110 protein-coding genes, 1 tRNA gene and 6 pseudogenes (2 of these 117 cut by a window edge) are annotated in these 110,762 nt (G+C 62.1%); 48 read left to right on the forward strand and 69 right to left on the reverse strand.

Translation table 11 applies throughout. The annotated features are described in order from the left end of the window. The 6 genes from ACMHLQ_RS21440 to ACMHLQ_RS21465 all read left to right on the forward strand — a co-directional run. Positions 1-859: the 3' portion of an SPOR domain-containing protein gene (locus ACMHLQ_RS21440; RefSeq protein WP_415405328.1), read on the forward strand. It extends 119 nt beyond the left edge of the window; only the last 859 of its 978 coding nucleotides appear in the window; its start codon lies beyond the left edge, outside the window; its stop codon occupies positions 857-859. Next, on the forward strand, positions 856-1,848 hold the full coding sequence (gene nagZ, locus ACMHLQ_RS21445; RefSeq protein ID WP_415402700.1) for a beta-N-acetylhexosaminidase: 993 nt from the start codon (positions 856-858) through the stop codon (positions 1,846-1,848). The genes ACMHLQ_RS21440 and nagZ overlap by 4 nt, the downstream gene beginning before the upstream one ends. Positions 1,849-1,869: 21 nt before the next feature. Further along, positions 1,870-2,673: a segregation and condensation protein A gene (locus ACMHLQ_RS21450; protein ID WP_415402702.1), complete on the forward strand. Its 804-nt coding sequence runs from the start codon at positions 1,870-1,872 to the stop codon at positions 2,671-2,673. Continuing rightward, entirely contained in the window at positions 2,648-3,310 is a 663-nt protein-coding gene (scpB, locus tag ACMHLQ_RS21455; RefSeq protein WP_415402704.1) for an SMC-Scp complex subunit ScpB, read from the forward strand. The genes ACMHLQ_RS21450 and scpB overlap by 26 nt, the downstream gene beginning before the upstream one ends. A 114-nt stretch (positions 3,311-3,424) precedes the next feature. Continuing rightward, positions 3,425-3,652, forward strand: a complete 228-nt coding sequence (locus ACMHLQ_RS21460; protein ID WP_415402705.1) for a hypothetical protein — start codon at positions 3,425-3,427, stop codon at positions 3,650-3,652. Positions 3,653-3,733: 81 nt separating this feature from the next. Next, on the forward strand, positions 3,734-4,975 hold the full coding sequence (locus ACMHLQ_RS21465) for a hypothetical protein (RefSeq protein WP_415402706.1): 1,242 nt from the start codon (positions 3,734-3,736) through the stop codon (positions 4,973-4,975). Here ACMHLQ_RS21465 and ACMHLQ_RS21470 read toward each other — a convergent pair. The 8 genes and pseudogenes from ACMHLQ_RS21470 to ACMHLQ_RS21505 form a co-directional block, all read right to left on the reverse strand. Continuing rightward, positions 4,972-6,051, reverse strand: coding sequence for a 2'-deoxycytidine 5'-triphosphate deaminase (locus tag ACMHLQ_RS21470; protein WP_415402707.1), 1,080 nt, complete (start codon positions 6,049-6,051; stop codon positions 4,972-4,974). The two genes, ACMHLQ_RS21465 and ACMHLQ_RS21470, sit on opposite strands and share 4 nt — an antisense overlap. A 73-nt stretch (positions 6,052-6,124) precedes the next feature. Next, positions 6,125-6,201, reverse strand: a tRNA-Pro gene (locus tag ACMHLQ_RS21475). A gap of 67 nt (positions 6,202-6,268) precedes the next feature. After that, positions 6,269-7,552: a MerR family transcriptional regulator gene (locus tag ACMHLQ_RS21480; RefSeq protein WP_415402708.1), complete on the reverse strand. Its 1,284-nt coding sequence runs from the start codon at positions 7,550-7,552 to the stop codon at positions 6,269-6,271. 4 nt (positions 7,553-7,556) lie between these two features. Then, positions 7,557-7,859, reverse strand: coding sequence for an integration host factor subunit alpha (gene ihfA, locus ACMHLQ_RS21485; RefSeq protein ID WP_415402709.1), 303 nt, complete (start codon positions 7,857-7,859; stop codon positions 7,557-7,559). Positions 7,860-7,966: 107 nt separating this feature from the next. Further along, a pseudogene (locus ACMHLQ_RS21490) lies at positions 7,967-8,939 on the reverse strand (beta-ketoacyl-ACP synthase III). Further along, positions 8,936-10,028: pseudogene (gene plsX / locus ACMHLQ_RS21495) on the reverse strand (phosphate acyltransferase PlsX). Before plsX ends, ACMHLQ_RS21490 begins: the two co-directional pseudogenes overlap by 4 nt. A gap of 34 nt (positions 10,029-10,062) precedes the next feature. Continuing rightward, the gene (gene rpmF, locus ACMHLQ_RS21500) at positions 10,063-10,269 is read right to left on the reverse strand and encodes a 50S ribosomal protein L32 (RefSeq protein ID WP_415405329.1); all 207 of its coding nucleotides are present in this window, start codon (positions 10,267-10,269) and stop codon (positions 10,063-10,065) included. 216 nt (positions 10,270-10,485) lie between these two features. Continuing rightward, complete coding sequence (locus ACMHLQ_RS21505) at positions 10,486-11,040, reverse strand: YceD family protein (protein ID WP_415402710.1); 555 nt, start codon at positions 11,038-11,040, stop codon at positions 10,486-10,488. A 102-nt stretch (positions 11,041-11,142) separates the two neighbouring features. Between ACMHLQ_RS21505 and ACMHLQ_RS21510 the strand changes: the two genes are divergently transcribed. The 4 genes from ACMHLQ_RS21510 (at position 11,143) to ACMHLQ_RS21525 (ending at position 15,317) form a co-directional block, all read left to right on the forward strand. Beyond that, the gene (locus tag ACMHLQ_RS21510) at positions 11,143-11,592 is read left to right on the forward strand and encodes an outer membrane protein assembly factor BamE (protein ID WP_415402711.1); all 450 of its coding nucleotides are present in this window, start codon (positions 11,143-11,145) and stop codon (positions 11,590-11,592) included. A gap of 67 nt (positions 11,593-11,659) precedes the next feature. Next, positions 11,660-12,382: a GNAT family N-acetyltransferase gene (locus ACMHLQ_RS21515; protein WP_415402712.1), complete on the forward strand. Its 723-nt coding sequence runs from the start codon at positions 11,660-11,662 to the stop codon at positions 12,380-12,382. A gap of 174 nt (positions 12,383-12,556) precedes the next feature. Then, positions 12,557-14,362: an ABC-F family ATP-binding cassette domain-containing protein gene (locus ACMHLQ_RS21520; protein ID WP_415402713.1), complete on the forward strand. Its 1,806-nt coding sequence runs from the start codon at positions 12,557-12,559 to the stop codon at positions 14,360-14,362. Between the two features lie 34 nt (positions 14,363-14,396). After that, positions 14,397-15,317, forward strand: a complete 921-nt coding sequence (locus tag ACMHLQ_RS21525; RefSeq protein WP_415402714.1) for a DUF5996 family protein — start codon at positions 14,397-14,399, stop codon at positions 15,315-15,317. Between the two features lie 4 nt (positions 15,318-15,321). Here ACMHLQ_RS21525 and ACMHLQ_RS21530 read toward each other — a convergent pair whose 3' ends face one another. Together ACMHLQ_RS21530 and mnmA are read right to left on the reverse strand one after the other, a co-directional pair. Further along, complete coding sequence (locus tag ACMHLQ_RS21530) at positions 15,322-16,077, reverse strand: SDR family NAD(P)-dependent oxidoreductase (RefSeq protein ID WP_415402715.1); 756 nt, start codon at positions 16,075-16,077, stop codon at positions 15,322-15,324. An 83-nt stretch (positions 16,078-16,160) separates the two neighbouring features. Continuing rightward, positions 16,161-17,300 (reverse strand): tRNA 2-thiouridine(34) synthase MnmA, encoded by a 1,140-nt coding sequence (gene mnmA, locus ACMHLQ_RS21535; RefSeq protein WP_415402716.1) that lies wholly within the window; start codon positions 17,298-17,300, stop codon positions 16,161-16,163. A gap of 123 nt (positions 17,301-17,423) precedes the next feature. On the opposite strand from mnmA, the gene ACMHLQ_RS21540 reads away from it, so the two are divergent. The 5 genes from ACMHLQ_RS21540 to ACMHLQ_RS21560 all read left to right on the forward strand — a co-directional run bounded on the left by ACMHLQ_RS21540 (position 17,424) and on the right by ACMHLQ_RS21560 (position 23,132). Further along, positions 17,424-17,702 carry a DUF1153 domain-containing protein gene (locus tag ACMHLQ_RS21540; protein ID WP_415402717.1) on the forward strand — a complete coding sequence of 93 codons (279 nt, stop codon included), beginning with the start codon at positions 17,424-17,426 and terminating at the stop codon, positions 17,700-17,702. A gap of 97 nt (positions 17,703-17,799) precedes the next feature. Then, positions 17,800-18,519 carry a response regulator transcription factor CtrA gene (ctrA, locus tag ACMHLQ_RS21545; protein WP_415402718.1) on the forward strand — a complete coding sequence of 240 codons (720 nt, stop codon included), beginning with the start codon at positions 17,800-17,802 and terminating at the stop codon, positions 18,517-18,519. A gap of 181 nt (positions 18,520-18,700) precedes the next feature. Further along, the gene (gene ligA, locus ACMHLQ_RS21550) at positions 18,701-20,818 is read left to right on the forward strand and encodes an NAD-dependent DNA ligase LigA (protein ID WP_415402719.1); all 2,118 of its coding nucleotides are present in this window, start codon (positions 18,701-18,703) and stop codon (positions 20,816-20,818) included. Continuing rightward, on the forward strand, positions 20,812-22,902 hold the full coding sequence (recG, locus tag ACMHLQ_RS21555; protein WP_415405330.1) for an ATP-dependent DNA helicase RecG: 2,091 nt from the start codon (positions 20,812-20,814) through the stop codon (positions 22,900-22,902). The genes ligA and recG overlap by 7 nt, the downstream gene beginning before the upstream one ends. Before the next feature lie 101 nt (positions 22,903-23,003). After that, positions 23,004-23,132: a hypothetical protein gene (locus tag ACMHLQ_RS21560; protein WP_415402720.1), complete on the forward strand. Its 129-nt coding sequence runs from the start codon at positions 23,004-23,006 to the stop codon at positions 23,130-23,132. Positions 23,133-23,324: 192 nt separating this feature from the next. Here ACMHLQ_RS21560 and ACMHLQ_RS21565 read toward each other — a convergent pair whose 3' ends face one another. After that, positions 23,325-24,719 (reverse strand): methyl-accepting chemotaxis protein, encoded by a 1,395-nt coding sequence (locus ACMHLQ_RS21565; protein ID WP_415402721.1) that lies wholly within the window; start codon positions 24,717-24,719, stop codon positions 23,325-23,327. Between the two features lie 73 nt (positions 24,720-24,792). Next, a complete protein-coding gene (locus tag ACMHLQ_RS21570; protein WP_415402722.1) occupies positions 24,793-25,245 on the reverse strand; it encodes an iron-sulfur cluster assembly scaffold protein in 453 nt (150 codons plus the stop codon). A 78-nt stretch (positions 25,246-25,323) separates the two neighbouring features. Between ACMHLQ_RS21570 and hisI the strand changes: the two genes are divergently transcribed. After that, the gene (hisI, locus tag ACMHLQ_RS21575; protein ID WP_415402723.1) at positions 25,324-25,689 is read left to right on the forward strand and encodes a phosphoribosyl-AMP cyclohydrolase; all 366 of its coding nucleotides are present in this window, start codon (positions 25,324-25,326) and stop codon (positions 25,687-25,689) included. Here hisI and gluQRS read toward each other — a convergent pair. The 3 genes from gluQRS to trmFO form a co-directional block, all read right to left on the reverse strand. Beyond that, on the reverse strand, positions 25,686-26,552 hold the full coding sequence (gluQRS, locus tag ACMHLQ_RS21580) for a tRNA glutamyl-Q(34) synthetase GluQRS (protein WP_415402724.1): 867 nt from the start codon (positions 26,550-26,552) through the stop codon (positions 25,686-25,688). The genes hisI and gluQRS overlap by 4 nt on opposite strands. Next, on the reverse strand, positions 26,549-27,154 hold the full coding sequence (locus tag ACMHLQ_RS21585) for a class I SAM-dependent DNA methyltransferase (RefSeq protein WP_415402725.1): 606 nt from the start codon (positions 27,152-27,154) through the stop codon (positions 26,549-26,551). Before ACMHLQ_RS21585 ends, gluQRS begins: the two co-directional genes overlap by 4 nt. 71 nt (positions 27,155-27,225) lie before the next feature. Then, positions 27,226-28,578 (reverse strand): methylenetetrahydrofolate--tRNA-(uracil(54)-C(5))-methyltransferase (FADH(2)-oxidizing) TrmFO, encoded by a 1,353-nt coding sequence (gene trmFO, locus ACMHLQ_RS21590; protein WP_415402726.1) that lies wholly within the window; start codon positions 28,576-28,578, stop codon positions 27,226-27,228. A 126-nt stretch (positions 28,579-28,704) separates the two neighbouring features. On the opposite strand from trmFO, the gene ACMHLQ_RS21595 reads away from it, so the two are divergent. After that, positions 28,705-28,857, forward strand: coding sequence for a hypothetical protein (locus tag ACMHLQ_RS21595; RefSeq protein WP_415402727.1), 153 nt, complete (start codon positions 28,705-28,707; stop codon positions 28,855-28,857). A 260-nt stretch (positions 28,858-29,117) separates the two neighbouring features. On the opposite strand, the gene ACMHLQ_RS21600 is transcribed toward ACMHLQ_RS21595, so the two are convergent. Then, the gene (locus tag ACMHLQ_RS21600) at positions 29,118-29,903 is read right to left on the reverse strand and encodes an enoyl-CoA hydratase (RefSeq protein ID WP_415402728.1); all 786 of its coding nucleotides are present in this window, start codon (positions 29,901-29,903) and stop codon (positions 29,118-29,120) included. Between the two features lie 57 nt (positions 29,904-29,960). Here ACMHLQ_RS21600 and ACMHLQ_RS21605 point away from each other — a divergent pair, with 57 nt between their 5' ends. Continuing rightward, positions 29,961-30,395: a PaaI family thioesterase gene (locus ACMHLQ_RS21605; protein WP_415402729.1), complete on the forward strand. Its 435-nt coding sequence runs from the start codon at positions 29,961-29,963 to the stop codon at positions 30,393-30,395. A gap of 60 nt (positions 30,396-30,455) precedes the next feature. Here the strand turns inward: ACMHLQ_RS21605 and ACMHLQ_RS21610 are convergent, their stop codons facing one another. After that, on the reverse strand, positions 30,456-30,689 hold the full coding sequence (locus ACMHLQ_RS21610; protein ID WP_415402730.1) for a DUF1127 domain-containing protein: 234 nt from the start codon (positions 30,687-30,689) through the stop codon (positions 30,456-30,458). Between the two features lie 94 nt (positions 30,690-30,783). Here ACMHLQ_RS21610 and ACMHLQ_RS21615 point away from each other — a divergent pair. Then, positions 30,784-32,198 (forward strand): annotated as a pseudogene (locus ACMHLQ_RS21615) (PLP-dependent aminotransferase family protein). Here ACMHLQ_RS21615 and ACMHLQ_RS21620 read toward each other — a convergent pair. After that, positions 32,195-33,241 (reverse strand): hypothetical protein, encoded by a 1,047-nt coding sequence (locus ACMHLQ_RS21620; RefSeq protein ID WP_415402731.1) that lies wholly within the window; start codon positions 33,239-33,241, stop codon positions 32,195-32,197. The pseudogene ACMHLQ_RS21615 and the gene ACMHLQ_RS21620 sit on opposite strands and share 4 nt — an antisense overlap. Further along, complete coding sequence (locus ACMHLQ_RS21625) at positions 33,238-33,558, reverse strand: hypothetical protein (RefSeq protein WP_415402732.1); 321 nt, start codon at positions 33,556-33,558, stop codon at positions 33,238-33,240. The genes ACMHLQ_RS21620 and ACMHLQ_RS21625 overlap by 4 nt, the downstream gene beginning before the upstream one ends. A 227-nt stretch (positions 33,559-33,785) precedes the next feature. Between ACMHLQ_RS21625 and rplM the strand changes: the two genes are divergently transcribed. The 3 genes from rplM (at position 33,786) to ACMHLQ_RS21640 (ending at position 35,798) form a co-directional block, all read left to right on the forward strand. Next, on the forward strand, positions 33,786-34,247 hold the full coding sequence (gene rplM / locus ACMHLQ_RS21630; RefSeq protein WP_415402733.1) for a 50S ribosomal protein L13: 462 nt from the start codon (positions 33,786-33,788) through the stop codon (positions 34,245-34,247). Between the two features lie 2 nt (positions 34,248-34,249). Further along, complete coding sequence (gene rpsI, locus ACMHLQ_RS21635) at positions 34,250-34,738, forward strand: 30S ribosomal protein S9 (protein WP_415402734.1); 489 nt, start codon at positions 34,250-34,252, stop codon at positions 34,736-34,738. Between the two features lie 268 nt (positions 34,739-35,006). Next, positions 35,007-35,798 carry a class I SAM-dependent methyltransferase gene (locus ACMHLQ_RS21640; protein WP_415402735.1) on the forward strand — a complete coding sequence of 264 codons (792 nt, stop codon included), beginning with the start codon at positions 35,007-35,009 and terminating at the stop codon, positions 35,796-35,798. Positions 35,799-35,817: 19 nt separating this feature from the next. Here the strand turns inward: ACMHLQ_RS21640 and ACMHLQ_RS21645 are convergent, their stop codons facing one another. The 11 genes from ACMHLQ_RS21645 to guaA form a co-directional block, all read right to left on the reverse strand. Further along, positions 35,818-36,435, reverse strand: coding sequence for a TetR/AcrR family transcriptional regulator (locus ACMHLQ_RS21645; protein WP_415402736.1), 618 nt, complete (start codon positions 36,433-36,435; stop codon positions 35,818-35,820). Beyond that, positions 36,428-37,297: a polyphosphate kinase 2 gene (ppk2, locus tag ACMHLQ_RS21650; protein ID WP_415402737.1), complete on the reverse strand. Its 870-nt coding sequence runs from the start codon at positions 37,295-37,297 to the stop codon at positions 36,428-36,430. Before ppk2 ends, ACMHLQ_RS21645 begins: the two co-directional genes overlap by 8 nt. A gap of 53 nt (positions 37,298-37,350) precedes the next feature. Continuing rightward, a complete protein-coding gene (locus ACMHLQ_RS21655; protein WP_415402738.1) occupies positions 37,351-38,322 on the reverse strand; it encodes an alpha/beta fold hydrolase in 972 nt (323 codons plus the stop codon). Between the two features lie 4 nt (positions 38,323-38,326). Beyond that, positions 38,327-39,274: a homoserine O-succinyltransferase gene (locus tag ACMHLQ_RS21660; RefSeq protein WP_415402739.1), complete on the reverse strand. Its 948-nt coding sequence runs from the start codon at positions 39,272-39,274 to the stop codon at positions 38,327-38,329. 86 nt (positions 39,275-39,360) lie between these two features. Then, positions 39,361-40,221 carry an ATPase gene (locus ACMHLQ_RS21665; protein WP_415402740.1) on the reverse strand — a complete coding sequence of 287 codons (861 nt, stop codon included), beginning with the start codon at positions 40,219-40,221 and terminating at the stop codon, positions 39,361-39,363. A 36-nt stretch (positions 40,222-40,257) separates the two neighbouring features. Next, on the reverse strand, positions 40,258-41,193 hold the full coding sequence (locus tag ACMHLQ_RS21670) for a DMT family transporter (protein ID WP_415402741.1): 936 nt from the start codon (positions 41,191-41,193) through the stop codon (positions 40,258-40,260). A gap of 104 nt (positions 41,194-41,297) precedes the next feature. Next, positions 41,298-42,581, reverse strand: a complete 1,284-nt coding sequence (locus ACMHLQ_RS21675) for a hypothetical protein (RefSeq protein WP_415402742.1) — start codon at positions 42,579-42,581, stop codon at positions 41,298-41,300. Between the two features lie 148 nt (positions 42,582-42,729). Further along, positions 42,730-43,569, reverse strand: coding sequence for a DMT family transporter (locus tag ACMHLQ_RS21680; protein ID WP_415405331.1), 840 nt, complete (start codon positions 43,567-43,569; stop codon positions 42,730-42,732). 26 nt (positions 43,570-43,595) lie between these two features. Further along, a complete protein-coding gene (locus ACMHLQ_RS21685; RefSeq protein WP_415402743.1) occupies positions 43,596-43,874 on the reverse strand; it encodes a putative quinol monooxygenase in 279 nt (92 codons plus the stop codon). After that, positions 43,871-44,551 (reverse strand): hypothetical protein, encoded by a 681-nt coding sequence (locus tag ACMHLQ_RS21690; RefSeq protein ID WP_415402744.1) that lies wholly within the window; start codon positions 44,549-44,551, stop codon positions 43,871-43,873. Before ACMHLQ_RS21690 ends, ACMHLQ_RS21685 begins: the two co-directional genes overlap by 4 nt. 73 nt (positions 44,552-44,624) lie before the next feature. Next, on the reverse strand, positions 44,625-46,199 hold the full coding sequence (gene guaA / locus ACMHLQ_RS21695) for a glutamine-hydrolyzing GMP synthase (protein ID WP_415402745.1): 1,575 nt from the start codon (positions 46,197-46,199) through the stop codon (positions 44,625-44,627). A gap of 204 nt (positions 46,200-46,403) precedes the next feature. Here guaA and ACMHLQ_RS21700 point away from each other — a divergent pair, with 204 nt between their 5' ends. Then, entirely contained in the window at positions 46,404-47,948 is a 1,545-nt protein-coding gene (locus ACMHLQ_RS21700; RefSeq protein ID WP_415402747.1) for a trimethylamine methyltransferase family protein, read from the forward strand. 2 nt (positions 47,949-47,950) lie between these two features. Here the strand turns inward: ACMHLQ_RS21700 and ACMHLQ_RS21705 are convergent, their stop codons facing one another. Beyond that, positions 47,951-48,250 (reverse strand): DUF6477 family protein, encoded by a 300-nt coding sequence (locus tag ACMHLQ_RS21705; protein WP_415402748.1) that lies wholly within the window; start codon positions 48,248-48,250, stop codon positions 47,951-47,953. Positions 48,251-48,514: 264 nt separating this feature from the next. Here ACMHLQ_RS21705 and ACMHLQ_RS21710 point away from each other — a divergent pair. The 3 genes and pseudogenes from ACMHLQ_RS21710 (at position 48,515) to lipA (ending at position 51,449) form a co-directional block, all read left to right on the forward strand. Further along, positions 48,515-49,655: pseudogene (locus tag ACMHLQ_RS21710) on the forward strand (DUF6456 domain-containing protein). A 168-nt stretch (positions 49,656-49,823) separates the two neighbouring features. Next, entirely contained in the window at positions 49,824-50,405 is a 582-nt protein-coding gene (locus ACMHLQ_RS21715) for a hypothetical protein (protein ID WP_415402749.1), read from the forward strand. 84 nt (positions 50,406-50,489) lie between these two features. Beyond that, positions 50,490-51,449 (forward strand): lipoyl synthase, encoded by a 960-nt coding sequence (gene lipA / locus ACMHLQ_RS21720; RefSeq protein ID WP_415402750.1) that lies wholly within the window; start codon positions 50,490-50,492, stop codon positions 51,447-51,449. Here the strand turns inward: lipA and ACMHLQ_RS21725 are convergent. The 3 genes from ACMHLQ_RS21725 to hpt all read right to left on the reverse strand — a co-directional run bounded on the left by ACMHLQ_RS21725 (position 51,446) and on the right by hpt (position 53,544). Further along, positions 51,446-52,339: a c-type cytochrome gene (locus ACMHLQ_RS21725; protein ID WP_415402751.1), complete on the reverse strand. Its 894-nt coding sequence runs from the start codon at positions 52,337-52,339 to the stop codon at positions 51,446-51,448. The two genes, lipA and ACMHLQ_RS21725, sit on opposite strands and share 4 nt — an antisense overlap. A 3-nt stretch (positions 52,340-52,342) precedes the next feature. Then, on the reverse strand, positions 52,343-52,813 hold the full coding sequence (locus tag ACMHLQ_RS21730; RefSeq protein ID WP_415402752.1) for a c-type cytochrome: 471 nt from the start codon (positions 52,811-52,813) through the stop codon (positions 52,343-52,345). A gap of 194 nt (positions 52,814-53,007) precedes the next feature. Next, positions 53,008-53,544, reverse strand: coding sequence for a hypoxanthine phosphoribosyltransferase (gene hpt / locus ACMHLQ_RS21735; protein WP_415402753.1), 537 nt, complete (start codon positions 53,542-53,544; stop codon positions 53,008-53,010). Between the two features lie 75 nt (positions 53,545-53,619). Here hpt and ACMHLQ_RS21740 point away from each other — a divergent pair, with 75 nt between their 5' ends. After that, a complete protein-coding gene (locus tag ACMHLQ_RS21740) occupies positions 53,620-54,069 on the forward strand; it encodes a type II toxin-antitoxin system RatA family toxin (protein WP_415402754.1) in 450 nt (149 codons plus the stop codon). 37 nt (positions 54,070-54,106) lie between these two features. Next, positions 54,107-55,414, forward strand: coding sequence for an MmgE/PrpD family protein (locus ACMHLQ_RS21745; RefSeq protein ID WP_415402755.1), 1,308 nt, complete (start codon positions 54,107-54,109; stop codon positions 55,412-55,414). A 53-nt stretch (positions 55,415-55,467) separates the two neighbouring features. On the opposite strand, the gene ACMHLQ_RS21750 is transcribed toward ACMHLQ_RS21745, so the two are convergent. The 5 genes from ACMHLQ_RS21750 to ispD form a co-directional block, all read right to left on the reverse strand. Further along, the gene (locus tag ACMHLQ_RS21750; RefSeq protein WP_415402756.1) at positions 55,468-56,649 is read right to left on the reverse strand and encodes an ammonium transporter; all 1,182 of its coding nucleotides are present in this window, start codon (positions 56,647-56,649) and stop codon (positions 55,468-55,470) included. Positions 56,650-56,820: 171 nt separating this feature from the next. Beyond that, positions 56,821-57,294: a CinA family protein gene (locus ACMHLQ_RS21755; RefSeq protein ID WP_415402757.1), complete on the reverse strand. Its 474-nt coding sequence runs from the start codon at positions 57,292-57,294 to the stop codon at positions 56,821-56,823. Beyond that, on the reverse strand, positions 57,291-57,785 hold the full coding sequence (locus ACMHLQ_RS21760; RefSeq protein WP_415402758.1) for a phosphatidylglycerophosphatase A: 495 nt from the start codon (positions 57,783-57,785) through the stop codon (positions 57,291-57,293). The genes ACMHLQ_RS21755 and ACMHLQ_RS21760 overlap by 4 nt, the downstream gene beginning before the upstream one ends. Next, positions 57,782-58,261, reverse strand: a complete 480-nt coding sequence (ispF, locus tag ACMHLQ_RS21765) for a 2-C-methyl-D-erythritol 2,4-cyclodiphosphate synthase (protein WP_415402759.1) — start codon at positions 58,259-58,261, stop codon at positions 57,782-57,784. The genes ACMHLQ_RS21760 and ispF overlap by 4 nt, the downstream gene beginning before the upstream one ends. After that, complete coding sequence (gene ispD, locus ACMHLQ_RS21770) at positions 58,251-58,916, reverse strand: 2-C-methyl-D-erythritol 4-phosphate cytidylyltransferase (protein ID WP_415402760.1); 666 nt, start codon at positions 58,914-58,916, stop codon at positions 58,251-58,253. Before ispD ends, ispF begins: the two co-directional genes overlap by 11 nt. A 186-nt stretch (positions 58,917-59,102) precedes the next feature. Between ispD and dusB the strand changes: the two genes are divergently transcribed. From dusB to ACMHLQ_RS21795, 5 genes are all read left to right on the forward strand, one after another. After that, positions 59,103-60,083: a tRNA dihydrouridine synthase DusB gene (gene dusB / locus ACMHLQ_RS21775; protein ID WP_415402761.1), complete on the forward strand. Its 981-nt coding sequence runs from the start codon at positions 59,103-59,105 to the stop codon at positions 60,081-60,083. Further along, positions 60,080-61,168, forward strand: coding sequence for a two-component system sensor histidine kinase NtrB (locus ACMHLQ_RS21780; protein ID WP_415402762.1), 1,089 nt, complete (start codon positions 60,080-60,082; stop codon positions 61,166-61,168). Before dusB ends, ACMHLQ_RS21780 begins: the two co-directional genes overlap by 4 nt. Before the next feature lie 3 nt (positions 61,169-61,171). Next, positions 61,172-62,533 (forward strand): response regulator, encoded by a 1,362-nt coding sequence (locus ACMHLQ_RS21785; protein WP_415402763.1) that lies wholly within the window; start codon positions 61,172-61,174, stop codon positions 62,531-62,533. Positions 62,534-62,663: 130 nt separating this feature from the next. Further along, a complete protein-coding gene (locus ACMHLQ_RS21790; protein ID WP_415405332.1) occupies positions 62,664-64,871 on the forward strand; it encodes an ATP-binding protein in 2,208 nt (735 codons plus the stop codon). After that, complete coding sequence (locus tag ACMHLQ_RS21795) at positions 64,868-66,280, forward strand: sigma-54-dependent transcriptional regulator (RefSeq protein WP_415402764.1); 1,413 nt, start codon at positions 64,868-64,870, stop codon at positions 66,278-66,280. The genes ACMHLQ_RS21790 and ACMHLQ_RS21795 overlap by 4 nt, the downstream gene beginning before the upstream one ends. A 115-nt stretch (positions 66,281-66,395) precedes the next feature. Here the strand turns inward: ACMHLQ_RS21795 and ACMHLQ_RS21800 are convergent, their stop codons facing one another. After that, a complete protein-coding gene (locus tag ACMHLQ_RS21800) occupies positions 66,396-67,403 on the reverse strand; it encodes an ester cyclase (protein WP_415402765.1) in 1,008 nt (335 codons plus the stop codon). 2 nt (positions 67,404-67,405) lie between these two features. Then, entirely contained in the window at positions 67,406-67,861 is a 456-nt protein-coding gene (locus tag ACMHLQ_RS21805) for a hypothetical protein (RefSeq protein ID WP_415402766.1), read from the reverse strand. 160 nt (positions 67,862-68,021) lie between these two features. Here ACMHLQ_RS21805 and trkA point away from each other — a divergent pair, with 160 nt between their 5' ends. The 4 genes from trkA to hflX all read left to right on the forward strand — a co-directional run bounded on the left by trkA (position 68,022) and on the right by hflX (position 72,579). Further along, on the forward strand, positions 68,022-69,398 hold the full coding sequence (gene trkA / locus ACMHLQ_RS21810; RefSeq protein WP_415402767.1) for a Trk system potassium transporter TrkA: 1,377 nt from the start codon (positions 68,022-68,024) through the stop codon (positions 69,396-69,398). After that, positions 69,398-70,939 (forward strand): TrkH family potassium uptake protein, encoded by a 1,542-nt coding sequence (locus ACMHLQ_RS21815; RefSeq protein ID WP_415402768.1) that lies wholly within the window; start codon positions 69,398-69,400, stop codon positions 70,937-70,939. The genes trkA and ACMHLQ_RS21815 overlap by 1 nt, the downstream gene beginning before the upstream one ends. A 129-nt stretch (positions 70,940-71,068) precedes the next feature. Next, on the forward strand, positions 71,069-71,308 hold the full coding sequence (gene hfq, locus ACMHLQ_RS21820; RefSeq protein WP_007119530.1) for an RNA chaperone Hfq: 240 nt from the start codon (positions 71,069-71,071) through the stop codon (positions 71,306-71,308). After that, a complete protein-coding gene (hflX, locus tag ACMHLQ_RS21825) occupies positions 71,308-72,579 on the forward strand; it encodes a GTPase HflX (protein WP_415402769.1) in 1,272 nt (423 codons plus the stop codon). The genes hfq and hflX overlap by 1 nt, the downstream gene beginning before the upstream one ends. A 106-nt stretch (positions 72,580-72,685) precedes the next feature. On the opposite strand, the gene ACMHLQ_RS21830 is transcribed toward hflX, so the two are convergent. Together ACMHLQ_RS21830 and ACMHLQ_RS21835 are read right to left on the reverse strand one after the other, a co-directional pair. Then, positions 72,686-73,231, reverse strand: a complete 546-nt coding sequence (locus ACMHLQ_RS21830; protein WP_415402770.1) for an rRNA large subunit pseudouridine synthase E — start codon at positions 73,229-73,231, stop codon at positions 72,686-72,688. Between the two features lie 73 nt (positions 73,232-73,304). Further along, positions 73,305-75,769 (reverse strand): annotated as a pseudogene (locus ACMHLQ_RS21835) (penicillin acylase family protein). Positions 75,770-75,884: 115 nt separating this feature from the next. On the opposite strand from ACMHLQ_RS21835, the gene ACMHLQ_RS21840 reads away from it, so the two are divergent. Beyond that, positions 75,885-76,757, forward strand: a complete 873-nt coding sequence (locus tag ACMHLQ_RS21840; RefSeq protein ID WP_415402771.1) for an NAD(P)-dependent oxidoreductase — start codon at positions 75,885-75,887, stop codon at positions 76,755-76,757. 63 nt (positions 76,758-76,820) lie between these two features. Here the strand turns inward: ACMHLQ_RS21840 and ACMHLQ_RS21845 are convergent, their stop codons facing one another. From ACMHLQ_RS21845 to hemB, 3 genes are all read right to left on the reverse strand, one after another. Then, on the reverse strand, positions 76,821-77,387 hold the full coding sequence (locus ACMHLQ_RS21845) for a YSC84-related protein (protein ID WP_415402772.1): 567 nt from the start codon (positions 77,385-77,387) through the stop codon (positions 76,821-76,823). 279 nt (positions 77,388-77,666) lie between these two features. After that, complete coding sequence (locus ACMHLQ_RS21850; RefSeq protein WP_415402773.1) at positions 77,667-78,053, reverse strand: GFA family protein; 387 nt, start codon at positions 78,051-78,053, stop codon at positions 77,667-77,669. Further along, positions 78,050-79,051, reverse strand: a complete 1,002-nt coding sequence (gene hemB, locus ACMHLQ_RS21855; RefSeq protein ID WP_415402774.1) for a porphobilinogen synthase — start codon at positions 79,049-79,051, stop codon at positions 78,050-78,052. The genes ACMHLQ_RS21850 and hemB overlap by 4 nt, the downstream gene beginning before the upstream one ends. 136 nt (positions 79,052-79,187) lie before the next feature. On the opposite strand from hemB, the gene ACMHLQ_RS21860 reads away from it, so the two are divergent. Continuing rightward, complete coding sequence (locus tag ACMHLQ_RS21860; protein ID WP_415405333.1) at positions 79,188-79,715, forward strand: component of SufBCD complex; 528 nt, start codon at positions 79,188-79,190, stop codon at positions 79,713-79,715. A 55-nt stretch (positions 79,716-79,770) separates the two neighbouring features. Then, positions 79,771-83,223, forward strand: a complete 3,453-nt coding sequence (gene mfd, locus ACMHLQ_RS21865; protein WP_415402775.1) for a transcription-repair coupling factor — start codon at positions 79,771-79,773, stop codon at positions 83,221-83,223. Here the strand turns inward: mfd and ACMHLQ_RS21870 are convergent. From ACMHLQ_RS21870 to ACMHLQ_RS21880, 3 genes are all read right to left on the reverse strand, one after another. Beyond that, complete coding sequence (locus ACMHLQ_RS21870) at positions 83,220-84,437, reverse strand: multidrug effflux MFS transporter (RefSeq protein WP_415402776.1); 1,218 nt, start codon at positions 84,435-84,437, stop codon at positions 83,220-83,222. The genes mfd and ACMHLQ_RS21870 overlap by 4 nt on opposite strands. A 123-nt stretch (positions 84,438-84,560) precedes the next feature. Further along, positions 84,561-85,205 carry a DsbA family oxidoreductase gene (locus tag ACMHLQ_RS21875; RefSeq protein WP_415402777.1) on the reverse strand — a complete coding sequence of 215 codons (645 nt, stop codon included), beginning with the start codon at positions 85,203-85,205 and terminating at the stop codon, positions 84,561-84,563. A gap of 17 nt (positions 85,206-85,222) precedes the next feature. Further along, entirely contained in the window at positions 85,223-86,743 is a 1,521-nt protein-coding gene (locus ACMHLQ_RS21880) for a class I adenylate-forming enzyme family protein (protein ID WP_415402778.1), read from the reverse strand. 65 nt (positions 86,744-86,808) lie between these two features. Between ACMHLQ_RS21880 and ACMHLQ_RS21885 the strand changes: the two genes are divergently transcribed. Further along, positions 86,809-87,432 carry a helix-turn-helix domain-containing protein gene (locus ACMHLQ_RS21885; RefSeq protein WP_415402779.1) on the forward strand — a complete coding sequence of 208 codons (624 nt, stop codon included), beginning with the start codon at positions 86,809-86,811 and terminating at the stop codon, positions 87,430-87,432. A 10-nt stretch (positions 87,433-87,442) separates the two neighbouring features. Here ACMHLQ_RS21885 and ACMHLQ_RS21890 read toward each other — a convergent pair whose 3' ends face one another. The 3 genes and pseudogenes from ACMHLQ_RS21890 to ACMHLQ_RS21900 form a co-directional block, all read right to left on the reverse strand. After that, positions 87,443-87,661, reverse strand: coding sequence for a hypothetical protein (locus ACMHLQ_RS21890; protein WP_415402780.1), 219 nt, complete (start codon positions 87,659-87,661; stop codon positions 87,443-87,445). 125 nt (positions 87,662-87,786) lie between these two features. Continuing rightward, on the reverse strand, positions 87,787-88,434 hold the full coding sequence (locus tag ACMHLQ_RS21895; RefSeq protein ID WP_415402781.1) for an aquaporin: 648 nt from the start codon (positions 88,432-88,434) through the stop codon (positions 87,787-87,789). A gap of 4 nt (positions 88,435-88,438) precedes the next feature. After that, a pseudogene (locus ACMHLQ_RS21900) lies at positions 88,439-90,269 on the reverse strand (extracellular solute-binding protein). Between the two features lie 282 nt (positions 90,270-90,551). Between ACMHLQ_RS21900 and ACMHLQ_RS21905 the strand changes: the two are divergent. Then, complete coding sequence (locus ACMHLQ_RS21905; protein ID WP_415402782.1) at positions 90,552-91,337, forward strand: 3-hydroxybutyrate dehydrogenase; 786 nt, start codon at positions 90,552-90,554, stop codon at positions 91,335-91,337. Positions 91,338-91,386: 49 nt separating this feature from the next. Here the strand turns inward: ACMHLQ_RS21905 and ACMHLQ_RS21910 are convergent, their stop codons facing one another. From ACMHLQ_RS21910 to ACMHLQ_RS21925, 4 genes are all read right to left on the reverse strand, one after another. Continuing rightward, positions 91,387-92,133: a DUF502 domain-containing protein gene (locus ACMHLQ_RS21910; RefSeq protein ID WP_415402783.1), complete on the reverse strand. Its 747-nt coding sequence runs from the start codon at positions 92,131-92,133 to the stop codon at positions 91,387-91,389. A gap of 69 nt (positions 92,134-92,202) precedes the next feature. After that, positions 92,203-93,126 (reverse strand): pseudouridine-5'-phosphate glycosidase, encoded by a 924-nt coding sequence (locus tag ACMHLQ_RS21915; RefSeq protein WP_415402784.1) that lies wholly within the window; start codon positions 93,124-93,126, stop codon positions 92,203-92,205. Continuing rightward, complete coding sequence (locus ACMHLQ_RS21920; RefSeq protein ID WP_415402785.1) at positions 93,123-94,016, reverse strand: PfkB family carbohydrate kinase; 894 nt, start codon at positions 94,014-94,016, stop codon at positions 93,123-93,125. Before ACMHLQ_RS21920 ends, ACMHLQ_RS21915 begins: the two co-directional genes overlap by 4 nt. 45 nt (positions 94,017-94,061) lie before the next feature. Then, the gene (locus ACMHLQ_RS21925; RefSeq protein WP_415402786.1) at positions 94,062-94,865 is read right to left on the reverse strand and encodes a DUF4198 domain-containing protein; all 804 of its coding nucleotides are present in this window, start codon (positions 94,863-94,865) and stop codon (positions 94,062-94,064) included. Here ACMHLQ_RS21925 and ACMHLQ_RS21930 point away from each other — a divergent pair. Further along, positions 94,864-96,057, forward strand: coding sequence for a HupE/UreJ family protein (locus ACMHLQ_RS21930; protein WP_415402787.1), 1,194 nt, complete (start codon positions 94,864-94,866; stop codon positions 96,055-96,057). The genes ACMHLQ_RS21925 and ACMHLQ_RS21930 overlap by 2 nt on opposite strands. On the opposite strand, the gene ACMHLQ_RS21935 is transcribed toward ACMHLQ_RS21930, so the two are convergent. The 8 genes from ACMHLQ_RS21935 to ACMHLQ_RS21970 all read right to left on the reverse strand — a co-directional run bounded on the left by ACMHLQ_RS21935 (position 96,049) and on the right by ACMHLQ_RS21970 (position 102,477). Beyond that, complete coding sequence (locus ACMHLQ_RS21935; protein WP_415402788.1) at positions 96,049-96,675, reverse strand: thiamine phosphate synthase; 627 nt, start codon at positions 96,673-96,675, stop codon at positions 96,049-96,051. The two genes, ACMHLQ_RS21930 and ACMHLQ_RS21935, sit on opposite strands and share 9 nt — an antisense overlap. Positions 96,676-96,903: 228 nt before the next feature. Beyond that, positions 96,904-97,161, reverse strand: a complete 258-nt coding sequence (locus ACMHLQ_RS21940; protein ID WP_415402789.1) for a hypothetical protein — start codon at positions 97,159-97,161, stop codon at positions 96,904-96,906. Beyond that, positions 97,158-98,204, reverse strand: a complete 1,047-nt coding sequence (locus ACMHLQ_RS21945; protein ID WP_415402790.1) for a hypothetical protein — start codon at positions 98,202-98,204, stop codon at positions 97,158-97,160. The genes ACMHLQ_RS21940 and ACMHLQ_RS21945 overlap by 4 nt, the downstream gene beginning before the upstream one ends. Next, a complete protein-coding gene (locus ACMHLQ_RS21950; RefSeq protein ID WP_415402791.1) occupies positions 98,201-98,764 on the reverse strand; it encodes an HK97 family phage prohead protease in 564 nt (187 codons plus the stop codon). Before ACMHLQ_RS21950 ends, ACMHLQ_RS21945 begins: the two co-directional genes overlap by 4 nt. A 1-nt stretch (position 98,765) precedes the next feature. Continuing rightward, positions 98,766-100,010, reverse strand: a complete 1,245-nt coding sequence (locus ACMHLQ_RS21955) for a phage major capsid protein (protein WP_415402792.1) — start codon at positions 100,008-100,010, stop codon at positions 98,766-98,768. Then, a complete protein-coding gene (locus tag ACMHLQ_RS21960; protein ID WP_415402793.1) occupies positions 100,003-100,320 on the reverse strand; it encodes an HNH endonuclease in 318 nt (105 codons plus the stop codon). Before ACMHLQ_RS21960 ends, ACMHLQ_RS21955 begins: the two co-directional genes overlap by 8 nt. Then, a complete protein-coding gene (locus ACMHLQ_RS21965) occupies positions 100,317-101,828 on the reverse strand; it encodes a terminase large subunit domain-containing protein (protein ID WP_415402794.1) in 1,512 nt (503 codons plus the stop codon). Before ACMHLQ_RS21965 ends, ACMHLQ_RS21960 begins: the two co-directional genes overlap by 4 nt. 112 nt (positions 101,829-101,940) lie before the next feature. Then, positions 101,941-102,477, reverse strand: a complete 537-nt coding sequence (locus ACMHLQ_RS21970) for a hypothetical protein (protein WP_415402795.1) — start codon at positions 102,475-102,477, stop codon at positions 101,941-101,943. Positions 102,478-102,568: 91 nt separating this feature from the next. On the opposite strand from ACMHLQ_RS21970, the gene ACMHLQ_RS21975 reads away from it, so the two are divergent. Further along, a complete protein-coding gene (locus ACMHLQ_RS21975; RefSeq protein ID WP_415402796.1) occupies positions 102,569-102,844 on the forward strand; it encodes a hypothetical protein in 276 nt (91 codons plus the stop codon). 265 nt (positions 102,845-103,109) lie between these two features. Beyond that, entirely contained in the window at positions 103,110-103,850 is a 741-nt protein-coding gene (locus ACMHLQ_RS21980; protein WP_415402797.1) for a hypothetical protein, read from the forward strand. 77 nt (positions 103,851-103,927) lie between these two features. Here the strand turns inward: ACMHLQ_RS21980 and ACMHLQ_RS21985 are convergent, their stop codons facing one another. The 5 genes from ACMHLQ_RS21985 to ACMHLQ_RS22005 form a co-directional block, all read right to left on the reverse strand. Then, the gene (locus tag ACMHLQ_RS21985) at positions 103,928-104,107 is read right to left on the reverse strand and encodes a hypothetical protein (protein WP_415402798.1); all 180 of its coding nucleotides are present in this window, start codon (positions 104,105-104,107) and stop codon (positions 103,928-103,930) included. Between the two features lie 432 nt (positions 104,108-104,539). Further along, positions 104,540-104,998 carry a hypothetical protein gene (locus tag ACMHLQ_RS21990; protein WP_415402799.1) on the reverse strand — a complete coding sequence of 153 codons (459 nt, stop codon included), beginning with the start codon at positions 104,996-104,998 and terminating at the stop codon, positions 104,540-104,542. 157 nt (positions 104,999-105,155) lie between these two features. Continuing rightward, positions 105,156-105,365, reverse strand: a complete 210-nt coding sequence (locus tag ACMHLQ_RS21995; protein ID WP_415402800.1) for a hypothetical protein — start codon at positions 105,363-105,365, stop codon at positions 105,156-105,158. Positions 105,366-105,967: 602 nt separating this feature from the next. Further along, positions 105,968-106,186, reverse strand: a complete 219-nt coding sequence (locus ACMHLQ_RS22000; RefSeq protein ID WP_415402801.1) for a hypothetical protein — start codon at positions 106,184-106,186, stop codon at positions 105,968-105,970. A gap of 183 nt (positions 106,187-106,369) precedes the next feature. Further along, positions 106,370-107,536: a tyrosine-type recombinase/integrase gene (locus tag ACMHLQ_RS22005; RefSeq protein ID WP_415402802.1), complete on the reverse strand. Its 1,167-nt coding sequence runs from the start codon at positions 107,534-107,536 to the stop codon at positions 106,370-106,372. 232 nt (positions 107,537-107,768) lie between these two features. Between ACMHLQ_RS22005 and ACMHLQ_RS22010 the strand changes: the two genes are divergently transcribed. The 3 genes in view from ACMHLQ_RS22010 to ACMHLQ_RS22020 are tightly spaced (at most 60 nt apart) and all read left to right on the forward strand, a layout consistent with a single transcriptional unit that may run on beyond the window. Further along, positions 107,769-108,497 (forward strand): RNA methyltransferase, encoded by a 729-nt coding sequence (locus tag ACMHLQ_RS22010; protein ID WP_415402803.1) that lies wholly within the window; start codon positions 107,769-107,771, stop codon positions 108,495-108,497. A 60-nt stretch (positions 108,498-108,557) separates the two neighbouring features. After that, the gene (ctaA, locus tag ACMHLQ_RS22015) at positions 108,558-109,703 is read left to right on the forward strand and encodes a heme A synthase (RefSeq protein ID WP_415402804.1); all 1,146 of its coding nucleotides are present in this window, start codon (positions 108,558-108,560) and stop codon (positions 109,701-109,703) included. Position 109,704: 1 nt separating this feature from the next. After that, positions 109,705-110,762, forward strand: the 5' portion of a protein-coding gene (locus tag ACMHLQ_RS22020) for a carboxypeptidase M32 (protein ID WP_415402805.1). Its footprint extends 418 nt past the window's final position; only the first 1,058 of its 1,476 coding nucleotides appear in the window; it begins with the start codon at positions 109,705-109,707; its stop codon lies off the right edge, out of view.

The raw sequence follows: 110,762 nt of genomic DNA on the forward strand, positions 1-110,762 counted from the left end.
GGTCTGGGGCTACAAGCTGGTGATGCGCGATGTGTCGGGCATTCCGGTCGTGCGCGCCGCCGAAGGCGAGATGCGGGTGCGCCCCGCCGATCCGGGCGGGCAACTGGCGCAGAACACAGGGCTCGCCGTGAACGAGGTCGCCGCCGCAGGTGAAGCCTCTGGCCCGGTTGATCGGCTGGTCCTTGCGCCCAAGCCGATGGACCTGAGCGAGGAAGATCAGCCAATGACCGCTCAAACGGTGGCACCTGTGCAACAGCCCGAACCGCTGGACCTGACCGCCAGCTTTGATGCTGCGCCCAAGGATGTGCCTAAGGACGTCGACGTGGCCGAGGCGCTGAACAATGGCGCGGTCGAGGATCTGGTGAACCAGCTGACCGCAGGGGTCGATGCGATCGAGGCGGAAGAGGGTGAAACCAAACCCGTGCTCGCCAGTGTCAGCACGGCTGATGTGCCGATACCTGCTCCGGTTGCGACCGTCACAGGGCCGGGCCCCAAACTGTCCAAACGTCCGCAATTGCGCCCCGTGTCCGCTCCGGCCGTGGTCGTGCCGGTTGCGGCCATTGCCGCGGCCCAGGAAATCAAGGAACTCGACGGCAGCGCGATTCCCGCAGGCACCCGCCTCGTTCAACTTGGCGCATTCGACAGCCCTGAAGTGGCCCGCGCTCAATGGGACAAGATGCAGGGGCGCTTTGGCGACTACCTGCAGGGCAAGGACCGCATCGTTCAAAAAGCGCAAAGCGGCGGGCGCACCTTCTATCGCCTGCGCGCGCACGGCTTTGCTGATCTCAGCGATGCACGCCGCTTCTGCTCGGCCCTTGTGGCCGAAGGGGCGGACTGCATTCCGGTTGTGACGCGGTGACCAATTTCGGCGCAACCATCCTCGATGCAGATGGCCTGACGCTCAGCAAGGATGAAAAGGCGTTCTTTCGCGACGCCGATCCATTCGGCTTTATCCTTTTTGCCCGCAACATCGACACGCCCGATCAGGTCTATGGCCTGTGCAGCGAGTTCCGCGATGCCGTGGGCCGCGATGCCCCTATCACCATCGATCAGGAAGGTGGGCGGGTGCAGCGCCTGCGTGGTCCCACGTGGACCGAATGGCTGCCGCCGCTCGATTTCGTGCGGGCTGCCGGGGACGATGCCGAACGCGCAATGTATTTGCGCCACAGGTACATAGCCCACGAACTTAAAGCACTCACCATCGACAGCAACTGCGCGCCCATGGTCGATATCGTCGTCAAGGGAACACATGAGTTCCTGCGTAACCGCTGTTACGGCACCTCCCCCAATGACATTTCTCTCTTGGGTCGCGCGGCGGCGGACGGCATGCTCGATGGTGGTGTCTTGCCCGTGCTCAAACACATTCCCGGCCACGGTCGCACAGACCTGGACAGCCATTTTGACCTGCCGCGCGTGGATGTCAGCCTCGACACCCTGCGCGAAACCGATTTTGCACCGTTCCGCGCGCTCAACGACCTGCCCTTGGGGATGACGGCCCATGTGGTCTACGAGGCCGTGGACGAGGCGCCCGCCACCCTGTCGCGCGACATGATGGACCTGATCCGCAGCGATATCGGCTTTGACGGGCTGATCATGACAGATGACATCGGGATGAAGGCGCTGAGCGGCAGCGTGCCCGACATCGCGCGGGGTGCTCTTGCTGCGGGTTGTGACGTGATCCTGCACTGCAACGCGCCGCTGGCTGATCGCATCGCTTCTGCCACTGCCGCTGGACAGATGAGCGACGCCGCTCAGGCCCGCGCCGACGCCGCGCTTGCCGCCCGGCATACGCCTGACGACATTGACATTGCCGACCTGAACGCCGAACTTGAAGCGCTTTTGGCCTAGGTCAGTAAATCGGGCGCGTGCATGGCTGACGACACCTTTGAGGAAGACAAGATATCCGTCGCCGACCGCCTCGCCGCCGAGGCGTTGATCATTGACGTCGACGGGTACGAGGGGCCGCTTGATTTGCTGCTAACCCTCAGTCGCACGCAAAAGGTCGATCTGCGCCAAATCTCGATCCTGCAGCTGGCGCACCAATACCTTGCCTTTGTGGAAAAGGCGAAACAGCTGCGGCTGGAACTTGCCGCCGACTATCTCGTCATGGCGGCCTGGCTTGCTTTCCTCAAATCCCGCCTGCTCTTGCCCCCCGACCCTAGCGAAGAAGGGCCGTCAGGCGAGGAACTTGCCGCCCATCTTGCCTTCCAACTCGAACGGTTGCAGGCCATGCGCGATGCGGCTGCGCGGCTGATGGCGCGCGACCAGTTGGGGCGCGATTTCTTTGCGCGGGGGCAGTCGGAAATGGTCACGCGGGTGCGCAAGGTGACCTATACGGCCACTCTGCTGGACCTCATGCAGGGCTATGCCCGCATCCGCACCCGCGACGAATTCCGCCCCTTCGTGATGGACCGCGAGGCTGTGTTCACCATGGAACAGGCGCTCGACCGGATGCGGGGCCTCATCGGCTATGCGGGCGACTGGACCGACATCCTGTCCTACCTGCCCGAAGGCTGGGAAATGGACCCGGTCAAGCGCCGCTCGGCCACGGCCTCGACCTTTGCGGCCAGCCTTGAACTGGTCAAGGAAGGGCACCTCGAAATCCGCCAGACCGAGACATTCGCGCCGATCCAGCTGCGCAAACGAGATGAAGCACGTGACAGAAGCACCTGAAGAAAAAGAAGAAAGCCTGTTTGAAGCGCCGCCCATGGCCGAACAGGAACGCATGGTCGAGGCGATCCTTTTTGCCACTGCCGAACCTGTCACCGTGCGCGAGCTTGAGGCGCGGATGCCCCATGGCTGTGATCCGGCCGAGGCGCTGGTCTACCTGCGCAAACGCTATGAAGGGCGCGGTGTGCAAGTGATGAAGATCGGCGATGCCTGGGCGGTCCGCACCGCCGCCGACCTCGGGTTCCTGATGCAAAAGGAAACGATCGAGACGCGCAAATTGTCCCGCGCGGCCATCGAAACGCTGGCCATCATCGCCTATCACCAGCCCGTCACCCGCGCCGAAATCGAAGAAATTCGCGGCGTTTCCGTCAGCCGCGGCACCGTGGACCAGCTGCTCGAACTCGAGTGGATCCGGTTCGGGCGGCGCAAGATGACGCCGGGGCGGCCCGTGACCTTTGTGGTCACGCAGTCCTTTCTCGACCACTTCGGCCTCGAAAACGCCCGCGATTTGCCCGGTCTCAAGGAATTGCGCGCCGCCGGCCTGCTCGAAAACCGACCTCCGCCGGGCACGCTGCCGGGGCCCGAAACGGAAGAGGACGAGGAAAGCGCCGAGGGCCAATCCGAGCTGTTCGAGGATTAATCGGCTAAAAAGTCTGAAATTCGCCGCATTCCACGCTATATTGCGCACAAGCCACGCAAACAGGGCCAAGCAACAGGGCGGAGCAGTCCCATGAATGCAAATCAGATTATCAACATGATCATGCGCATCATCATGCGCAAAGCCATCAACAAGGGCATTGATGCCGGCGTGAACAAGGTGTCGCGCGGACGCAAACAGCCGCGCCAGCAGCAGATGGACTATGACGAGGCGATGGATGACGGCCCCACACAGGCCGAGATTCGTCAGCAGCGTCAGGCCAAGCGCGCCGCCCGTCAGGCGCGCCAGGCGGCCAAAGCAGGCAATAAAATCAATCGGATGTAGTCCGGGTCAGGAAATCCTCCGTTGATCCGTTGGCGCGTGTGCCGTAGCGTAACCTCCATTATTTGACTGGGGGATTGTGCAATGGCCGATTTGAACGCAGGCGCACGGGTGGGCTCGGTCTCGCTCGGGATAACCGTGATCGCGCTATATGGTCTGTTCGTGGCCCTCGTCACATTCGGCTTTGGCAGCTACATCTACCGCACCGCGTGGCAGGCCGATCCCATCAGGGCCGTCGCCCCGCAGAGCGACGCAGAAACCTCGCACGACATCGACAACCTTCTCTTCATTCTCAAACGCGAACAGGATCTCGAGCGGGCCAAGGATCTGCTGACGCGTGACATGCAGATGCTGGACAAGCAGGTGTCGAGCTTTGATGCCAAGGTGAACCAGTCGTTTGCGGTGATTGCGCGCGCCAACGCGGCGCTGACTGCCGAAATCGATTCCACCATGGCCGACCTGAACGAGTTCCAGTTCGATCTGCCCGGCGCCGGGCGCAGCAAGTTCGAGTCGGTGCTTGTGCGCATGGAAACCGAGGCTGTGTTTGCGGTCGGTGCGCGCGAGAACCTCGCCCCCGATCACGAAGTGCGTGCCCTGTTGGACGTCGCGGCCGAAGGGTTTGAAGGATCGGGCGCCGACCTTGATACCAAGGATCGATTTAACGCCATGCGCACCCGCGCGATTGCCCGGCTGGACGAGTTGTCGGCCAATGTGTCCGCCGCCAATGCTGCGTCACATGGGGTTCAGGCCGAACGCAAGGCAGTTCAGAACGAAATCGCCGGCCTGCAGGACAAGTGGGACGGGCATCAGGCCAGTATCGAGGCGCTGCAAGTGACGCTTCCCGTCGGCTCGCCCGCGCGCGCGCGGCTGTCTGCGCTGTCCCTCAACATCCCGCTGATGCCGGACGTGCTGATGCGCCTTGTCAGTTTTCCAACCATCTTTCTGACCCTGATCGTGACCATCGCCGCTGGCGGGCTTGGCACGGTTGTGGCGTTTTCCCGGCGGTATTATTCGTCCAAGAAGGCCTCGACCCTCACGCTGTCGCGCCTGTTCGTGAATGTGGGCGAGGGGATTGCCGCGGCGATCGCGATCTTCCTGTTCTCCGGTGCAGGTATGTTGGCGCTGACCCAGGGCGGCGGCATGGGCAATGAGGTCGAACTCAGCCCTTACACGGTGGCCTTTATCGCGTTCCTGTCCGGGTTCATGGCCGAAGACGCCTTTGCCTCGATCCAGTCTGCGGGCAAACGCATCTTCAAACGGGACGTGCCGGAGGAAAATGGCACCGTCAAAGCGCCCGAGGACGATATCGCCCTGCCAGCCCCCTAGTCGGGCGTGGCGAAGTGTTTGGACAGTTTCAGACCCTGGCCTTGATAGTTCGAAGCGATATCGGCGCCGTATAGCTGCGCAGGCTGCGCGGCCATCCGTTCATAGATCAGACGGCCCACGATCTGCCCATGCTCCAGCACAAACGGGGCTTCGTGACAGCGGACTTCCAGCACCCCGCGTGACCCGGTGCCGCCCGCGGCGTCGTGGCCAAAGCCGGGATCGAAGAAACCCGCATAATGCACGCGGAATTCTCCGACCATGGCGAGGTAAGGGGCCATCTCTGCGGCGTAGTCGGGTGGGATATGCACCGCCTCGCGGCTTACGAGGATATAGAACGCACCGGGATCAAGGATGATGTGCCCATCAGTGCTGTGCACCTCTTCCCAGAATTCGGCGGGGTCGTAGTGCCCGATCAGGTCCAGATCGATCACCCCGGTATGGGGCTTGGCGCGGTAGCCCACCAATGTCGTGCCGGGCAGGCATAGATCGACGGAAAACCCCAGGCCCTCGTCAATTACGGCATCGCCATCGACCAGAGGCATCTCGGCGTGCAGCGCGCCCAGTTCCGCATCGCTCAACACTGCCTGACCGGCGCGGAACCTGATCTGGTTCAACCGCATCCCCGGACGCACAAGGACTGAGAATGAGCGTGGACAAATCTCTGCATAAAGCGGGCCTGCGTAACCGGGCGCAATCCGGTCGAATTCGGTGCCACCATCGCAGATGGTGCGGGTCAGAAGATCCAGTCGCCCGGTCGAGCTCTTGGCATTGGCCACGGCCTGCACGCCTTCGGGCAGGGCGAGCCGTTCCATCAACGGCACGACGTAGACACAGCCCTTTTCCAGCACCGCCCCATCGCTCAGGTCAACGCGGTGCATTTCAAACTCGCTCAGGCGGTCAGCGACGCTGCGCCCGTGGCCTGCCAGAAAAGAGGCGCGCACGCGGTACGCTACAGTACCAAGGCGCAGATCAAGGCTCGCAGGCTGCACCTGTGCATCCGTCACGGCAGGCTCTGCGGTGATCTCGCCGCGTGCCATCATTTCGATCAACTGGGTGTCTGCAAGAACGCCGGTCATCCCATCCCTCCAATGCGTTTGGTGGTCAGGGACGCGGCGATCGAAGGCCCCGTAGCGCTGGGGCAGAAGTAAATGGTCGGGCTAGCAGGACTCGAACCTGCGACCTTCCGTCCCCCAGACGGACGCGCTACCAGGCTGCGCCATAGCCCGACGTGAGGGGTGTCATACCCGATTTCTGGCCGGGGGCAAGGGGGAATTGGCACGTAATGCGGTCTCTTTAACGCGGATCGCGGCGGGCACTTGCCATCTGGTCCCTGAGCGCGGTCAGCTGCGCGAGCAGGGGGCGCAGGGCGCTGCGCTGGTCCGGTGTCAGATGCGTGACCTCGCCGACTTTCGTGAGCGCAGAGGGGGTTGCATCCAGGTTGTCGGTGTCCGGATCGTCGGGCACTTCTACCACGCGCGGCACTGGCGCCGGTTGGTCTGCCGAGGCCGTCTCGGGGTCCGGCGCTGCCTCGACCGTTGGGGTCGCCTGCGCCGGTTCCGGGGTTGAGGACAGGAAGGATGGCAGGAGGGTTTGCGCCACGGGCGCTTCTTCCTCTTGCGGTGTCGAAGCTGCCAACGTGTCTTCTTCTGGCGCGGGGGGCTGCAGATCGGGCTCTGCCTGCTCTGGCATTGACTCAGCAGTTAGTGCGTCTTCGACCGTTTCGCGTGCGGGCGGCGTCACGTCTGTTGGTACGTTCCCTTTGGGCGGGGCAGGGGCCGGGGTTGCTGCTTCCGCTGCGGGCGCATCTTCTGCAGCCGGTGCAGAAGGCGACGGCTCTGGCGCCTGTGCAGCCTGTGCGTTTTCGGGTGTCTCAGGCGCTTCGGCTTCGGCGCGTGTTTCTGGAGGCGGACTTACACTGGTCTCAGGCGTCGGTGCCGCGCTTTGCGGCGGATCAACATGCGCCACGGATGGTGCAGGTGCCGGTGTGCCCGCTTCGGGTGCCGCCGGTTTGAAGTCCGATGTCAGCGTCGGTATACCCTGTGCGGGTGTGCCGGGCACGGGTGTCTCGGTGCGCATGAACGCGGGCAGGCCCGCCGGTTCCGATTTCGGCGCGGTTTCCGTGGCGGTGTCCGAGCTGGCTTCGCTTGGTTGTTCCTCGGCTGGCGGCGCGGGCGGCGGTGGCGCTTCTTTCAAGACCTCCATCGGGGGAGGAAGCGGGGCAGATGCGGGCGTTTGCGACGTCTGCACATCGTCACCAACGCGCGCGACCAGATCACTGTCCAATTGCGCTTCGGTTTCGTCATCCAGCGGCCGGGACATGTCGGCCACATGGGCCATCCCTTCCTCGCGCAGGATTTTCTGAACACCCTTGATGGTCAGACCGTCGTCATGCAGCAGCTTTCGGATGCCGCCCAGCAACAACATGTCGGCCGGGCGGTAATAGCGCCGACCACCCGCGCGCTTGACGGGTTTGACTTGGGTAAACTTGCTCTCCCAAAACCGCAGCACATGGGTCTGAACGCCCAGCCAGTCGGCCACTTCAGAGATGGTACGAAAGGCGTCTGCGGATTTGGTCATGTGCTCACGATTTGTTGCCCGAGGCCACGCGCTCTTTCATCAGATGCGAGGGGCGGAAGGTCAGAACCCGGCGGGGATTGATCGGCACTTCCTCACCGGTTTTTGGGTTGCGGCCAACACGGGCCGACTTGTCGCGCACCGAAAATGTCCCGAAGGATGAGATTTTAACCTGCTCGCCGCGCACCAGCGCATCCGACATGTGATCCAGCACGCTTTCCACCAGTTGCGCACTTTCGTTCCGCGACAATCCAACCTCACGAAACACCGCTTCGCTGAGGTCCATGCGCGTCAAAGTCTTGTCCGTCATATGCACTCCCCTTTGGCAAAGCATAAGTTGAGGGGAAATTCCGAGTCAATATCAATGACTTGGGCAAATGGCCTAAAGCGCAGTCATTTTGCGGGTTTAAACGGCAATTACCAGCGCAGAACCACCGAGCCCCAGGCCAGACCGCCGCCGATGGCTTCGGTGACGATCAAGTCGCCATCCTTGATCTGGCCGCGCGCGCGACCAACCGACAAGGCCAGCGGGATCGAGGCCGCCGAGGTGTTGCCGTGGTCCTGTACGGTCACAACCACGCGCTCCATCGGTACGTTCATCTTCTTGGCGGTGCCCTGAATGATACGAATGTTGGCCTGATGGGGCACAACCCAGGTCACGTCCTCTGCCGTCACGCCAGCGCGATCCATTGCCGTATGGGCCGTCGCCGCCAGCTTTTCGACGGCATGGCGAAAGACCTGGTTGCCTTGCATGCGCAAGTGACCACTGGTGCCCGTGCTCACGCCGCCATCAACATAAAGAAGATCGCGGTAGCGCCCGTCCGAATGCAAATCCGTGGCCAGAATGCCCTTGTCCTGCTTGGTGCCTGAGCCGTCCTGCGCCTCAAGCACCAGCGCGCCCGCACCGTCCCCGAACAGCACGCAGGTGCTACGGTCGGTCCAGTCCATGATCCTGGAAAATGTCTCGGCCCCGATCACGATGACCCGGTTGGCCTGGCCCGACACGATCAGCGCATTCGCATTCGCGAGCGCATAGACAAACCCGGCACAGACGGCCTGAACGTCAAAGGCGAACCCCCGGGTCATGCCCAATTGGCTTTGCACCATTGTCGCGGCAGAGGGGAATGTCAGGTCGGCGGTGGAGGTGGCCAGCACGATGGCATCGACATCGTCAACAGCGAGCCCGGCATCGGCCAGCGCGGCCTGGGCCGCAGCCGTCGCCATGGACGAGGTTGTGTCCCCTTCGGTGGCGAAATGACGCCGCTCGATCCCCGAGCGTGAGCGAGATCCACGCATCCGACGTGTCCAGCGTGGCCTCGAATTCCGAATTTTCAACGATGCGCGCAGGCAGATAGTGCCCAACACCGCGCACAACGGCACGCAGAGTCATGTCTTGCTCTCCTCCGCCGGCGCGGTGGCCCCGGCAACCCGGGCGGCCAGCTTATCGTTAAAGCCAAGTTCGGCCAATTGGGCGGCCAGTTTGATGGCCGCCGAAACACCTGTAGCATCTGCCCCGCCGTGCGATTTGACAACAGTGCCGTTCAATCCCAGGAAAACGCCCCCGTTCACGCGCCGCGGATCAATCCGCTTTTTCAGGCGGCGCATCGACGTGAATGCCAGAATCGAGGCCAAGCGGGACAGCGGTGTATAGCGGAATGCCTCGCGCAGCAGTTCGCCAATCAGATTGGCGGTGCCTTCGCCCGTCTTGATCGCGACATTGCCGGTAAACCCGTCCGTCACGATCACATCAGCCACGTCGCCCGGAATATCGCCGCCCTCGACAAAGCCGACAAAATCGAACTCCGCCGCCTCGGCGTTCTGCCCGATCAGCTCATAGGCCTCTTTCAACTCGCTGCGGCCCTTGTGCTCTTCGGTGCCGACATTGAGCAGGCCAATGCGAGGGCGGCGCAGGTCCATCCCGTTGCGCGCATAAGAGGCGCCCATCAGGGCAAAGCGCAGCAGATCATCCGCGTCGGCGCGCACATCCGCACCCACGTCGAGCATCACGTTGAAACCCTGGGGATTGCGGCTGGGCCACAGAACGGCAATGGCGGGGCGGTTCACGCCAGGCAACTTGCGCAGGCGGATCATCGATAGGGCCATCAGGGCGCCGGTGTTGCCGCAACTGACAGCGACGGTCGCTTCGCCTGCGCGCACGGATTCGACGCATGACCACATCGACGTGCTCTTGCCGTTGCGCACAACCTGGCTGGGTTTGTCATCCATGGTGACCACGTCCGCCGCGTCGCGAGATCTCGACCCGGCCGCGCAGGTTCTTGCGGCGGGCGACAAGCCGTTCCAACTCGTCCTTGGGACCGTGCAGGATAAATCCGATGCGGGGATTCTTTTTGGCGGATGTCGAACAGCCGGACACGACAACGGCGGGGCCAAAATCCCCGCCCATTGCGTCAACAGAAAGAATTATGGGAAAAGCGAGGGCGGCGCTCGTGTCGGCCTGGTCTGATGTCTGGGCCGTCATGGTGTGCTGTCGCGCTGCCCCGCCTTCAATTTGCTTATGCCGCGTCGTCTTCCAGATCGACTTCTTCGATCAGAGCGACAATCTCGTTGTCGTCATAGTGACCGCAGGCCGCGCAGATGTGGTGGGGGCGCTTCAGCTCACCACAGTTGGGGCATTCGTTGGGGTTCGCGGCGGTCAAGCTGTCGTGGGCGCGGCGGTTGTTGCGGCGCGATTTCGACACTTTATTCTGTTGCACAGCCATTGGAATGGGCCTTTGGATTTCGGGCAGAGCCGCGCGGATGCGGATGCGTGTTTCGTTTCGCCCGGCAATGGGCGTGCATTCGGTCGTCCTGATATCGGGCGTGACGTGCGTGTAGGCAAAGCCCTGCGCCATGTCCAACCCAAAATGACGTGAGGGCGGCAAAATACGCATCTCTACGTTATGCGCAAGGGCAAATCAGCGCCAGTCACGGCTGTTTTAGGTGTCGTCCTTGCCTTCCATTTTCGACTTCAGATCGGCCAGCCCGGCAAAGGGGCGCAAGTCGTCATCGGTAAGGGCGACGACACCGGGGCCAGCCAGCACTGTTTCGCCCAAGGCAACACCTTCGGCGCGGGGATAATCGGGCACCGCAAGGCTGAGGGCTTCGATCATGACGGCCTCGGGATCGATCCAGTTGCCCAAGGGTTCGATCGTGTCATCCTCGGGCATTTCGACCTCGCCCTCTTCGGCCTCGACCCAGTCGGTCACGAATTGACGGCGCACGGGCACGTCGATGCGGGTTGTGACCGGGGCAAGGGTTACCGCGCAGGGCTGCGTGACCGTGGCCCCGAGTGAGGCCGTCAACACCCAGTCCGACCGCCCTTGCGCCGAGACTTCGCCAACAAAGCGCAGCTTGCGCAGGCCGCTCAGATCCAGCACCTCCGCAATCGCGGCCATCTGGGCCGCATCGGGCACGATTTCAAAGGCTGTGCCTGCGTTTTGCGCCAGATCAGCCACCCGCAAAGCGGCTGAAGAAGGGGGTGTCTTGGGCATGTGCAGAACTTTCGTTTCTTGAACCGAGGCCAAACCTTGAGTAAGTCGAGATAAAAGCACCACGCCTCCTGAGCAAGGGGCGGCGCACGAAAGGGGGCCGTTATGCGGACCAGAACAGTTATTTTGGCCGGTACGGTTGCCCTCGCGCTGGCTGCGTGCACGCCCACGTTCCGCAATCACGGTTACATCCCCGCCGAGGAAGACCTGCAGGAACTGGCTGTCGGGATCGACACACGGTCCTCAGTCGAGGATCTGGTGGGGCCACCCACCGCAGGCGGCGTGCTGGAAGGGGGCGACTATTTCTATGTGCGCAGCAAGGTCCGCACCTTCGGGCCGCGCAAACCACAAGTGGTTGAGCGCCAGGTGCTTGCCATCAGCTTTGACGGCGAAGGCGTGTTGCAGAACATCGAACGGTTCGGGCTTGAGGATGGGCGCGTTGTGTCCCTGTCGCGCCGCGTCACGGAAAGCGGTGTGACCGATACCAGCTTCCTGCGGCAGCTGCTGGGCAATATCGGGCGGATTGGTCCGGATGGAGTGTTTGGCGGCGGGTGATGCGTCACGCCGCTGTCACAGGCCGCATGCTAGCTCACCGCAACAGTGACGGTCGGAGGCCCTGGGCATGATCGGTTTGAAAAAAGGGCGCTACAGCGCACGCGAGGCAAGCAGCCCCGCCGATATACGCGCCGCACAGGATTTGCGGGCAAGGTGCTTTGGCCTTGATCGCGACACCGATACGTTCGACGACCACTGCGCCCATATCCTGATCACCCGCACAAGTGACGGCGCTCTTGTGTGCTGCTTTCGGATGATGCCCCTGTGTGGCCGTGACATCTCGCGTAGCTATTCGGCGCAGTACTACGAGTTGAGTGCGCTCGAGGCCTATGGCGGCAAGATGGTCGAGATGGGCCGCTTTTGCGTCGACCCGGATGTGAGCGACCCCGACATCCTGCGCGTCGCCTGGGGCGCGATGACGGCCTATGTGGATGAAAACGGGGTTGAATTGCTCTTTGGCTGCTCGTCCTTTGCGGGCACGGAAACGGCCGACTATCTGGACGCCTTCGCGATGCTCAAGGCCCGCCATCTGGCGCCCAAGCGCTGGCTGCCACGGGTCAAGGCACCCAAGGTGTTCAAATACGCCGCGCGTCTGCGCCGCAAACCGGATGCGAAAAAGGCGATGTTGCGGATGCCACCGCTGTTGCGCACCTACCTGATGATGGGTGGTTGGGTCAGCGATCACGCGGTGGTGGACGATCAGATGAACACCCTGCACGTCTTTACCGGGGTCGAGATCGGGTCGATCCCGCCTGCGCGCAAGCGGCTCTTGCGGGCTGTGATCGGATAGGATCGGATGGGGGCCAGCCCCCAAACCCCCGGGATTTTTCTGGAACAGAGAAAGGGGCGGGCGCATCCGGTGTGACGGATCAAGCGCAGTGTGCGTGTGTTGGGCGCGCACGGGCGTGACACCCTGACACCGGGCCCTGTTGACGCCGCCGATGTGACCCACTAGCTGCCCGATATGGCCCGTGTACCTTTGCTCCAACTCTCCGATATCTCCCTCACGTTTGGGGGCGATCCCGTCTTTGACGGTCTGTCCCTTGTGATCCAGCCGGGTGATCGCGTTGCCCTTGTGGGGCGCAACGGGTCGGGCAAATCGACCCTCATGAAAGTGATGGGTGGCCTGGTAGAACCGGACCGCGGCGACATCGTGGCCGGGCCCGGCGTTTCCGTCGGCTACATGGAGCAAGACCCTGATATGTCCGGTTTTTCCACCCTCGGAGATTTTGCGATACATGGGCTGGAGCCATCCGATCTGTACAAGGTGGAACGCGCAGGCGAAGGGTTGAAGTTTGACCCTGCACGCCCAGTGTCGACTGCGTCAGGGGGCGAGCGCCGCCGCGCAGCGCTGGCCCGCCTGATGGCCGAAGCGCCTGACCTGATGTTGCTGGACGAGCCGACCAACCACCTCGATATCGAGGCTATCGGCTGGCTGGAATCCGAGCTGAAGGCGACCCGCGCAGGCTTTGTCCTGATCAGCCACGACCGCGCCTTTTTGCGTGAACTCTCCCGTGCAACTCTCTGGATTGACAGGGGAATCGTGCGCCGTCAGGAAAAGGGGTTTGACGCCTTCGAGGCCTGGCGTGACACCACCTGGGAGGAAGAGGATACCCAGCGTCACAAGCTGAACCGCAAGATCAAGGCCGAGGCCCGCTGGGCCGTTGAGGGTATCAGCGCCCGACGCAAGCGCAACCAGGGCCGAGTGCGCGCCCTTCAGGACTTGCGCGCCGAGCGCGCCAGCCAGATCGCGCGTCAGGGCACCGCCGCGATGGCATTCGAGGCGGGTCCCAAATCAGGCCGCAAGGTCATAGAGGTTAAAGACATATCAAAGGCTTACGGTGACAAGACGATCATCGAACCGTTCTCTCTGACCGTCCAGCGCGGTGATCGCATCGCCTTTGTCGGCCCAAACGGTGTGGGCAAGACGACGCTGCTGAACGTGCTGATTGGCAAGACGGAACCGGATGCGGGCACCGTGACGCTGGGCACCAATCTTGAACTGGCGGTATTCGATCAGTCCCGTGCCCAGCTTGATCCCGACATGAGCCTTTGGGACAGCCTGACGGGCGATCCCGACATGCGCGTGAGCGGCAAGGCCGATCAGGTCATGGTGCGCGGCGCGCCCAAGCATGTGGTCGGCTACCTCAAGGAATTCCTGTTTGACGAGGCGCAGGCACGCGCGCCGGTTCGCTCGCTGTCGGGCGGGGAAAAGGCGCGTCTTCTGCTGGCCAAGATCATGGCCCGGCCCAGCAACCTGCTGGTGCTGGACGAACCCACCAACGATCTGGACGTGGAAACGCTGGATCTCTTGCAGGACCTGATCGACGGCTATGACGGCACCGTGCTGCTGGTCAGCCACGACCGTGACTTTCTGGACCGTGTGGCCGTCACCACAATCGCGATGGAGGGGGATGGCAAGGCAGTCGTCTATGCCGGCGGGTGGAGCGACTACCAGTCTCAGCGTCATCCGACGACGACAAAAGACGTCGCGAAAACAAAATCTTCCGAGGCAAAGCCTAAGCAGAAGACTGCGCAGAAATCCGGCCTCAGCTTTACCGAAAAGCACCGCCTCGAAGCACTGCCTGCCGAGATCGAGCGGTTGGAAGCAGAGATTGCCAAGGTGCAGGAGTTGATGAGTGATCCGGACCTGTTCACCGCAAACCCGGTGAAGTTTCAAAAGGCCACGGATGCGCTGATCGAACGGCAGGCCCTGCTTGATGCGGCGGAAGAAGAGTGGCTGACACTCGAGGAAAAGGCGGGCGCGTGATTGCGCTGTTACACGGGCGTGCTACCTTTGCATCATGATATGGCCAACGCTTGAGTACGCCGCCTGGAAAGAGACGGGGCAGTCGCTGCATATGTGGGCGCAGATCGTGGGCAAGTTTCGCCTCGCTCAGACGCCGTGGCTGAACCATTCCTGGCACGCGACGCTTTATCCCCATGTGCGCGGTCTGACGACCGGGCTCATTCCTGGCGGTTGGGAGGTGCGGTTCGATTTGGTCGACCATCGGCTGATTGTCAGTTCCGCCTCTGGTGAGAGTGCAGGCTTTGATCTGGCGCCGATGTCTGTGTCCGCCTTCAACGCGTCCTTCAAGGATCGACTGCGCGCAGTTGGCGCGCCAGACGTCTATCACGGCAGCCCGAACGAGGTGCCGGACCCTGTCCCATTTGCCCTGCAAACCGACCCCGGCGCGTATGATCGCGCAGCGGTGCGCGACTGGTGGCATGCCATAGTCGCCATGACGCCTATATTGCAGGAGTTCCGCACCGGTTTCCTGGGCAAATCCAGCCCGGTTCACCTGTTCTGGGGATCCTTCGACATGGCGGTGACGCGATTCTCGGGTCGGACAGCGCCACTCCACCCCGGTGGCTTTCCGGCCTTGCCGGATGCTGTCACGCAAGAGGCCTACAGCCACGAAGTGTCTTCTGCCGGGTTCTGGGCAGGGGGCAACGGTGCGGATGAGGCCATGTTTTACAGCTATGCCTATCCCGTTCCGGACGGGTTTGCGGATCAGCCCGCCGGACCTGATGGCGCGTTCTTTGACACAGGTCTGGGCGAATTCCTGTTGCCTTACCGCGTGGTTGCGAAGGCATCTGACCCGCGCGCCGTGTTGCTTGAGTTTCTGTCGGCCACCTACGAGGCTGCGGCGCAGACCGGGCAGTGGGACCGCAACGCATTGGATTGCGCGTTGGGACGTCCGGGTATTCCGCGCGTGCTCTGACGCATCACCTCATCCTCAGCGCGCCGTCAAGGCGAATGACCTCGCCATTGAGATAGCCCATCTCGACAATGAAGCCGGCAAGCCGTGCATATTCCTGCGGATCGCCAAGGCGCGCCGGGTTTGGCACATCGGCGGCCAGCGCGGCCTGCACATCGTCCGGCAATCCGGCCAGCATCGGTGTCTTGAAGATCCCCGGTGCGATGGTCATCACCCGCACGCCGGTTGATGCCAGATCGCGCGCCATGGGCAGGGTCATGCCCACTACACCGCCCTTTGACGCGGCATAGGCGGCCTGCCCCTTTTGTCCGTCAAAGGCTGCGATGGAGGCAGTGTTGATGATGACGCCGCGCGCCCCGTCAGGTTCGGGCGTGTTTGATGCCATCGCCGCTGCGGCCAGTCGCGCGACGTTGAAACTGCCGACAAGGTTGATGTCGATCGTCTTTTGAAAGGCGGGCAGGGGGTGCGGCCCGTCCCGTCCCACCGTCTTGATCCCCACCGCGATGCCTGCGCAGTTCACGGCCGCGTTCAGCCCGCCCATCCTGTCCAGCGCCAGATCGATGGCCGCCTGGACGGAGCTTTCGTCGGTCACATCGGTTTTGGCAAAATGTCCGCCGATCTCTTCGGCCACGGCAGGCCCACGATTCGCGTCGCGATCCAGCAGTGTCACCTGCGCCCCTTGGGATGCAAAATAGCGCGCGGTGGCCTCGCCAAGGCCGGACGCGCCTCCGGTTACTACCGCTTGGGTTGTATTGAGTTGCATCGCGTGACGCTCCCGCAAGATATGAACATGTGTTCAGTTAAGCGGAAGCGTCTGGCTCTGGCAAGAGCGGTTCGCGGGGGTACTCAGCCCTTGTGAATCCAACCGCCGCCATAGATGCGGCTGCTGTCCCGGTCGTAAAACACGCACGCCTGGCCCGGGGATACCCCGGCCTCTGCCGCGACCAGTTCTACCGTTGCCTCGGTCGGGCTGATGGGGCGAATCACCGCGTCTGTCGGGGGGCGGGTCGAGCGGACTTTGACGGCGACATGCCATTCTTTCTGGCTGTCAAAGGGGGCATCGCCCAGCCAATTCACCTCGCGCACGGGTACGGTCCGGGTCGCCAACATCTCTTTGGGGCCGACGATCACCTGCCGCGCATCCGCGTCCAGTTTCACGACGTATAGAGGGTCAGCCAGCCCTCCGATGCCCAGCCCGCGCCGTTGTCCGATGGTATAATTGATCACCCCGTCATGGTGCGCCAGCACGCGGCCGCGCGTATCCACGATGTCTCCGGGTGCGGCCGCTTCGGGACGCAGTTTGCGGATGACGGCGGCGTAATCGCCATTGGGTACGAAACAGATATCCTGGCTGTCGGGCTTGTCCGCAACGCTCAGCCCGTACTTGGCCGCAAGCGCGCGCGTGTCGTCCTTGGACGGCAGATGGCCCAGCGGAAAGCGCAGGTAATCCAGTTGGTCAGGTGTGGTCGAAAACAGGAAATAGCTTTGGTCACGGTTGGCATCTGCCGCACTGTGCAGCTCTGGCCCCACATCGCCCATCTTGCGCTGGATATAGTGGCCTGTGGCCATGCAATCGGCCTCGAGATCCTTGGCCGTCTCGAGCAGATCCTTGAATTTCACGCGCTCATTGCAGCGGATGCAGGGCACAGGTGTGGCCCCGCCTAGATAGCTGTCGGCAAATTCGTCGATCACCGCATCGCGAAAAACGTTTTCGTAATCAAGCACGTAGTGGGGAAAGCCCATGTCTTCGGCCACCCGCCGCGCATCGTGAATGTCGCGGCCCGCACAGCACGCGCCCTTTTTGGCCAGCGCCGCACCGTGGTCGTATAGCTGCAGCGTCACGCCCACCACGTCATAGCCTTGCGACTTCAGTTCGGCCGCCACGACAGAACTGTCGACGCCGCCGGACATGGCAACGACAACGCGGGTATCGGCAGGGGCCTTGGCAAAGCCCAGTGAATTGAGCGGACCGGATTGGTCAAGCATGGCGGATCTCCGGGAGGGGTTCGGCGCATATATATGAAAATGCGAAATAGTCTCAAGGGGCGGTTTAACGCGCCATTAAACGCGTAACGCGATGTTCACCGAAAGAAGTGAGAGAGCGGTGCGATGTATTTGAAGAAAGTTGATGGCCCACGTGCGATCACCTTGCCCGATGGCACAGTCCTGACGCAGGCCGATTTGCCACCCGCCAACACGCGGCGTTGGGTGGCGTCGCGCAAGGCGGCGGTCGTGCGGGGTGTGCTTTATGGTCTCATCACGCAGGAGGTGGCCCTGGACAGGTACGGGCTGAGCGAAGACGAATTCCACGAATGGGTGCGCGCTGTGTCAACGCACGGCGAAGAGGCGTTGAAAGCAACAGCCTTGCAAAAATATAGACAACCTTAAGTTGTTAACATATAAGTACATCAAGGGTAACGTGTGGTTAACCTTTTCAGTTCACGTTTAGTTCGACCCCTGACACCCCAAGTGTGGAGACCAGAGAATGCGTGTGCTGCTTGTTGAAGACGATCCGACTACCTCCAAAAGCATCGAGTTGATGCTGACCCATGCCAACCTGAACGTCTATGCGACGGACCTGGGTGAAGAAGGGATCGATCTGGCCAAGCTGTATGATTACGATCTGATCCTGCTTGACCTCGATCTGCCCGACATGAACGGCCACGAAGTGCTGCGCCAATTGCGCCTTGCGCGGGTCGAAACGCCGATCCTTATTCTGTCGGGTGCGGACGACACCGAAAACAAGATCAAAGGGTTCGGGTTCGGGGCGGATGACTACCTGACCAAGCCGTTCCATCGCGAGGAACTGGTGGCGCGCATCCATGCGATCATCCGCCGGTCCAAGGGGCATTCTCAATCGGTGATTAATACAGGTGCTGTCTCTGTCAACCTCGACGCCAAAACGGTGAGCGTGGACAACAAGACGGTGCATCTGACCGGCAAGGAATACCAGATGCTCGAGTTGCTGTCCCTGCGCAAGGGCACAACGCTGACCAAGGAGATGTTCCTGAACCATCTCTACGGTGGCATGGACGAACCGGAATTGAAGATCATCGACGTGTTCATCTGCAAGCTGAGAAAGAAGCTGAGCACGGCCACAGGCGGCAACAACTACATCGAGACAGTGTGGGGTCGCGGCTATGTCCTGCGTGATCCCGAGCCGGTGCAGGAAACCGAAGACGAGCGGTTGGCCATTGGCGCCTGATCCAGGATACCTCTAAAAAAGGGCTGGCGCATACACGACATGCGCCAGCCCTTTTTCGTGCTGTCATTCCACGTCACGAGCAGAAGACTTTCAGCAAGCTCAGTGCCATTCGCGCAATGAATGATCTGGACCCTGCGCGCGCACGCTTTTATCTCTTGCCTTGAACAGCCCGAGGGATGCCGTGACCGCAACCACCCCAATCCAAGACCTGTCACCGTCCGACGCCAAGGTGGAGCTTGCCCGGCTGGCAGATTTGTTGGCGCAGGCAAACGCCGCCTATCACACCGCAGATGCGCCCGACATCAGCGATGCCGACTACGACGCGCTCAAACGGCGCAACGCAGAGATCGAGGCGCAGTTTCCCGATTTGAAACGCGCGGACAGCCCCTCTGAACAGGTCGGTGCCGCACCGGCGGAGGGGTTTTCCAAGGTTGCGCACGCCGTCGCGATGCTGTCACTGGCCAATGCATTCGACGACGCCGATATTGCTGAGTTCGACCAACGCATTCGGAAATATCTGGGCTTGGGGGTGGATGCCCCGCTTAACTACACGGCGGAGCCAAAGATCGACGGCCTGTCCCTGTCCTTGCGCTATGAACAGGGTGAACTGGTGCAGGCGGCCACGCGTGGGGATGGTGCCATTGGCGAAAACGTCACCGCCAATGCCCGCACCATCGACGACATTCCCCAAAGGTTGAGTGGGGCGCCCGATATCCTCGAGGTGCGCGGCGAGGTTTACATGTCGCATCCGGATTTCGAGCAACTGAATGTGCGGCAGGGCGAGGCCGGGCAAAAAACCTTTGCCAACCCCCGGAACGCAGCCGCCGGATCATTGCGCCAACTGGATGCCAGCATCACCCGCGCGCGTCCTCTGAGGTTCTTTGCCTATGCCTGGGGCGCACTGTCCGATCCGCTATCTGATACCCAATCCGGTGCGATTGCCCAGCTCAAATCGCTGGGCTTTCAAACCAATCCGCTGACCGCGTTGTGCAACGGCACGGACGAGATGATCGCGCATTACCGCGAGATCGAACAGCGGCGCGCCAGTTTGGGCTACGACATCGACGGCGTGGTCTACAAAGTCGATGATCTGGCGTTGCAGGGCCGGTTGGGCTTTCGATCGACCACGCCGCGATGGGCCATCGCGCACAAGTTCCCGGCCGAACTGGCCTGGACGCGCCTCGAAGCAATCGACATCCAGGTCGGGCGCACCGGCGCCCTGAGCCCGGTCGCGCGCCTGACCCCGGTGACGGTCGGCGGTGTCGTCGTCTCAAACGCGACCCTGCACAACGAGGATTACATCGCAGGCCGCGACAACAAGGGCGAGGCGATCCGGGACGGCAAAGACATTCGCGTCGGCGATTGGGTGCAGGTCTACCGCGCGGGCGATGTCATTCCCAAGGTCGCGGACGTGGATATGTCCAAACGCCCTGAAGACGCGGTGCCCTTCCAGATGCCGACCCACTGCCCGCAATGCGGCAGCGACGCGGTGCGCGAACCCGGTGATGCAGTGCGCCGCTGCACCGGCGGTTTGATATGCCCAGCCCAAGCCGTTGAAAAGCTGAAGCATTTCGTGGGCCGCGCTGCCTTCGACATTGACGGGCTGGGTGCAAAACAGGTCGAGCAATTCCACGCAGATGGCTGGATCAAGGAACCTGCCGACATCTTCACCCTGCGCGAACGCTACGGCACCGGCATGCAGCAGTTGAAAAACCGAGAGGGGTGGGGCGAAAAATCGGCCTCCAACCTCTTTGACGCGATTGACGTAAGCCGCCAGGTCGCCCTCGGGCGCGTGATCTTTGCGCTGGGCATCCGGCATGTGGGCGACGCGGCTGCGAACCTGCTGGCGATCCATTACGGCACATGGGAGGTGTTCAGCACCGCCATGCGCCGCGCAGAAGAGGGCAATGACGCGTGGGAGGATTTGCTGAGCATCGATGGCGTCGGCGGTGTCATGGCCAAATCGCTTGCGACCACGTTCAATCAGGACGCCGAGATCGCGAGCATCGACCGCCTTGTCGCCCATCTGGACATCGAAGACGCCAAGCGCCCTGACGCGGATGGCAGCCCGGTGGCGGGCAAAACGGTTGTCTTTACCGGAACGCTGGAAAAAATGACCCGCGCCGAAGCCAAGGCGCGTGCCGAAGCGCTTGGTGCCAAAGTGTCGGGCTCGGTCAGTGCCAAGACGGATTTGCTGGTGGCGGGCCCCGGCGCAGGATCCAAGGCGAAAAAGGCGGCCGATCTGGGGATCGAAACACTGGACGAAGACGGCTGGCTGGACCTGATCGGCGCATCATGAGCCGCCCCGAGGTTCTGTTCCCCCTGTTTGCCGAGCTTGAAACGCTGGACGGCGTCGGCCCGAAAACCGCGCAGAATCTGGCCCATATGGGGATCAGCGCCCCGCGCGATCTGTTGTTCACGTTGCCCCATACCGGTGTCGACAGGGCACTGCGCGACACGGTCGACGGGGCGGTGTTGCCCGCCACGCTGACGGTCAAGGTCACCGTTGGGGCGCATCATCCGGCGCGCAATCGCGGTGGCGCATACCGTATCCATGTCGAGGATTCACAAACGAGCTTTCAACTCGTCTTTTTCCATGGGCGCAGCGATTACCTGAACAAGGTGTTGCCAACGGGAAGTGAGCGTGTCGTTTCCGGCAAGGTCGAATTGTTCGACGGTATCGCAAACATGGTGCACCCCGAACACATCCTCCCGGTCGAAGAGGTCGCGGATATCCCGGCCTTCGAACCAGTCTATCCGCTTACGGGTGGCGTCACGCAAAAGACGATGTTCAAGGCGTCGCGTGCGGCACTTGCGCGGGTCCCCACACTTGCCGAGTGGATCGATCCGGGCCAAATCGCGGAGGCCGGTTGGCCCGATTTCGCGACGGCCATGGCGCAGGCACATGCCCCGCAAACGCAGGCGGACCTCGTGTCGACCAGCGCCGCGCGCACGCGTTTGGCCTATGACGAATTGATGGCGCATCAGGTGACACTGGCGCTTGCGCGCGCGTCCGAGCGGCAGATCGCGGGTGCGTCCTCGCTCGGCACGGGCGTTTTGCAAGCGAAGGTGCGTGCGGATTTACCCTATGCCCCGACCGGCGCGCAGGAACGTGCGATTGCCGAGATCGCGACAGACATGGCCGCCACCACACGCATGAATCGCCTGCTGCAAGGAGATGTCGGGGCGGGCAAGACGTTGGTCGCCTTCATGGCCCTTTTGATTGCCGTCGAGGCGGGCGGACAGGGTGTGATGATGGCCCCAACTGAAATCCTCGCGCGCCAGCATCTCGAAGGGCTGCAACCGCTGGCGGAAAGTGCGGGCGTGGTCCTCGAAATCCTGACCGGGCGCGACAAGGGGGGCGAGCGGCGGGCCAAGCTGGCCGCCCTCGCGCGCGGTGACATCCAGATTTTGGTGGGCACCCACGCGGTGTTTCAGGATGATGTGCACTTTGGCGATTTGCGGCTTGCGATTGTGGATGAGCAACACCGATTTGGTGTGCGCCAGCGGCTTGCGCTGGGCAAAAAGGGCGGTGCGGCGGATGTGCTGGTGATGACAGCCACGCCGATCCCGCGGTCGCTCGCCCTTGCGCAATATGGCGACATGGATGTGTCAGTGCTGGATGAAAAGCCGCCCGGGCGCAAACCGATAAAGACGGCGCTGGTCAGCACGGGCCGGATTGATGAGGTTGTGGCGCGTCTGCGCGCAGTGATGGAAGAAGGGCGGCAGTGTTATTGGGTCTGTCCGCTGGTCGAAGAAAGCGAAGCGGTGGACCTGACGGCAGCCGAGCAGCGGTTCAAACAACTGCGCGCAGTGCTGGGCGAGGGGCGTGTTGGCATTGTGCATGGCCAGATGCCACCGGCGGACAAGGACGCGGCGATGGCCAAGTTCCAGGCCGGTGAAACGGGCGTGCTGGTTGCGACAACGGTGATCGAGGTCGGGGTGAATGTACCGAATGCGACGATCATGGTGATCGAGCGGGCCGAAACCTTTGGCCTCGCCCAATTGCACCAGCTGCGGGGCAGGGTCGGGCGGGGTGATGCGGCATCAATCTGTCTGCTGATGTATCAGGCACCGCTGTCGGATGCGGGGCAAAAACGTCTGGAAGTGCTGCGCGAGACCGAGGACGGGTTCCGTATCTCTGAGACGGACTTGCAGATGCGCGGCTATGGCGATCTGATTGGGACGGCGCAATCAGGCGTGCCGCGATTCCGCATTGCAGACCTCGATCGCCAGGCGGCCCTGATGGCCATCGCGCAAAGCGATGCGCGCAAACTGCTGGCGGACGATCCCGCGCTGGAAACCCCGCGGGGGCAGGCGGCACGCGTTTTACTTTGGTTAATGCGGCAGGACGAAGCGATCCGTTTGATTTCAGTGGGTTAGTCAGGATGTTCCAAAAAGTTCGCAAATGTTCTTAAAAAGTTCTTTACCCTTCGTTAAGAATATGAGAACAAAGAGGCAACTTAAGGAACGGAGACGCTGACATGACTACGCTGCGCCACATCAAACAGATTGCCAACCGCGCCGAAGCGACATTGCTTCAGGATGCGCTGGGGGCCGCCGCGTTGATGGTGATGCTGGTGGTGGGCTTGCACCTTCCGTCCTTGATCTGAGTTCTGCCTGCGACCTTGCGATGATCCCATCCCAGCGCCCGTCCCATTTGGCGCCCTCGTGACCGGCTCTGCCTGCCGCTTCACGCCCCCGTTTGCCGCGGGGTCCCGGATCTGTCCCACGCAAGAGACGCTTTCCTCGCGCCGCCATCCGCCCGGATGTGCGGCGCTTTTTTTGGGGGGCTGAGCAGGCGCTTAGAACGTATAGGCCAGCCTCAAACCACCCCAGTGCCGATCCCGCACCATGATCGGAGCTGACAAATCCTTCATCATCTTGAATGCGCCGCCGCCCATGTCCCTGCGATAGACCTGCAAGAGAAACGGCGCCGTGCTGCGTCCGGCCTTGAGGCCAACGCGATCATCGAAAATGCGCCTGTTGCGGCAATGCGCGGTGTTCCAGACGACGTCATCGCGGGGCGTTTGCGAAAACGTGCGGTTGTGGGTCGGGAGATATCCGTTCACGTCGACGGCCGCGCAGAATACGACTTTGGGGTCAAAGTCCAAGGCCGGTTCCTGTAGCGGCGGCAGAATCTGATCCAGTAGATCGACATAGGCGGTGCGCACCTGCTGCGGCACGGTGCCCGGGATCGGCACATATGTCTGATCGAACAGCCCCATTTCGCTGATCCGGCCCTCGCTGATTGCCTGATCCATGGCCGCGCCAATGGCAGCAGCGCGGTCACGCGCATAGGCGATGAAAGGCGCATCATCGGTCATGCCACCCAGGGCTGCGCTCGACTGCACAATGGTTTCGGACTGGTCGATCAGGCGCTGCACGCGGCCATGGGCCTGTTCAATGCCGGAAGTTGTCGTCGCGATGCTGCTCCCGATCCCGCGCAAGTCCGGCGCGAATGCCTCGATCACCGCGCGCACCTTGTCCGTCTGCGCCCCGATCCGTCCGGCCTGTTCCTTGGTGTCGCTGACGGATTGTTCCATGCGGGTCAGACTGCTGTCGGTGCCGTTGCTGTGTTCGATGAGCGTTGCAGCCGTCTGTGCAACGCCCTCGGCTTCAATGCGCAACTGGGCAATCCATTCGGTCAGTGTCTCGATATTGGTGGTGATCTGGGCCGCTGCGGCCTTCGTCTTTTGAGACAGCTCATTAATTGCTTCGGCCACAACGGCAAAACCGCGCCCCGCATCGCCCGCGCGCGCGGCCTCGATCTTGGCATTGATGGCCAGCGTGTTCACCTGCATCGAAATCGCGGCGATCTGCGCGTTGTTGGTCTTGACCGCTTTCAGTGTCTCGCCAACTGTCCCGCTGCGCTCTGACAGGTCCTGCACCCAGGCGGCGACGTCGCGCGATTGCGTGCCGAATGCGCGCATCAAATGGGCAGAGTGCTCTACATCCTCGGCCGTGCGCGCGACGCTTGTACCCAAATCGGTTGCCACGGATTGCACTGCCGAATTGGTCATCTCGATGTCATCTGCCCCCCGCTCCAACGCGGACAGGGCGGCGCGTTGTTCGCGGGCCTGCACCTCGACCAGGTCCAGAAACCCCGCAATGTCCACAATTTCATAGCCCAGCTCGGATGCTGCACGGGCCAGCGCGTTCAGTTGCGGCATCTCGGGAAAGTTCGGTTGTGCCGTCATCCGGACACCTTTGCAGCTACGGGGTCACAAACCCGTAGCCGTGAAACGTTCAAAATTGGCTAACTTTGACGTCTCAGGCGCAATCCGATTGCAGGGCCTGTTCCATCGCCTCTGCGGTCGCTTCAATGCTCAACAGGATCGACGCATGGCGGTTCTTGTAGTCGCGCGCCGGTTCCAGCACTTCGAACCCGTCAAAAGGGGCGGCGGGCACCGGGCCGCCTGATTTCAGCATCGCGCGCAAGGCGTCGCGGCCTGCGTGGATTTCGTCGAGCGTGCGCCCGATCATGGCGCCCCCAGTCACAGCCGCCGCCGCTTGACCCAGAGCGCAGGCCTTCACGTCTTGTCCAAATCCCACAACCTTGCCGTCCTTCACCTGCACATCGACCGTGACAGTCGAGCCACACAAGGGCGAGCGTTTCTTGACCGTTGCATCCGGAGCGTTCAGGCGCGTGTGATGCGGAATGTCGGCGGCCAGCGCCAGTATCCGGGTCGAGTAGAGTTTGATCAGGTCTGTGTCGGCGGGCATGGGCCCCTCCGGGTCTGGTGTCGCTGTGTCTGTTCCCCTACATAAGCGGCTCTGATCCAGATGCAAAAAGGTTTTGCCATGGCCACGACGTTCGACCCCGCCAGCTTGCAGTTTGATGCAAAGGGGCTGGTGCCCGCGATTGCGCAGGATGCCGGTACGGGTGAGGTGCTGATGATGGCCTGGATGAATGCCGAGGCCGTCGCGCGCACCCTTGAAACGGGCCGTGTGACCTATTGGTCGCGCTCGCGCCAGTCCTTCTGGGTCAAGGGTGAGACGTCGGGCCATGTGCAGGAGCTCGTGTCGTTGCGCGTTGATTGTGATCGGGACTGCTTGTTGATGCAGGTGCGCCAGACCGGGCCAGCGTGTCACACCGGGCGGCGCACCTGTTTTTACACGGACGTGACCGAGGGGACCGAGGTCGAGATCATGGAACCGATGACCTAGGCAGGCTTCACCGGCAAGCCGACCATGGCCCGAATGTCATCGGGGCTTGCCCCGTCGCCCCGATACTTCGAGATCGCGCGCGCATCGTCACGTTTGGCAAGGCGCTTGCCCGTGTCGTCCCGGATCAGGCGGTGGTGATGATAGATGGGGGTGGGCAGGCCCAGCAGGTGTTGCAGGATCACGTGGATGTCGGTGGCGTCGGACAGGTCTTTGCCCCGTACCACGTCGGTGATGTGCTGTGCGGCATCGTCCACCACCACGGACAGATGATAGGACGTGCCCATGTCTCGCCGGGCAAGGACCACATCACCGATATGGGTGATGGCGGTCTGCGGTTGCACGATGCGGATGCGCGGTTGGTCGGCATTATCCCTGAATGTCATGTCCTTGTGGGTCGTATCCAAGGCCGCCGACATGTCCAGGCGCAGCGCCGCGCCACGGGGCCGCGGGCCGATGCGCGGGTGTTTTCTGCGGCACGTGCCGGGATAGACCAACCCATCCGGGCCGATCAGCGGTGCGCCTTCCTGCGGGGCGGTGGCGGCGGCCTCGATATCGCGCCGGTTGCAGTCGCATCTGTAGAGCAGCCCGCGGGCCCAAAGGGTGTCGAGGGCGGCATCATAGGCCGCAAGGTTGTCCGATTGCCGCAACACCGGTTCGGGCCATGTCAGGCCCAGCCAGTGCAGATCGTCATAGATCTGCTGCTCCCATTCAGCGCGTGCGCGGGATTGATCGATATCCTCGATCCGCAGCAGGAACACGCCATCGACCGCCATCGCGAGGTCATACGCAAGCATGGCAGAGAAAGCGTGCCCAAGGTGTAGCGGACCGGTCGGGGACGGAGCAAATCGTGTTGTGAATGTCACGCTTTTTCAAGCATATATACGGTGGACTTCAAGTCGATTCCGGGCAGGTGGGCCCCGTGTTCCTTGAACAGAAGGCGCGCAGCGCCGCAATCCGTCCATTCGGCAACGCCGCCTTCGTTCCTGGGGTCCTCCAGCGCGTGATCATTGAAGGAAAACACCAGTTTGCCATTGCGTGGCAGCGCACGCATCAGGGTGTGCAAGACAGAAATCGGTGCCGCACCGGCCCCGATGACCCCGATGGCGGACATCGCTGTATAGTCGCTGCGGGGCAAGGGCGCACCTGCCTCGATCTGATCCAGATGGCGGTAGACGGATTTCGAACGCGCGCCCTCCAGCATCTCGGAAGACAGATCAACGCCGTCGATCGTGTCAAACCCGGCAAGTTTAAGGGCCAAACCGGACAGGCCGGTACCACAGCCAAAGTCGAGGATGGGGGCCGACATATCGCTGGTCTGGGATTTCAGCGCCTCTGCGCAGCGGGCCGGGGTCGCATAGCCGTTCTCGCCAACTTCGGCCTCGTAGCTCGCGGCCCAATCGTCATAAAGCGCGCGGGTCGAGGCCGCGTCGCGCGCCTTGTAGGCCTTGTCGAGGAATTTCGTCATATCAACAGTCTAGCCGGGCGGGGTCGTATGCGTCCAGTGCGTTGCATCCCTGGGCTTTGGAACGAATGTGCTCAGGCGGCCACGGCTTGCGGTGCCAGCCAAGCGGTCCAATCCGCCTTGGCGCGGTCGGTATAGGCTTTGTAGCGGTCCTTGCGACCGCGGCGCCCGCCCTTCAGCCCTTCGACAGGAGGGAAGAGGCCAAAGTTCACGTTCATCGGCTGAAACGTCTTGGCCTCGGCCCCGCCGGTGATGTGGGTGATGAGGGCGCCCATGGCAGTCGTGGGCGGCGGCGTGTCGAGGTGCCCGCCCAGGATTTCGCTTGCCGCCATACGGCCCGAGAGCAGGCCCATGGCAGCGGACTCCACATAGCCCTCGACCCCGGTGATCTGTCCGGCAAAGCGGATATTGGGGCGCGATTTCAACCGCATGTCCGCTGTCAGCAATGTCGGTGAATTCAGAAACGTATTGCGGTGGATGCCGCCAAGGCGGGCAAAGGTGGCATTCTCCAGCCCTGGAATACGTTTGAAAACATCTGTTTGCGCACCATACTTCATCTTGGTCTGGAAGCCGACGATGTTGTAGAGCGTGCCCAGCGTGTTGTCGCGGCGCAGCTGCACCACGGCGTAGGGTTTGACGTCTGGCTGGTGCGGATTGGTCAGGCCCACAGGCTTCATCGGGCCAAAGCGCAAGGTCTCGCGCCCGCGCTCGGCCATCACCTCGATGGGCAGGCAACCGTCAAAGTACCCGGCTGTTTCGCCCTCGTGAAACTCGGTCTTGTCGGCGGCCAGCAGCGCGTCGATGAACCCCTCGTATTGGTCGCGGTCCATGGGGCAGTTGAGGTAGGCGGTGCGCTCTTCCTCGGTCTCGCCCTTGTCATAGCGCGACTGCATCCAGGCCTTGGACATGTCGATGCTGTCGAAATAGACAATCGGCGCGATGGCGTCGAAAAAGGCGAGCGCCTCGGCCCCGGTTTCGGCAGCAATGGCCTGGCCCAGGGCAGAGGATGTCAGCGGGCCCGTGGCAAAGATCCAATGACCATCATCGGGCAGGGCGGTGATTTCGCCATATTCCACGCTGATATTCGGGTGCGCCATCAGCGCGTCGGTCACGGATTGCGCGAAGGGGTCGCGGTCGACGGCCAGCGCGCCACCAGCGGGCAGGCGGTGCTTGTCTGCCGTCTGCATGATCAGCCCGTTGGCTGCGCGCATCTCCCAATGCAGCAATCCGACGGCATTCTGTTCACTGTCATCGGACCGGAACGAATTTGAACACACCATTTCACCCAGCAGCCCGGTCTGATGTGCAAAGGTGCCGACATGGGGCCGCATTTCATGGATGACGACGTTCACGCCCATGTTGGCCGCCTGCCAGGCCGCTTCCGATCCGGCCATGCCGCCGCCAACGATATGTAATGTCTGTGCCATGGCGGGGATGTAGGGCAATCCCCCCTCTGCGCAATCTGTCGCAAAGCGTTTGCGCGATTGATCCCTGTCAATCGACCGGCCAGCGCGCGCGTTTAACTGCGCACAGGATCACAACCGGAGAAGACCATGACCATTGCCAGACTATCGGCCATATTCCTCGCCCTGCTTGTCCTGCAAGGATGCGACAACCCCGAACAATATCCCATTTCAGGCGAGGCGTGCGCGCCCGATGATCCTGTGCAGGAACTGAGCATCGAAAACTGCCTGCCGCCGGTTTGACAGGCCATAGCGACGCCGATCATCAAAGCTCTGCGGATTTGGGGGAGTTTTGGGGTCGCCGCTGCGGGAATGGTCGGTCAGTGAGAGGCTGACCTGGAGGGACCTTCCGCCGGCGGCGACCCAAAAGTGTCACGGTGTTCGTTAACCGTGTCCTATTTGTGCCTCATTTGCGCCCAAATTGCCAGACGTGATTTGGAAATAGTCCGGTCGCGATTTGGAAACAACCACAGGTCGTCTTCACTCCGACCCCATATGCCCGCCTATTGCGGCCAGTCCGGTGTGCGCTTGTCGATAAAGGCTGAAATGCCTTCTTCTGTGTCTGATCTGAGCATATTCTTGACCATGACCTCGCCTGTGTAGGCATAAGCGTCGGCCACCGGCATCTGCAACTGTGCGTAAAATGCCTCTTTCCCAATTTTGACGGCGCTTCCCAGCTTGGCCGCGAGGCGGTCGGCAAGGGCCGCGGTTTCCGTCTCCAGCGCATCTGGCGCCACAGTATGGTTAATCAGGCCAAGGGCGGCAGCGCGCTCTGCCTCGATGAAGTCGCCTGTTGTCAGCATCTCGAACGCCTGCTTGCGCGGGATGTTGCGGCTGAGGGCCACCATCGGAGTCGAGCAGAACAGACCGATGTTGACGCCGTTCACGCCGAACCGCGTGCCTTGTGCCGCAACTGCCAGATCGCAGGTGGCCACCAACTGACACCCCGCGGCCGTCGCAATGCCGTGGACTTGCGCGATCACCGGCTGGGGCAGGGACTGCACCCGCGCCATCATCGCCGCGCAGCGGTCAAACAGGTCCTTGAAATAGGCGGCGCCGCCATCCTCGGCCTGCCGACCGGCGGTCATCTGCTTGAGGTCATGGCCCGCACAAAACGCCTTGCCCGCGCCCGAGATCACCACGGCGCGCACCGTGTTGTCCTCGGCAATCTCGTCCAGCGCGCCGTGCAATGCGGCGATCATCTCGTCCGACAGCGCATTCAGCCGCTCGGGCGCGTTCATTTGCAGATGCGTCACCGCACCCGTCACCTTACGTTCCAGAATTGCCATCTTGCCCTCCGCCTCGATTGCGGCAAACCCTAGGGTATTGAAGGGGAGAGGAAAAGTATGGGCGTGGTGATGAACGCGGCAGAGATGAATGCGTTTCTGCAAAAGGTCTTTCTGGAAGTCGCAGGCGAGTTGCACGTCGAAGAGGTCAGCGAGACCGGCGTGGTCCTGCGCCTCTTGGTACAAGATCGCCATTTGCGCCCGGGGGGTACAATCTCGGGGCCGGCCATGTTCGGGCTGGCGGATGTCACGGCCTACATGGTTACGCTTGCCCGGATTGGCCCACGCGCTCTGGCGGTGACGACGAACTGTTCGATTGATTTCATGCGCAAGCCTGCCGCCGGGGTCGACCTGATCGCACATGGACGGATGTTGAAGCTGGGCAAGCAATTGTCGGTGTCAGATGTGCTGATCTACTCCGAAGGCATGGATCAGCCCGTCGCGCGGGCCAGTCTGACCTACGCCATCCCACCCCAAGGGGTTGATCTGGAATGAAAAGGCGGCCGGGACGAACCCGGCCGCAAGGGAAGAGGTCTGGCGGGTGCCACGGGGATGTCACGCCCGCCAGAACACGCGCCGGGCCTCGAAATCGGCGTCGGCGGGTGTCAGACCCACATCGCGCAGCTGGTGGGCGCTGAGCTGTTTCAGCGCGAGCCGTGAGCGGCGGCGTGTGGCCCATTTCGACAGCACCACCGCGATGCGCACAGCCAGGACCGACGCCGCTGGCATGCGGGTTTGCGCCGTGAGATAGGCGAGGTTCTGTTCTGCGGACTGCGTATGGTGTGTCATGGGAATCTCCTATAATTGTATTGACACAATATGACTCATTTGCCATGAAGTAACGGTACAATGGGTGTGCGTACTAATCCATGGAAACATTGTAATGAATACAATTTGGCAGCCTGATCTGCTCAATGCCCCGGGGCCCAAGTACAAGGCCGTCATGCAGGCCATTCGCGATGGCATCGCTGCGCACAACCTGCAGCCCGGGGAAAAGCTGCCGCCCGTGCGTGATCTTGCGTGGAAGTTGGGGATTACCCCGGGCACCGTGGCGCGTGCCTATACCATCCTGACAGATGACGGCACGCTCAGCGCGGTGGTGGGGCGTGGCACCTTTGTTTCGCATCCCGACGATCACGGACCCCTCTCGGGCGACATGCCGATCGAAGTCGATTCCGCCCCGCACAATGTCGAAGTGCACGCGTACCAGGTGAACCTGTTCTCGCCCCATTTGCCAAATCTCGGTCAGGCAGAGCTGGTGCGCAGGATTCTGGCAGACGTTGCGCAGGATCCCCCTCCGGCGTCATGCACTACCCGTCTCGCACAGGTGGGCGCGCCGCGCGCGAAGCGGCAGCGGGGTGGTTGTCATCCGTTTCGTTGGGCGTGATCAGGGCAGAAGACGTTGTGCTGGGGCACGGCGGCCAGAATGCCATCATGCTGATCTTTCAGACCCTGTTGCGGGGGCGTCGCCCTGCCGTTCTGGTCGAGGAACTGGCCTATCCCGGCTTTCGACGGGCCGCAGAACTGTTGCGCACCGATGTGATTCCGGTGGCCATGGACGAACATGGGGTCATCCCCGAGGCACTGGAGGCAGCGGCCAAGGCCCATGATGCGCAGATTTTCTGCACGTCCCCCGAAGTGCACAATCCCACCTGCGGCTTTACCGGGCTTGAGCGGCGCAAAGCGCTTGCAGAGACAGCCCGGCGTCTGGATCTGCAAATCCTTGAGGATGATTGTTACCGTCTTGGCGCGGCGCAGGCGCCAAGCTACCGGATGCTAGCGCCAGAGCGATGTTGGTATGTCTCATCCATTTCGAAATCCATCACACCCGCCTTGCGCATTGGAATCGCGATTGCGCCAAAGGGACAGACATCCGCGTTGCGGCGCACGGCGGAGTATTCCTTTTTCGGGCTCGCCACGCCGATGACAGATCTGTGCGCCAAACTGCTCAGCCACCCTGAACTGCCAAAGGTCACCTCGGCCGCGCGCAATCGCATCACGGAGTACGTGGAACGCGCCGTCAACATCCTTGGCGGTTATGACATTGCGTGGCGCAAGGATGTGCCCTTTCTCTGGCTGCGCTTGCCCAATGGGTGGCGGGCCGGGGCGTTCTGTCAGGCGGCAGAGGCGCAGGGCGTGCGCATTCGCGCGGCCGAGGAATACGCCTGTCGCGATGCCCGCGTGCCCCATGCGGTGCGCTTTGCAGTGAATGCCGGGATTGGCCTGTCGAGTTTTGAAAACGCGATCCTGCGCTTGCGCGACCTGCTCGACAATCCGCCTGAATCCATCGGCGTCTAAAGCAGCCCGCTCGCGCCCCAAATCAGACCCAACCCAACGGAAATGGCCGACAGCAGTGCGGCATAGCCCGCCAGCTTCCACGCTGAAAACGGGCGTTCCCCAAAGGTGCGGCCCTGCATGCCGCACACCACGACTTTCATCGCTTGGTCCTTGTAGCGATAGTGCAGTATCCAGACTGGCAGCAGAATGCGGCGGTAATGGATGCCGGTCGTGTCGGTGTGGTAGCCGATATTGTGCACGCCCTGTTTGCCGATGTGCCGCTTGATCCGGTTGCGCATCAGCAGCGCCTTGTCATCCTCGTTGGCGCTCAGCCCTTCCGGCACCGTCTGGTGGTGCTGTTCGGCGGCGAAACCGGCCAGATACGCGGCGCTGTAGGGGCGCAAACGCGCCGGGTAGAAATCATGCAGGATGCCGTCGCGGATCAGTGGGGTCACGTGGGGCGAGGCGGGGACCAGCAGGTCGTCGAACTGGATGTTCATGCTGCCCTTCACCTTCTTGGTATAGCTGCGCTTGTTTCGGCGCACGGTGTACATGGCCCAGTAATCCACCGCCTCTTGGCTGTCGAAGGTCCAGAACGGGACGTAGATGCCTGCCACGCGGCCCTGAGCGACGACGGCCTTGAGATCATTGGGGGCCGCAAGCCGCTTCTTGACCCAATCCTGGGCGAATACCTGTGCGTCGCGCTCGGGCACCCGGAACGGGATCAGAGCCATGGGGGCGTAACCGCGATCCGCGCGCTTGAGCACAACGGGGCCGTCGCAATAGGAACAGGCCGTGCTGAGTGACCGGGCAACAAAGGTGACGGTGCCGCCGCAGGTCTGGCAGGATTCCACCTGTCCTTCAAAGACGGTCGGGGCCTCAAGGGCCGGGGCGTCGGGGTCGAACGGAAACTCCCGTGACGCCTCATCATCGTTGTCCGAAGCGATCCGGTGCACGTTACCGCAACTGCTGCACGCCAGTGCCTGTTGCGCAGGATCATAAAGGCATTGCCCCGCACAGGTCTCGCATTGCAGCTCTGACTGGATGGCGACCGTCTCGCTCAACTGTCGGACTCCATAATGGCGATCGCGATCTCAAGCAGCACCCGCAGGCGCAGCCACGACCTGTCAATCGCGCCCGCAAGATCACCCGTTGCGCCCCAGTCGCCGATGATGGTGGCCATGAACCACGTGGTCATCAGCCAGAATGCGATGATCGACCAGCCCCCGATGCTGCGCAGCCACCCGGTCGAGCCGCGTTTCAGCTCGTGTTTGGCCTCGTAGACCGCGATCAGCTTGCGTACCGATGACATGCCCGCAGCGGTGGCACAGGCAAGCAGTGCAAATGTGGCCAGGATCGGCCCTGCGAGAAAGAAATCCATGAACCCGGTGTCGTCCGTGCCTGTCTGTTTGCCCCGATCTCACATCTGTTCGAGGGCAGGGGGTTTTGCAAGCATGGAATTCCTTGCCTGAGTTGGGGTATTATGATACCTTAATTTTAAGCTATTGAAATACAATAATTTAAACAGGTTTCGCGCCATTGACGCGCATTTGTACCCGCCCTATAACCGCGCAATCCGAAATTCGAGCCCCCCAAGGGATGCGACACATGAAAACCTTTACCGCAACACCTGCGGACATCGAGAAAAAATGGATCATCATCGACGCCGAAGGCGTGGTGCTGGGCCGTCTCGCCTCGATCGTCGCCATGCGCCTGCGTGGCAAGCACAAGCCGTCCTTCACGCCCCACATGGACTGTGGTGACAACGTGATCATCATCAACGCCGAGAAAGTGCAACTGACGGGCAACAAGCGTCAAGAGCACCACTATTGGCACACCGGCCACCCCGGCGGGATCAAGAGCCGCACCAAAGAGCAGATGCTTGAGGGCAAATACCCCGAGCGCGTCGTGACCCTCGCGGTCAAGCGCATGCTACCCGGCAACCGCCTGAGCCGTCAGATCATGACAAACCTGCGCGTTTATGCAGGTGCCGAACACCCCCACGAGGCCCAAAGCCCCGAAGTTCTGGATGTTGCATCCATGAACTCCAAAAACACGCGGAGCGCATGAGCATGTCCGACGAAATCAACACACTCGAAGACCTGCAAGCCGTGGCCGGCGACGCCGCCCCCGAAGCAGTTGAAGTTGTTCACCGCGAGCCCGTTCGTGATGAGCTTGGTCGCGCCTATGCCACCGGCAAGCGTAAGGATGCGGTTGCCCGCGTCTGGATCAAGCCCGGTTCCGGCAAGGTCACCGTGAATGGCAAAGAGATGAACGTCTACTTCGCCCGTCCCGTGCTGCAGATGATCCTCGCACAGCCCTTCACCGTTGCCGGTGTCGAAGGCCAGTTCGATGTGGTTGCAACCGTCAAGGGCGGTGGCCTCTCTGGTCAGGCCGGTGCGGTCAAGCACGGCGTGTCCAAGGCGCTGCAACTCTACGATCCCTCCTTGCGTGGCGCTTTGAAAGCCGCAGGCTTCCTGACCCGCGACAGCCGTGTGGTCGAGCGTAAGAAATACGGTAAGGCCAAGGCCCGTAAGAGCTTCCAGTTCTCCAAGCGTTAAGACTTGGGTTTATCCAACTGCAAAGGCCGCCCTGTCCGGGGCGGCCTTTTTTCGTTTTGGGCGTGCATATCCCACTTGCGAAGTGTTTGCAGAGCGCGCGGGTCATGTCGGTTTGTTCAAAGCACCATACGTGTGTGACCGACAGCACAGCCCACCCCGTCGATTGACGGTTCCGTACGGGCAAAACAGTGTACAAACCGCATAAAACACAGCAGTCTTGTCCGTGCTCCGGTCAGCAATGCGCCGGTGCACATGTAAGGACAGTCACTTGAAGAAACTCGCAAAACGCCTTTGGTCCAAACCCGAAAAGGGTGGAGCATCGCAAGACCTCTCCGAAGGGGGCCATTCCATCGACCAATACGCCTTTGAAGGGCCTGATATCCGGCAGGACATCATGGAGCGGTACGGGTTCGACGGTGACATTCTGGAGATTTATGCCGAAGGCGCAGAGCAACTGGTGCACAAGTGGCATCATTATCTGCCCATCTACGATCGCTATTTTGGCCCGTGGCGTGGCAAGCCGTTGCGGTTTCTCGAGATCGGAGTGTCCAAGGGCGGATCGTTGGCCATGTGGCGCAAGTATTTCGGGCCGGATGCCACGATTTTCGGGATCGATATCGATCCGACCTGCGCGGCCTATGACGGCATTCATGGACAGGTGCGCATCGGATCGCAGGATGACCCGGCCTTTCTGAACCGTGTGATCGCAGAGATGGGCGGCGTGGACATCGTGTTGGATGATGGCAGCCACATCATGCAACACATCAAGGCGTCACTGGACGTGCTGTTGCCGCAGGTCAGCGCCGGTGGCCTTTACATGATCGAAGATCTGCACACCGCATATTGGCCGTCCTGGGAAGGGGGCGTTGCGGCGAAGGCTAATTTTTTCAACCATATCAGAGATATGGTAGACGACATGCATCGCTGGTATCACAGCGCGGAACCCCACCATCCTCAGTTGGTCGAGCATTTCACCTCGATCCACATCCATGATTCGATCTGCGTGCTGGAACGCAATCAACCGCAGCGGCCTACGCATTCAAAGACGCAGCGCGTCTAAGGGTGGCGGCCAGCCGGACTTACTTGTCCGCCGGGATCAGTCCAAGGCCGCGCAAATAAATCCCGATACCGCTTTCCAGCAAATCCTCGGGCGGGAAGGGCGAGGCGCGCCCAGGTGAATTGCGCGCGAACAATTCGACCACGCCGTGGCTCATCGCCCAGATATGGGCCGAAAACATGGAGGCAGGCGGGCGTTTGTCTGCGGGAATGTGCTGGCTCAGGTCACCGGCCGCCTTTTCCAGAACTTCGTTGGCGCGCTGTGCCACATCTGCCAATTCCGGTGTGCGATTGACCGAGATACCGCTTTCGAACATCGCGATGTAGTGGCCGGGAAACCGGCGCGCAAAGGCCAGATAGGCGCGTCCTGTCGCCTCGAACGCGGCCAGGGCAGAGGGTTGGCCGGACTGGTAGGCGTGTTCCATCAGGTCGGCAAAGATGCCGTAACCTTGCTTGGCGCATTCCGCGATCAGGTCCTCGCGCCCCTCATAGTGGCGATAGACAGCCGCCGGGGTCACGCCCGCGTGCTTGGCCGCTTCGGACAGGGTGAAACCCGTCGGGCCCTTGTCCTTGATCAGCACAAGGGCTGCATCAATCAGGGCTTGGCGCAAGTTACCATGGTGGTAGCCGCGTTTAGGCATCCCAGATATCCGGTCCGCCACAGATGCTTTTGTCAATCCTACCAATGGCTTGTGGATCTTTGTTCGCGTAATCCAACCCGTGCAGGACGGTGCGGATCGCATTCAGGCGCGCGCGTTTCTTGTCATCCGAACGCACGATGGTCCAGGGCGCATGCGCGCTGTGCGAACGTTCAAGGGTCTCGCGGATCGCATCGGTGTAGCCATCCCATTTGGCAAGGCCTTTGACGTCGATCCAGCTCAGCTTCCATTGCTTCAACGGGTCCTGCTCGCGCGCGATGATCCGGCGCAACTGCTCGGCGCGGCAGACGTTCAGCCAGAACTTGAAAACGTGAATGCCGTCATTGACCAACATTTCTTCGAACGGATTGACCTGCTTGAAAAAATGCTCGCGCTCGTGGGGTTCGCAAAAGCCGAACACATGCTCGACAACACCGCGATTGTACCAGCTGCGATCAAAGAGGGCGATTTCTCCACCGGTCGGCAAGCGCCTGATATAGCGCTGAAAATACCATTCGGATGCTTCCGAATCGGTCGGTTTGGACAGGGCGACGACCTTGGCGCCACGTGGGTTCAGATGTTCGGTGAACCGCTTGATCGTGCCGCCCTTGCCGGCGGCATCGCGTCCTTCGAACACGCAGGCGATGCGCGCGCCCGTGTCGGTGGCCCAGGCCTGCATCTTCACCAACTCGATCTGCAGCGCCTCCATTTCCTTGTCGTAGGCCTTGCGCTTCATGCGCTCGGCATGCGGATAGGTCGGCGCCAGGATGTCACCCTTTTCCGCTGCGCGGATCTTGTCACGAATGTCATTTGGCGCACCGGATTCGTAGAATTCGGTGATCGCGCCGTCAAAGGGAAGGCTCATGGGCTACGCCTCAAGTTACTGCTCTTAACATCCAATATGGGGGAGAGGGGCGTCTAACGCAAACCCGCACGCGCCGCGACCCGGTCAATCGCCGCAATTACAGCCTCGGGGTTGGTGTGCTGTGGCATGTGGCCAACACCTTTGAGGACAGTCACATTGGCCCCCTCGATCTGACCCGGCAGTTTGGCGGAATGCACCTCAAGCGGGACAATGGTGTCGGCATCGCCGTGCACCACCTCGACGGGCACCGTGATGGAACCGTATTGCGCCGACATTTCAACCACATGCGGCCGCGACCAGTTCACCTGCCGCGCATTGGCGCGCATGGAATCGCGGCGCAGGGACAGGGCAGGGCCGACATGTTTCAAATAGCCTTCGGGGGCGGCCTGCGGCTCAAAAATGCTGGCCAGCGTATCGTCGAGGTATGACTGCGGCACAAAGGCGGACAGCACCGGCACCACAAGCGCGCCGCCGGGGGCAGAGCCGTTGACCGTGTAGGTCCAGCCCAACTCGCCCGGCCATGGGTTGGCAACGCCCGCCACCGACACGATGCCCGCGATGTCGTCAAATTCGAGCGCCCAGGCAAGGGTCACGATCCCGCCAAAGGAGTGGCCCAGCACGATGGGGCGCTCGACACCCAACTGATCCGCAGCCGCCTTGAGCAGACGCGCCTGTTCGCGCGGGCTGGCATGCCCTGTTGACCAGGCGCGTTTGTGATCGGGTGAAATCTGTTCAGTCCAACCCAGGCCGGGACGGTCCAGCAAGGTGATGCGATAACGATCCTTGATCATGTCGGCAAAGGCAAAGGTGAAGTCGCGCGTGTTTCCTGAGGCACCGTGCAGCAGGACAAGGTCGGGCCCGCTGCCCATCTGCACCGCGTGCACGCGCACGCCGTTCACCTCGATGATCTGCCCGGCAGGCCCGTGGGTGCGTGCGGCATCGCGTTCGCGTTTCAGGGCAAACAGCTGCACCACCGCAAACCCCAGGACGATCACGCCCAGCACAAACAAAACTCCTGTTTTCATCGCCTTACCCCCGCAGATCAGTGCGATCCTGCCCGATCCGTTCCATATCGTATGGGGTAGTGAGATAAATCTCGCTCAGCCAATTGCCATAAAGAAGATGCGCGTGGCTGCGCCAGCGGTTCGTGGGGGTTTGCGAGGGGTCGTTTTCGGGGAAGTACCCGACAGGCAGGGCGATCTCGGCCCCTTCGACCTGCACACTGGCAAGGTCACGTTCGTATTCCTGTTTGAGCGTGTCACTGTCGTATTCAAGGTGATTGAGGATGTAGAGCGCGCGGTGCTCGGGATCCTCGATCAGACAGGGCCCGGTCACGTTGCTGCCAAGGAGGATCGGCAGGCCCGCCGCCTCGACTTCGGGCGCGCGCACCTCTGTCCAGCGGCTGACGGGCACAACGCAGTCATCCGAGAAGCCCCGCAGATAGGGCGAGGATGGTGCGAGGTTGGTGTGCCGATACGTGCCAAACAGTTTGGACCCCAACAGATGCTTGGGCACCTTGTGGAAGTGATGCAGCATCGCCATCCCGCCCCAGCACACGCCAAAGGTGGAATGCACATTGGTCTGGGTCCACGCCATGACCTCTTCGAGTTCGGCCCAGTAATCGACATCCTCATATTCAAGATGTTCGATCGGGGCACCCGTGATGATGAGGCCGTCGAACTTCTGGTCCTTCACCTCCTGAAAGGGGCGATAGAAGCTTTCCATATGCGCGGCGGCCGTGTTCTTGGCCTCGTGATCGGACATGCGCACAAGCGTCAACTCGATCTGCAGGGGCGTGGCCCCGATCAGACGGGCAAACTGCGTCTCTGTCTGGATCTTCTTGGGCATCAGGTTCAGTAGCGCGATTTTCAGCGGGCGGATATCCTGATGGGCCGCCAGCTCTTCGTCCATCACCATCACGCCCTCGTTCGTCAGAACGGAGTAGGCGGGCAGGGTGGAGGGGAGCTTGATCGGCATTTCGTCTTTCCTGACAGGGGGTTGGCCAAGGGGCTGGTTAGGTTCTTTGCATATTTGAAGAACAATGAAGGGCGTAGATAGCCCCGCTAGGTGCGGCGCTCAAGGGCGGTGGCGACAAGGTCGTTGAAATCCGCTTCACCTTTGAGCGAGGCGACCTCGTCGGCGGTCACCGTGACACCCCAGCGCGCCATGGACTCATAGCGGGGCTGGCGGTGCGCGAGGGCGCGGGCATAGGTCCAGCGCACGAAGGTGTCGGGGTTCACCTTGTCCTCGGCCAGACCGGTTTCGGACAGGTAGGCCTGCCAACACGTCAGCAGGAATTCAGGCTGGTAGGCCATCGGCTTGGGCGCCTTGTCAAAGCGGGCGATCAGCGCCTGCGTGTGCGCCTCATCCCCCTTGATCCAGATCGGCAGGCAGGTCGCACTGAGCGTTGTCATCAGCGGGTCGTCGTCATTGGCCGGATCGACCCATTCGCAGATCGACCCGCCGGTGTCGCAGATGAAATGCGGATAGCCATAGAGCGTCTGCGCGCGTTCGGCGAAATGCAGCGTGTCGTTCAGCGCCGAGAGTTCCGAGCGGCGGAACTGTTCCTGGCGGCGGCGATATTCGGCGATGGGCAGCCCGCCCATGGCCGGATCGCCCGGTTTGCCCAGATAGGTCGACACGGGGCTCAGATTGTCAAAGGTGATGTTCGAGCCGATGTAGATGCTGTCGCTCAGCAGCAGCTCGCGCAGGAACGGTACTTTCATCGCCTCCGCCTTGGCGTTGTCGGCGATCAGCTCGCCCATATAGCGCGTGCCGATGCGGTAATCGATCGAGTAGTGGAACCAGTTGCCGCTGGCGCGCACGGTCGCGGACATATGCGTCTTGCCAAGGCCCGACATCCCGTAAACCAACACGCGTTTCTGCGTGGCGGTGCGCCAGTGGTCCGCATCGCGGTAAAGCATCTTGATCTGTCCCCGTGCCCGATATTGCAGGCTGTCCTAGCCGTGGGGAAGGGTCTGGTCAACGCCGCGCCGCCTGATCCGTGTCCAGATGCGACCGTCAAGGATGATGAGGCCAAGCGCCAGCAACGCAAAGCCTGCAAGGGCATTGGGGCTCAACGCTTCGCCCCGGACCACGGCGCCCAGCGTGATGGCAACGGGCGCGACCAGCAGCGTGACCAGCATCAGGTTGCCGGACCCGGCCATGGCCAGAACGCGGTAGTAAAGCAGGTAGGCCCCGGCGGTGGCGACCACGGCATAATAGGCGATGGCAAGCAGGGTGTCGGTTTGCAGCGCCAGCGTGATTGGCCCCTCAACCATCCACGCCAGCGGCAGGGTGATCAGGGTCGATCCGGTCAGCATGCCCGCCGCCGCCACCTGCGCGGGCAGTCCGCCCAGGAACCGACGCGCCCAGACACCGGCCAGCGCATAGCTGATCGTGCCTGCGATGATGGCAAGCTGCGCAAGACTGCGCAGATCAAAGTTGCGGAAATTGTCGAGGCCAATGGCTGTGGCCACCCCGAAAAAGCCCAAGGCCACACCAAGCCCCTTGCGTGCGGTCATACGTTCATCTGCAAAGAACAGCGCGGCGGCAATGACCCCGAAAATGGCCGTCGCCGCATTGAGGATCGAGGTAAGGCCCGTTTCGATGTAAAGCTGCCCCCAGGCCATCAACCCGAACGGGATCACGTTGTTGAGCAGGCCCATCACCAGAAAACCGAGCCAGATGCGGGGATCGCGCGGGATGGGCAGGCGCATCGCCAGTACCACGCCCCACAGAACCAGCATGGCCCAACCGGTGCGGTGCGCAACCGAGGTGAGGGGGTCAATCTCGTCCAGCGCAATGCGGATCGACAGGAACGACCCGCCCCAGATCACCGCCAGCAGGATCAGTTCGGCCCAGGCCCGGCCCGTCAGTGTCTTTTGCAATGTCATGCGCCATCAATGGCAGAGCTGCGCGCGCGCCGACACCCGTTTCCTGCGCAAAGAAAAACCCCGCCCGAAAGGGGCGGGGTTCCAAAACTCATTTCTCTGATGGCTCAGAAGGTGAAGTCGACCTTGAACCCAACCGCCAGCGAGGAGTTGTCGGTGAAGGAGGCTACCGGCTGACCACCCACTTCGGGGCGCGCATCGCCGAGCCACGAGTAGTTGATGCCACCCGAGACAACCATGTTGTCCTTGGTATAGCGGCCACCCAGCGAGATACCGAACAGACCATCGGTTGGCCCCAGCGGCGAGACGAGATCGTCGTCGCCTTCGGGCTCATAGGACAGGGTCAGGGACCCGGAGAACGCATCGCTGAACCGGCGACCCACACCCAGCGTGTAGCGGTGGCCGTCGTCGAGGTTCACAAGGTCAGAGCCAAGCCCGACAGGGATCAGATCAACCGATTCAAACTCGGTCCAGCGGTAGCTGGCCAGCAACAGCGTGTCCTTGGCGATACCGGTCTGGAAGTCGATGTTGAAGGCTTCGGGCGTGACGTAGTCGACTGTGCCGAACACGGTGTTGCCAAGAATTTGTTCGGTCGTGTTGGCCGTGTATTCGATCTCGGAGTGATATGTGACGGCAAGACGCAGGGCGATATCCGGAATTTCGTAAGCCGCACCGATCAGCCAGCCATATTCAGTCTGGCTGTCCTGGCTGTAGGAATAGCCGTTGTCGGCATCGAAAGCACTTTGAAGGCCCACGACTTGACCGCCAAGTGCGGCTGTGGTGCCTGCACCATATGTCGTCTCGATGGCTGTCACCGCTGCGACGTTACCAGTCAGGGCTGCACCCAGTGTTGCCGAGGACAATTCAGGTACGCCTGCGGGCAAGCCTGCGTTAAATCCGCGTGTGACGCCTGCCACCGGGATCGCGTTGCGGTACGCTTGGCCGTTCAGGTTCACGCTTGCGCGCACGGTTTGTGCCTGAAGGCCGCCGAAGACGCTGAAGCGCGGTGTGAACTGGTACTTGCCGACGATCTTGTAGGCTTCGCTCGACAGGTCGGCAGCGGTGCCGCCCAGCGTGCTTGTGGCTGGATCGTCGTTGTAAAAGACATCCGCGCCATAGGGCTGGTCGGTGATGAACGCGAGCGTGAAGTTGTCGCTGACCTGCTTGGTAAAGCTCAGCGATGTCTGCTCGTAGCTGCGGCCGACATCATAGCTGCCGCCAAGCGCGTCGGTGCCGGTGACGCTGGGGCTGACATGGGCAAAGCTCAGGCTTGCTGTGTTGTCGTCAGCAAAGATGGCAGAGACGCCCTGGAACGAGCGGTCAAGCCCGGCAGCGTAAGCGGATGTGGTCGACAGCAACACCGCTGTCGCCGCGAGAACGCGGGTTTTCATGGTACTTCCTCCCAAAAGCGCGCTTAACATAACGTTGAGTGGGTGCGCGTTGGGCAGTAATAAGCGATTTTCAAGGGTGCTGCGTCAATAATGACCCTAGGGCAGTACAGCCCATATGACGGAGCGTCATATTTTTGTGACTTTCGGGTCACAGCGCTTTGGAACCCCGTGTCTCAACCCAGATGTTGATGTAATTGCCTGTGAAAATGACCAGAGCGCCGACAAATACCCAGATATCAATCACTTCTCCGTATACGAGCATGCCGATGACGGCGATGGTCGGCAGCCGGATGAAATCGATGGGCACCACGACTGTGGCGGGGGCAATCGACAGGGCATTCGTCAGGCAATAATGCGCCAACAGGCCCGCACAGCCGATCAGGAACACCCAAGGGCCGGTCTGGGCGTCGGGCAAGGCGATGTCTCCGTCATAGCCTGCCATAACGACCCCCATCACCAATTGCATCGCGGTGAGCCAGAAGAGGATGGATGTGATCCCTTCGTGTCGCGTCAGCCGTTTGGTTAACATGATCGTCAGCGCAAAGAAGATGGCCGAGGAGGCGGCGGTGATGACGCCCGCATTGATTCCTTCCATGTCCGGGCGCGCTACGATCAGGATGCCGACAAAACCCATGATGGCCGCCAGCGCGCGCACCGGCGTCAGCCGTTCCCCCAGGATCAGGGGGCTGAGGACGATGACCCAGATGGGCGAGGTGAATTCCAGTGCAAAGACCTGGGCAAGCGGGATGACCGTGACGGCGTAGAACCAGAGGTTCTGGCCGGTGAAATGGGCGACGTTGCGCAACAGGTGTGTCTTGATCCGCGCGGTTTGAACGCTGCGCCACGTGCCCGTCATGGCCATGAGCACGCAGACGACAACCACACCAACCACGCTGCGATACATCATGATCTCGAACGTATCGAGGCTGTGCGACACCTCGCGCCCGGCCACGGCCATGACAGAGAAAGACGCGATAGATCCGCTCATCCAGAGCGCGGCCTTGAGGACCGGGCTCACGGCATGCCCGTCACAGTATAGTCGCGCGCAATGCCGCGGGTCTGCTGCGCCCAAGGTGATGCGCCAGCGCGCGCCTGATGCGACTCGAATGCAGCGGGGTCCGTGAACTCTTCGGCCACGGCCCAGATCAGTGGATCGTCGGTGGGCGTCACCTCGAATGAGATACAGCCCGGTTCCGCACGCGTCAGTGCGATATGCTCGGGCAATGCGGCGACGACGCGCTCCGCCTCGTCGGGGGTTGCACAGCGCAGGGTGCCTGTCAGCGTTACCGTCATGTCCGTATCACTCCGTGGCTGTCAAAGAACTGGTCGAGCGGTATGGCCCCGTTGAAGTAGTCGATCAACATGCGGCCCAATATGCCGCGCTCCTTCAAGGCCAGCGCCACGTTGTGGGTCTCGCCCAGCAACTCGTGCACTTCGACCGTGTCGCTGCGATGGGCATTGAAGAACTGCGTGTGCAGTTGTTCCTTGGGGTGGTCGCCGCAGATGACGGCGTAGTGACAGTCATCGGCGAAAGCCTCTGACAGGTCGGGGTAGTGGAAATGGGCGATGTGCCGGGTGAACTCGGCCCAGCGGGTTTCGTCCGGGACAATGTCGGGGCTGACGGACCATTGCGGGGAAAAGGCGAGCACACGGCGCGCGCCGATCAGGCGCGACATGAGGATGGCCAGAAAACCGCCCATAGAGTTGCCGATGGCAAAGACGGTTTTGCCGCATGTCGCCTCGGCAATGGTGCTCACCATCTGGTCGATGTCGATCCCGTTGCCCCAGGTCCGCTTCTTGTCCGTCACCCACAACACCTTGCCCAAAGAGCAGAGGCTGAGAAACTCGGGCCTTTGCACGGCCAGCCCGCCCAGCGAATGGCCAATGCCGGTAAAGGCCACCAGCGCGTAATCCCCAGCGGCTTCGACCATCTGGATGCGCATGCTGTCATCATCCATCAACTGGATCATGGGCCGTTTCATGGTCAGGCACTTGCTGTGGGTGTCGGGATGCGGATCGCTTGTGCCCCGTTGGTATCCATCCTCACTCCCATTCGATGGTGCCCGGAGGTTTGGAGGTGATGTCGTAGGTGACACGGTTGATGCCTGGCACCTCGTTGATGATGCGCGTGGCTGTCTCGCCCAGGAAATCATGGGTGAACGGGTAATAGTCCGCCGTCATGCCATCCACAGACGTCACGGCGCGCAGGGCGCAGGCGTAGTCATAGGTGCGTCCGTCGCCCATCACGCCAACCGTGCGCACCGGCAGGATCGCCACAAAGGCTTGCCAGATGTCATCATAAAGCCCGTGTTTGCGGATCTGGTCGATATAGACGGCGTCGGCCTCGCGCAAAATCTCCAGCTTGGGGCGCGTGATCTCGCCCGGGCACCGGATGGCTAGGCCGGGGCCGGGGAAGGGGTGGCGACCAATGAAGGATGTGGGCAGGCCAAGTTCGCGACCCAATGCGCGTACTTCGTCCTTGAACAACTCGCGCAGGGGTTCGACCAGCTTGAGGCCCATCTTTTCCGGCAGGCCGCCGACATTGTGGTGCGATTTGATGGTGACCGAAGGCCCGCCGCTGAACGACACCGATTCGATGACGTCGGGGTAAAGCGTGCCCTGGGCCAGAAACTCTGCCCCCTCGACCTGATCGGCGTATTTCTGGAACACGTCGATGAAGAGGCGGCCAATGATCTTGCGCTTGGTCTCGGGGTCGGCAACGCCGTCAAGCTCGCCCAGGAACAGATCGCTTTCATCCGCGTGGATCAGCTTGAGGTTATAGTTGTCGCGGAACATGCCCACGACTTCCTCGGCCTCGTTCTTGCGCAGCAAGCCGTGATCGACAAAGACGCACGTCAGGTTCTCGCCAATCGCCTCATGGATCAGGATCGCAGCGACCGAGCTGTCGACACCGCCGGACAGGGCACAGATCACCTTTTTGTCGCCCACCTGATCGCGGATATTGGCGATCATCTCTTCGCGGTAGGCGCCCATGGTCCAGTCGCCTTTGAACCCGGCCAGCTTGATGAAATTCTCGTACAGTTTCGCGCCCTTGGGGGTGTGGTGCACTTCGGGGTGGAACTGGACGGCGTAGAAATTGCGGGACGTGTCGGCCGTAACGGCAAAGGGTGCATTGGGGGAGGTTCCGAAAACCTCGAAACCCGGTGCGAGTTTGGAGACGTGATCGCCGTGGCTCATCCAGACCTGCTCATCCCCGGCCTCGAACCAGCCATCGAGCAATGCGAGGTTCGCCTTTGGCGTGACAAAGGCGCGCCCGAACTCGGCTGTGCCGCCACCGCCGGAAATCTTGCCGCCTTCGACCAGACCGCCCAGTTGCTGCATCATCACCTGCTGGCCATAGCAGATGCCCAGCACGGGTAGGCCCATCTCGAACAACCCTTCGGGCGCACGGGGCGAGCCGGGGCGCACAACACTGTCAGGCCCGCCCGACAGGATCACGGCCCGGGGTGCCATCTGCGTCACGAATTCCGGCGTGACATTCTGATAAGGGTGGATTTCGCAGTAGACGTTCAGCTCGCGCAGGCGGCGCGCGATCAGCTGCGTCACCTGGCTGCCAAAGTCGATGATCAAGAGGCGGTCATGGGTCTGGTCTGTCATAGGTGTGCAATAGGCGGCACCTGTGCCGGTGGCAAGCGCAGGAGCGGGGGCCAGCCCCCACACCCCCGGGATTTTTTTGGAACAGAGAAGGAGGCAAACGCCCGAATGTCGCTTTTTTCCCTCTTATGGCGCTAACTGCGCGTTTGTATGTGGGGGATGGGGTAATCACCACTCCACCAGTCGAGATGGATGAGGGGATCAGCGATGGCCGAGGCAGCAGCACGCAGACGGAGCCGTGGTGGTGGTGGCGCGGCGCGCCGGGCCGAGCGCAGCGCGGTGTCGTTCGAGACCGCCAAGTTCATCGAGCGCAACATCCCAAATTTCGAAGTGCTGACCGAAGAGGCGCTGCAGATCATCGAGCACAACGCCGAAACGGTACTGGAAGAGATCGGCGTGAACTTTCCCGACAATCCGCCCGCTCTCAAGCGCTGGGCCGATGCGGGTGCGGATATTGATGGCGAGCGGGTGCGCATTCCGCGCCGGCTGGCGCGGAAGCTATGTGCCACAGCGCCGGGCAGCTTTACCCAGCATGCGCGCAATCCGGAGCGTTCCGTTGTGATCGGCGGCAACAATCTCGTGCTGGCCCCGGTCTACGGACCACCCTTTGTGCGGGATGCCGAAGGCGGGCGGCGTTATGCGACGATGGAGGATTTCCGCAACTTCGTGAAGCTGGGCTACATGTCCAAATGGCTGCACCATTCGGGCGGCACGGTATGCGAACCCACGGACGTGGCAGTGAACAAGCGCCACCTCGACATGCTGCTTGCCCACATGACCCTGTCGGACAAGCCGTTCATGGGCTCGGTCACCGAACCGAGCCGCGCACGCGATTCTGTCGAGATGGCGCAAATCCTGTTCGGCAAGGACTTTGTCGCCGACAACACGGTGATGACGTCGCTGATCAACATCAACTCGCCCATGACCTTTGACGATGTGATGATGGGCGCGCTTGAGGTCTATGCCCAGGCCAACCAGGCCTGCATCATCTCGCCCTTTATCGTGGGCGGGGCCATGGCACCGGTGTCGGTGGCCGGCACCCTGACACAGGTCATGGCCGAGGTTCTGGCCGGTATCGCCTATTCGCAACTCTGCCGCGCAGGGGCGCCGGTGATCATGGGGGCCTTTGTGACGTCGATCGACATGAACTCGGGCGCGCCGACCTTTGGCACACCCGAAGCGGCGCATATCACCTATGGCGCTGGGCAATTGGCGCGGCGCATGGGGCTGCCCTATCGCTCGGCCGGGTCGTTCTGCGGCTCAAAACTGCCTGACGCGCAGGCGGCCTACGAAACGGCCAATTCGCTGAACATGGGGCTGCTCGCAGGCGTGAACTTCATGCTGCATTCCTGCGGCTGGCTGGAAGGCGGGCTCGTCAGCTCTTACGAGAAATTCGTGATGGACGCGGATCAGTTAGGCACGTTGCACCACCTGGCGGCGGGCGTGCAGATGGACGAAAACGCCCAAGCCATGGGCGCCATCCGCGAGGTGGGCCCCGGTGGGCACTACCTGGGCTGCGAACACACGCAGGCGAATTTCAAATCGTCATTCTGGAAGTCCGATCTGCTGGACTACAAACCGTTCGAAACCTGGGAAGACGAGGGCGCGCGCGACACCCAGGCCCTGGCCAGCGCGCGGGTCAAGAAGATGTTGGGCGACTACCAGCAGCCCGCGCTCGATCCGGCCATCAACGACGCGCTCAACGCCTATGTGGCCGAGAAGAAGGCGGCCGAGCCAGACAGCTTCATGTAGGCTCAGCCCACGGGATCAAGCTGGGCGGCGCGCAGAATGCGGGCCTCGCCCACGATGGCGATCAGCACGTCGATATGGCGCAGCAGGCTGTAAGACGAATCGTCCCCAAGGCGCATCGCGTTCAATTCGCCCTCGATTTCCATCAGACGCATCAGTGCGGCACCGTGGCGCGGCAGGCTGCCATATCCCAAAAGTCGGGGCAGATGCGCGCTGCGACGGTAGTCTTCGGCCCCGATTCGGGCCGCCCGCATCAACAGGCGGGGGCGGCGCAAAGCGTTCAACATCGACAAAATATCTTTCATTTCCGGTGCTCCTTTGGCGTTTGCAAGGTCGATCCCCATCGATCTCGCAAGATCACCATGGCACAACCTGAACGGGTGTTGCGCGGCCTGCGGCGCTGCCGTTCGTTGGTTTAGCAACTGTTTATCTTTTAGAAACAATGCTGCTCATATCGACGAATATTAACGAACGAGTAACCAATGCACTTCTAGGTTGTGTGGAAAACCTGTGGACAACCGTGGCGCTACGACCCCGGGGCCTGACATGAAGAGGACGGATACGACACCATGCATCAGATCAATCGATCAGACCCGGTGCTTGCGGGATTGCCGGCTTGGGTGCCGGATGCTGCGCTGCACTATCTGGCCCATACCGAGGCCGGTTTGCCGATCCGTGAACTGGCGCGCAAATCCGGGTGTCATGCCTCGACCGTCTTGCGTCAGATCCGCAGATTTGAAACCCGCCGTGACGATCCACTGATCGACGCGATCCTGCGGAAACTGGGTGCGCACGTGGTTCAAAAGGATCTCGTCGGACGCATTTTCGCAACACAAGGAACGCTCTCCGATGCAAGCCGCCGCACAGGAACAAAGCCCCGACACCCCCACACTGACGCGTGATGCCCGCCGCATCTTGCGCAGGCTCTGCGAAACAGGCGCGGTTCTGGCCGTCGCCGTGGATATGGAAAAGGCCGTCGTGATACGCGATGGCGCCAGCGGGGCCAGCACGCGCACCGCCGTGGTTGACCGCAAGGTGGCCGAGGCCATGGCGCTTCAGGACTGGATCAGCGCCGAACGCGCGGGCCGCATCACACGCTACAAGATCACGCCTGCCGGGCGCGCGGCCCTCGCCGAAATGATGGACGGTGAAGAGGCGGCGACCCCCGCGGGCATGGCAGAGGCCCCGGCCGAGTTTGCCGACCAGCACCGCGTGTGGGGCGAACGAACAGTGCGCGACAACGAAACGGGCCAGCCGCGCAAGGTGCGCTACAACCTCGCCGAATCCCCTCTCACCGCCCTTGCGCGTCGCCGCGACAAGGATGGCAGCACCTTCCTCAGCGACGATCTGGTGACTGCGGGTGAGCGGTTGCGCGAAGATTTCGAACTGGCCCAGATGGGCCCGCGGGTCGCCCAGAACTGGGATCGGTTCCTGACCGGGGGCGGGCGCGGCGGCTTTGCCCAGGACAGCGGTGTGGGCAACGGCCCTGAACATGCGCGTGCACGGGTCGCCAACGCGCTTAAGGATTTGGGCCCCGGCCTGTCGGACGTGGTGCTGCGTTGCTGTTGCTACCTCGAAGGGCTCGAAAGCGCGGAAAAGCGGCTCGGCTGGTCGGCGCGCTCGGGCAAGATCGTGCTGCGCATCGCCCTCATGCGCCTCAAGCAGCATTATGACGAGACGACGGGACCAGGGGGCGGCCTGATCGGCTGACACCCCCCGATCCTCGGAAAATGGCGCTGCGATCCCTCCCTCGCAGCGCCATTTTTTATGTGCCGACGAATTCTGCGCCCCCCTTGCGCTGGGTCAAACCCGTGATGCAGCATTGCCGATAGGACGACAGGCAAGGGGCATCATCGGGCAAGGAACGGAGGACAAGGCATGGCACGACAATTGGGCGCGATGCTGTGCTGCATCGCTGTGATCCTGGGAACCACCACACCGTCCACCACGTCGGCGCGCGAAAGCGGCAACTGGGCTGTCTCCGCCCTCGCAGGCACCTTGACCACGGGCAGTTGGCACGAGGCGATCAACCCCGGAAAGCTCGACTTTGCAGACAGTTACATGCTGGGTGGCGCGCTGTCCTGGGAACGTCCCATTGGCGCCAGCCGCTTCCAATTCGGCGTCGAGGCGCAGCTTTTGGCGCATGTCGGTCGGCAGGATCACTTTGAACTGAACGTGCCCGTCGTACTGCGCTACGTGCCCGAAACGACGCGCGGGATCAGTTCCGTGGCCGCAGGGCTTGGCCTGTCCTATGCCAGCAAAATCCCGCAGGTCGAGATCGACCGCAACGGCGCGTCCCAACGCCTGTTTGTCTATTGGATGGCCGAGGTCGAATTCCCCCTCGCGCACCCCGATCGCAGCGCCCTGATCCGCTTGCACCACCGCTCTGACGGTTACGGCATTTTCGACGTGGATGCAGGCTCGACCGGCTTTGTCTTTGGCCTGCGTCACCGGTTCTAGGTGCGACCTTGCGCTGATTGGACATTGGCACGGGCGATCACTAGATAAGGCATCAGGCTTGGATATTGCCAAAAGGAACAGCAGATGAGTCCGCGCGATCTGAAAATCCCCGAACAGCGCCACCCTGAAAAGGCGCGCCGCCCGGACAATCCGCAGCCCAAGAAACCCGACTGGATCAGGGTCAAGGCCCCCGGCGGCGACGGGTACACCGAAACCGCCCGGATCATGCGCGAGAACAAGCTGGTGACCGTCTGCGAAGAGGCCGGATGCCCAAATGTGGGCGAATGCTGGAGCCAGGGCCACGCCACCATGATGATCATGGGCGAGGTCTGTACACGTGCCTGCACCTTCTGCAACATCGCCACCGGCAAACCGCCCGAAGATCTGGATGCGTTCGAGCCGGGGCGCGTGGCGCATGCCGTTGAAAAGCTGGGGCTGAACCACGTCGTCATCACCTCGGTGGACCGTGACGATATCGAGGATGGCGGCGCCGATCACTTTGCCCAGACCATTCGCGCGATCCGTCACCGCAGCCCGGGCACCACGATTGAAATCCTGACACCAGACTTTATTCGCTGTGATCCCAAGGTGTTGGAGGTCGTTGTTGAAGCGCGCCCGGACGTGTTCAACCACAACCTCGAAACCGTGCCTGGCCTCTATCCCGAGGTGCGCCCCGGCGCCCGCTATTTCCATTCGCTGCGCCTGCTGCAACGGGTCAAGGAACTTGATCCCAGCATGTTCACCAAGTCAGGAATCATGGTCGGCCTCGGCGAAGACCGCCAATCCGTCATTCAGGTGATGGAAGACATGCGCGCCGCCGATATCGATTTCCTGACCATCGGCCAGTACCTGCAGCCCACGCCGAAACACCACCGCGTGGACCGGTTCGTGACGCCCGAGGAATTCGCGTCTTACGAAAAGGCCGCCTATGGCAAAGGGTTCCTGATGGTCTCCGCGACGCCGCTCACGCGCTCGTCCTACCATGCGGGCGACGATTTTGCCCGTCTGCGCGCCGCACGTCAGGCCAAGCTGGGCCGCGCCTAGGGGCTGGCGACTGGCGGCAGCGCCTTGACGTAAGCGGCCAGTGCCTCGCGGTCTGCGCGGGGCAATTGGCTCAGGTTTTCAACGACTTCGGCCATTTCGCCACCCGCGCTGTCATAGTCCGGCGTGAACCCGGACGTGAAGTACTCGACCAGATCGGTCGCGCTCCAATCCAGTGCGGCGGGGGTGATGTTGGGGATCGTGCCTTTGCCCGACGGGTTCGGCGCGCCCCCCATCCATGCTGTGCGGTCCAGACCGCCCACCGCATTGCGCGGTGTGTGACACTCGGCGCAATGGGCCAATCCTTCGGCGAGGTAGCGGCCACGCTCCAGCACCGGATCGCTCGCCTCCATCACGAACCCATCGGGGACAAAGGCCAGTTTCCACAGGCCCAGCCCGCGCCGGATGTTGAACGGAAAGCCGACATCATGCGGGATATTGGCCACCTCGCTCGGCGGTAAGGTCTGCATATAGGCAAACAGGTCGGCGACATCCGCTTCGGTCATGTGCTGATAGGCGCCATAGGGAAAGGCCGGATAGTAATGCGCGCCATCCGGCGACACGCCCACGGTGACGGCGCGCGCGAACGTGTCCTGATCCCAACTGCCGATCCCGACCTCGGGATGTGGAGAAATGTTGGGCGCATAAAACGTGCCGAAGTCACTTGGAAAGGACAGGCCGCCGGACAGCACGGGTGGCCCTTCGCCCTCAGCCTGCGGGCTGACATGGCATGACGCGCAGCTCCCGGCGGCAAAGACCAGGGCACCGGCGGTCGGGTCGGGCACGTGGCCCTGCGCAAAGTCAGCAGGCAGTTGTGCGGGGCGGGTCAGCAACAGGCCAACCGCGCCCCCGACAATCGCCATGATGATCAGGGATCGGGCCAGACGGCGCATCGCCTAGTTTTTGGGGCCGCGATAGGTTTCGTGGCATCCTTTGCAACTGCCGCCGACACCGCCCATGGCCGCACGCAGCGCCTCCAGATCCGTGCCCGCCGCTGTCACCATCGCAGCTGCCGCCGTCTCAAGGGCGACGGCCTTTTCCTCGAAACCTGCAGGATCGCTCCAGATCTCCGCCTTGGCGCGCGAGCCGTCAACGGCGCCCTGTTCGCTGCCTTCGATCCAGAGGGTTGCGCGTTTCATCGCGGCGGCAGCGGCCAGGTTTTCCGCAGCGGCTGTGGCAAGGGCGGCGTCATAGGGCACATCGCCCTTCGCCATATTGCCGAGCATGCCGGTGTGATAGGAAATCATCGTCATCTGCGCGCCACGCGCCTTCACCGCGCCATCGAGGGCAGGGTTGGCGTGGCTGGCTGCAAATGCAGTGGCTGCGATCGCAACAGTGGCCGCGGTAAGACCAAAAAGACGCGTCATGGGAAACTCCTCTGTCAATGATGACCAAAGCGTAGCGCGGATTTGCGCATCGCCAAAGTCACAAGTTCAGGATGGCAGATATCGCGCATGGCTCAACGCAGGTCTGCAGGCGCAAGCGCAAACCGGCGAACAGTGGCGCAAGGCACCGCATCGGGCCGGGCAGTGCGCTCAAAATCCGGGCATGGCGCCCGCGGTCAGGTAAAGCGGACCTTGCCGATATAGGGCAGGTTGCGGTTGCGCTGTGCAAAGTCGATGCCATAGCCCACGACAAATTCATCCGGGATTTCAAACCCGGTCCAGTCGGCCTTGACCTCGACCTCGCGCTTGGTCGGTTTGTCGAGCAGGGCAATGGTGCGCAGCTTGGCCGGATTGCGCCCCTTCAGCAGGCGGATCACGTGGTGCATCGTGTAACCGGTGTCGACGATATCCTCGACAACCAGCACGTCGCGCCCTTCAATAGTGCCACGCAAGTCCTTGAGAATGCGCACTTCCCGACTGCTCTCCATGCCATCGCCATAGGAAGACGCCTCGAGGAAATCGACCTCGATGGGCAAGTCCAGCTCGCGCACCAGATCGGCGATGAACACGAAGGATCCGCGCAACAGACCCACCACAACCAGCTTGTCCGTGTCTGTAAACTCGGCCTTGATTTCGCCGCACAGGTCCTCGATCCGGGCGGCAATCGCCTTGGCCGAGATCATCTTGTCTATGACATATGGCCGCTGCGGCATAGGCATCCCCTTGATTTCACCCCCGTTCGCGACACATCCGTGCGCAACAGTTCCCACGAGGTCCTTCCTAACCCAATGCCCACCCATTCCGAAACCCGCTTCCTGCCGTACACGGCCCAGCAAATGTATGACCTCGTGGCCGATGTGTCCGCCTATCCGCAGTTTCTGCCGTGGTGTGCGGCGGCGCGGGTGCGCAAGGTCACGCCCAAAGGTGATCACGACGTGATGGAGGCGGACCTCGTGATCAGCTTCAAGGTGTTCCGCGAACGCTTTGGCAGCCTGGTCGTGCTGTGGCCCGAGGCGCACAAGATCGACACCGAATACCTCGACGGGCCCTTTCGCTACATGAAATCCAACTGGGCCTTCACGGATGCGCCGGGCGGGTGCGAGGTGTCGTTCTTCGTGGATTTCGAATTCAAGAACGCGATCCTTCAGGGCATCATCGGCGTGGTCTTCAACGAGGCGATGCAGCGCATCGTGCGCGCCTTTGAACGCCGCGCGGCGGCGCTGTATTCCCAAGCCTGACTGTGCCAGTCTGCCGCCCAAAGGCTTGGAGGCAGGAATGACAGTCACCCCCATACTCGCCCGCATGTCCGCGGATGTGTTCAGCAGTGCGGTGACGGACGCCGCGCTCGACGTGATGCGCTTGTCGGTTGTGGATTGGGCGGCTGTGGCCATTGCCGGGCGGCTCGAACCCGTGACGCAGGCCGTCAACCATGTCGAGATGGAGAATGGCGGCCACCCGACCGCTTCTGTCGTCGGGCGTGCCACGCGTTTGCCCATGCGCGGCGCGGCGATGGTCAACGGCACTGCCGCCCATGCGCTTGATTTCGACGACACGCATTTTGCCCATATCGGCCACCCGAGCGCGGTGATCGTCTCGGCAGCACTTGCCATGGCCGAACACCAGGGCGAGGGGGATGGCGACATGTTCCTGCGCGCGGCCCTTGTGGGGGCCGAGACGTCCATTCGCACCGGCCTCTGGCTGGGGCGCGCGCATTACGAAGTCGGCTTTCACCAGACGGCCACGTCCGGCATCATCGGCGCAGCGGTGGCCGGGACCGCGATCTTCGATCTCGACATGCAAGAGGCGTGCAGCGCCATCGGTCTGGCCGCCACGCGCGCCGCTGGCCTCAAGGTGCAGTTCGGAACCATGGGCAAACCCTATCACGCCGGCATGGCGGCTGCGGGCGCTGTCGAGGCCGTGCAGGCCGCCGTTGTCGGTGTGGAGGGCGCGCAAGAAGTGCTCGGCGGCCCGTTTGGCTTTGGCGCGACCCATCACGGGACAGGGGACATGTCCGCATTTGAGCATGCCGACTACCTCTTTCCCAATGTCAGCCACAAGTATCACGCCTGCTGCCACGGCACCCACGCCGCGATCGAGGCGGTGCTGGCCTTGCGCGACCAGATCTCACCAGCCGCCGTCGAGCGGATCGAGATTGCCGTTCACCCCCGTTGGCTCGACGTGTGCGCGATCCCCGCACCCCAGACCCGGCTCGAGGCCAAGTTCAGCCTGTCCGCGACAGCGGCGCTGGCGCTGCTGGGCCGTCCGCTCAACACGGATCTGGCGTTTGAACCGGATGTGATCCTCGCCCCCGATGTTGTCGCCCTGCGGGACGCTGTCCAGGTCAGGGGCGATGCCACACTCAGCGATACACAAGCCTCCGTGCGCATCGAGGCGGGTCGGGACAGCCACGCAACGACGCACGATCTGGCGCAGGCCGCACCCCTGGCCGAGCGGCAATCGCGCATCCGGGCCAAGGCCACGGCCCTGATCGGTGCGGATCAGACGGACGTCCTGTGGCGCGCCGTCCATGCCCAAGGTGGCGTTGACCTCGACGCGCTTGGCACGGTGTTGCGCGGCGACTGACGCAAACGGGCCCCACACTGGGGGCCCGCGCAAAAACTTGGTCTTGGTCTGGGTCAGCTGCTGATATCGTATCCGCGCTCGCCATGGACGATCAGGTCCAGACCCTGTTCTTCGGTGTCCTGATCCACGCGCAGTGGCGTGATCGCACGCACGACCAAGACCAGCACGACACTGACAACCAATGTGTAGACCCCCACGATCACCAGCGATCCCAGCTGTGCCGCCCATGCGCCGGCGCCAAAGACCGCGATCATGATGGTGCCGAAAATGCCGCCCACACCGTGGACCGCGAACACATCCAGCGTGTCGTCGATCTTGAGCGTGTTGCGGATCACGTTGACCGCCTCCTGACAAAGCACACCTGCGACCGCGCCGATAATCAGTGCCTCGACAGGGCCGACAAATCCGCTGGCAGGCGTGATCGAGGCGAGACCCGCAATCGTGCCGGTGACCATGCCGACCAGTGAGGCCTTGCCGAACTTGATCCGCTCCCAAAGTGCCCAGGTGAGCGAGGCGGTCGCGGCAGAGATATGCGTGACGGTCAGTGCCATCGCCGCGCCGCCATCAGCCGCCAGTTGCGAGCCGCCGTTAAAGCCGAACCAACCGACCCACAGCAGGGCCGCACCCATCATCACCATGCCCGGGTTGTGCGGTGGCACGTTCTGGTTCTTGCGCGCGCCCAGGAATACGGCCAGCACCAGCGCCGCAATTCCGGCCGTTTCGTGCACCACGATACCGCCCGCAAAATCGCGCACGCCTGTCTCGCCAAAAATGCCACCATCGGCCAGCATCCCGCCGCCCCAGACCCAATGCACCACCGGCGCATAGCACAACAGCATCCAAAGGGCCGAGAAGAGCAGAACAAAGCCAAAGCCGATCCGCTCCACATAGGCCCCGACGATCAGCGCGGGCGTGATGATGGCAAATGTCATCTGAAAGGCAAAGAACAGGATTTCGGGCAATGTGCCCGACAGGCTGTCCGCCGTCACACCGCTCAGCAGCAATTTGTCGAGGCCGCCCCAAAATCCGCTGCCCCCGCCGCCAAATGCGATGGAATAGCCCGCGACGAACCACAAGATGCTCATCAAACAGGCAATCGCATAGCAGTGCATGAAAACGCTCAGCACGTTGCGGGCGCGCACAAGGCCCCCGTAGAAAAGTGCAAGCCCTGGCAGTGTCATCAGCAGCACCAGTGCAGTTGCCACGATGATCCAGGCTGTATCGGCTCCGTTCATTGTCCCCTCCGGTTTTTGTTTGGAGGTGGCAGTGGCGGAGTGCGCCTGCGGAAAAAAGAGGCAATGGCGTATAGGGACGCCAATTAATCAGTCAAAACCAAAAGAGGTTAAGAAGTGGGCGGTTTTGTGCGTCTGTTGATTAATTTATGAGCGACTTGAGAAGTTGTGTGCTCAACGACCCAGCAGACGATCCCGCAACAGTGTCAGCGCATGATCGCGCGCGGCGACGCGCACGGCGTCGCGGCCTTGGGCCCCGAACTCCACGGTTTCCACATGCGTTTGCACCGCGTCCGCAACCCCAAAACAAACGCGGCCCTCGGGTTTGAACTCGGACCCGCCGGGGCCCGCAATCCCGGTGATCGACACGGCCAGTTGCACCGGCGCGTGGGCCAGCGCACCCGCGGCCATCTCCGCCGCGACTTCTTCGCTGACCGCGCCGTGGGCGTCCAATGTGGCGGGCGACACGCCCAACATCTCGATCTTGGCTATGTTGGTGTAGGTCACGAACCCGCGTTCGACCACGGCGGACGAGCCGGGGATATCGGTTAGGGCCGCCGCGACCATGCCGCCTGTACAGCTCTCTGCTGTGGCGATCATGATCCCGCGTTCCTTCGCCAGATCAAGGACTTCCACGGCGACGCTCATCTTGCCAGTACCCCGTGATACAGCCCGGCTAACAGGATCACGCCGATGGCAGCAAACACGCCTGCAATCACGTCATCCAGCATCACACCCAGCGCATCACCACGCCGGTCCGCCCAGCCAACAAGCCAGGGCTTCCAGATGTCAAACAGGCGAAACAGGACAAAGGCGGCAATCCAACCGGGCCACATCACCAAACCATCAAGGCCCGGCGACCACCCCACATAGAGGATCGGGGCGAGCGCAATCCACTGGCCAACCACTTCGTCCACAACGATTTCCGAGGGATCATGATCACTTTGCCCCGCCGTCATCTGCGCCGTGGCCCACCACCCGGCGGCAAACAGCGCAAGGCACAGTATGGCCAGCGCTGGAAACCCGGCGACAACATGCACTGCCCATGCCAGTGGCAGCGCAGCGGCCGATCCCCAGGTCCCGGGGGCAGGGCGCAGATAGCCGACCCCGCCCACTGTGCCGATCATGCGCGCGATCATGGGCGCACCAGCGCGGCGGTCGCAATGCAGGCGATGCCTTCGCCCCGACCGGTAAAGCCCAGACGTTCCGATGTCGTCGCCTTTACCGATACGCGGTCTTCGTCCAGTTCCATGATCTCTGCCATGACGGTGCGCATTTGCGCCGCATGGGGCCCGACCTTTGGGAACTCGCAAATCAGCGTGCAATCCACATTGGAAATCTCGAACCCCATCTCGCGGGCCAGGGCGCAGGCATGGCGCAGGAAAATGTGGCTTTCCGCCCCCTTCCATTGCGGGTCAGAGGGCGGAAAGTGCTGGCCAATGTCACCGCGCGCCAGGGCACCATAGATGGCGTCCGTCACCGTGTGCATGCCCACATCCGCATCCGAATGGCCGACCAGCCCGGCATCGTGAGGCACCTTTACACCGCACAGGGTCACATGATCGCCCGGCCCAAACGCATGCACGTCAAACCCATTGCCCAGCCTAATGTCCATCTCGCCCCCGCAGGATTCGCTCCGCGCGCGCAAAGTCGCCCGGCAGTGTGATTTTCAGATTGTCTTCGTCGCCCGGCACGATGGCGACGTCCAGACCGAATGCGCGCGCCACCTCGACATCATCCGCCGCACCGCCCGGATGGGCGGCATGCGCGTCCCGGATCGCGCCGAGATGAAAGCCCTGCGGCGTCTGCGCACGGTAAAGGCCGGTGCGGTCCTGCGTGCCGGTGACCCGGCCATTATTCCCGGTCCACAGGGCATCCGTCACCGCCAATGCAGGGGCCGCGCCCTGGTGCGACTCGAGCGCCTCCAGCACGTCCGAGATCGTCTGCGCGCTGACAAGCGGACGGGCGACGTCGTGGATCAGCACCCTGTCCATGCCCTGCACCGCCTCCAGCCCGCTGCGCACCGAGGCTGCGCGATCCGCGCCGCCCCACGCAATCACCGTCCGCGCATCGACAAAGGGCCCGGCCCGGTCTGCGTCATCGCGGTGCAGCACCAGCACGATCTGACCAATGCCGGGATGGACGCGAAAGGCGGCAAGAGTGTGCGCAAGGATGGGCGTATCGGCCAGCATCTGCCACTGCTTGGGCAACTCGCCACCAGCGCGCTGGCCACGCCCGGCAGCAACGATTACGGCTGCGGCAGTTGTCATGTCGGCTGTGCCCATATCATGGCGAAACCTCTAGGCCTTCGTGTCCTGCCTGTCCATGGCGGGTCCGGTGTGCACAAAAAACAGGCATATACCCTAAGCCATGGCAGTGAATGCATTTGCATTGATTGAGAAAGGTCAAACACTGCTATAGCTCAAATGAAACGCACAAGGATTAGGCACGCATCCATGGCCACTGGCCCCCTCGATATGACGGCCCCCGTGATGCTGGCCCCCATGGCCGGAATCACCGATCTGCCGTTTCGCACCCTCGTTGCGCGCTTTGGCGCGGGTATGGTGGTGTCCGAGATGGTGGCGAGCCACGACATGCTGAACGCGCGCCCCGGCAGCCGGGAAAAGGCGGAGCTGGGCCTTGGCGCTGCGGGCACTGCTGTCCAGTTGGCCGGACGCGAGGCCGCCCCGATGGCCGAGGCGGCCAGAATGGTCGCAGGGCAGGGCGCGCAGGTGATCGACATCAACATGGGCTGCCCGGCCAAGAAGGTGACGCAGGGCTATTCCGGCTCGGCCCTGATGCGCGACCCCGACCACGCACTGACGTTGATCGAGGCGGTAGTGAACGCGGTCGATATCCCCGTGACGCTGAAAACCCGGCTGGGCTGGGATGACGCCATGATGAACGCGCCCCAGATCGCGGCGCGGGCCGAAGCCGCAGGCATCCGTCAGATCGTCATCCACGGGCGCACACGCTGCCAGTTTTACAAGGGCCGCGCCGACTGGGCCGCCATCCGCGCAGTCAAGGATGCGGTGCGCATCCCCGTCATCGCCAATGGCGACATCGTTGACGCCAGCACTGCCCGCACAGCCCTGCACCTGTCCGGCGCGGATGGTGTGATGATCGGGCGCGGCGCGCAAGGCAAGCCCTGGCTGCTGGCCGAGGTGGCGCATGCGCTTTACGGCACGCCCGCACCACAGATCCCGACGGGGCAGGACCTGATCGACCTTGTGATGGAACACTATACCGAAATGCTGCGGTTCTACGGTGATGTGTTGGGGCTGCGGGTCGCGCGCAAGCATCTGGGCTGGTTCATGGACACGGCGCAAACCGGCCCTGACATGCGCCGCGCCGTGCTGACGGCCAAGACGCCCAAGGCGACGCTGGATCTGTTGCCGCGCGCCCTGACGCCTCAATCCGGCATGGCAGCTGCATGACCGGGGTCGGGGATCTTTGGGCCTCGTTGCCGGTGCCGACCATCGTGATCGGGCCAGGTGACGATATCGTGGATATCAACTCGGCGGCCGAGGGGTTCTTCAACTCGTCGGTCAAAACGATGCGCGGCATGCCGCTCTGGGATCAACTCGCCGTAGATGCCCCGCTTGAGGACAGCCTCGCACGGGCGCGCAAGAACGGCACGCCGCTGTTCGTGAACGATGTGGACGTGGGCAATGGCCAGCGCGCGCCGCTGCAATGCGCGTTGCAGATCGCCCCACTTGTGGGCGCGCCGGAGCATATGGTGCTGATGATCTCGCCGCGCGAACTGGCGGGGCGGATGACGCAGAACCATTCGGTCAAGTCCGCAGCCAAATCCGCCATCGGCATGGCCGAAATGCTCGCACACGAGATCAAGAACCCGCTCGCCGGGATCACGGGTGCGGCACAGCTTCTCAGCATGAACCTCGCTCCAGAAGACCTTGAACTCACAGACCTAATCGTTGAAGAAAGCCGCCGTATCGTCAAACTGCTCGAGCAGGTGGAGCAGTTTGGCAACCTGTCGCCGCCCGACCTGCGGCCCGTCAACATCCACGATGTGCTTGACCGCGCGCGCCGCTCGGCGCTGCTGGGCTTTGGCGCGCAGATGAACATCATCGAAGATTACGATCCCTCGCTGCCGCTGTCCTACGGCGATCCCGACCAATTGCTGCAAGTGGTGCTGAACCTGCTCAAGAACGCCTCCGAAGCCGCCGGTGACACGGGCGGCACGATCCGGTTGCACAGCTATTTCGAACACTCCTTCCGCCTGCGCCGTGCGGATGGGTCGGGCCAGTCACTGCCCCTCCAAATCGAAATCATCGACGACGGTCCGGGCCTGCCCAATGGCATTGCCGCCGACATCTTTGACCCTTTCGTGTCGGGCAAGGAAAACGGCACCGGCCTTGGCCTCGCGCTGGTTTCCAAGATCATCTCGGATCACGACGGCTGGATTTCGGTCACGTCCGTCCCCGGCAAGACCGTGTTCCGCTTGTCGCTTCCCCGCGCCCCGAAATCCGCCCTGATCGCCGCTCAAAAAGAGGATTAACACATGGATGGCACCGTACTCGTCGCTGATGACGACCGCACGATCCGCACTGTTCTGACCCAGGCCCTCACGCGGGCGGGGTGCAAGGTGCACGCGACGTCCAGCCTGACCACGCTGATGCGCTGGGTGGGCGAGGGCAAAGGCGATGTGGTGATCTCGGATGTGATGATGCCCGATGGCAACGGGCTCGAGATGTTGCCCAAGATCAGCCAGGACCGTCCCGGCCTGCCGGTGATCGTGATCTCGGCGCAGAACACGATCATGACGGCGATCCAGGCCGCCGAGGCCGAGGCCTATGACTACCTCCCCAAGCCCTTCGATCTGCCGGACCTGATGAAACGCACTGCCAAAGCGCTCGAGGCCAAGGCCCACAGCCCCGTGCGTGTCGAGGAAGACGACCGGCCCGACGAGTTGCCGCTGGTGGGGCGCACCGCGATCATGCAGGCGCTTTACCGCGTCGTGGCGCGTGTGATGAACACCGATCTGCCTGTGCTGATCTGGGGCGAAAGCGGGACAGGCAAATCCCTGATTGCCCGCGCGATCCACGACTTTTCCGACCGCCGCACGCTGCCCTTCGTGACCGTGACGGCGGCAGAGCTGCAAGACCTCGAAGGGCCTGCGCGCGTGCTGGCGCGGGTCAAGGGGGGCACGCTGCTGATCGACGAAATCGGCGATATCCCCGAAGAAATCCAGGCCCGTATCGTGCGCATGATGGACACGCCGGGCGAATATGTGCCGCGCTTTCTGGCGACCTCGCAGACCGACCTCACGGCGGCGATGGAGGCGGGACAGGTCCGCAAGGATCTCTATTACCGCCTGTCCGGGGCCACGCTGAATGTGCCCGCCTTGCGCGAACGGGTCGATGACATCCCGCTGCTGGCCGAACACTTCCTTGTGCGCGTGGAAAAGACGGGGCAGGCGCGCCGCGTACTGTCCGAAGCGGCCGCGGAAATCTTCCGCACCTACAGCTGGCCGGGCAACGTGCGCCAACTTGAAAATGCGGTGCGCCGGCTTGGGCTGACCAGCCGCGCCATGGAAATCTCGGCGGGTGAAGTCGAACAGGTGCTGGGCAGCCAACCCGAACTCGAACCGATCCGCAGTGCCGGCGATACGGAAAAGCTGGGTGCCTCCGTCGCGCGCCATCTCAAGCGCTACTTCGATTTGCATGGCAATATGTTGCCACCCCCCGGCCTCTACCAGCGCATCCTGCGCGAGGTCGAAGCGCCCCTGATCGAGATCGCATTGGACGCAACAGGCGGAAATCAGGCCAAATGCGCCGATCTGCTCGGCATCAACCGAAATACGTTGCGCAAGAAAATTACCGATTTGGATATTGAGGTGACACGCCGTCGCAAATTGATGTAATACTGCCACACAACCCGTGGCTTCCGCGCCGCATGGCGCAGTCGACCACTGGATATGGCGGTAATGGTACGCAAGTGCCACATCATCGAGGACGTGCCACGTGGCATCTGGGACACGCACCAGCTGGTGGATGACCTTTTCGCGACTGCGTCGGCGCAAGCGTTTGCGCAATGCCGCCACGCTTGGGCTGGTTGTGCTTGGCCCGGTCCTGGCGCTGATCACCTTCCTTGTGCTTGGCCCGCTCGATCTCGGGGCAAGCGCGCTGTCGCTGCGCCTCGTGCTGCTGACCGACCTTGTCTATGTGCTGGTTGTGGCCGCGCTGGTCCTGTCCCAGATCGGGCGGCTGATCGCGGCGCGGCGGGCCAAATCCGCAGGCTCGCGGCTGCACCTGCGCCTGACGGGGGTCTTTGCCCTGCTGGCCCTGATTCCGACGGTCACGGTCGCCGTTTTTGCCGGGCTCACCATCAATATCGGGCTCGAGGGGTGGTTTTCGGATCGTGTCAGCCGCGTTGTGGGGGCCTCTCTGGCCGCGGCAGAGGCCTACGAATCCGAACAGCGCGAGGACCTGATCACCGACGCCCGCGCGCTGGCCCGTTACATCGACGACGTGCGCGCCGCACAGCCCGTGGGCGACCGCACGGTGTTGACCGACGGACAGGTGCAGGTGCAGCGCGGCCTGCGCGAGGCCTACCTGATCGACGGCACGGGCGAATTGCGCGCGCGCGGTGCCCGCTCTTACCTCTTTGATTTCGAACGCCCCTCGACCGATCTGATCGAACAGGCCGTCGAAACGGGCGGGCTGGTTATCCAGGACTGGCCCAACAACGAATTCCGCGCGCTGGTGCCGCTGGCCAGCTACGTGGATCGGTTCCTCTATGTCAGCCGCGATGTGGATGGCGAAATCCTGTCGCTGCTTGATGAAACGCAAGAGACGATCCGGCTCTACCAGCAATTGGAGAGCGAGCGCGGCAGGGTGCTGTTCCAATACGGTGTGCTTTATCTCGGCTTTGCCGTGATCCTGATCCTGGCCGCCGTCTGGCTGGGCCTGTGGTTTGCCGAACGCCTGTCAGGCCCCGTGGGGCGTCTGACCGGGGCGGCGCAGCGTGTTGGGGCAGGTGACCTCGACGTGCAGGTGCGCGAGGAAGAGGGCGACGACGAAATCGCCATGCTCGGGCGCTACTTCAACCAGATGACCAAACAGCTCAAGGGGCAACGCCAGACCCTGCTGGACAACACCCAACAGATCGAACGCCGCCGCAGGCTGTTTGACTCGGTGCTCAGCTCGGTCACATCCGGCGTGGTGGGTGTGGACCCATCGGGCAAGGTGACCTTCGTGAACCGCGCGGGCGCGCGCCTGCTCGATTGGCAAGAGGATCGCGAATCCGTGCCGCTCTCGGTCGCCGTGCCCGAATTTGCAGCCCTGTTCGCGCTTTTGCGCGCCAGCCCGCAGCAGGTCGCGCAGGGCGAGGTCAAGGTCACCCGCAACGGGCGGCTGGAAAACCTGCTGGTGCGCATGGCGACACGGCGCAACGAGGATGGGCGGCTGGAGGGCTATGTGCTGGCCTTTGATGATGTCACCGATCTGGTCAGCGCGCAGCGCATGGCCGCCTGGGGCGACGTGGCGCGCCGCATCGCACACGAGATCAAGAACCCGCTGACCCCGATTCAGCTGTCCGCGGAACGGATCAAACGCAAATTCGCCCCCAAGCTGGGCGAGGACAGCGACAGCCTCGAACAGATGACGGACGTGATCGTGCGCCAGACAGGTGACTTGCGGCGCATCGTCGATGAATTCTCCAAATTTGCGCGCATGCCCGAACCCGACAGGCAAAGCCATGATCTGGTGTCCATCGTGCGCGACGCGGTGGTCCTGCAACGCTCTGGCCAGCCGGATGTGTATATTGCGGATGCGCTGCCCGACCAGCCCGTTCTGGGCGATGTTGATGCGACCATGCTGTCTCAGGCGCTCACGAACCTTGTGAAGAACGCGGGCGAAGCAATTGAATCCTTGTATAAAAAGGGCATGGTTCCTGACGGACACACCCCCAGGATCGAAGTGGCGATGCAGACCGGGCCCACAGGGGCCGTCATCACCATTTCAGACAACGGCGTCGGCCTGCCTGAAGACCGGGCGCGCCTGTTCGAACCCTATGTCACCACACGCGACGAAGGCACGGGCCTCGGCCTGCCCATCGTCAAGAAGATCATCGAAGAACACGGGGGCACCTTGACCCTCGATGACGCGGCCCCCTTTGCGGGCCAAACCCATTTCGGCGCCAAGGCAGTGATCACGCTGCCCCTGGCCCCGGTCTCAGTTGAGCAGGAGCAAGCGGTATGAGCGATATCTTGATCGTAGATGATGAACGCGACATTCGGGAACTGATCTCGGATATTCTGGAAGACGAAGGCTATGCCACCCGGCTGGCAGGCAATTCAGACGACGCGATGAACGCCATCAACACGGCGGAACCGGCGCTGATGATCCTCGACATCTGGCTCAAGGACAGCCGGATGGACGGCATCGATATCCTCAAGGCGGTGAAACGCGACAACCCGGATGTGCCGGTCGTCATCATCTCGGGGCACGGCAACATCGAAATCGCGGTGGCGGCGATCAAGCAGGGGGCCTATGACTTCATTGAAAAGCCCTTCAACATCGACCAGCTGCTCGTGGTGATCCGGCGCGCCATGGAAACCTCGCGCCTGCGCCGCGAGAACCAGAGCCTGCGCCGCCCCGAGGCCGCGCAATCCAAGATGGTGGGTGGCTCGGCCAGCTTCCGCGCGCTGATCTCGCAGCTCGACAAGGTCACCAAGTCCAATGGGCGCGTGATGCTGACGGGCCCGGCCGGGTCGGGCAAAGAGGTCGCGGCCCGCTACATCCACGCCAAATCCAACCGGGCCGATGCCCCCTTTGTCACCGTGAACTGCGCCAGCGTCGCCCCTGAAAGCATGGAAGAGGTCCTGTTTGGCCGCGAGACCCCCGAACGTGGGGTAGAGCCGGGGCTGTTGGAACAGGCCCATGGCGGCGTGATCTATTTTGACGAAGTGGCGGACATGCCGGTGGGCACCCAATCCAAGATCCTGCGCGTGCTGGTGGACCAGCAATTCCAGCGGGTCGGGGGCAGCGACAAGGTGCGCGTGGATCTGCGCGTGATCTCGTCCACCAACCGCGATCTGGAAGAGGCGATTGCCGCCGAAACCTTCCGCCAGGAGCTTTACCACCGGCTGAACGTGGTGCCGATTGCGGTGCCGAGCCTCGAAGAGCGGCGCGAGGACATCCCGGTGCTGGCAAGCCACTTTGTCGAGGAATTCAACAGCGCCCAGGGTCTGCCCATGCGCGCGTTGAGCGAGGATGCGGCCGCATTGCTGCAAACCATGGTCTGGCCGGGAAACGTGCGCCAGCTCAAGAACATGGTCGAACGCGTGCTGATCCTTGGCGATGGCACAGGGCCTATCGAGGCGCGCGAACTGCCCAGCTCGGAAGAGCCCAGCGATGAAGAAGGGCGCGTGGTGCTCTCTGGCGCGCTGGCGACGCTGCCCCTGCGCGAGGCCCGCGAGGCGTTCGAGCGTGAATACCTGCTGACCCAGATCAACCGCTTTGGCGGCAATATCAGCCGCACGGCGAATTTTGTCGGGATGGAACGCTCGGCGCTGCATCGCAAGCTGAAGTCGCTCGGGGTGGTGACATCGTCGAAGGCGGGGGCGCGCGTCGCTCATCTGGACGAGGCAGAGGCAGAAGCCAGCTAGTCGGAAACTGGCGCAGTTTCCGGCTCTTTTTCCGACGCGGAAAAAGGGCGCTGCCCAGGCCGCGCGCCCGGAAAACGCGTCGTTTTCCAACCGTTTTCCGTGTCGGAAAACGGCCCTAGCGCGCCCGTACCGCCAATTGCGCCAGCACATCCAGCCCCTGCATGTTCAGGAAATGCAGCATGTCGATGAAAATCCAGTTTTCGGCCAGCTTGTCGCCCTCACGCCGATAGATATCGACCACCCGCATGTCCGCCACGCGCCCCGATGGCGGCAGGCCGAGGTAAGGCCCGCTGCATTCCATCGACAGGTTCGGCCAGCCAAAGAAGCCACCATAGGTGCCTTCCGCCATCCGGCAGATATGCCCGTTGAAGGTGCGCGCGCCCAGTTGCGTGCGAAACGGGCGCTGGTGCTGTTCGATATAGCGCTCAATCGTGTAGGTCGCGCCGATCCCGGTCGGCCCCCACCACACCATGTCGTCATGCCAGTTGCGCGCCAGTTCTTCCTGCGAGGTGGGCGGATTGTCCGCTGTGTTCGCCTCGTCAATCGAGCCGATCATGCGCTCGATCAGATCCAGCGTCTTGCGCCCTTCATCGACATCCTGTGCGTCAAACAGCAGCCCGTCATGGGTGGCTGGCCCGGGCTGCACCAGTTGTGCGCCCGTCATCTCGGACAGGGGGTACTGACCCGCCTGCGCCATCAGATGCAACAGATCGACAAACAGGGCCTGTTCTGTGATCTGTTCACCCTCCACCCGTGAAAACTCCGCATAGCGGATCATCACGATCTTGCCGGTGGGCTGAATGCCCAGGAATGGCGCATCGAACAACGCCATGAAGTGGCCCATCGAGGCGACCCAGGTGCCACCCGCCTCCAGATCGTTTTCGCCTGCAAAGAACACATCCTGACGGCGCTGCACGTTGCGCATGGCCTGCAACAAGGGCGTCCAGAACACTTCGGCCACGGCACCTGCACCGGTCTGCACATGAAACGGGTGCATCCCGCGCCACGTGGCTTGCGGGCTCAAATGCTCCGCCAAGGCATCGGCCACAGTCTCGGGGGTGGCGCGCGCAAGCGCTGCGTGATGGGCCTGCACGCAGGCCTTGGCACGGGAAAGATCGGTCATGGTTATCCTTGGGTGACGATACGCAGGCCGCCATCGGTGCGAATGGCGCAGCTGTTGGCGTTGAGGCGGGGCAGGACGGGCGAGGGGCCGGGTGGGGCGGCCTGGGCCACCCCTTGTGGGCAGGCAGGCAGTTCGACCGGGCGATACCCCCGATCACCCATGCACAAGGCCTTGACGCGGCTGCGCAAATCCTTGTTCACGTCCACGGTATAGATCTCTCCGGGCACCCAGTATCCGCCGCGATTATAGCATTGCCCGGACGCATCGCAGACGCGGCGCGGCACAAAGCGCGAGGGGTACTGGCGCGTCTGGTTGGCGACGGGCGCATCGCGCAGGGCAACGACATCGCATTGGGTGTTGTCCCGGTCCAGCCGGGCCGCGCTGACCCCTTCGGCATAGTAGGTCGAGACCGGCAGACAGCCGCACAACAACAGGGGAAGGATCCAGATCGCACGCATGGCCGGACATTGACCCAAGCCCGCCGCTTTGACAATTGCGATTCAGTCCCGCACGCGCCATGGGCTTGCCGTTGCGCAGACGTTGACCCTGTGCGCGCTGTCTGTCATGCAAAGAGGCTGAGACGGGCGCCCCGTGACGCGCCCCAATACGGGGACAAAGATGAAGGTCATCATCTGCGGAGCAGGCCAGGTGGGCTGGCAGATCGCCCGCCACCTGTCGGGTGAGCGCAACGATGTCACTGTGGTCGACAGCGACCCCGACCTCGTGCGGCGCGCCACCGATACGCTGGACGTGCAGGGGGTCGCAGGCTTTGCCAGCTATCCCGACATCCTCGACCGGGCCGGGGCGCGCGATGCGGACATGATCATCGCGGCGACACACTCGGACGAGGTCAACATGGTCACCTGCCAGGTGGCCCACTCGGTCTTTGGCATCAACCGCAAGATCGCGCGGCTGCGCAGCCAGTCCTACCTCACGGCGATCTATTCCGACCTCTACCGGCGCGATCACATGCCCATCGACGTGGTGATCAGCCCCGAACGCGAGGTCGCCACCGCCGCCCTGCAGCGGCTCAGCGCGCCCGCGGCCTTTGACACCGAACTGTTCATCGACGGGCAGGCGCAACTCCTGGGCATCGCGCTTGATGCCGATTGCCCCGTGCTCAACACGCCCTTGCGCCAGCTCACCGATCTGTTCTCGACCTTGCGCGTTGTCGTCGTCGGCGTGCGGCGCGAGGGGACGCTTTTTGCGCCCGAGGCGAGCGACCAGCTGTTCGCAGGGGACGAGGCCTATGTCTTTGCCCATGTCGACGATGTGCCGCGCACCATGGAAGTTTTCGGCAAGACGATGTCGAAACAGGAACGCGTCGTGCTCGTGGGCGGGGGCAATGTCGGCCTCGCCGTGGCCCGCGCCCTGGAAAAACGCACGAACCGCGTGCGCACCAAGGTGATCGAACGCAACCGCAAATGCGCCGAACTGGCCGCCGAGGCGCTGGAGCGCACCATTGTGCTCAATGGCGACGGGCTCGACGTGACGCTGCTGGCCGAGGCGGGGGTCAGCCGCGCCGATGCCATGCTGGCCGTGACGGATGACGACAAGACCAACATGCTGGCCGCAGTGCGCGCCAAGTCCGAAGGGTGCCCCTACGCCATCGCCCTGATCAACGACCCCACGCTTGTCCCGATGATGAGCGCGCTGGGGATCGATGCCTATATCAACCCGCGCGCCACCACCGTGTCCTCGATCCTGCGCCATATCCGGCACGGGCGTGTGCGCTCGGTCTATTCCATCGGCGATGCCGATGCCGAGGTGATCGAAGCCGAAGTGCTGTCGACCTCACCCATGGCCGGGAAAAAGATCAACGAGATCGACTTTCCCGAGGGCGTGCTTGTCGGCTCGGTCCGCAAGGGCGACAAGGTCATGCGGCCCGTCGGCAACACCCGCATCGACGACGGGGATGTGATCGCACTCTTTGCATTGGCCAAGGACGTGCCAGAGGTGGAGCGCCTGATGCAGGTGTCCATCGACTTCTTCTGATGCGCAGCCGACCCAAACGCAGCATTTGGGCCACGGTGCTGCATTTGCCGCTGTTTCTGTTGCTTGTAGGGGCGTTTTCGGCGGCCATGCTGGTGCCTGCCGTCTATGGCGGCGTGGTGCGGGATTTGGTGGCGGCGCGGGCCTTTCTCTATAGCGGGTTGCTGGGGCTGACGGTGTTTTTCCTGATCGCACTGGCCCATGCGGGGCGCGATCCGCGCCACGGCACACTTGGCCCGCTCATGTCGCTGCTCTGCGTGTTCGTGTTCCTGCCGGTGATGTTGGCTGTGCCCTTTTTCGAGGGGCTGCGCACGACCACGTTTCTGAATGCCTATGTGGAAATGGTCAGCGCGATCACCACGACGGGGGCGACGATCTTTGACAATCCCGACCGGCTGAACGGCACGCTGCATCTGTGGCGTGCGCAGGTAGGGTGGATGGGCGGATTGCTGATGTGGGTGGCCGCCTCTGCCATCCTCGCACCGCTCAACCTGGGTGGGTTCGAAGTCACGGCGCGGGCCGAACCGGGGCGCAGTGCGTCGCGCGACATCGGCATGTCCGCACCCGAAGTCCGCGTGCGCATCGCCAAGGTCGGGGCCGTGCTGTTGCCGATCTACGTGGCGCTCACACTCCTGTTGTGGATCCTGCTGACCGTGGGGGGCGACACCTCGCTCACCGCGCTCTGCCATGCGATGTCGATCATGGCCACGTCGGGCATCTCGCCTGTTGGGGGGCTCACGGGCGAGGGGTCGGGCATGGCGGGCGAGGCGGTCATGTTGCTCTTCATGCTGTTTGCGCTGTCGCGGCTGACCTTCTCGACCGATACCGTCACATCCGAAGCCGGCGGGCTGATCCGCGACCCCGAATTCCGCATCGGCATCGCGCTGGTTATTGCCGTGCCGGTCGTGCTGTTCGTGCGCCACTTCCTCGGGGCGGTCGATGTGAATGCGCAGGACAACCTTGCCGATGCGGGCCGCGCGCTCTGGGGCAGCGCCTTTACGGTGCTCTCCTTCCTGACGACAACGGGCTTTGCCTCGGCGAACTGGGCGGATGCGCAGGCCTGGTCCGGGCTGGAAACGCCGGGCCTGTTGCTGATGGGGCTGGCGCTGGTCGGTGGCGGGGTCGCCACCACGGCGGGGGGCGTGAAACTGCTGCGCGTTTTTGCACTATATCTCAATGGCCTGCGCGAGATGGAGCGGCTGGTCCACCCATCCTCTGTCAGCGGGGCCAGCACGATGGGGCGGCGCCTGCAAAAGGACGGGGCGTTCATCGCCTGGATCTTTTTCATGCTCTTTGCCATCACGCTTGCGCTGATCAGCATCCTGCTGTCGGCAGCGGGCGTGCCCTTTGACACCGCTTTGGTCATTGCGGTGTCGGGCCTGTCGACCACGGGCCCACTGCTGGATGTAGCCGCAAGCGAACCGATCCGCCTGATCGAACTCAGCGGGGCGGCCAAGGCGATTTTCGTCGCCGCCATGGTGCTTGGGCGGCTCGAGACACTGGCCATCATCGCGCTTTTCACACCGGATTTGTGGCGCGGTTAGGCAAGGCTTCGCGGTAGGTCCGTAACGGACTGTTTTTTGGGCTGGAATCTTCGCAAACCCCAAGACATACTCCGCGCGGAGGGACGGTCTGATCCGCAGGCCAAAGCAAGAACAAAAGGGTTAACCGACATGGCTTCGGACAGACAGAATTTACAAGACGCGTTTTTGAATCACGTGCGCAAGACCAAGGTGCCTGTGACGATTTTCCTGATTAATGGTGTGAAATTGCAAGGCGTTATCACGTGGTTTGACAACTTCTGCGTGCTGCTGCGCCGTGACGGTCAAAGCCAGTTGGTGTACAAACACGCCATCTCGACCATCATGCCCAGCCAGCCGATTTCGCTATATGAGGGCGAAGACGCCTCTTGATGGGGGAGATGCCGGAGTTTACCCGCGCCTGGGTGCTCCATCCCGATATCAAAGCCGATCAGACCCGGCGCGATGCCACGCTCGCGCTGGCCGAAGCCGTGTCTCTGGCCCACGCGCTGCCTGAATTGCAGGTGGTCGGGCAGGAAATCGTGCCACTGCCCAAAGTTCGGGCAGGTCTGTTGTTTGGCTCGGGCAAGATCGAGGAATTGGGGCGGCGTTTGCATGACGCCGAAGTCGAACTGGTCCTCATCGACGGCCCCGTCACGCCCGTACAACAGCGCAATCTGGAAAAGGCGTGGAAGGTCAAACTGCTCGACCGCACCAGCCTGATCCTCGAAATCTTCTCGGACCGCGCCGCCACCCGCGAGGGCGTATTGCAGGTCGAGATGGCGGCACTCACCTATCAGCGCACCCGCCTTGTGCGCGCCTGGACCCACCTGGAACGCCAGCGGGGCGGTCTGGGGTTTGTGGGCGGGCCGGGTGAGACCCAGATCGAGGCGGACCGCCGTGCCATCGACACACAACTAGTACGGTTGCGCCGCCAGCTTGAAAAGGTGGTCAAGACCCGCACGCTGCACCGCGCAGCGCGGGCCAAGGTGCCTTATCCCATCGTCGCGCTTGTCGGCTATACGAACGCCGGAAAATCCACACTTTTCAACCGCTTGACCGGCGCGGACGTGATGGCCAAGGACATGCTTTTTGCCACGCTGGACCCGACCATGCGCCGGGTCGAACTGGAAGACGGCCCCGAGGTGATCCTGTCGGACACGGTGGGCTTCATCTCTGATCTGCCCACCGAACTGGTCGCCGCCTTCCGCGCCACGCTCGAAGAGGTTCTGGCCGCCGACATCGTTGTCCACGTGCGCGACATTTCCCACCCCGAGACCGAGGCGCAGGCCGAAGACGTGCGCACCATCTTGACCGATCTCGGCATCGACGACACGCGCACGCAACTCGAAGTCTGGAACAAGATCGACCTGCTGGACGGGGACGCCGCCGATGCCATCCGCGCCCGCGCTGAACGCGAAGACAGCATCTTTGCCCTGTCCGCCATCACGGGCGAGGGGATCGAGGCGCTGCTGGCCCAGGTGGCCGAAACGCTGCAAGGGGCGGTCACGACCGAAACGCTGGTGCTGCCCTATTCGCAGGGGCGCAAACGGGCCTGGCTGTTTGAACAGGACGTGGTCGAGGCTGAGCGCCAGGGCGAAGACGGATTCGAGTTCGACGTGCGCTGGACAGCCATCCAGAAGGCCCGGTTCGAGGGTTTGTAACGGAGCGGTCTTTGGCGCAAAGACCGGCTGGAAACCGACACGGTTTCCGCGAGGCGCGGCGCGGTTTTCGCGTCGAAAACCTGCCGGAGACTGCGTCAGTCTCCGTCTACACCTGCCGCCACAGACCCGGTGCCAGCCCGTCAAGCGACCAGTCCCCAATCTGCGCCCGGATCAGGCGCAGGGTTGGAAACCCTACCTCCGCCGTCATGCGCCGCACCTGCCGGTTGCGCCCCTCGGTGATGGTCAAGGCCAGCCAGCTGTCGGGCACAGACTTGCGCACCCGGATCGGCGGGTCACGCTCCCACAGCCCGTCAGGCGCTGGGATGGCACGCGCCTTGGCCGGGCGCGTCACACCGTCTTTCAGCGTCACTCCGCGCGCGAGCGCTTCCAACGCCTGCTGCGAAATCTCGCCCTCCACCTGCACCCAATAGGTCTTGGGCGCCTTGTATTTGGGGTGCGCAATTCGCGCCTGCAATGCGCCATCGCTGGTCAGCACCATCAGCCCCTCGCTGTCGCGGTCCAACCGCCCCGCGGGGTAGACGCCTGGCAGGTCGATATAGGCGGACAAGGTGGGGCGAGACGATCCTGCCGTGCCCTTGTCGGTGAATTGGGACAGCACGCCAAAGGGTTTGTTGAACAGGATCGTGGTCATCCGTGGCGGCCGTGGCTGCATATTTGGGGAACAATGAAGGGCAGGGGAAGAGGCCGCCCCGACCGGTGCACCCTCATTGCAACGGTTCCAGGCGCGTCACGCCCACCGCGGCGGCACGCGCCAGGCCCTCGTCCAGTGACATCGGGATGTATTCGCCCCGCCGCCACAGTTGCGCGAGATCGTCATAGTGGCGCGACAGGAAATGGCCCGACTGCCCGGTGGAAATCACGAAGACCGAAGAGTTCGGATCGGCAAAGTCATAGACTCCGCGATAACCCGCCCCGTGTACGTTTTCGAACGGGTCAGGCCCAGTGCCACGCGTCAGCCCGCGTTGCAGGGTATTGTCCCCACCACTGGTCGATTGGCGGATGTTCACGAAGTAGCGCAGGATGGGCACGTCCCCCAGCACCTGATGGTCGTGGGTGGCCTGATGCGCATCGCCCCAGCGCAGGGATTCAAGCTGCGTGCCCCAGTTCTCGGCGATCCAGATCAGCGCATCATCAAGGGCCAGACGCGCCATGTCGGGGCAGGTCTCGACCGGGGCCGAGCGTTGCACGTCGCACCAGATGGCGGCCCCGTCCACATCACGAAAGGCGCGTTCGATGAACAACGGCTCCACATGGGTCAGCGCGTCGGCCATCGGCCCCAATTCATCACGCACCATACGGTCCTGCAGGGCGCGCAGCCACGCGGCATAGATCAGCGGCTCGGGCCAATGCTCGTTCATCTCACCGTTCCACTCGGCGAGCAGGGCAAGAGCGCGCTGGCGTTGTCGCTCCGGTGTCCCCGCGGGGGCAGCCTCGCCCGTGAACCACAACTCGGCCCCGATCAGCGGCAAGAGCGAGCGGGCGGTGAAGGACACGGTGTCAAGCTGCGCCTCGATGAAACTGTCGCGCGTGTGCACCTCGCGCGTTTGCATCAACCGCTGCCAGCGCTGCACGCGCTGCGTGTCCCCCCAGTGAAAACTCACGTGATTGGGAAAGGGGCGATCGACCGTCTTGTTGTTGGTGTTGCCCAGAATACCGCCGATGGGAGAGACAAAGCCCGGGTTCGAGGCATAGGGCATACGGCCCTGCCAGCGGTTTTCGGGCCGCCAGCCGAGCGCGGGCATGCGCCCCTGGCTCTGGTGGCTTTCGTCGCGGCGCGGGATGGCCCCGATCGTCTTCATCGCGATGCTGCCGCGATCGGCCAGCGTGATGTTCTGGGCCGGGGCGATGTAGTCTTCGGAGGCGATGATCGCCTCGGCCACCGTCTGCGCCTTCATCACGCCCAAGGCCGCCGAAAGCGAAGTGTCGCGGGGGCTGAGTACGGTCCAGCTGAGCGCGGCGACATGGCCGGGCGGTGTGATGCTGCCGAGGTTGCGAAAGCTGCCGGGCAGGACGGGGCCATTGTCCGTCCAGCGCAGGGTGAGGGTGATGGGATCGGTGTCCTTGATCTCGATAATCGAATCGCGCTGTTCGAACGGTTTGAACCCGTCGGGCGTGCGGTATTCCTCGGGGTTGTCGGGGTTCAGCTCTTCGATCAGCACATCCTGATCGTCCACATAGGCGGTGGTGAGACCCCAGCCCAGCCGATCCGACCGGCCCGTCAACACGACGGGCATGCCCGGAATAGTGCCGCCGATCACACCGCCCGAGCCCAGCTCGAGCCGGGCAAGATACCAGATTGCGGGGGCCGTGAACCCAAGGTGGGGGTCATTGGCCAAGAGCGTCCCCCCGGAGGCAGACCGGGACGCCGCCGCCGCCCATGCGTTCGAGGCCCCGGCCAAGCCGCGCGGGCGGAAGGGCGACAGGGGGTGCGGTGCCGCGTTGGTCGCGGCATAGGTCGGCTGCGCGCCGGGCACGAGGCTGGCATATTCGGGCAGGCTGGCGATGCCTTCGCCGGGCACGTCGGGCAGGATATCGGCAAGGCGCGCCGGGTCGTCGAGTGCCAGCGACATGCGCGCGCGCAACACCTCTTCGCTCAGGTGGCCGGACAGTTGCAGGCCCATCAGCTTGGCGATGGCGATGCTGTCGGCGGGCCGCCAAGGGGCGAGGGGGTGTTGAACAGGAACATCTCGGGCGCGCCGCGCCCCAGCGCCTCGACATTGATCTGGTCGAGGCGCGCGTTGACCCCGGCGGCATAGGCGTTCAGGGCGGCCAGGGTCGCCTCGTCCTGCGCCTCGACCGACTGGACGGACAGGCGGTAGAGGTCGAGGCGGCGCACGAAGCTGTCGATGTCGAGGGTGGTTGTGCCGAACATCTCGCTCAGCCGACCCTGGGCCGTACGGCGCAGCATCATCATCTGCCACAGGCGGTCTTGCGCGTGGGCAAAGCCGAGACCGTGAAACACGTCCGCATCCTGACTGCCGAAGATATGGGGCACATTCGCATTGTCGCGCACGATCTCGACCGGGGCGGAGATGGCGGGCACGCGCACGATGGCATCGTAATTCGGCAGCGAGCGCGCGGCGAGGTAGTAGACCATGCCCACACCCAGCACGGCCAGCAGGATCAGCGCGGCACACAGGCGCACAAGCCACTGAAAGACAATTGCCATAGCTTATTCCGTGCCTTTTGCTAACGTTGACCCTTGGCACATGACTGTTAGGTAGGCAGAGAAAGAAGCGCAAGCCAAGGGCGGCGCAAATCAGATCAAATGGGCGAGGGATCACATGGCGAAACTGGCATTTCTGGGCATGGGCGTGATGGGCGCACCGATGGCGGGGCATTTGCAGAAGGCGGGGCACGATGTGACCGTCTACAACCGCACCGCGTCGCGGGCGCAGGACTGGGTGAACGCCCATGGCGGGGCCATGGCGACCACGCCGCAGGCGGCGGCCGAGGGCGCCGATTTCGTGATGGCCTGCGTGGGCAATGATGACGATTTGCGCGCGGTCTGTGTGGGCGAGAACGGGGCCTTTGCCGGGATGACTGCGGGCACGGTCTTTGTCGATCACACCACGGTGTCGGCGGCGGTGACGGCCGAGTTGTATGCGGTGGCGGATGCAGCGCAGATCAGTTTTGTCGATGCCCCGATCTCAGGTGGACAGGCGGGGGCCGAGAATGGTGCGCTGTCGATCATGTGCGGCGGGGACGAGGGCGCCTATGCACGGGCCGAGCCGGTGATGAATGTCTATGCCAAGCTGTGCCGCCGCATTGGCGAGAGCGGTGCGGGCCAGCGCACCAAGATGTGCAACCAGATTGCCATTGCGGGCCTGGTGCAGGGCCTGTCTGAGGCGCTGCACTTTGCTGAAAAGGCGGGACTGGATGGGCGCGCGGTGGTCGAGGTGATCTCGCAAGGGGCCGCCGGGTCGTGGCAGATGGACAACCGCTACGAGACCATGCTGGATGATCATTTCGAGCACGGCTTTGCCGTGGACTGGATGCGCAAGGATCTGGGTATTTGCCTGGATGCGGCGGACGAGACCGGGGCGAGCCTGCCGGTCACGGCGCTGGTCGATCAATTCTACAAGGACGTGCAGAAGATGGGCGGCGGACGTTGGGACACGTCGAGCCTGTTCAAGCGCCTGCGCGCGATGGGCTAGGTGATTTCGGTGGGTGGCTCTGTTTGCTGACGCAAAGGCGCCCACCCACCGACCCCGGTCAGGTCACGGAATGATCCGTGTGTACTTGGTGCCTTCCAGTGTTGCGCCAATGCGCAGGCCCGCGCGGGCAAAGACCGCTGCGAGGACAGGGGCCAGCACGGTTGTCGTGTCTGCCGCCACGCTGTCACCCTGATCGGAGACCACGTATTCGAGGTCTGCGCCCGCGGCCCAGCCCGGCGAGCGGCGGAATTCGGTCAGCGACTCTTGCGTCATGAAGAACAGCACGTGGGCGAATTGCTGTGCGCCGATCTGCAAGCCACCTGACCCCTTGATCACCGAGTAATAGTCGACCGTCACGTTGTCGACGAGCAGGGCACCGCGCCCGTAAGCGCCGCCAAAGCCAAGACCGGCCTCGGTCACCAGCGGCATGACCAGCATGCCGTTTGATTTTTCCGCAAGCGAGACCGTGTTGGGATAGCTGCGATACATCTCGTCCAGCGTCGCTGCGACGCGCGCGTCGATTGTCGCTGATCCGCGGCTGCCGACCCCGTTTCCGCACGCTGCCAACACACCTGTGCCGGCCAGCGCCCCTGCGGCGAAAGCGCGCCGCGAGATACCGTTCTTTTTCATGTTGAACCGCCTGTATAGCTCATGTTGCTGCGTGGTTTGCCCACGCTTATGCGCAAGTATACGCCGATTGGGGTGCAGTGTCACCACTTTGAAGGGCTTTGGCAGGTTTCTGCCGGGACATCCGTTACTGTCCCCGCGGGGACAAGGGGTGCGCCGGGGTGACGGGATATTTACCGGTTTCGAATTGCGTCGGGCCATCAGGCGCTTGGCGCGCCGTACGGTGCGGTAGCTGGTTTTAACGGGTGTTAATGCATGCTGGTGCCCGAAGGCGCGCGGTCGTCAATCGTGGACGATATCGCGGCCCGGAATGTGGTGCGTGGGCAGGCCTGAGACGTCGAAATCATCGAGGCAGCGCAGGTTGATCGCCCAGCCGTCGAACTCCGGCACGCCCTTGGCCCGCTCGGCGCGGGTCGGGGCGCTGGGGCGGCGGAAGGGGAGGATACCGCAGCGCGGGCAAAAGTAGTCGCGCGCCGTGTGCGAGCCCCATTGATAAAGCGTCATCTGCGACAGCGGTGTGTGCAGCACCAGCGCCTCATCGGGCACGCGAAAGATCAGCGCGCCGCGTTTGTGACAGATCGAGCAGTTGCAGATGCGTTTGTGATCGATCTCGGCCTCGACCACGAACCGGACAAAGCCGCAATGACACCTGCCCGAATAGCGCGTCATGTGCCGTTCAGAAGGCGGGCGGCGGCAGGCGCGAAATAGGTCAGGATGCCGTCGCAGCCCGCGCGTTTGAACGCCATCAGGCTTTCCATCATCACCCGGTCATGATCGACCCAGCCGTTGGCGCTGGCGGCCTTGATCATCGCGTATTCACCCGACACTTGGTAGGCATACGTGGGCGCGCCAAAGGCGTCTTTGACCCGCCGGCAGATGTCGAGATAGGGCAGGCCTGGCTTGACCATGACCATGTCGGCGCCTTCCGTGAGGTCGCGTTCGATGAGCCGCAGTGCCTCGTCCGAATTGCCCGGGTCCATCTGGTAGGTTTTCTTGTCGCCTGTCAGCGCGCCGGATGCGCCCACCGCGTCGCGAAACGGGCCATAGAAGGCCGAGGCGTATTTGGCGGCGTAGCTGAGGATCATGACGTTCTGGTGGCCTGATTTTTCCAAGGCCGTGCGTATTGCGCCGATGCGTCCGTCCATCATGTCGGAGGGGCCGATGATATCTGCCCCCGCCTCGGCTTGGCTGAGCGCCATTTTCACCAGCGCCTCGACCGTGCGGTCATTCACGATTTCGCCGTCTTCGACAAAGCCGTCATGGCCGTTGATGTTGTACGTATCCAGCGCAACGTCGGTCATGATCGCGATCTGGGGCACCGCCGCCTTGATCGCGCGGATGGCGCGGTTGGCGTGGTTGTCGGCATCCCACGCGCCTGCGCAATCCTCGGTCCGTTCTTCCAGACCGGTATAGGGAAAGATGCAGATGGCCGGGATGCCCAGATCGGCAGCTTCTTGCGCGGCCTCGACCACCTTGTCGACCGAGCGGCGCATGACGCCGGGCATGGAGGGGATGGGCTCTTCGATCCCTTCGCCGGAACGCACGAAGACGGGCCAGATAAAGTCCTCGACCGTCAGTGTATGTTGGCGCACGAGGCCGCGGATGGCCGGGCTTTGGCGGGTGCGGCGCAGGCGGGTGGCGGGGTATGGGGCTTGGGTCGGGCGCATCTGAATTGTCCAGTTTGGTTGACAGGCCATGGGTGGCACGGATTTTTGCGCTTGCCAAGTCTAGGCACCGCCGCAAAGCACAGGTAAGAGGGGCCAAACAAGACACGCATAACACGCATTGGGCACGAAACGAGCCGTGGACTGGCACGAAACCATCTTTGAACTGATCGACATGCGCTCGTTCTCGAACCTGTGGTTCTGGATCGCGCTGGCGGTTGTGTGGTCGACGGCCAGCCACTGGGTGTTGGGGGTGCCTTATGACATGGTGGCGCGCGCGCGTCGCCATGGCGGGCAGTCTGCGCAGGACCTTGAGGATCTTGTGCGCATCAACGTCAACCGCCTGCTTTATATCGGCAATATCTCTGGCCTCTGGGTGCTGGGCATCACGTGTTTCGTGCTGACGGGCCTTGCCTTGTTGGGCTTTGTCTACCGGGTCGAGTTTGCGCAAGCCTTGTTTCTGCTGGGCTTTCCCATGTCTCTGGTGGGGGCGTTGAACCTGTCCACCGCCCGTCTGATCCAGGCCGAGGCGGCGCAGGGCGAGCAGTTGTGGCGCCGCCTGACGCGCCATCGCACCTATGTGCAGGCCATCGGGATGGTGGCGATTTTCGTGACCGCCCTGTGGGGGATGTACCAAAACATGTCCGTCGGCCCCTTCGGCGGTTGACAGTGCGCGCGTTAGCGCCAATTGAAGGCTCCTGTTTTCCAATACGTCTGACGAGATGAGCCAGCCCACCCATATCACCGTCTCGGGTGCGCCCGAGGGTTTTGACGCCCGCCTGATCCTGGACGAAGTCGCGGCGCGTGGCCCTGTTGTGCATGTGGCGCGCGATGACAAGCGGCTGGCGGCGATGCAGGCGGCCTTGCGGTTTTTTGCGCCCGACATGCCGGTGCTTGTCTTTCCCGGCTGGGATTGTCTGCCTTATGACCGGGTGTCGCCCAATGCGGATATTTCGGCGCGTCGGATGGCGACGCTGGCGGCGTTGGTGCATGGGATGCCCGCGCAGTTTGTGCTGCTGACCACCCTCAACGCGGCGACCCAGCGGGTGCCCTCGCGCGATTTGCTGCGCGAGGCGGCGTTCAGCGCGACCGTGGGCAACCGGGTGGACGAGGGCGCCTTGCGCAACTTTCTGGTGCGCATGGGGTTCGTGCAAAGCCCGACGGTGATGGAGCCGGGGGATTACGCCATTCGCGGCGGCATCATCGACATCTATCCGCCGGGCGATTTGGGGCCTGTGCGGCTGGATCTGTTTGGTGATGTGCTGGACGGTGCGCGCCGGTTCGACCCCGTCACACAGCGCACCACGGAAAAGCTGGATGTGATCGAGCTGGCCCCGGTATCGGAGGTGATCCTGGACGAGGCGGCGGTGACGCGGTTTCGCCAGAACTATCGCCTTGAGTTCGGCGCAGCGGGCACGGACGATCCGCTATACGAGGCGATCAGTGCGGGGCGCAAGCATCAGGGGGCCGAGCATTGGCTGGCCTTTTTCCATGATCAGATGGACACGCTGTTTGACTATGTGCCGGGCGCCACGATCACGCTGGATGAGCAGGTGACGCCGTCCCGTCTGGCGCGGTGGGAGAGCATCGAGGATCAGTACGAGACGCGCCGTTTGGCGATGGCCAACCGGTCGAAGATGGATTCGGTCTATAAGCCCGCACCGCCCGGTGGCCTTTATCTGGACGATGCGGCGTGGGAGGCGGCGGTGGCCGGGTTCCGCGTGTTGCAGTTTGGCGCGTTGCCGCAGGCGACGGGCCCCGGTGTGACGGATGCGGGCGGGCGGATCGGGCGCAATTTCTCGCCCGAGCGCCAGCAGGAAACCATCAGCCTTTTCGGGGCTTTGGCGGCGCATATTAAGGCAAAGCTTGAAGCTGGTCCTGTGGTTGTCGCCAGCTATTCGGACGGTGCGCGCGAGCGTCTGACCGGGCTGATCGAGGATGAGGGCGTGGCCGAGGCGATCCCGATCACGGACGCCACCCGCATCGGCAAGCGTGGACTGCATCTGGCGGTATGGGCGCTGGAACACGGGTTCGAGGCCCCCGGCCTGACGGTCATTTCCGAACAGGATGTGCTGGGCGACCGGCTGATCCGCCAGCCCAAGAAGAAGCGGCGGGCCGAGAACTTCCTGACCGAGACGCAATCGCTTTCACCCGGCGATCTGGTGGTTCATGTGGATCACGGGATTGGCCGCTATCAGGGGATGGAGGTGGTGACGGCCGCAGGCGCTGCGCACGAATGCCTGCTGCTGGAATATGCCGAACGCTCCAAGCTGTACCTGCCGGTCGAGAACATCGAACTGTTGTCCAAATACGGGCACGAGGAAGGCTTGCTCGACAAGTTGGGCGGGGGCGCGTGGCAGTCCAAGAAGGCCAAGCTGAAAGAGCGCATTCGCGAGATGGCGGACCGGTTGATCCGCATCGCGGCCGAACGCGCCTTGCGCAAGGCGCCGATCCTCGAACCGCCCCCCGGCATGTGGGACGCGTTTTCGGCGCGGTTCCCTTACGAGGAAACGGACGATCAGTTGACGGCCATTGGTGCGGTGATCGACGATCTGACCAGTGGTGCGCCGATGGATCGGCTGATCTGCGGCGATGTCGGCTTTGGCAAGACCGAGGTGGCGATGCGCGCGGCCTTTGTCGCGGCGATGTCGGGCGTGCAGGTGGCGGTGATTGCGCCCACGACGCTGCTGGCGCGCCAGCACTACAAGAGTTTTGCCGAGCGGTTCCGGGGCTTTCCGGTCGATGTGCGGCAGCTGTCGCGCTTTGTCTCGACCAAGGACGCGAATGCCGCGCGCGAGGCGATGGCGCGGGGCACGGCGGATATTGTCGTGGGCACTCATGCACTGCTGGCCAAGGGTGTGCGGTTCCAGAACCTGGGCCTGCTGGTCATTGACGAGGAACAGAAATTCGGCGTGACGCATAAGGAGCGGCTGAAGCAGATGCGCAGCGACGTGCATGTGTTGACGCTGACGGCCACGCCCATTCCCCGCACTTTGCAACTGTCGCTGACCGGCGTGCGCGACTTGTCGATCATCGGCACGCCGCCTGTCGACCGGCTGGCGATCCGCACCTATGTGAGCGAGTTCGACACGGTCACTATTCGCGAGGCGCTGCTGCGTGAGCACTATCGCGGCGGGCAGTCATTCTATGTGGTGCCGCGCATCAGCGATCTGCGCGAGATCGAGGAGTTTCTGAAGGAACAACTGCCCGAGCTGACTTATGTGGTGGCGCATGGGCAGATGGCAGCAGGCGAGTTGGACGACCGCATGAACGCCTTTTACGACGGCAAATACGATGTGCTGTTGGCGACGACGATTGTGGAGTCGGGCCTCGATATCCCAACAGCGAACACAATGGTGGTGCACCGGGCGGATATGTTCGGGCTGGCGCAACTCTACCAGATCCGGGGCAGAGTGGGGCGGTCCAAAACCCGCGCTTACGCCTATCTGACGACAAAACCGCGTGCAAAGTTGACTGCCACCGCCGAAAAGCGTCTGCGGGTGCTTGGTTCGCTCGATACGCTCGGGGCCGGGTTCACGCTGGCGAGCCAGGACCTTGATATTCGCGGGGCCGGGAACCTCTTGGGCGAGGAACAGTCGGGCCAGATGCGCGATGTGGGCTTTGAGCTGTACCAATCCATGCTGGAAGAGGCGATTGCCAAGATCAAGTCCGGCCAGATGGAGGGGCTACTGGAAGACGACGGGCAATGGGCACCGCAGATCAACCTGGGTGTGCCGGTGCTGATCCCCGAGGACTACGTGCCTGATCTGGACGTGCGCCTGGGCCTTTACCGTCGCCTGTCGGGCCTCAGCACCAAGGTGGAATTGGAAGGCTTTGCCGCCGAGTTGATCGACCGGTTCGGCAAGCTGCCACGCGAAGTGAACACGCTGATGCTGGTCGTGCGCATCAAGGCGATGTGCAAACGTGCAGGGATTGCCAAGCTGGACGGGGGGCCGAAAGGGGCGACGATCCAGTTCCACAATGACAAGTTTGCCTCGCCCCAAGGCTTGGTCGAATTCATCGACGCGCAGCGCGGGCTGGCCAAGGTGAAGGACAACAAGATCGTCGTGCGCCGAGACTGGAAAAACGATGCGGACAAGATCAAGGGCGCGTTCGCCATTGCCCGCGATCTGGCGGAAAAGGTGATTGCGCAAAAGAAGAAGGCGAAAGCCTAGGCGGTTGCCGCCTCTTCCGCGCGGCGCATCATCTGCATCAGCACGGACGCGATCACGCAGAGCACCAGCACGATCGAGACGAGCGGCAGGGGCGTGCCGTCAAAAAGCGGGCCGAGGAGCGAGGCAAGGCCCGCCGCGACCACGGTCGAGATTGCGCCGATCACCGAGGCCGCCATGCCCGCGATATGGCCCATCGGCTCCATCGCGATGGCGTTGAGGTTGGCGACGGTCAGCCCGCCCTGGAACATCACGCCCCATTGCCACAGCAGATACATCGGAAAGATCCACGCCGCGTCGCTGACCAGCAGGGCCACGAATGCGGCCGAGGCGATCATTTGCGCGATCAGCGCCCATGTCACCAGCTTGCGCATCCCGAACCGCCCCACGATGGCAGCGTTCAGCAGGCTGGAAATGCCCGAGGCAAAGGCGATGCCGCCAAACCAATAGGGAAAGCTGTCGGCCCGATCAAAGGTGATGTCAAAGATCGGCTGCACCATGATGAGGACGGAAAACAGGATCGTCATCATCAGCGTCTGCACCATGATCGACAGGCGCACGGTGCGGTGTTGCACCATCTGGCGCACCGCATCGATCATCAGCGGCCAGCGCAGGGGTCGGCGGTCGGCCACGGGCAGGCTTTCGGTGATGCGGGTGCCGAACCAGACCAGCAGGATGAGGCCAAAGAGCAGGAAGGCCCCGAAGATGCTGCGCCAGCCAAGAGCGTCCGTGATCAGCGCCCCGATCATGGGCGCAACGGCCGGAACCAGCAGGAACACCATCATGGTCAGCGACAGGATGCTGGCCATGGTGCGCCCGGCATAGAGGTCGCGGATGATGGCCGCCGACACGACACGGGGGCCGGACGCGCCAAGCCCTTGCAGCACACGCGCCGCCAGCATCAATTCGAGCGTTGGCGCGATCCAGCTGAGCACGGCCCCAAGCGCATAGACCGCCAGCCCAAGGTAAACGATTGGCTTGCGCCCGTAGGCATCCGACAGCGGCCCGGTCACAAACGTGCCCGCTCCCATGCCGATGAGAAAGAACATCATCACCAGCGCGGCCCGTTCGGTGCCACCACCCGGTGCAATGTCTGCCGCGATGTCGGGCAGGGCGGGCATCATTGCGTCGATGGAAAAGGCAATCGTGGCAAACATCATCGCCATGAGGGCGATGAATTCCGGTTTGCTGACGATCTGTCCTTCGGGCCTGGTCATTGCCTAGGCGCTCCTGAGTGTAGTGACGCGCATTGGCGCCACTAACGCAATATGCCCTGCAAATGGCAACGACCCAAGGTTGAAATTTTGGTGTTTGCCAAAATTTGTAGACTTTACGTCCCGTCAGTCGGCGGTGGCGCTCAGCTCGTCAATGACCTTTGCCCAAAGTTCGGGCGGCTGGGCGCCGGGAACCGCGTGTTTGCCACCCACGATGAAGGTGGGAACCGAGTTCACGCCCATTTGTCGGCTGTGGGCATCGCGTGCGGCGATATCGTCGCGGTCGGCATCTGATTCGAGCAGGCGGCGCACCACGGCGGCGTCCATCTCGATCCCGTCGGCAATGTCGGCCAGCACGTCGGTATCCCCGATATCGCGTGCCTCGACGAAGTAAGCCTTGAACAGGGCCGAGACGGCGGCGGTCTGTTTGCCCTCGATCCCGGCCCAGTGGATCAGGCGGTGCGCGTTCATCGTGTTGGGCGTGCGTTTCATCCCCTCGAAGTCGATCTTGAGCCCGGCCTTTTCTGCGTTTTCCACCACCGGGGCATAGGCGCGCACGGCACCGTCTTTGCCGCCGAACTTGCCCTCGAGGTATTCGCGCCGCCCCATGCCCTCTGGCGGCATGTCGGGGTTCAGCTGGAAGGGGTGCCATTCGATCACGAACGGGTGGTCGGGATGCGCGGCCAACGCGCGGTCCAGATGCGCCTTGCCGATATAGCACCAGGGGCAGATCGGATCGGACATGATGTCGAGTTTGATGGGATCGGGCATGAAAAGGTGCTTTCGTGTCAGTGTGTTGGGCGTCGCGGCCAAAAGAGAGGCAGGCGTCGCCGCAGGAGTTTGCCGTTCGCCCCTGTGGGCAGTTCGGCGATGTGGACATAGGCGCGGGGGTGTTTGTAGCGCGCCAGCTTTGGCTCGACATAAGCACGCAAGCCGTCCTCGTCCAGAGCGGCCTCACTGGTGTAGAAGGCGGCGATGATGCGGGTGCCTGCCTTGACTTCGATCTGGGTCACGCCTGCGCCGGTCACGCCGGGCGCCCCGGCCAGCGCCGCCTCGACCTCGAGCGGGGAGACACGGTAGCCGCCTGCGTTCATCATGTCGTCATTGCGGCCCAGATAGGTGATTTGACCGTCTTGCGCCATCTGGCCCAGATCGCCCGTGAGGAACCAGTCGCCCTGGAAGCGGGCGGCTGTCTCGTCCTCCTGAAACAGGTAGCCGCGCATGAGGCCCGGATCCGAGCGGTGCACGGCGATCACGCCGGGGTGCCCGATCTCGACCGGTCCGTCATCGCCCAGGATCGCGACGCGCCGCCCCGGTTGGGGCCGCCCGAGAGTGCGCACGTCGCAGGGGCTTGTGGGACTGGAGGAAATGAAGGTCGAGCATTCGGACATGCCGTAGGCCTCGAAAATCGGGGTGGCGGTGATCGCCATCCAGTCGGTCATCGTGCTGGCGGGCATCTTTTCCCCCGCACTCAGGCCGTGACGCAGGTGCGGCGTGGGCGGCAATGCGCTGCGCCCCAGCATCTGGCGGTAGACGCCGGGCGCGGCGGCAAAAATCGTTGCCTTGTGCTTGTGCAGCAGCCCGCCCAGCTCGCTCACCGGGGTGCCCGCGACGGGGATGAGGGCTGTGGCCCCGACCGTCCACGGGTCCATCAGCCCGGTGCCCAGCGTATAGGTCCAGTTGAAGGCCCCCGCATGCATCAGCCGGTCGTGGTCCTTTAGCCCGTACCAGCCGTCATGCATCATGCGCCGCGCCCAGATCGCGCGGTGCGCATGGGCCACGGCGCGGGGCAGGCCCGACGTGCCGGAGGTGTAGATCACGTAACCAAGGCGGTCGGGATCGCCCATATGCCAGTCGGCGGGCGGCAGGTCGCGCATGGCGCGCAAGGTGGCAAGGCCGATTTCGGGCGCACCGGGGGCAGAGGACACAGACGGGTCGCGCAGGATGATGCGGGGCTGCAACTCGGCCACGATATGCGCCACCTCGGGCGTGGTGAGCGCGGCAGAGGTGGGCACGGGCACCAGACCGACCGCAAGCGCACCCAGATAGGCGATGGGAAAGTCGATCGTATTGCCAAGGCGCATCAGGATCATGTCGCCGGGCACGCAGCCCGCCAGCAGCAGGCCAGCGCCGGTGCCAAGCACTGCGTCGCGCAGCGCGCCATATGTCCAGTCTTCGGTGCTGTCGGATGACAGGATGGAGACCGCGCAGGCCTCGGCCTCGCTCTCGGCCTTGTTCAGAACATAGGCGGCCATGTTGAAAGGGTTGGGGCAGGGGTCGCTGGGGCCGGTGTCGAAAACGCTTTGCATATCTGATCGCTAGTCCGCACGGCGCGGCGTTGCAAGCCTGCCAGCCGCGACATATAGAGGTGTTCATGCAAGGCAAAGACCCGAAATCGCTGATCCAGATCGCCCGCTCGACGGGCAATGACGAGACGGCAGAGCCGCTGGACCTGGGCGCACGTGTGCGCGAGTTGCGCAAGGCGCGCGACTGGACGCTGGAACAGGCCGCCGGACAGGCCGGTTTGGCCCGTTCGACCCTGTCCAAGATCGAAAACGGTCAGATGTCGCCCACCTATGAGGCGCTGAAAAAGCTGGCTGTGGGTCTCGAGATTTCTGTGCCCCAGCTGTTCACCCCGCCGGAAAAGGGGCAGATCAACGGGCGGATGGTTGTGACCAAATCAGGCGACGGCAATGCGCAGGCCACGGTCACCTACGAGCACGAGTTGCTGGCCGAGACCCTGACCAAGAAGACGATGCTGCCCTACCGCGCCCGCGTGCGCGCCCGCTCGATGGACGAGTTCGACGGCTGGGTGCGCCATGACGGCGAAGAGTTTCTGTACGTGCTGACGGGTGTAGTGCGCCTGTATACCGAGTTCTACGAACCGGTCGAGATGCGCCGCGGCGACAGCGCCTATTATGACGCCACGATGGGGCACAACGTTGTGTCCGTCAGTGACGAAGATGCATTGATCCTGTGGGTGACGTCACTGGCCTGACCGGATGGGTTCAGGCGGTGTGCAGCGCCTTGGCCTGCCGTGCCAGATAGGCGTCAAAGGCGTTTTGCGCCTCTTTCAGCGACATGTCGTGGGTCGCGGCCAGGTAACTTTCAAAGCGGTCCTGATCTGCCTTGAGGAAGGGCATCGCGCTGGGTTCGAGCCCGGGAAATTCGATGCACAGCGCACGATAACTTTCAGCCCAGTTCTGGGTTAGGTCATTCCAGGTCATGCGTACCCCCGTCAGGTTTTCGTACTGGCCCCGGCAGGGGGCACATTGTTGACGCAGCGATCCAGCGCACGTCGGACATCCACCACGGGGCACAGGATATTGCAAAATGGTGACGGTTCAACTGTTTATGTGAAAAGTTTCCGCAGTGCAGCATGGGCAAGCCCGACCGCGACCAGTTGTGCTGCCACAAACCCGGCGATGTGACCGGGGTAAATACCTGCAAACGTGTCGGAAAATCCGCGCGCGATGGTGACGGCCGGATTGGCGAAACTGGTGGAGGATGTGAACCAGTATGCCCCCGTAATGTAGAGGGCCACGAGGGTGGGTACAACCTCTGGTCGAGACTTGAGGCCACCGAAGATGACAAAGAGCAATCCGAAGGTCGCGACGATCTCGGACCACCATTGCGCCAGCCCGGTGCGGTGAAGCGTTTGGGACGCCTGAAGGATCGGTAGATCGAACATGGCGTGCGTGGCCCAGACCCCCAGGATGCCGCCCGCGATCTGCACGGGGATGTAGGCCAGCGCGTCCCCCGCCTTCACATCCCCCCGCAGCCAGAAGGCCAGTGTCACGGCCGGGTTGAAATGCGCCCCCGAGACGGGGCCCAGCACCGTGATGATGACATAGAGCATGCAGCCCGTGGCGATGGCATTGGCCAGCAGCGCGATGGCCACGTTGCCGCCCGCCAGTGTCTCGCCCATGATGCCCGATCCGACAACGCCGACCAGCAGCATAGCCGTGCCCAGCCCCTCGGCCGCCAGTATCCGGATCATGTCGTTACTCTTCGTACCACCAGAATTGCGGCATCCAGTCCGGGCCATCGCCATAGATCGGGATCACGTCGGGATGCTTCATTTCCTTGATATGCGCGATGCGCCCCGTGGTGAACTGCCAGAACGGCACCACGTAGCGCCCGGCGATCAACAACCGGTCGAGGGCGCGGGTGGCGGCAATGCTTTCCTCGCGGGTGCGTGCCGTCAGCATGGCGGTGATCATGGCATCAATCGCCGGATCCTTGGCCCCCATCAGGTTTTGCGAACCTTCCTGATCAGCGGCGTCCGAGCCCCAGTAGAAATACTGTTCGTTCCCGGGGCTGAGCGACATGGCGCGGCGGTGGTAGGTCATGTCAAAGTCGAACGCGCCCGTGCGGGCGGTGAATTGTGCGCCATCCACCAGGTCGATATTCACGTCGATTCCCATGCGGCCAAGCGCCTGGGTGTAGAGGTCGGCAATTGCGCGATCCTCGGTGCGTTGCTGATCAAGCAGGATGGTAAACGTCATCGCCTGACCGTCCGCATTGCGCAACTTGCCGTCCTGGGTGGTCCACCCGGCCTCTTCCATCAGCGACAGCGCGCGGCGCAGGCCCGCGCGGTTGCGCAGGGTGCCATCGCTTTGGGGCAGGGTGTAGCCCTCCATCACGCCGGGCAGCAGCTTGCCGTTGAAGGGGGCCAGCAGGGCGGCCACGTCGCCCTTGGCAGGGCCGGGCAGCATCGCCAGCGGGGAGTTCGAGAAATAGGAGGTGATGCGCGGCTGCGCGCCCCCTGTCAGCGCGTCGTTGATGTATTCGAAGTTGAAGGCCGTGATGAGCGCCTCGCGCACGCGCCAGTCGTCAAAGGGCGCGCGGCGTGTGTTCATCACGAAACCGGTGATGCCCGACGGTTTCTGGTGCTTGATCTCGGTCTTGATCACGTCGCCGGACTGCGCGCGGGGAAAGCTGTACTGGCTGGCCCAGGTTTCTGCGTTGAATTCGCGGATGGCCGAGATGTTGCCCGCCTTGAACGCCTCGAACACCACGTCGGCGTCGCCGTAAAAGTCGATGGTGATCCGGTCGAAATTGTAGGTGCCGCGGCGAAAGTTCAGATCGTTGCCCCAATAGTCGGGATTGCGGGTCAGGATCACGTTCCGCGCGGCCTCGTAATCGGTGACCACGTAAGGCCCGGAGCCGATGGGCACGTCCGCGATGCTGGCGGCGGCGAAATCCTTGCCCTCCCACTGGGCCTTTTGCAGGATCGGGCGCATGCCGGTCAGCAGAGCCAGTTCGCGATTTTCGGAGTCGAAGGTGAATTTGACGCTGCGCGGCCCGGTCTGTTCCATGCTTTCGATCTGGGCCCACAGGCTGCGGTAGCGGCCGTGGCCTTGCGTGCCGAGGGTTTCATAAGACCACAGCACATCCTCGATGGTGACCGGGCTGCCATCAGAGAATCGGGCCTCTTCCCGCAGGGTGAATTCAGCCCAGGACCGGTCGTCCGGCACCTCAATCGATTCGGCCAGCAGACCGTAAAGGGCGAAGGGTTCGTTGCGCGACCGACCCATCAGGCTTTCGTGAGTGAGAAAGCGCAACTGCCAGGGCACGTTGCCCTTCTGGATGTAGGGGTTGAGCGAGATCAAAGCTGCCGGTGTTGTCCAGCGTGATGGCACCACCTTTGGGTGCATCGGGATTCGCGTGCGGAAGGGATACAAAATCCGGTGGTAGCTGGGGCGCGCCATACATAGCTATGCCATGGCTTGGCTCTGCTTGTGGTTGCGAGATTGCTGAAACCGAGCCGCAAAGAATCACCGCGAGTGCTGTAAATTTTGCCCGTCCAAGTTGGAAATAATCCCGCCCCATTTTGTAAACAATCCTCAATAGCCCTTGTTTTGTTAACAATAGCTGGCTGCGGACATTTACGCATTATCAAACTTTTAGCTTGGACTCTGTGAGCGGCATTGCGTATAACAAGGGCACTGCTCGATAGGTTTCTTGCCTGTATGAAACCTGCCTCAATAACTTAACGCCAGCTTCGTGCTGGCGTTTTTTTTGGCTCAGCCGGGCATGAGCGGGACGCAGCCCGTTCCGTTTGCAGATGCAGCATGACATGCTGCGTCATACACGGAACAAGGGAGCCCCTCCATGGCATTCGAAATCTCGCTGGCTGGCAAAACGGCTGTCATCACAGGATCAAATTCCGGCATCGGTCTGGGCATGGCATGGGAGCTCGCGCGGGCGGGCGCGGATGTGGTGCTCAATTCGTTCACCGACGCAGCAGACGATCACGCTCTGGCCAAAGAGATCGCGGAGGAGACCGGCACCAACACCCGCTACATCCAGGGCGACATGTCCAAGGGCGACCAGTGCCGCACGCTGATCGAACAGGCGGGGGCCTGCGATATCCTGATCAACAATGCGGGCATCCAGCATGTTGCCGCGATCCCCGATTTCCCTGTCGACAAGTGGGATGCGATCATCGCGATCAACCTGTCATCCGCCTTTCACACAACCGCTGCCGCCTTGCCGATGATGCGCGCCGCCGGGTGGGGCCGCGTCATCAACATCTCCTCCGCGCACGGGCTGACGGCCTCCCCCTACAAGGCGGCCTATATCGCGGCCAAGCATGGGGTGGTGGGCCTGACCAAGACCACTGCGCTGGAAACCGCCGAGGAACCGATCACCGCCAACGCGATCTGCCCAGGCTACGTGCTGACCCCCATCGTGGAAAAGCAGATCCCAGACACGATGAAGGAATATGACATGAGCCGCGAGGAGGTGATCCAGAACGTCATGCTCAAGCGCCAGCCGTCCAAGGAATTCGCAACGACCGAACAGTTGGGTGGCACAGCCGTGTTCCTGTGCTCGCCCGCAGCCGATCAGATCACCGGCACCACGATCAGCGTGGACGGAGGCTGGACCGCGCTCTGATCCTTCATTGTTCTGAAAATATGCAAAAATTCCCGGCCAAAGCCCGCGCCTAGGCCGGTGGTTTGCTTGGGTCCTTGCCGTTGGGATAGACCAGCCCGGCAGAGATCACGAGCTTGGCCGCATCCTCGACACTCATGTCGAGTTCCATCACGTCTTCGGCCGGGAAAAACAGCAGAAAGCCGGACGTGGGGTTCGGGGTGGTCGGCACAAAGATCGACAGCAGCGTGCCGGTGTTGCCGGCGCGTTGGCTGACCTCGCCCTTGGCCGTGGTCGAGATAAAGCCGATGGCCCAGATGCCTTTGCGCGGGTACTCGATCAGGCAGGCCTTTTCAAAGGACCGCTCGGACTGGGCAAAGACGGTTTCCGAGATTTGCTTGATCCCGGAATAGATCGAGCGCACGACGGGCGTGCGTTCCACCAGGCTTTCCGCATAGCGGATCATGGAGCGCCCGATATAGCCCTTGGCGACCCAACCGACGAAGATCGTGAACAGCAGGAAGACGATCACGCCCACGCCGCGCACGTTCACCCGCACCCATTCCGGGTTCGGCACGATGTTGCCGTTCACATCGACAAAGCGCGGGTTGTTCAGCCAGTAGTTGACGAGGGCATCGGGTTGCCAGGCGGTGGGCACAAGCGGCCAGACAAAGCCGTCGATCCACCCGATCACCGTCCAGATCAGCCAGATCGTCAGGCCAACAGGTGCGATCACGACCAGTCCGGTCAGAAAGGACGCGCGCAGCCGTGCGAACAAACCGGGGCGGCGGGGTGTTTCTGGATCGAAAGGGGTGTTCATGTTGGTCCCGGCGCAGGTTTCACGCTTAGTTAGGTCAACGCGTTAGGCACTACAATGGTTTCCGCCCGCTTAACGGGCATCGCCCATCATTACGCTCAATTCAGTGGCAATTTCGGCGGCAAGCCGAGCATTGTTGCGGACAAGCGCGATATTGGCCGTCAGCGAACGCCCTTCGGTCAATTCAAAGATCCGTTGCAGCAGGTAGGGTGTGACGCCCTTGCCGGTGATCCCGTGGGCGGTGGCGTCGCCGGTCGCCTGCGCGATGATGGGGGCGAGGGTGGCGCGGTCGATCTCGGCCTCCGCCGGGATCGGGTTGGCGACCAGTTGCCCGCCGGGAATGCCCATGGCAGCGCGCTGTGCGTGCGCGGCGGCGATGGTCTTGGCATCATCCATGCGCAGGGGCGCCTTGAGCCCGACGCTGCGCGACCAGAAGGCGGGCATGTCGTCTTGCCCATAGGCGATCACCGGCACGCCCTGGGTTTCCAGCACTTCCAGCGTCTTGGGGATGTCGAGGATGGCCTTGGCCCCGGCGGCCACGACCGTGACCGGGGTCTGGCCCAGTTCCATCAGGTCGGCGGAAATGTCGAACGTGCCTTCGGCCCCTTTGTGGACCCCGCCGATGCCCCCGGTGGCAAAGACGGCGATCCCGGCCATTCGCGCCGCGATCATCGTGGCGGCCACGGTCGTGGCCCCTGTGCCACCGCGCGCGATGCAGGCCGCCATGTCGGCGCGGCTGAGCTTGGCCACATCACGCGCCTGCGCCAGCAATTCCAGTTGGGCGTCGGTCAGCCCCACATGCAGCGTGCCCGCGATCACCGCCATGGTCGCCGGTTCCGCGCCGTGGCTGCGCACATCCGCCTCGACCTGCCGGGCAACCTCGAGGTTTTGGGGATAGGGCATGCCATGCGTGATAATCGTGCTTTCAAGCGCGACAACGGGTTTGCCTTTGGCAAGGGCGTCTGCGACGGCGGGCGAGGGGGTAAAGAGGCTCATCCTGGGGTCTTTCCTGAAACATAGATTGCAGCCGCCTCAAGCGCCTGGGACAGCGCGTCCACGCGCGTAGAACCGCGGGTTTCGGCGGCGATATGGGCGGCCATGAACGTGTCACCAGCACCTGTAACGCGGGTCACAAGGACCTGGGGCGGCGTCTGGCTGATCAACCCTTCTGCCGTGCCTTCGGTGGCGGTTTTGCCGCCATCGGTGACCAGTACGCGGGCAGCCCCCCGATCAATCAGCCCTTGCGCGGCCTCGGCAGACCCTTCGAAATGGCGCTGGCACAGCAGCCCGGCCTCTTCGAGGTTCACATAAAGCGTGCCGCGCTGGTTGGTAAGGAAGGGCGCGAGCCGTTCGGCCTTGCCCGGAGAGGCGGGGGCGACGCGCAGATCGGCCCTGGACAGAACGGGGCTGGTTGCGATCTCGCTTAGCAGATCAATCGTCAGGTTGCCGTCAAGCGCCGCGAGCCCGGTATAGGGCGCGTGTTCGGTGGCGATTGTGCCGTCGATCAGGGGCCGCAGGATCTTGGCCCCCGCGCTTTCCAGCGAATGGGCATCGGCGATGGCGGCGATCAGCCCGTTGGCGCCTTCGACGGCCATGTAGCGGTCTGTCGGCAGGTCTTCGGAGCGATAGACCGTGTCTGTCACCATGCCGCGCGCAGCACAGGCGGTGATCAGCTCGTCCCCTTCGGCATCGCGGCCAATGGCGGTCAGCAGCGCTGGCGTCAGGCCAAAGCGGGCGAGGGTCATCGCGATGTTCATGGCCACGCCGCCAGGCAGGCGCGTGATCCGCCCCGGCACGTCCGAGCCCTGCCGCATCGCAAGCGGTGCGCGCCCGATCACATCCCACAGGACGGACCCGATGCAGAGAATGTCAGCTGGTTTGCTCATATGCGCCTTGTGACGCCGCTGCGCGCCAGAGGCAAGGGGATGCGGTTATCTGGCCGGAACGCCAAAGGTGAGCGCTGCCCAGAATGTATCCCACACGGCGGTGTCGTCGCCCTTGATTGGCTCGATCACCACTGCGTCGAACAGGTAGTCATGCCCCGGCGTGACCGGAATGCGCGCGAGGCCGCTCGCATCGGTGCGGTGCAGCGTGATGGTCACGTCCCCGGTGGCGATACGGTCAAACACCTCGACCTGCGCGTCGGCGCGCGGTTGGCCGTGGTAGAGCACCTGCACCTGCATGGTGCCGTCGAAATCCGCATCATAAGGATTGGTCAGCGCGACGAATTCGGTTTTCATACCCAGCGCGCGATCCTCACCCGCACCATCACCAACCCCGATCAGGGCCTTGGCGTGGCGGGTATAGCGCTCCTTGAACGGCGGGTCGGGAAAGCCGTTGGCGGCATGGCGGGCGGCCATGTCCGGGAAATCCTTGTGATCGGCGAACTTCTGGAACTTGGCCCAGTCCTTGTAATTCACGAAGGAGGGCGTGGTTTCGTGGACCACGATGGCCAGCCCCTCGGACGGGGCAGGGGCGTCAAGTGCGGGCCGGTCCCCCATCCGCCCTGCGACCGGCTGCACGTTTTCGCCCATGACCACGTCAAAACGCGCGATGTTACGGTCGAAAAAGGACAGCGTGGTGCCTGCGAACTCTTCCCCGTTCTTGAGATTGACCACGATGTTGGCATCTGCGGGCACTTGATAGGCATCCGCCTCGAGCCAGAACTCGTGGGCGGTTGCAACCCCCGCGCAAATCGCGCACCAAAGCGTCAGAACAAGACGGGACAGGGTCATGGGAAAAACCTTTCTAAACGTGGGTGGCAAGCTGCGGCTTTGGGCGGTGATGTCAAGCATATGGCTGGGTTTGACGACGGGGATGGCCCTATCTCACGAAAACGTGCCCGCGATTGCCGATCTGACGGTAAGCGAGGGGCGCGTGCTGATCGAGATGCGCGTAAATATCGAGGCGCAACTGTCCGGCATTGATCTGGACGTTGTCGAGGACACCGACGATGCGGAGAATGCCGCCGATTACGACGTGCTGCGGGCGTTGGAGAACGCCGCCGTCGCGGCGCGGGCGGGTGATCTGGTCACGACCTGGAATGCGGCCCCCCTGGTCAGTGCAGGCGATACGCCCATTGCCCTGACGCTCGAGTCTGTGACCGTTCCAGAGGTGCCCAATGACGAGTTGCCGCGCATTTCCGATGTGATCCTGTCTGGCCTGTTGCCCGAGGGTGCAAATACGGTGGAGGTGGCCTGGCCCGCTGGTGCAGGGAACCTAGTTTTGCGCCAGCAAGGGGTGGAAGAACCCTATACCGGCCTCATCTCTGGCGGAGAGTCCACCGGACCGATTGCGGTGGCCGGGGGGGATCAGGCGACGGGCTGGCAGACATTTGTCGACTATATCCCCGTCGGGTTTGACCACATCCTGCCCAAGGGCCTTGATCACATCCTGTTCGTGCTGGGCCTGTTTTTCCTGTCCACGCGGCTGGGTCCGCTGTTGTGGCAGATCAGTGCGTTCACGCTGGCGCATACGGTGACATTGGCCTTGGGCGCATTGGGGCTGGTCAACATCCCCGGCAGCATCGTGGAGCCGCTGATTGCGGCCTCTATCGTTTACGTGGCGGTCGAGAACATCTTTGCCCGGGGCTTGAACCCTTGGCGCCCGGTGATCGTCTTTGGCTTTGGCCTGCTGCACGGGCTTGGCTTTGCCTCGGTCCTTGGTGACTTTGGTCTGCCCGAGGCGCAGTTCGTGCCCGCGCTGATCGGGTTCAATGTCGGGGTCGAGCTGGGGCAGTTGGCGGTGATCGCCATGGCGGCGATTGCGCTGTTCTTCGGGTGCCGGGCCGCTATGGCCGCCCGTCTTGAGGGGGTCGAGGAGTTGGTCGCCGAATACCCGGTCATGTTCCGCGCCTGGTCGATGACCGGATCGCTGATCATTGCCGGTATTGCGGTCTACTGGGTGATCGAGCGGACGCTACTTTAGCGCCGCCGTCAGGGATGCCAGCGCGTCGCCTGGGGCATCCGTGCGCCAGATTTCCTCGCCAATGCCGAAGAAATCGGTGACCGGGGCGAGGCGCGCAATGGCCTCCGGCGTCAGCCCGCCTTCGGCGACGCAGGGCACTTCGATCATTTCGGACCACCACTGGAACAGATCGTCCGCTGCCGTTGCCTCGTCGCCAAGGCCTGTGATGGGGCCGAAAGAGATATAGTCGGCCCCCGCTTCGCCCGCCGACATGCCCGCGTGGCGCGAGGTGCCGCAATTGCTGCCAACGATGGCGTCGGGTCCCAGCGCCTTGCGCGCATCGCGCACCGATTTGGCCGCATCCATCAGGTGCACACCGTCCAGCCCCAGCCGCTCTGCCAGCCCGACATGGTCTGTCACGACGATGGCCACGTCGCGCGCATGTGTCACCTCGCGGCAGGCATCGGCGGCGCGTGCAATCGTGTCCTCGTCTCGGGTGGCGAGGGCAAGGCGGACGCAGGCCACGTCATGCGCGTCCAGCACGCTGGCCAGAAGGGTGGGAAAGGTCGACAGCTCGATCACCGGGGGCGAGAGCAGGTAGAGTTGGGGCTGCTCCGGGGCTTGCTCGATATCGCTCATGCGGGTCGTCCTTTTGTTTTGACGATGCTCTAGCGGATGTGACGGGGAAAGAAAACTTTTATGCCTGCGGCATACAAGTGAGTTTGTAAGATATTGAAAACATGAAGGAAATTTAGACTTGTTTTTGCTTCCCCATGTTTTTCCCCATGTGAATAGGTGTTGCGGGCCTGCTACACCAGTAATGAGGCGATTCCAGCGAACACCACCACCACCCAAAACACGCCCGACTCAGCCATCACACGCCCGCCGATAGATACCATAGCCATGCGCAAGCCCTTCGCTCAAACGGATGTACCAAACGCCGTCAATCTCGACGGACTGAGAGTCGCGATCAGGAATCCCAAAGCCTTCGGCGCGATCAAAAAGATCGGGGCCGGGAACTCGATACCAAGTCCAAGCCTCAAGGTTTTCCAGCCAAAAAACATCATAGATCGGCTCACCAGCGCCGTGTTCATTGTTGAGCATTTTCGCAAGCGCGCCGCTCATTCCCAGTCCACCAACCGCAAGGCCTGTTCTATATCCACACCCGACTCCTTGGCCTGTGCCATGGCCTGCACCAGCGCCGTCACAGTGCGCGCGCGTCCGCCACTGTCGAAGGCTTGCAAGCTACGCATTATGCCTATCGACACCGGCGACTCCAGCTTGATCGAACATTCGTGGGCAATGACCTTGCACAACGGTTGCAACGTCCATTGGCCAAGGTGGCGCTGCGCCTCTCTGACCACCGGGCCAGTCGCTGCGCGGTTCTGCAATGCGGGCAACACACCGAACGCAGACTCAATCGCATTCCGCGCATCCCGCAACGCGTCGCCAGACTCCAACCGCGCCATGTTCGGCGTCAAATCCGCAGGCATTTTGTGCATGTCAGGATAGGCACCAGCCGCCGTTGCTTGGGCCACGCCCTCAACCACCAGCACGGACCCACGCCGCCCTTTGAACCCCTCGCGCAAGGCGTCCAGATCATCCACTTGGGCTTCGGGCATGGGGACAATCTGAGTGCCGATTGGCGCTGTCTGGTAAACGTCGCTTAGGGCCGACTCCACTGCGTTCAACAGACCGGATGACAACGCGGCGCGCTTCAAGGGTGCGGTGCCGACATATGGTGTCGTCGTCGTGGCACCTGTCACGAAATGCAGAACCTCAGTCGCCAGCGCCGTGACCGAGCGTCCGCCGCCGGTATCTGCCACGGACAGGCGATAGGCCGTTGGTTTGCCGTTTCGGGTGCTGACGTCCCATTCGTGTGCGATCGCCAACCCATCCTCACGCATTAAGGCGACAAATTCACCCCGCAAGGCCAGTGAACGGCCAATGAGTGCCAGCATGGGCGGGGTCAAAATATCCGTGCCGTCAACGTCTGCCAGCGATAGACCGCCTTCCCACAAGCTGACGCAGGATTGCGCGGCGCTGGTCAATTCCGCAACACCCTCGCGCCCTGTGATCAGGGCCGCACGCGCCGCCATGAGGCTTGCCGTGTATCCGGTATTGCTGGCCCGCGTTTCGGGCGTTTTGCGTTTGAAAGGCCAAATCATGCGCGCCACCGTGACAAGACGTGCACAGATCGCGCGGACGGCTCAGGCGACCAGTTGCGGGCCTGTATCTGACCATATGGATAGGCGGCGCGGGTGACTGCGCTCAGTTCGATCAACTCAGCCCGTTTAATGGTACGTAGGACATTGCCCTTGCCGTCACGCGTCACCGTCTGATCCTTTGCCGACGCCACACGGAACCCCGGCGACAAGCCTTTGACCAAGTTGGTTTGCATGGCCGCCACGGCGTCGGCAATAAACCCGATTTTCATATGATCCGCAGAAACCCGCGCTTCAAAGCGCAATGCGTTGCCGGCATCGTTCAAAGTGAGGGAACCGCCGGCACGCGAGGCCAGCGGTTTACCCATGTCGTGTTGCCAAAGAAGATGAATGTCTGCCGTCCCGTCTTGAACGGACTCGGCAAATGCACCTTCGGCAAATGTCTCGAAGCGATCCGAGCCAAAAGAGGCCCGTTCGTTATAAGGGAATATGCCCTCGATAATCGCGCTGCCATCGAAAGCAAAACGCGTTTCAATTTCGCCAGCGGCGCGACCCTCAAGCATGTTACTGGATGCCCTCAACAATGCGCAGTTGCGCGCCACGGGCAACGGTCTGGTCCATTGTCGTGATTGCAGTCAGGCGCAGTTGGCCGGACGCGGCGTCGGTAAAAGGATCACGAATCAAATCGACCGCGCCCCAAGCCCCGATATGAATTGGCGGCAATCCACCTGCGCTTGTGGCCAGTATGGCGGACGTTTCGCCGCCCGCCGGGGCTTCAAGGGCATTGGTGGTCATCACAACGCCCATCATGGCCTCAGTCATCAAACGCCATTCGGTAACCGCCGTGCCAGCAATGTACGAACCGTCCATCCTGTCCCAAATCTCAGGACGCGCCAGCATCCGAACCGAACCGGGGCCGCTTGCAGCATTACCCACCATGAACGCCAATACTTCGGTGCGGAACGCGCCCCACGTGGCAGGTGCGCCAAGGCTCTGCACGTTGATCCCGTATCCAGCCGCACCCGGAATGATCCCCATTGGCTGACCCGCCGCACCAGTGCCAAGAATAAGACTGCGATCCAGTTCCATCTGCATCGCGCCAGCCATGTCGCGGCGAATTGCGCTTTCCAGACCCTCGCCCGATTGTTTCAGCGCCTTGCGCGTGATTTTCATTCGCACGCCAAGGTTATGATCAGGCGACAGTTTTGCGTCACTGGTGGTGAACGGCACGGGGTCTGGCAGGTCCGTTACTTCGTCAGTCTGCCACGCGGCCACAGTGCTGGCCGTGGAAACAGGATATTCCAGCGACCCACTGCCGACTTGCACGAGACTCGCGCCAAGTTGCGCCGCAACGGACGTTGGGAAAAGGCGGTCAACAAGCGGCATGGTGCGGACAGGGTCAGGCGTGGTTGCGGACGTTGTTTCGCCTACGCGACGTTCAAGAGCGCCCCATGGTACGGGAATACCCTGATACCCGCCTGCGCCGCGCAGTTCCGTGATTACTTCGGCTGTTTGGCCGCTGATAGCCGCGCCCTCGTCCAGATTGGCAACGACTTGGCGCAATTCGAATGCGTCAATAAGGCCCTGCCATTCATCTGCGCTGCGATTTTCCATTTCTGCGGACGCCGCATCGCGTTCGGACGCCTCGACAATCAGCGCGCCGCGATACTTCGTTTCATTGGCGCGAAATTCCGCGTCCAGAGTCTCGATTTGGCGCGTTTCGTCGTCGGTTGTTTCCTTGCCGACCAGTTCCGACAATTGCGAGCGAATTTCGCTCTGACGCCGTTGGATTTTGACAGATTCAAGCATTTTGTGCCTCACTTTTCAGTAGTTGCCGCCAGTTTTGGCGATCTTGGGAAATGGGCCGGAATCCGACCTCTACGCGGGTTTTTTCCGCGTGGCAGACACGGCAAAGCGTCTGTAGATTTGCGGGATCAAAGGACAAGTCAGGATGCGTCCGCACGGGTTCAACGTGATCCACCTCAAGGCGGCGAAAGTCGCCACATTTCACGCAGCGCCATTCATCGCGTTCCATGATGCGCAGTCGCAGAATGGCCCATCGCTTAGTGCGGGTGACCTTGGCCGAGTGGCGCTTATGTTCGTCACGACGCGTTGTCATGCCCACACCACGCGCGATTTCTTGGCCTTTACGGCAACACGGCGGCGACCTTCGGCAACGGCCAAAATGGTGGCGGCGGCCGCGTCAATTCGGGCGCGTGAACGGCCTTTTGCCAGTTTGCAGTTTTGCGCCGGATCAACGACGACAACGGCACCGCCAAAAGCATGCCGCAACAGCAATGACGGCGCGGTCTGCACATGGCCGTCATATGCCGCAGAGCGGAACCGTTCCACGTCCTCAGAGCCGTCTTTGAACCCCATGCCACGCGAAATGAACGGCAGGCGGCAATCAGCGTTCGCCATCGCCTCTTGAAACTCACTCAGGCGGAATCGGTCCCCGATGATGGACTGAATCTGTGCATCTGGACGCAGGGCCAGCACTTGCCGCAACCACTTGGCCGCAGGCACAACCTTGCCGCCCAGCGTGTTCAATTCGCCTGCGCGCGCCATCTCGACATATGCGCTCTTGACGCCATCGGACTGGCCACGATCTGCAAGCGATGGTTCACTTGGCAATGTGGCAACACACTCAAGACGGCCCGTTTCAGGCCAGTAAAAGGCGGCGGCGGACATAGACACAGACCCGCCCAAATCAACGCCCAAGACGCACGGTCCATCCGCAGGTGGCAAACTTTCACTTTCGCATGTAAGCCATTGATCTACAGTCAAAACCACAGACCGCGACTCGATGCTGACGCGCTCGTTTCTATTGAGATTGCGGAAACTGGACAAGGCCGACCCACCACGGGCGATGGCCCGGCGGGCTTGGGCCTGCAACCATTCAAGCGAGGGGCCAATACCTTCGGACGCACCCGGATTCGCCTCTAGCAGCGATGGGGCGTCATCAGCGGGCAAGCCTTGTTCACTTGGTTCGTGGACCTGCCGATATGTGCCGTCTAGGTCTTCGTCACACCACCGCGAAAAGCTGTTTGCGTCATTGTCGCCAGCGGTGGACAGAATGAGGCACTTACCATTCCGTTTGCCCAAACCGGACAGGATCGCATTTTCTAGGTCATCGCCTTTTTCGGCAGGCCACGCGGCCCGTTCGTCCAGCAGCGCCAATGTGGGCGAGGTGCCAAGAATGGACGCGCCATCCGCAGGAATACACCGCGCCTCACCGCCCCCGCGCCCCTTAAAATCCAGTTCCAGCTTGTACCCATGACGCGTCGTGATTTGATCGCGCTCAGACTTCGGCAATGACTGCGAAAGCCCCACCAGATAGCGAAAGGCAACCTTAGCCTGATCCCGGTTTTTTGCGGCAAGCAGGATCTCGCGTTGCGGCGTCGGCATCCATTTTCCGCACAGATGCGCAAGGGCCAAAGCAGCGCCAAGGCATGTCTTTGCATTGCCCCGCGCGATGCTCAAAACACCAATCATATTGGCCGGATCAGAACACCCCCGGATAAACCGTTTCTGATATTCAGCCAGCACAATTTTTTGCCCCGCCAAAGGCCCGGTTGGCACCTTCAACGATTCCACAAAGGCAATCAGTTTTTCCGCATCCTTCATCAGAAATATCCCTCAATGTGAGAGAAAAGAGGGAGGTTGGGCGGGCGGTCACCCCCACGGAATGAACGGTGGCCATTGGGACCAGAGAGGGGGTGCATGGGTGTGGAATCCCTCAAATGCTGACGCGTTTGCTTGTATTGAGGGCTGACGCGTAGGCAGGCGCGTAGCGGCGTGATTGCGTGTCGATGTCCTGATCATCCACCATGTGCATCACTTGTATGGCCAGTGCAGCGCGCACGTGGTGAGGGGCAGCGGGCAGGCCTGCGGTGTAGGTGACGGCCAGCGGGCCTTGTGGTGACACGTTGATGGTTACGGTGGGCCGGTCACCATGACGCGTAGTCGTGTCAATCGCCTCAATCGCCGTAATCGTCCCGGTGGCCGTCGTCATGGTTGCCGTGAGCGTGGCAGCGTTGGCCTCTGATAGCGGGCCAATGGGCAAGCGCAGGGGCGTGCCACATGCCCACGTGTCGTAAGTCGCGGTGATTGTCTCAGGCAATAGCGCGGTGTTGGTGCGCATGCAGTATTCAGCCGTGACAGCCGACGCGAGCATGGCCAGTTGCAGGTCGCTTTCGTCATGCTCAACCACGCCAACCTCTTTGATATCAGCCAGCGTGACTGCGGTTTGAATGTCGCCGCGTGTGAAGTGCATATGTCAAAACCGTGTAAAAGAATTAACAAACATGGTATCAAATGTATGTAAACGTGTAACCCATTAAAATTACTATCAAAGTGAGTAAGAAATGGCTGATGAAATTATAAAGTTTACAGCAGACAGCACGGCATATGTGCCATTGGGTGCCGGTAGTACTGGTGTGGCCGTGCAGAACGAGCATGCTTATGCTCATTTACGTCTTGCAATTGCTGACAGCCAGCCGGACGCTAACCACGGCGCTTACATGATCCTAAGGCAACGGAACTTTGTGCAGCACCTTGAGATACCCGACACGTTCACGGTGTGGGCGCGTTCAGACACGGACGGCGTGACAGTGACGGGGCACTATCGAAAGTTTCTTTGAATAGCGGCCCTGTCCCGTGCCCGTTCAGAGCAAAGACAGGCGGTATAGACGGTTAGTCACGTCAGAACTCCGTCAGGATCGGCCCCTTTTTTTGATTTGGGGCGCGGATCAGGCCCGCTCGGTAAACGCACCGGCGGGCCGAACGCGCAGGGAGCGGACTTTGCAAAGTACCGTAAAATCAGTGGAACCTAGAGCTTAGGAGTGCCTTGAATGTCGGTGCGCCCCTGCCAGTATGTAGCCAGAAAAGACTTGATCGGAAACTAACATGACAATGGCACAACAACCTAGACCGCGCGCAGTGACCGCCCAATATGAAGTGCTGCCTTGGGAGTTCGCGCGTTTGAAGGCAGATCGGCCTTTAGACAGCGTTAGCCCAACCGTGAACGTTTGCCTTTCGATGCTCACGACAATGACGATTGAGGGAGCATTTGAGATGTTGTTTCGGCAGGAAATCTGGAAAGCGTCAGGTTTGCCGAACCACGAAATTCCAAACGACACCCTAAACAATCGGCTTCTCAGGAAGGCCGAAGACGATATCCGTCGGATATCGGGTTGGGGTGGTTACAAGGCGATGTTTGAGATAATTTTTGGCCGAAAGATTTCAGAAATTGTTGAAAATCAGGGCATTCTGGAGGCGGTCGATGTTTTGTTCACATTGCGCGGAGCTGTTTTTGCACACGCTAGATCTTTCAGTTTTTACTACAACCCACTGGCAAATTCGCCTGCGAACATTGATGTTGAGTGGGAATCCAAAAGTTTCTCAAAGATCCATAGCTACATCGAAAAAAACGACCTGTCGAAGACAGGGTGGCAATCAAACGAGGTCACAGATCACTTCTTTGAACGAGTTCTCGAACTGTTGGTTGAGATTGATGTCAAACTTGGGAAACAGTTGCTTGGCCTGACTTATCATGGCAACGTTGCGACCGATTTTGACCGTGAATTGAAATACGTTAGAACTGTCATCGACAGACAAATTGCTGACCGCCAGAATCCTTACGAGTGAATGTGGCAATTGATGCGGGACGAAGGCTGTCCGCAAACGGGTTGAGAATTCCTATCCAATGCCTACTTCGGGCTGGACTAAGACCTAAGGCGAGAGAGTTCGCTTGATCTTGCTTCCAACGCATTTTGAAGCAACTGCCGGGGCGTATCCCAACCTGGGCCGGGGTTTTTTCGAGATTCCTCATCCACAAACTTAATTGTTGCCAAAATACGTTCTATTTCTTTTTCAAGAACGAAGATGCGATCCACTTGATCCAAGATAGTTACTCCAGAGGCTGTTTTGGTTCGATCAATATGGCCATTACAGCCGACAAGGCAACATACTCTTGATGTTTATCTGCACACGGAACTGACCATTAGGGGTCGCGACTATGTAGAACTCATAGACGATGTATCCAACGTCCGCTTCGGGCTGAGGTGGCCTGCTCAGCGGCCCATAGAAGGGCACCTTGGGTGCGTAGCAGGTCTTCCCACGCGGGAAGCTCGTTTCGGGCCATGCAGCCCCACTTGTAGCGCGCGTCTGGCCATTTTTACGTCCCTCGGTAGCTGTAACTCGAAAATACACCGGGCGTGGCCATTTGTGCATGCAAAATGCCCTTTTATGTAATTCTCTCAAAGTGATAGTGGGGGACATTAGATCGTTTTGAGAGTGCGGCGTCGGGGCTGTTGAACACCCCGACACCAATGCCGTCAGCGCGACAAAATTTGGCTGTATGTCTTGCTCATGGCTAGCGTGTCACTGAACACTTGGCCGACTTCAAAGCCAACCGCCTGCGCTGACTCTGGAAAATCGCTGATGTGCTGTGCGGTGATTTGATCAAGCTGTTCTAAGCAATAGTCGCTAGCCGCCGACGACCGAGAGTCAGCCACAACGTCGCACAATTGGGCAATTGCCTTAAAGCGATCATCGCACGACTCCGACGCAAGCAACGCCGCGATTTTGGCGCGCTCAGGTAGTCGGACGGTCATAAGCAAGTGGTAGAACCGCTCAGAGGGACGGGTCACGTCATCGCTGGTTGTGTCTCGTTTGAGATCATCAAACGTGCCCTCGCCAAGTTCAGCGTCCGTTGCGATTTTTAACTGTTGCAGATCGCGCAACAAGCGGTCCTTCTGCATGGCTGCGCAGTAAGCAAATTCGTCTTTCTTCATGGCAATTTTCCTTCTTGTTGCCGGGTGGTGGTGGTTTCAAGGTGGTCTGCAAACGCAGGCCAGATTCCGACCAGTCGCAACAGGTCATCATGTGCCAACGCGTCACACGGCACCGCGCTCGGTGGACCGGACAGGTAGCGGAGCAGATCGGCGGGGATCATTGGTCGTCAACCGCCGGTGACAGCCGTACTGTGCCAGCATCGACAAAAAGGCTATCGACCGGCACAAACTTCACCGTTCGAATGTCAGCGTTACGGAGTCTTGCGGCGTTCATCCGCTCTAGTTCTTGCGCTTCTTTTACCGCCCATTCCTGATCCAAATGCGCTTTGCGTCTTTCGGCGGAACCGGCGGACAGTTTGCGGGTCATTTTGTCGACTCCTTTTTGCAGGCCGTTTGGGGCCAAATTTTTTTTGGTGATTTGAAAGGGGTAAAGACAAGCGTTTCGCTTGCTTCAAAGGTTGCTCAGCGCTCCATACAACGGTTGCACCAAGCACCTTTTCGAGGGTGTCAGAGGGTGTTGCATGAGAGAGAGAGCTTGAGCAAAAGGCATAGGTCGATCTAGCCCCGGCATTGCCGAAGCCAGACCCTATGCCCATCACGATCTTGCGTTGCCGTCGGTCGGTCGCCGTCGCTATAGGCCCTTGCCGTGGTTCACCTACCCGGCAAAGTCGCACGCTACTTTTCAGCCTTTGGTGTGGCCTATTCCCTGCCTTCGTACTTTCGGTCTGGCATTGCGCTTTGGGAAGCCCCGTGGTAACGCTTAAGACGAAAGGGCCACTGTCTCGACAACCGTCCCCTTTCGAATAATTTGGCCCGCTGTGTCCACCACATGGCGGGCCTTTTCTTTCTCCACTACAAAAAATTGTCGCCTTGTACTTTACAGTGTCGGCAGTTTGCCCGTGAACCACCTCGCAAATCCTGTAGCGAATTGAAAAATCGGCATTTTCAAAAAACTCATTTTGATAGACGTCATTTTTTCACCTTCGGCTTGCGATATCCGGCAGGTACGATTGCGGTGCGCTTGTACTGTTCCCACACGTCAGCCGGTAGCTGTCTTCGGCCTGCAACGTTTGGAAAATAGGGCGCTTTTCCTTCGTTGATTTTGCGGTAGAGCGTGTTGACGTGGACGCCAGCGTCGGCGGCAGCTTCGGTTGGCGTAAGCCAGCGTGGCGGGTCGTTTGAGGGCATTTTTTCGTCCTTTCGAGTAATTGCCTGCAAAGCATTCACCGCAAAAACGAACGTTTCTACACAAAAATCGTATTTGTCTTAGACGACTAAATAAGTGCATGTATTTCCAAATAAAAAACGCGCCGACTAGTAATCGGCGCGAATATTATCCGCAAATTAATGTGAAATAATGTCTCGATAACTCTAAGCGGCCCGGTTTATTACCGCGACATTATTTCCACTTAATACGAATTTCGACCATTCTTGCATGATTGATTCGCGTGACTCCGCGTCGTCATACAGGTGGTTTGGGTCGGTGCTGTCCGGGTTGTCGTAGGCGTGCTGGACGCTGCCGCCAAACTTGTGGTGCAGGACGCGTTCGGCTGTCTCATAGCTTTGCTTGTTTGCCTTTGCCCACGCCTTGAATGACGACCGCAGGCCGTGCGTGTGAAAGTCATAAGGCAACTCTGACACCATCTCGTGAAACTTGCTGTAGTAGATTGGCGTTCGTTGCCGAACGGCAGGGAATAGCCACTCTGTCCCGTAGTCTCGTGCGCACCGCTGTTCTAGGTCGATCAGGGCTGGCGTTTTCGGGACGTAGAACGGCAAGCCGCGTTTGGTCCGCTCGGGTGGCACGTGCCAGTGTCGGCCATGAAATTCGTCGTGGCGTGCGCCTAGTGCGCTGTCTACCCGTACCAGCGTCAACAGGATTAGGCGCAAGCAATCGTGGTGGATCGTGTGGGGCAGGTCAGCGTAGAGGTATGGAACGTCTCGCCAGTACAGCGATTTCCGGTGCTTTGGCTTATGGCTGGACTTACCCAATAGCTTACGGGCCGTGTCCACTAGTCCGACATTCACTGTCATGTCCCTTTTCGCGTACCACGCGAGCAACAAATTCAGCTTGCCCAATGCGTCGCTGATTGGTCCATGCCGCTTGCCGTTCCAATGTGGCTCAAAGTGAAGTGCCAATTCCTGCGGGGTGATGTCGTGCAAAGGGCGATTGCCAAATGGCGCGACAATGACCTTGTGAAACGACCGACGATAGTGCGCGGGTCCGCTCTTGTTTTTGATGTTGGTCGTGTGGAAGTCTAGCCACTCGTCCGCGATATCCGACAACGTGACGCCCGCAGATGGCGCTTTGACCTTGGCGGGCATCTTGGCCGCTCTGGCCTCTGCTGCACGCGTGCGGGCCTCTGACAGTCCCACTTGCGGATACGATCCTAAGCCCGTCTCAAATGGCGTGCCCTTAACCGAAAATCGGACTGTCCACGATCCTTTGCCGTTCCCTGTGGTCGTGTATCGCAGGCCGTTGCCGTCCGTATGTTTGCCCTTTGGTAGTTTCGCAATGTCGGTCGCTTTGAGCTTCCCCATCTCTTCCCCACTTTCCCCATGTCGCTCGTTTTTAGCGTGTTTACAGATGTTGGGAGTTGTTGTGGGGGAGGTCCGTTTCCGTCAAGAAAAGAAGGCGTTTTCGTTGATTTTTGTTGAGAAGCGTTTAGCGAGATTTACTCAAATTTAGGCGCAACTTTGTGCCTGCGGCGCGCATATTTTGGGAACAATGAAGGGATTGTAGTGCGTTGTGGCGATGGGGTAGATGGCGGCCATGACACCGACATTTGTGCTGACACGGCCCCAGATGGGCGAAAACATCGGGGCGGCGGCCCGTGCGATGCTGAACTTTGGCGTGGACCGGATGCGCATCGTCGCGCCCCGCGATGGCTGGCCCAACCCGGCTGCTGTCGCGCTGGCCAGCGGGGCGGGTCGGGTGCTGGACGGGGCCAGCGTGCATGACGATCTGGCAGGCGCACTGGTGGATTGCACTTATGTCTATGCCACGACGGCGCGCCAGCGAGACCTGACCAAAGAGGTGCTGAGCCCCGAGGCCGCGATGCGCGATGCCGCTGCGCGGATGGCGGCGGGCGGGCATGTGGCCGTGCTGTTCGGTCCGGAGCGTGCGGGGCTGGAGAATGACGATATCGCGCAGGCCAATGCCCTCATCTCGGTGCCGGTGAACCCGGAGTTCCCGTCGCTGAACCTGGCGCAATGCGTTTTGCTGGTGGGGTATGAGTGGATGCGCGCCTCGGCCCAGGTCACGGACCGCATGGTCGAGATGGCGGGCACCCAATGGGCGACGGGCGACGAAGTCGAGCATCTGGCCCGCCATTTCGAAGAGCGGCTGGACGCGGCGGGCTTCTTCTTTCCCGAGCACAAGGCGGCCAGCATGCGCACCAACCTGCGCAACATGTGGAGCCGGATGCCCCTCACCCGCGCCGATGTGCAGACCCTGCACGGCATGCTGCGTCAGATGGTCCGCTGGGCCAGGCGAGGCTGACGCTGGACCTCTGGTGCAGCCGGCCCTAGGTTGCGCGCTGACAAGAGGCACGAGGCTGGCATGGCAAAGAACCGCTCCATTTTCGAAGAGGTCGCAACCACCGAGAAACAGGTGGTCGAGGCGGGTGTGATCGACAAGGGGCGCGGCGGGGCGCGCGGGGCCATCCGCGTCTGGCTGATGATGCTGTTCACCCTTGTGGTCGTGATGATTGCCGTTGGCGGTTTGACGCGCCTGACCGATAGCGGACTGTCGATCACCGAGTGGCGCCCGTTCACCGGGGCGATCCCGCCGATGAACGCCGCCGATTGGGACAGTGAGTTTGCCAAGTACCAGGCCATTGACGAGTTCCGCATTCAGAACCAGTGGATGGAACTGTCTGATTTCAAGGTGATTTACTGGTGGGAATGGGGACATCGCCAGCTGGGCCGCGTGATTGGCGTGGTCTGGGCCATCGGCTTTTTCTGGTTCCTGTTGCGCCGCCAGATTCCGACCGGTTGGACGCCGAAACTGCTGGGCCTTGGCGTGCTGGGCGGACTTCAGGGCGCGATTGGCTGGTGGATGGTGGCCAGCGGTGTGACCAGCGGCGAAGGCATGGTGGATGTGGCGAGCTATCGTCTGGCCACGCATCTGGGCCTTGCCTTTGTCATCCTCGGATTCATCGGCTGGTACATCTACCATATGGGCCGGTCCGAGCGGGACCTGATGCAGGCGCGGCGCAGCAAGGAGTCCAAGCTGTTTTCGATGTCCACGGGCCTCATGCACTTTGCCTTTCTCCAGATCCTGATCGGGGCACTGGTGGCGGGCATTGATGCCGGACGCAGCTATACCGACTGGCCGCTGATGGGCGGGCAGGTGTTTCCGGCCAGCGCCTTTATCCTCGAGCCGTGGTGGCGCAACCTGTTTGAAAGCCCGGGGCTGGTGCAATTCGTGCACCGGGTGACGGGCTATCTGCTGTTTGCCTTTGCCGTGGTGGTCTGGTTGCGCGGGCGCAGATCGGCCCATGCCAACACGCGCTTTGCCTTTAACGCGGTGATGGCGGCGATGGCCTTGCAGATCGTGTTGGGCATCGTGACCGTCCTGTACGGTGCCCCGTGGCAGGTCGCGATCCTGCACCAATTCCTGGCCGTGGTCCTGTGGGCGCTGATCCTGCGCGCCCGGTTCCTGTCTGCCTATCCCATTGCAACATCCATCCGAGGAAGCGCCTGACATGACCGCCTATGAAGAGTTGATGGCCTATGATCACGACACGCAGGCGCTGAGCCAGGTGGCCGGGCGTCTGGGCTGGGATCAGGAAACGATCATGCCGCGTGGTGCGGCCCCCCAGCGTGCCGAAGAGATGGCGGCGATGGAAGGTGTGCTGCACGCCCGGCGCACCGACCCGCGTGTGGGCGCGTGGCTGGCCGCGCTGAACGGCGCATCCCTTGACCCCGTGGCCGCCGCCAATGTGCGCGAGATCACCCGCAGCTATGAACGCGCCAGCAAGGTGCCCGCAGACCTGGCGGCCACGCTGGCGCGCGTCACATCGACTGCGCAAGGAAAATGGGCCGAGGCACGTGCCGAGGATGACTATGCCGCCTTTGCCCCGGTTCTGGCCGAGGTGATCGACCTCAAGCGGGAAGAGGGGGCGGCACTGGCCGCAGGCGGTGACATCTACGACGCGATGCTGGCGGATTATGAGCCGGGCACGACCGCTGCCGACCTCGAGGGCATGTTCGGGGCCTTGCGCCCGGCACTGACAGAGTTGCGCGCCGCCATCCTGGAAAAGCCGATGCCGCAAGGGGTCAGCGGCAGTTTTGACGAGACCGCGCAATTGCGGCTGAGCGCGCTGCTGGCGCAGGCCTTTGGCTATGACATGACGCATGGGCGCATCGACAAGGCGGTGCATCCGTTCTCTTCCGGCTCGGGCCTTGATGTGCGCATCACCACGCGCACCAATGCGCATGATCCGTTCAACTGTTTCTACTCGACCATTCACGAGGTCGGGCATGCCTGTTACGAGCAGAATATCGACGCCGCCTACCTGTTGACGCCGCTGGGGCGGGGCGTGTCGATGGGCGTGCACGAAAGCCAAAGTCGCATCTATGAGAACCAGATCGGGCGCAGCCGCGCCTTTACCGGCTGGCTTTTTGGTCAGATGCGGGATGCGTTTGGCGATTTCGGGATCGCGGATGAAGAGGCGTTTTACGCCGCCGTCAACAGCGTCTCGAACGGCTACATCCGCACGGAGGCGGATGAGGTACAGTACAACCTGCATGTGCTGCTGCG

It is taken from the genome of Tateyamaria algicola, from assembly GCF_047715485.1.
Taxonomy (GTDB): Bacteria; Pseudomonadota; Alphaproteobacteria; order Rhodobacterales; family Rhodobacteraceae; genus Tateyamaria.

Excerpts from the sequence above, each read along its gene's own strand:
- ACMHLQ_RS21450 (WP_415402702.1), top strand. The coding sequence starts at position 1,870 with ATGGCTGACGACACCTTTGAGGAAGACAAGATATCCGTCGCCGACCGC.
- scpB (WP_415402704.1), top strand. The coding sequence starts at position 2,648 with ATGAAGCACGTGACAGAAGCACCTGAAGAAAAAGAAGAAAGCCTGTTT.
- ACMHLQ_RS21460 (WP_415402705.1), top strand. The coding sequence starts at position 3,425 with ATGATCATGCGCATCATCATGCGCAAAGCCATCAACAAGGGCATTGAT.
- ACMHLQ_RS21465 (WP_415402706.1), top strand. The coding sequence starts at position 3,734 with ATGGCCGATTTGAACGCAGGCGCACGGGTGGGCTCGGTCTCGCTCGGG.
- ACMHLQ_RS21470 (WP_415402707.1), bottom strand. The coding sequence starts at position 6,051 with ATGACCGGCGTTCTTGCAGACACCCAGTTGATCGAAATGATGGCACGC.
- ACMHLQ_RS21480 (WP_415402708.1), bottom strand. The coding sequence starts at position 7,552 with ATGACCAAATCCGCAGACGCCTTTCGTACCATCTCTGAAGTGGCCGAC.
- ihfA (WP_415402709.1), bottom strand. The coding sequence starts at position 7,859 with ATGACGGACAAGACTTTGACGCGCATGGACCTCAGCGAAGCGGTGTTT.
- rpmF (WP_415405329.1), bottom strand. The coding sequence starts at position 10,269 with ATGGCTGTGCAACAGAATAAAGTGTCGAAATCGCGCCGCAACAACCGC.
- ACMHLQ_RS21505 (WP_415402710.1), bottom strand. The coding sequence starts at position 11,040 with ATGCCCAAGACACCCCCTTCTTCAGCCGCTTTGCGGGTGGCTGATCTG.
- ACMHLQ_RS21510 (WP_415402711.1), top strand. The coding sequence starts at position 11,143 with ATGCGGACCAGAACAGTTATTTTGGCCGGTACGGTTGCCCTCGCGCTG.
- ACMHLQ_RS21515 (WP_415402712.1), top strand. The coding sequence starts at position 11,660 with ATGATCGGTTTGAAAAAAGGGCGCTACAGCGCACGCGAGGCAAGCAGC.
- ACMHLQ_RS21520 (WP_415402713.1), top strand. The coding sequence starts at position 12,557 with ATGGCCCGTGTACCTTTGCTCCAACTCTCCGATATCTCCCTCACGTTT.
- ACMHLQ_RS21525 (WP_415402714.1), top strand. The coding sequence starts at position 14,397 with ATGATATGGCCAACGCTTGAGTACGCCGCCTGGAAAGAGACGGGGCAG.
- ACMHLQ_RS21530 (WP_415402715.1), bottom strand. The coding sequence starts at position 16,077 with ATGCAACTCAATACAACCCAAGCGGTAGTAACCGGAGGCGCGTCCGGC.
- mnmA (WP_415402716.1), bottom strand. The coding sequence starts at position 17,300 with ATGCTTGACCAATCCGGTCCGCTCAATTCACTGGGCTTTGCCAAGGCC.
- ACMHLQ_RS21540 (WP_415402717.1), top strand. The coding sequence starts at position 17,424 with ATGTATTTGAAGAAAGTTGATGGCCCACGTGCGATCACCTTGCCCGAT.
- ctrA (WP_415402718.1), top strand. The coding sequence starts at position 17,800 with ATGCGTGTGCTGCTTGTTGAAGACGATCCGACTACCTCCAAAAGCATC.
- ACMHLQ_RS21560 (WP_415402720.1), top strand. The coding sequence starts at position 23,004 with ATGACTACGCTGCGCCACATCAAACAGATTGCCAACCGCGCCGAAGCG.
- ACMHLQ_RS21565 (WP_415402721.1), bottom strand. The coding sequence starts at position 24,719 with ATGACGGCACAACCGAACTTTCCCGAGATGCCGCAACTGAACGCGCTG.
- ACMHLQ_RS21570 (WP_415402722.1), bottom strand. The coding sequence starts at position 25,245 with ATGCCCGCCGACACAGACCTGATCAAACTCTACTCGACCCGGATACTG.
- hisI (WP_415402723.1), top strand. The coding sequence starts at position 25,324 with ATGGCCACGACGTTCGACCCCGCCAGCTTGCAGTTTGATGCAAAGGGG.
- ACMHLQ_RS21585 (WP_415402725.1), bottom strand. The coding sequence starts at position 27,154 with ATGACGAAATTCCTCGACAAGGCCTACAAGGCGCGCGACGCGGCCTCG.
- trmFO (WP_415402726.1), bottom strand. The coding sequence starts at position 28,578 with ATGGCACAGACATTACATATCGTTGGCGGCGGCATGGCCGGATCGGAA.
- ACMHLQ_RS21595 (WP_415402727.1), top strand. The coding sequence starts at position 28,705 with ATGACCATTGCCAGACTATCGGCCATATTCCTCGCCCTGCTTGTCCTG.
- ACMHLQ_RS21600 (WP_415402728.1), bottom strand. The coding sequence starts at position 29,903 with ATGGCAATTCTGGAACGTAAGGTGACGGGTGCGGTGACGCATCTGCAA.
- ACMHLQ_RS21605 (WP_415402729.1), top strand. The coding sequence starts at position 29,961 with ATGGGCGTGGTGATGAACGCGGCAGAGATGAATGCGTTTCTGCAAAAG.
- ACMHLQ_RS21610 (WP_415402730.1), bottom strand. The coding sequence starts at position 30,689 with ATGACACACCATACGCAGTCCGCAGAACAGAACCTCGCCTATCTCACG.
- ACMHLQ_RS21625 (WP_415402732.1), bottom strand. The coding sequence starts at position 33,558 with ATGGATTTCTTTCTCGCAGGGCCGATCCTGGCCACATTTGCACTGCTT.
- rplM (WP_415402733.1), top strand. The coding sequence starts at position 33,786 with ATGAAAACCTTTACCGCAACACCTGCGGACATCGAGAAAAAATGGATC.
- rpsI (WP_415402734.1), top strand. The coding sequence starts at position 34,250 with ATGTCCGACGAAATCAACACACTCGAAGACCTGCAAGCCGTGGCCGGC.
- ACMHLQ_RS21645 (WP_415402736.1), bottom strand. The coding sequence starts at position 36,435 with ATGCCTAAACGCGGCTACCACCATGGTAACTTGCGCCAAGCCCTGATT.
- ppk2 (WP_415402737.1), bottom strand. The coding sequence starts at position 37,297 with ATGAGCCTTCCCTTTGACGGCGCGATCACCGAATTCTACGAATCCGGT.
- ACMHLQ_RS21655 (WP_415402738.1), bottom strand. The coding sequence starts at position 38,322 with ATGAAAACAGGAGTTTTGTTTGTGCTGGGCGTGATCGTCCTGGGGTTT.
- ACMHLQ_RS21660 (WP_415402739.1), bottom strand. The coding sequence starts at position 39,274 with ATGCCGATCAAGCTCCCCTCCACCCTGCCCGCCTACTCCGTTCTGACG.
- ACMHLQ_RS21665 (WP_415402740.1), bottom strand. The coding sequence starts at position 40,221 with ATGCTTTACCGCGATGCGGACCACTGGCGCACCGCCACGCAGAAACGC.
- ACMHLQ_RS21670 (WP_415402741.1), bottom strand. The coding sequence starts at position 41,193 with ATGACATTGCAAAAGACACTGACGGGCCGGGCCTGGGCCGAACTGATC.
- ACMHLQ_RS21675 (WP_415402742.1), bottom strand. The coding sequence starts at position 42,581 with ATGAAAACCCGCGTTCTCGCGGCGACAGCGGTGTTGCTGTCGACCACA.
- ACMHLQ_RS21680 (WP_415405331.1), bottom strand. The coding sequence starts at position 43,569 with ATGAGCGGATCTATCGCGTCTTTCTCTGTCATGGCCGTGGCCGGGCGC.
- ACMHLQ_RS21685 (WP_415402743.1), bottom strand. The coding sequence starts at position 43,874 with ATGACGGTAACGCTGACAGGCACCCTGCGCTGTGCAACCCCCGACGAG.
- ACMHLQ_RS21690 (WP_415402744.1), bottom strand. The coding sequence starts at position 44,551 with ATGATCCAGTTGATGGATGATGACAGCATGCGCATCCAGATGGTCGAA.
- guaA (WP_415402745.1), bottom strand. The coding sequence starts at position 46,199 with ATGACAGACCAGACCCATGACCGCCTCTTGATCATCGACTTTGGCAGC.
- ACMHLQ_RS21700 (WP_415402747.1), top strand. The coding sequence starts at position 46,404 with ATGGCCGAGGCAGCAGCACGCAGACGGAGCCGTGGTGGTGGTGGCGCG.
- ACMHLQ_RS21705 (WP_415402748.1), bottom strand. The coding sequence starts at position 48,250 with ATGAAAGATATTTTGTCGATGTTGAACGCTTTGCGCCGCCCCCGCCTG.
- ACMHLQ_RS21715 (WP_415402749.1), top strand. The coding sequence starts at position 49,824 with ATGGCACGACAATTGGGCGCGATGCTGTGCTGCATCGCTGTGATCCTG.
- lipA (WP_415402750.1), top strand. The coding sequence starts at position 50,490 with ATGAGTCCGCGCGATCTGAAAATCCCCGAACAGCGCCACCCTGAAAAG.
- ACMHLQ_RS21725 (WP_415402751.1), bottom strand. The coding sequence starts at position 52,339 with ATGCGCCGTCTGGCCCGATCCCTGATCATCATGGCGATTGTCGGGGGC.
- ACMHLQ_RS21730 (WP_415402752.1), bottom strand. The coding sequence starts at position 52,813 with ATGACGCGTCTTTTTGGTCTTACCGCGGCCACTGTTGCGATCGCAGCC.
- hpt (WP_415402753.1), bottom strand. The coding sequence starts at position 53,544 with ATGCCGCAGCGGCCATATGTCATAGACAAGATGATCTCGGCCAAGGCG.
- ACMHLQ_RS21740 (WP_415402754.1), top strand. The coding sequence starts at position 53,620 with ATGCCCACCCATTCCGAAACCCGCTTCCTGCCGTACACGGCCCAGCAA.
- ACMHLQ_RS21745 (WP_415402755.1), top strand. The coding sequence starts at position 54,107 with ATGACAGTCACCCCCATACTCGCCCGCATGTCCGCGGATGTGTTCAGC.
- ACMHLQ_RS21750 (WP_415402756.1), bottom strand. The coding sequence starts at position 56,649 with ATGAACGGAGCCGATACAGCCTGGATCATCGTGGCAACTGCACTGGTG.
- ACMHLQ_RS21755 (WP_415402757.1), bottom strand. The coding sequence starts at position 57,294 with ATGAGCGTCGCCGTGGAAGTCCTTGATCTGGCGAAGGAACGCGGGATC.
- ACMHLQ_RS21760 (WP_415402758.1), bottom strand. The coding sequence starts at position 57,785 with ATGATCGCGCGCATGATCGGCACAGTGGGCGGGGTCGGCTATCTGCGC.
- ispF (WP_415402759.1), bottom strand. The coding sequence starts at position 58,261 with ATGGACATTAGGCTGGGCAATGGGTTTGACGTGCATGCGTTTGGGCCG.
- ispD (WP_415402760.1), bottom strand. The coding sequence starts at position 58,916 with ATGACAACTGCCGCAGCCGTAATCGTTGCTGCCGGGCGTGGCCAGCGC.
- dusB (WP_415402761.1), top strand. The coding sequence starts at position 59,103 with ATGGCCACTGGCCCCCTCGATATGACGGCCCCCGTGATGCTGGCCCCC.
- ACMHLQ_RS21780 (WP_415402762.1), top strand. The coding sequence starts at position 60,080 with ATGACCGGGGTCGGGGATCTTTGGGCCTCGTTGCCGGTGCCGACCATC.
- ACMHLQ_RS21785 (WP_415402763.1), top strand. The coding sequence starts at position 61,172 with ATGGATGGCACCGTACTCGTCGCTGATGACGACCGCACGATCCGCACT.
- ACMHLQ_RS21790 (WP_415405332.1), top strand. The coding sequence starts at position 62,664 with ATGACCTTTTCGCGACTGCGTCGGCGCAAGCGTTTGCGCAATGCCGCC.
- ACMHLQ_RS21795 (WP_415402764.1), top strand. The coding sequence starts at position 64,868 with ATGAGCGATATCTTGATCGTAGATGATGAACGCGACATTCGGGAACTG.
- ACMHLQ_RS21800 (WP_415402765.1), bottom strand. The coding sequence starts at position 67,403 with ATGACCGATCTTTCCCGTGCCAAGGCCTGCGTGCAGGCCCATCACGCA.
- ACMHLQ_RS21805 (WP_415402766.1), bottom strand. The coding sequence starts at position 67,861 with ATGCGTGCGATCTGGATCCTTCCCCTGTTGTTGTGCGGCTGTCTGCCG.
- trkA (WP_415402767.1), top strand. The coding sequence starts at position 68,022 with ATGAAGGTCATCATCTGCGGAGCAGGCCAGGTGGGCTGGCAGATCGCC.
- ACMHLQ_RS21815 (WP_415402768.1), top strand. The coding sequence starts at position 69,398 with ATGCGCAGCCGACCCAAACGCAGCATTTGGGCCACGGTGCTGCATTTG.
- hfq (WP_007119530.1), top strand. The coding sequence starts at position 71,069 with ATGGCTTCGGACAGACAGAATTTACAAGACGCGTTTTTGAATCACGTG.
- hflX (WP_415402769.1), top strand. The coding sequence starts at position 71,308 with ATGGGGGAGATGCCGGAGTTTACCCGCGCCTGGGTGCTCCATCCCGAT.
- ACMHLQ_RS21830 (WP_415402770.1), bottom strand. The coding sequence starts at position 73,231 with ATGACCACGATCCTGTTCAACAAACCCTTTGGCGTGCTGTCCCAATTC.
- ACMHLQ_RS21840 (WP_415402771.1), top strand. The coding sequence starts at position 75,885 with ATGGCGAAACTGGCATTTCTGGGCATGGGCGTGATGGGCGCACCGATG.
- ACMHLQ_RS21845 (WP_415402772.1), bottom strand. The coding sequence starts at position 77,387 with ATGAAAAAGAACGGTATCTCGCGGCGCGCTTTCGCCGCAGGGGCGCTG.
- ACMHLQ_RS21850 (WP_415402773.1), bottom strand. The coding sequence starts at position 78,053 with ATGACGCGCTATTCGGGCAGGTGTCATTGCGGCTTTGTCCGGTTCGTG.
- hemB (WP_415402774.1), bottom strand. The coding sequence starts at position 79,051 with ATGCGCCCGACCCAAGCCCCATACCCCGCCACCCGCCTGCGCCGCACC.
- mfd (WP_415402775.1), top strand. The coding sequence starts at position 79,771 with ATGAGCCAGCCCACCCATATCACCGTCTCGGGTGCGCCCGAGGGTTTT.
- ACMHLQ_RS21870 (WP_415402776.1), bottom strand. The coding sequence starts at position 84,437 with ATGACCAGGCCCGAAGGACAGATCGTCAGCAAACCGGAATTCATCGCC.
- ACMHLQ_RS21875 (WP_415402777.1), bottom strand. The coding sequence starts at position 85,205 with ATGCCCGATCCCATCAAACTCGACATCATGTCCGATCCGATCTGCCCC.
- ACMHLQ_RS21880 (WP_415402778.1), bottom strand. The coding sequence starts at position 86,743 with ATGCAAAGCGTTTTCGACACCGGCCCCAGCGACCCCTGCCCCAACCCT.
- ACMHLQ_RS21885 (WP_415402779.1), top strand. The coding sequence starts at position 86,809 with ATGCAAGGCAAAGACCCGAAATCGCTGATCCAGATCGCCCGCTCGACG.
- ACMHLQ_RS21890 (WP_415402780.1), bottom strand. The coding sequence starts at position 87,661 with ATGACCTGGAATGACCTAACCCAGAACTGGGCTGAAAGTTATCGTGCG.
- ACMHLQ_RS21895 (WP_415402781.1), bottom strand. The coding sequence starts at position 88,434 with ATGATCCGGATACTGGCGGCCGAGGGGCTGGGCACGGCTATGCTGCTG.
- ACMHLQ_RS21905 (WP_415402782.1), top strand. The coding sequence starts at position 90,552 with ATGGCATTCGAAATCTCGCTGGCTGGCAAAACGGCTGTCATCACAGGA.
- ACMHLQ_RS21910 (WP_415402783.1), bottom strand. The coding sequence starts at position 92,133 with ATGAACACCCCTTTCGATCCAGAAACACCCCGCCGCCCCGGTTTGTTC.
- ACMHLQ_RS21915 (WP_415402784.1), bottom strand. The coding sequence starts at position 93,126 with ATGAGCCTCTTTACCCCCTCGCCCGCCGTCGCAGACGCCCTTGCCAAA.
- ACMHLQ_RS21920 (WP_415402785.1), bottom strand. The coding sequence starts at position 94,016 with ATGAGCAAACCAGCTGACATTCTCTGCATCGGGTCCGTCCTGTGGGAT.
- ACMHLQ_RS21930 (WP_415402787.1), top strand. The coding sequence starts at position 94,864 with ATGGGAAAAACCTTTCTAAACGTGGGTGGCAAGCTGCGGCTTTGGGCG.
- ACMHLQ_RS21925 (WP_415402786.1), bottom strand. The coding sequence starts at position 94,865 with ATGACCCTGTCCCGTCTTGTTCTGACGCTTTGGTGCGCGATTTGCGCG.
- ACMHLQ_RS21935 (WP_415402788.1), bottom strand. The coding sequence starts at position 96,675 with ATGAGCGATATCGAGCAAGCCCCGGAGCAGCCCCAACTCTACCTGCTC.
- ACMHLQ_RS21940 (WP_415402789.1), bottom strand. The coding sequence starts at position 97,161 with ATGAGCGGCGCGCTTGCGAAAATGCTCAACAATGAACACGGCGCTGGT.
- ACMHLQ_RS21945 (WP_415402790.1), bottom strand. The coding sequence starts at position 98,204 with ATGATTTGGCCTTTCAAACGCAAAACGCCCGAAACGCGGGCCAGCAAT.
- ACMHLQ_RS21950 (WP_415402791.1), bottom strand. The coding sequence starts at position 98,764 with ATGCTTGAGGGTCGCGCCGCTGGCGAAATTGAAACGCGTTTTGCTTTC.
- ACMHLQ_RS21955 (WP_415402792.1), bottom strand. The coding sequence starts at position 100,010 with ATGCTTGAATCTGTCAAAATCCAACGGCGTCAGAGCGAAATTCGCTCG.
- ACMHLQ_RS21960 (WP_415402793.1), bottom strand. The coding sequence starts at position 100,320 with ATGACAACGCGTCGTGACGAACATAAGCGCCACTCGGCCAAGGTCACC.
- ACMHLQ_RS21965 (WP_415402794.1), bottom strand. The coding sequence starts at position 101,828 with ATGAAGGATGCGGAAAAACTGATTGCCTTTGTGGAATCGTTGAAGGTG.
- ACMHLQ_RS21970 (WP_415402795.1), bottom strand. The coding sequence starts at position 102,477 with ATGCACTTCACACGCGGCGACATTCAAACCGCAGTCACGCTGGCTGAT.
- ACMHLQ_RS21975 (WP_415402796.1), top strand. The coding sequence starts at position 102,569 with ATGGCTGATGAAATTATAAAGTTTACAGCAGACAGCACGGCATATGTG.
- ACMHLQ_RS21980 (WP_415402797.1), top strand. The coding sequence starts at position 103,110 with ATGACAATGGCACAACAACCTAGACCGCGCGCAGTGACCGCCCAATAT.
- ACMHLQ_RS21990 (WP_415402799.1), bottom strand. The coding sequence starts at position 104,998 with ATGAAGAAAGACGAATTTGCTTACTGCGCAGCCATGCAGAAGGACCGC.
- ACMHLQ_RS21995 (WP_415402800.1), bottom strand. The coding sequence starts at position 105,365 with ATGACCCGCAAACTGTCCGCCGGTTCCGCCGAAAGACGCAAAGCGCAT.
- ACMHLQ_RS22000 (WP_415402801.1), bottom strand. The coding sequence starts at position 106,186 with ATGCCCTCAAACGACCCGCCACGCTGGCTTACGCCAACCGAAGCTGCC.
- ACMHLQ_RS22005 (WP_415402802.1), bottom strand. The coding sequence starts at position 107,536 with ATGGGGAAGCTCAAAGCGACCGACATTGCGAAACTACCAAAGGGCAAA.
- ACMHLQ_RS22010 (WP_415402803.1), top strand. The coding sequence starts at position 107,769 with ATGACACCGACATTTGTGCTGACACGGCCCCAGATGGGCGAAAACATC.
- ctaA (WP_415402804.1), top strand. The coding sequence starts at position 108,558 with ATGGCAAAGAACCGCTCCATTTTCGAAGAGGTCGCAACCACCGAGAAA.